The sequence below is a fragment of the Serratia sp. TMDUHS_CL genome (genome assembly GCF_037137105.1).
Taxonomy (GTDB): domain Bacteria; phylum Pseudomonadota; class Gammaproteobacteria; order Enterobacterales; family Enterobacteriaceae; genus Serratia; species Serratia nevei.
This window is the reverse complement of the sequence record NZ_JBBBDV010000011.1, coordinates 1-113245: the sequence shown is the minus strand read 5'-3', so window position 1 is coordinate 113245 and position 113245 is coordinate 1. Positions and strand designations below refer to the sequence as shown.

Annotated in this window: 103 protein-coding genes, 4 tRNA genes and 1 other RNA gene (1 of these 108 cut by a window edge); 79 read left to right on the top strand and 29 right to left on the bottom strand. The window is 60.5% G+C overall.

Features of this window, described 5'->3' with window-relative positions; translation table 11 throughout:
* Positions 1–1848, top strand: partial view of a DNA helicase Rep gene (rep, locus tag WCL58_RS19350; RefSeq protein WP_004934177.1) — the 3' portion only. Its footprint begins 177 nt before the window's first position; only the last 1848 of its 2025 coding nucleotides appear in the window; its start codon lies beyond the left edge, outside the window; the stop codon is at positions 1846–1848.
* Between the two features lie 178 nt (positions 1849–2026).
* On the opposite strand, the gene ppx is transcribed toward rep, so the two are convergent.
* A complete protein-coding gene (ppx, locus tag WCL58_RS19345) occupies positions 2027–3523 on the bottom strand; it encodes an exopolyphosphatase (RefSeq protein WP_047729463.1) in 1497 nt (498 codons plus the stop codon).
* Positions 3524–3528: 5 nt separating this feature from the next.
* Positions 3529–4815, bottom strand: a complete 1287-nt coding sequence (rhlB, locus tag WCL58_RS19340; RefSeq protein ID WP_060424233.1) for an ATP-dependent RNA helicase RhlB — start codon at positions 4813–4815, stop codon at positions 3529–3531.
* A gap of 131 nt (positions 4816–4946) precedes the next feature.
* Between rhlB and trxA the strand changes: the two genes are divergently transcribed.
* The 20 genes from trxA (at position 4947) to WCL58_RS19240 (ending at position 22709) form a co-directional block, all read left to right on the top strand.
* Positions 4947–5273 (top strand): thioredoxin TrxA, encoded by a 327-nt coding sequence (gene trxA, locus WCL58_RS19335; protein WP_004934187.1) that lies wholly within the window; start codon positions 4947–4949, stop codon positions 5271–5273.
* Positions 5274–5673: 400 nt separating this feature from the next.
* Entirely contained in the window at positions 5674–6933 is a 1260-nt protein-coding gene (rho, locus tag WCL58_RS19330; RefSeq protein WP_004934188.1) for a transcription termination factor Rho, read from the top strand.
* A 296-nt stretch (positions 6934–7229) separates the two neighbouring features.
* Positions 7230–8327, top strand: coding sequence for a UDP-N-acetylglucosamine--undecaprenyl-phosphate N-acetylglucosaminephosphotransferase (wecA, locus tag WCL58_RS19325; protein ID WP_004934192.1), 1098 nt, complete (start codon positions 7230–7232; stop codon positions 8325–8327).
* A gap of 20 nt (positions 8328–8347) precedes the next feature.
* Entirely contained in the window at positions 8348–9400 is a 1053-nt protein-coding gene (gene wzzE, locus WCL58_RS19320; RefSeq protein WP_336851508.1) for an ECA polysaccharide chain length modulation protein, read from the top strand.
* Between the two features lie 85 nt (positions 9401–9485).
* Complete coding sequence (wecB, locus tag WCL58_RS19315; protein WP_180547993.1) at positions 9486–10616, top strand: non-hydrolyzing UDP-N-acetylglucosamine 2-epimerase; 1131 nt, start codon at positions 9486–9488, stop codon at positions 10614–10616.
* Entirely contained in the window at positions 10613–11875 is a 1263-nt protein-coding gene (wecC, locus tag WCL58_RS19310) for a UDP-N-acetyl-D-mannosamine dehydrogenase (protein WP_141957667.1), read from the top strand. The genes wecB and wecC overlap by 4 nt, the downstream gene beginning before the upstream one ends.
* Complete coding sequence (rffG, locus tag WCL58_RS19305) at positions 11872–12939, top strand: dTDP-glucose 4,6-dehydratase (RefSeq protein ID WP_141957669.1); 1068 nt, start codon at positions 11872–11874, stop codon at positions 12937–12939. Before wecC ends, rffG begins: the two co-directional genes overlap by 4 nt.
* A gap of 49 nt (positions 12940–12988) precedes the next feature.
* Positions 12989–13870: a glucose-1-phosphate thymidylyltransferase RfbA gene (gene rfbA, locus WCL58_RS19300; RefSeq protein ID WP_141957672.1), complete on the top strand. Its 882-nt coding sequence runs from the start codon at positions 12989–12991 to the stop codon at positions 13868–13870.
* A complete protein-coding gene (gene rffC / locus WCL58_RS19295) occupies positions 13848–14576 on the top strand; it encodes a dTDP-4-amino-4,6-dideoxy-D-galactose acyltransferase (RefSeq protein WP_202670232.1) in 729 nt (242 codons plus the stop codon). The genes rfbA and rffC overlap by 23 nt, the downstream gene beginning before the upstream one ends.
* Complete coding sequence (gene rffA / locus WCL58_RS19290) at positions 14563–15693, top strand: dTDP-4-amino-4,6-dideoxygalactose transaminase (protein ID WP_187321904.1); 1131 nt, start codon at positions 14563–14565, stop codon at positions 15691–15693. The genes rffC and rffA overlap by 14 nt, the downstream gene beginning before the upstream one ends.
* A 1-nt stretch (position 15694) precedes the next feature.
* Positions 15695–16945, top strand: coding sequence for a lipid III flippase WzxE (gene wzxE, locus WCL58_RS19285; RefSeq protein ID WP_048232375.1), 1251 nt, complete (start codon positions 15695–15697; stop codon positions 16943–16945).
* On the top strand, positions 16942–18027 hold the full coding sequence (locus tag WCL58_RS19280; RefSeq protein WP_100396584.1) for a TDP-N-acetylfucosamine:lipid II N-acetylfucosaminyltransferase: 1086 nt from the start codon (positions 16942–16944) through the stop codon (positions 18025–18027). Before wzxE ends, WCL58_RS19280 begins: the two co-directional genes overlap by 4 nt.
* Positions 18024–19391 (top strand): ECA oligosaccharide polymerase, encoded by a 1368-nt coding sequence (wzyE, locus tag WCL58_RS19275; RefSeq protein ID WP_087762624.1) that lies wholly within the window; start codon positions 18024–18026, stop codon positions 19389–19391. The genes WCL58_RS19280 and wzyE overlap by 4 nt, the downstream gene beginning before the upstream one ends.
* A 14-nt stretch (positions 19392–19405) precedes the next feature.
* Positions 19406–20146: a lipopolysaccharide N-acetylmannosaminouronosyltransferase gene (wecG, locus tag WCL58_RS19270; protein WP_060424217.1), complete on the top strand. Its 741-nt coding sequence runs from the start codon at positions 19406–19408 to the stop codon at positions 20144–20146.
* Between the two features lie 365 nt (positions 20147–20511).
* Positions 20512–21915, top strand: a complete 1404-nt coding sequence (gene thrP, locus WCL58_RS19265; protein ID WP_038874078.1) for a bifunctional threonine/serine APC transporter ThrP — start codon at positions 20512–20514, stop codon at positions 21913–21915.
* 135 nt (positions 21916–22050) lie between these two features.
* Positions 22051–22127 (top strand) — tRNA-Arg (locus WCL58_RS19260).
* A gap of 63 nt (positions 22128–22190) precedes the next feature.
* Positions 22191–22266: transfer RNA gene (locus tag WCL58_RS19255), tRNA-His, on the top strand.
* Between the two features lie 41 nt (positions 22267–22307).
* Positions 22308–22394, top strand: a tRNA-Leu gene (locus WCL58_RS19250).
* A 74-nt stretch (positions 22395–22468) separates the two neighbouring features.
* Positions 22469–22545, top strand: a tRNA-Pro gene (locus WCL58_RS19245).
* Positions 22546–22579: 34 nt separating this feature from the next.
* A non-coding RNA gene (locus tag WCL58_RS19240) (RtT sRNA) lies at positions 22580–22709 on the top strand.
* Between the two features lie 702 nt (positions 22710–23411).
* Here WCL58_RS19240 and hemY read toward each other — a convergent pair.
* The 4 genes from hemY to hemC are packed head-to-tail and all read right to left on the bottom strand — an operon-like array spanning position 23412 to position 27437.
* Positions 23412–24608: a protoheme IX biogenesis protein HemY gene (hemY, locus tag WCL58_RS19235; RefSeq protein WP_336851488.1), complete on the bottom strand. Its 1197-nt coding sequence runs from the start codon at positions 24606–24608 to the stop codon at positions 23412–23414.
* 3 nt (positions 24609–24611) lie between these two features.
* Positions 24612–25736, bottom strand: coding sequence for a uroporphyrinogen-III C-methyltransferase (gene hemX, locus WCL58_RS19230; RefSeq protein ID WP_038874084.1), 1125 nt, complete (start codon positions 25734–25736; stop codon positions 24612–24614).
* A 22-nt stretch (positions 25737–25758) separates the two neighbouring features.
* Positions 25759–26499, bottom strand: a complete 741-nt coding sequence (gene hemD, locus WCL58_RS19225; protein WP_060441211.1) for a uroporphyrinogen-III synthase — start codon at positions 26497–26499, stop codon at positions 25759–25761.
* Positions 26496–27437: a hydroxymethylbilane synthase gene (hemC, locus tag WCL58_RS19220; protein WP_038874089.1), complete on the bottom strand. Its 942-nt coding sequence runs from the start codon at positions 27435–27437 to the stop codon at positions 26496–26498. Before hemC ends, hemD begins: the two co-directional genes overlap by 4 nt.
* A gap of 316 nt (positions 27438–27753) precedes the next feature.
* Between hemC and WCL58_RS19215 the strand changes: the two genes are divergently transcribed.
* Complete coding sequence (locus WCL58_RS19215; RefSeq protein ID WP_019452546.1) at positions 27754–30306, top strand: class I adenylate cyclase; 2553 nt, start codon at positions 27754–27756, stop codon at positions 30304–30306.
* A gap of 36 nt (positions 30307–30342) precedes the next feature.
* Here WCL58_RS19215 and cyaY read toward each other — a convergent pair whose 3' ends face one another.
* Positions 30343–30663 (bottom strand): iron donor protein CyaY, encoded by a 321-nt coding sequence (gene cyaY, locus WCL58_RS19210; RefSeq protein WP_049200053.1) that lies wholly within the window; start codon positions 30661–30663, stop codon positions 30343–30345.
* 78 nt (positions 30664–30741) lie between these two features.
* Between cyaY and lptM the strand changes: the two genes are divergently transcribed.
* From lptM to uvrD, 6 genes are all read left to right on the top strand, one after another.
* Positions 30742–30948: an LPS translocon maturation chaperone LptM gene (lptM, locus tag WCL58_RS19205; protein WP_048232385.1), complete on the top strand. Its 207-nt coding sequence runs from the start codon at positions 30742–30744 to the stop codon at positions 30946–30948.
* Positions 30949–31019: 71 nt separating this feature from the next.
* Positions 31020–31844, top strand: coding sequence for a diaminopimelate epimerase (gene dapF, locus WCL58_RS19200; RefSeq protein WP_084826275.1), 825 nt, complete (start codon positions 31020–31022; stop codon positions 31842–31844).
* Positions 31841–32554 carry a DUF484 domain-containing protein gene (locus tag WCL58_RS19195; RefSeq protein WP_038874100.1) on the top strand — a complete coding sequence of 238 codons (714 nt, stop codon included), beginning with the start codon at positions 31841–31843 and terminating at the stop codon, positions 32552–32554. Before dapF ends, WCL58_RS19195 begins: the two co-directional genes overlap by 4 nt.
* Positions 32551–33462, top strand: coding sequence for a tyrosine recombinase XerC (gene xerC / locus WCL58_RS19190; RefSeq protein WP_033654013.1), 912 nt, complete (start codon positions 32551–32553; stop codon positions 33460–33462). The genes WCL58_RS19195 and xerC overlap by 4 nt, the downstream gene beginning before the upstream one ends.
* The gene (gene yigB, locus WCL58_RS19185) at positions 33462–34178 is read left to right on the top strand and encodes a 5-amino-6-(5-phospho-D-ribitylamino)uracil phosphatase YigB (protein ID WP_060441210.1); all 717 of its coding nucleotides are present in this window, start codon (positions 33462–33464) and stop codon (positions 34176–34178) included. The genes xerC and yigB overlap by 1 nt, the downstream gene beginning before the upstream one ends.
* Before the next feature lie 78 nt (positions 34179–34256).
* Complete coding sequence (uvrD, locus tag WCL58_RS19180) at positions 34257–36419, top strand: DNA helicase II (RefSeq protein ID WP_038874108.1); 2163 nt, start codon at positions 34257–34259, stop codon at positions 36417–36419.
* A gap of 45 nt (positions 36420–36464) precedes the next feature.
* Here the strand turns inward: uvrD and WCL58_RS19175 are convergent, their stop codons facing one another.
* The gene (locus WCL58_RS19175; protein ID WP_025160392.1) at positions 36465–36938 is read right to left on the bottom strand and encodes a WbuC family cupin fold metalloprotein; all 474 of its coding nucleotides are present in this window, start codon (positions 36936–36938) and stop codon (positions 36465–36467) included.
* Positions 36939–37383: 445 nt separating this feature from the next.
* Here WCL58_RS19175 and corA point away from each other — a divergent pair, with 445 nt between their 5' ends.
* Positions 37384–38334 (top strand): magnesium/cobalt transporter CorA, encoded by a 951-nt coding sequence (corA, locus tag WCL58_RS19170; protein WP_004934262.1) that lies wholly within the window; start codon positions 37384–37386, stop codon positions 38332–38334.
* A gap of 16 nt (positions 38335–38350) precedes the next feature.
* Here the strand turns inward: corA and rarD are convergent, their stop codons facing one another.
* Complete coding sequence (gene rarD / locus WCL58_RS19165) at positions 38351–39238, bottom strand: EamA family transporter RarD (RefSeq protein ID WP_060424204.1); 888 nt, start codon at positions 39236–39238, stop codon at positions 38351–38353.
* A 66-nt stretch (positions 39239–39304) separates the two neighbouring features.
* A complete protein-coding gene (locus WCL58_RS19160; RefSeq protein WP_033649641.1) occupies positions 39305–39775 on the bottom strand; it encodes a thioesterase family protein in 471 nt (156 codons plus the stop codon).
* A 203-nt stretch (positions 39776–39978) separates the two neighbouring features.
* Here WCL58_RS19160 and pldA point away from each other — a divergent pair, with 203 nt between their 5' ends.
* The 3 genes from pldA to rhtC are packed head-to-tail and all read left to right on the top strand — an operon-like array spanning position 39979 to position 43366.
* Complete coding sequence (gene pldA / locus WCL58_RS19155; protein WP_004934270.1) at positions 39979–40857, top strand: phospholipase A; 879 nt, start codon at positions 39979–39981, stop codon at positions 40855–40857.
* A gap of 43 nt (positions 40858–40900) precedes the next feature.
* On the top strand, positions 40901–42733 hold the full coding sequence (gene recQ / locus WCL58_RS19150) for an ATP-dependent DNA helicase RecQ (RefSeq protein WP_149571822.1): 1833 nt from the start codon (positions 40901–40903) through the stop codon (positions 42731–42733).
* Positions 42734–42745: 12 nt separating this feature from the next.
* Positions 42746–43366, top strand: coding sequence for a threonine export protein RhtC (gene rhtC, locus WCL58_RS19145; RefSeq protein ID WP_336851487.1), 621 nt, complete (start codon positions 42746–42748; stop codon positions 43364–43366).
* 48 nt (positions 43367–43414) lie between these two features.
* Here the strand turns inward: rhtC and rhtB are convergent, their stop codons facing one another.
* The gene (gene rhtB, locus WCL58_RS19140) at positions 43415–44035 is read right to left on the bottom strand and encodes a homoserine/homoserine lactone efflux protein (RefSeq protein ID WP_336851486.1); all 621 of its coding nucleotides are present in this window, start codon (positions 44033–44035) and stop codon (positions 43415–43417) included.
* Positions 44036–44183: 148 nt separating this feature from the next.
* Here rhtB and pldB point away from each other — a divergent pair, with 148 nt between their 5' ends.
* Positions 44184–45227, top strand: a complete 1044-nt coding sequence (pldB, locus tag WCL58_RS19135) for a lysophospholipase L2 (RefSeq protein ID WP_336851485.1) — start codon at positions 44184–44186, stop codon at positions 45225–45227.
* A 4-nt stretch (positions 45228–45231) separates the two neighbouring features.
* Complete coding sequence (gene yigL / locus WCL58_RS19130; RefSeq protein WP_047729429.1) at positions 45232–46029, top strand: sugar/pyridoxal phosphate phosphatase YigL; 798 nt, start codon at positions 45232–45234, stop codon at positions 46027–46029.
* 217 nt (positions 46030–46246) lie between these two features.
* Here the strand turns inward: yigL and glpQ are convergent, their stop codons facing one another.
* The gene (glpQ, locus tag WCL58_RS19125) at positions 46247–47326 is read right to left on the bottom strand and encodes a glycerophosphodiester phosphodiesterase (RefSeq protein ID WP_194571636.1); all 1080 of its coding nucleotides are present in this window, start codon (positions 47324–47326) and stop codon (positions 46247–46249) included.
* 82 nt (positions 47327–47408) lie between these two features.
* Positions 47409–48761, bottom strand: a complete 1353-nt coding sequence (glpT, locus tag WCL58_RS19120) for a glycerol-3-phosphate transporter (RefSeq protein ID WP_047729425.1) — start codon at positions 48759–48761, stop codon at positions 47409–47411.
* Between the two features lie 364 nt (positions 48762–49125).
* Here glpT and glpA point away from each other — a divergent pair, with 364 nt between their 5' ends.
* The 3 genes from glpA to glpC are packed head-to-tail and all read left to right on the top strand — an operon-like array spanning position 49126 to position 53229.
* Positions 49126–50775: an anaerobic glycerol-3-phosphate dehydrogenase subunit A gene (gene glpA / locus WCL58_RS19115; RefSeq protein ID WP_048795660.1), complete on the top strand. Its 1650-nt coding sequence runs from the start codon at positions 49126–49128 to the stop codon at positions 50773–50775.
* Complete coding sequence (gene glpB / locus WCL58_RS19110; RefSeq protein ID WP_100396579.1) at positions 50765–52033, top strand: glycerol-3-phosphate dehydrogenase subunit GlpB; 1269 nt, start codon at positions 50765–50767, stop codon at positions 52031–52033. Before glpA ends, glpB begins: the two co-directional genes overlap by 11 nt.
* Positions 52030–53229, top strand: coding sequence for an anaerobic glycerol-3-phosphate dehydrogenase subunit GlpC (gene glpC / locus WCL58_RS19105; protein WP_060441205.1), 1200 nt, complete (start codon positions 52030–52032; stop codon positions 53227–53229). The genes glpB and glpC overlap by 4 nt, the downstream gene beginning before the upstream one ends.
* 35 nt (positions 53230–53264) lie before the next feature.
* Here the strand turns inward: glpC and WCL58_RS19100 are convergent, their stop codons facing one another.
* From WCL58_RS19100 to WCL58_RS19090, 3 genes are all read right to left on the bottom strand, one after another.
* Positions 53265–53828: a DcrB family lipoprotein gene (locus tag WCL58_RS19100; RefSeq protein WP_060424192.1), complete on the bottom strand. Its 564-nt coding sequence runs from the start codon at positions 53826–53828 to the stop codon at positions 53265–53267.
* Between the two features lie 80 nt (positions 53829–53908).
* Positions 53909–54343, bottom strand: coding sequence for a GNAT family N-acetyltransferase (locus WCL58_RS19095; RefSeq protein ID WP_319857272.1), 435 nt, complete (start codon positions 54341–54343; stop codon positions 53909–53911).
* Positions 54344–54398: 55 nt separating this feature from the next.
* A complete protein-coding gene (locus tag WCL58_RS19090) occupies positions 54399–55058 on the bottom strand; it encodes a 7-cyano-7-deazaguanine/7-aminomethyl-7-deazaguanine transporter (protein ID WP_047729415.1) in 660 nt (219 codons plus the stop codon).
* A gap of 220 nt (positions 55059–55278) precedes the next feature.
* Between WCL58_RS19090 and tusA the strand changes: the two genes are divergently transcribed.
* Entirely contained in the window at positions 55279–55524 is a 246-nt protein-coding gene (gene tusA / locus WCL58_RS19085; RefSeq protein ID WP_025304890.1) for a sulfurtransferase TusA, read from the top strand.
* 89 nt (positions 55525–55613) lie between these two features.
* On the opposite strand, the gene WCL58_RS19080 is transcribed toward tusA, so the two are convergent.
* Entirely contained in the window at positions 55614–57932 is a 2319-nt protein-coding gene (locus WCL58_RS19080; protein ID WP_336851484.1) for a zinc/cadmium/mercury/lead-transporting ATPase, read from the bottom strand.
* Positions 57933–58613: 681 nt separating this feature from the next.
* Between WCL58_RS19080 and WCL58_RS19075 the strand changes: the two genes are divergently transcribed.
* Both WCL58_RS19075 and WCL58_RS19070 read left to right on the top strand, forming a co-directional pair.
* Positions 58614–60077: a serralysin family metalloprotease gene (locus tag WCL58_RS19075; protein ID WP_084826269.1), complete on the top strand. Its 1464-nt coding sequence runs from the start codon at positions 58614–58616 to the stop codon at positions 60075–60077.
* Between the two features lie 55 nt (positions 60078–60132).
* Positions 60133–60510, top strand: coding sequence for an AprI/Inh family metalloprotease inhibitor (locus WCL58_RS19070; protein ID WP_038874139.1), 378 nt, complete (start codon positions 60133–60135; stop codon positions 60508–60510).
* 40 nt (positions 60511–60550) lie between these two features.
* Here WCL58_RS19070 and WCL58_RS19065 read toward each other — a convergent pair whose 3' ends face one another.
* On the bottom strand, positions 60551–61177 hold the full coding sequence (locus WCL58_RS19065; RefSeq protein ID WP_049200035.1) for a lysoplasmalogenase: 627 nt from the start codon (positions 61175–61177) through the stop codon (positions 60551–60553).
* Positions 61178–61335: 158 nt separating this feature from the next.
* Between WCL58_RS19065 and WCL58_RS19060 the strand changes: the two genes are divergently transcribed.
* Positions 61336–61692: a DUF2500 domain-containing protein gene (locus WCL58_RS19060; RefSeq protein WP_049200034.1), complete on the top strand. Its 357-nt coding sequence runs from the start codon at positions 61336–61338 to the stop codon at positions 61690–61692.
* 3 nt (positions 61693–61695) lie between these two features.
* Here the strand turns inward: WCL58_RS19060 and WCL58_RS19055 are convergent, their stop codons facing one another.
* Positions 61696–61968, bottom strand: a complete 273-nt coding sequence (locus WCL58_RS19055; RefSeq protein WP_004934327.1) for a DUF1145 family protein — start codon at positions 61966–61968, stop codon at positions 61696–61698.
* Positions 61958–62578, bottom strand: coding sequence for a 16S rRNA (guanine(966)-N(2))-methyltransferase (gene rsmD, locus WCL58_RS19050; RefSeq protein ID WP_033636678.1), 621 nt, complete (start codon positions 62576–62578; stop codon positions 61958–61960). Before rsmD ends, WCL58_RS19055 begins: the two co-directional genes overlap by 11 nt.
* A 242-nt stretch (positions 62579–62820) precedes the next feature.
* Here rsmD and ftsY point away from each other — a divergent pair, with 242 nt between their 5' ends.
* From ftsY to rpoH, 4 genes are all read left to right on the top strand, one after another.
* The gene (ftsY, locus tag WCL58_RS19045; RefSeq protein WP_336851483.1) at positions 62821–64257 is read left to right on the top strand and encodes a signal recognition particle-docking protein FtsY; all 1437 of its coding nucleotides are present in this window, start codon (positions 62821–62823) and stop codon (positions 64255–64257) included.
* Positions 64258–64262: 5 nt separating this feature from the next.
* Positions 64263–64934 carry a cell division ATP-binding protein FtsE gene (gene ftsE, locus WCL58_RS19040; protein WP_004934337.1) on the top strand — a complete coding sequence of 224 codons (672 nt, stop codon included), beginning with the start codon at positions 64263–64265 and terminating at the stop codon, positions 64932–64934.
* Positions 64924–65877 carry a permease-like cell division protein FtsX gene (gene ftsX / locus WCL58_RS19035; RefSeq protein ID WP_197807219.1) on the top strand — a complete coding sequence of 318 codons (954 nt, stop codon included), beginning with the start codon at positions 64924–64926 and terminating at the stop codon, positions 65875–65877. Before ftsE ends, ftsX begins: the two co-directional genes overlap by 11 nt.
* Positions 65878–66194: 317 nt before the next feature.
* Positions 66195–67052 carry an RNA polymerase sigma factor RpoH gene (rpoH, locus tag WCL58_RS19030; RefSeq protein ID WP_038874147.1) on the top strand — a complete coding sequence of 286 codons (858 nt, stop codon included), beginning with the start codon at positions 66195–66197 and terminating at the stop codon, positions 67050–67052.
* Between the two features lie 63 nt (positions 67053–67115).
* Here rpoH and WCL58_RS19025 read toward each other — a convergent pair whose 3' ends face one another.
* The 3 genes from WCL58_RS19025 to panM are packed head-to-tail and all read right to left on the bottom strand — an operon-like array spanning position 67116 to position 70784.
* The gene (locus WCL58_RS19025) at positions 67116–69134 is read right to left on the bottom strand and encodes a hypothetical protein (protein WP_406948148.1); all 2019 of its coding nucleotides are present in this window, start codon (positions 69132–69134) and stop codon (positions 67116–67118) included.
* Positions 69135–69177: 43 nt separating this feature from the next.
* The gene (locus WCL58_RS19020; RefSeq protein ID WP_319857274.1) at positions 69178–70395 is read right to left on the bottom strand and encodes a DUF3142 domain-containing protein; all 1218 of its coding nucleotides are present in this window, start codon (positions 70393–70395) and stop codon (positions 69178–69180) included.
* Entirely contained in the window at positions 70392–70784 is a 393-nt protein-coding gene (panM, locus tag WCL58_RS19015; RefSeq protein WP_197796253.1) for an aspartate 1-decarboxylase autocleavage activator PanM, read from the bottom strand. Before panM ends, WCL58_RS19020 begins: the two co-directional genes overlap by 4 nt.
* A gap of 405 nt (positions 70785–71189) precedes the next feature.
* Between panM and WCL58_RS19010 the strand changes: the two genes are divergently transcribed.
* From WCL58_RS19010 to WCL58_RS18955, 12 genes are all read left to right on the top strand, one after another.
* Complete coding sequence (locus tag WCL58_RS19010; RefSeq protein ID WP_025304902.1) at positions 71190–72305, top strand: branched-chain amino acid ABC transporter substrate-binding protein; 1116 nt, start codon at positions 71190–71192, stop codon at positions 72303–72305.
* A 117-nt stretch (positions 72306–72422) separates the two neighbouring features.
* Positions 72423–73349, top strand: coding sequence for a high-affinity branched-chain amino acid ABC transporter permease LivH (gene livH / locus WCL58_RS19005; protein WP_038874154.1), 927 nt, complete (start codon positions 72423–72425; stop codon positions 73347–73349).
* Positions 73346–74629, top strand: coding sequence for a high-affinity branched-chain amino acid ABC transporter permease LivM (locus tag WCL58_RS19000; protein ID WP_060441197.1), 1284 nt, complete (start codon positions 73346–73348; stop codon positions 74627–74629). The genes livH and WCL58_RS19000 overlap by 4 nt, the downstream gene beginning before the upstream one ends.
* Complete coding sequence (livG, locus tag WCL58_RS18995; RefSeq protein ID WP_025304904.1) at positions 74626–75396, top strand: high-affinity branched-chain amino acid ABC transporter ATP-binding protein LivG; 771 nt, start codon at positions 74626–74628, stop codon at positions 75394–75396. Before WCL58_RS19000 ends, livG begins: the two co-directional genes overlap by 4 nt.
* A 1-nt stretch (position 75397) precedes the next feature.
* Complete coding sequence (livF, locus tag WCL58_RS18990) at positions 75398–76099, top strand: high-affinity branched-chain amino acid ABC transporter ATP-binding protein LivF (RefSeq protein WP_038874157.1); 702 nt, start codon at positions 75398–75400, stop codon at positions 76097–76099.
* A 44-nt stretch (positions 76100–76143) separates the two neighbouring features.
* A complete protein-coding gene (locus WCL58_RS18985; RefSeq protein WP_141971650.1) occupies positions 76144–77331 on the top strand; it encodes an aminotransferase-like domain-containing protein in 1188 nt (395 codons plus the stop codon).
* 311 nt (positions 77332–77642) lie between these two features.
* Positions 77643–78962, top strand: coding sequence for a sn-glycerol-3-phosphate ABC transporter substrate-binding protein UgpB (gene ugpB / locus WCL58_RS18980; RefSeq protein ID WP_049195230.1), 1320 nt, complete (start codon positions 77643–77645; stop codon positions 78960–78962).
* A gap of 78 nt (positions 78963–79040) precedes the next feature.
* Positions 79041–79928 carry a sn-glycerol-3-phosphate ABC transporter permease UgpA gene (gene ugpA, locus WCL58_RS18975; RefSeq protein WP_015376293.1) on the top strand — a complete coding sequence of 296 codons (888 nt, stop codon included), beginning with the start codon at positions 79041–79043 and terminating at the stop codon, positions 79926–79928.
* Positions 79925–80770: a sn-glycerol-3-phosphate ABC transporter permease UgpE gene (ugpE, locus tag WCL58_RS18970; protein WP_019455301.1), complete on the top strand. Its 846-nt coding sequence runs from the start codon at positions 79925–79927 to the stop codon at positions 80768–80770. The genes ugpA and ugpE overlap by 4 nt, the downstream gene beginning before the upstream one ends.
* A 5-nt stretch (positions 80771–80775) precedes the next feature.
* Positions 80776–81846 (top strand): sn-glycerol-3-phosphate import ATP-binding protein UgpC, encoded by a 1071-nt coding sequence (locus WCL58_RS18965; RefSeq protein WP_070915656.1) that lies wholly within the window; start codon positions 80776–80778, stop codon positions 81844–81846.
* Positions 81846–82583 (top strand): glycerophosphodiester phosphodiesterase, encoded by a 738-nt coding sequence (ugpQ, locus tag WCL58_RS18960; RefSeq protein WP_141957700.1) that lies wholly within the window; start codon positions 81846–81848, stop codon positions 82581–82583. Before WCL58_RS18965 ends, ugpQ begins: the two co-directional genes overlap by 1 nt.
* 60 nt (positions 82584–82643) lie before the next feature.
* Positions 82644–83600 (top strand): AEC family transporter, encoded by a 957-nt coding sequence (locus tag WCL58_RS18955; protein ID WP_049202434.1) that lies wholly within the window; start codon positions 82644–82646, stop codon positions 83598–83600.
* Here WCL58_RS18955 and WCL58_RS18950 read toward each other — a convergent pair.
* Complete coding sequence (locus WCL58_RS18950) at positions 83581–83910, bottom strand: hypothetical protein (RefSeq protein ID WP_038874168.1); 330 nt, start codon at positions 83908–83910, stop codon at positions 83581–83583. The two genes, WCL58_RS18955 and WCL58_RS18950, sit on opposite strands and share 20 nt — an antisense overlap.
* Before the next feature lie 151 nt (positions 83911–84061).
* On the opposite strand from WCL58_RS18950, the gene WCL58_RS18945 reads away from it, so the two are divergent.
* The gene (locus WCL58_RS18945) at positions 84062–84922 is read left to right on the top strand and encodes a carboxylate/amino acid/amine transporter (protein WP_048232416.1); all 861 of its coding nucleotides are present in this window, start codon (positions 84062–84064) and stop codon (positions 84920–84922) included.
* Positions 84923–84957: 35 nt separating this feature from the next.
* Here the strand turns inward: WCL58_RS18945 and metR are convergent, their stop codons facing one another.
* Complete coding sequence (gene metR, locus WCL58_RS18940; protein WP_038874173.1) at positions 84958–85902, bottom strand: HTH-type transcriptional regulator MetR; 945 nt, start codon at positions 85900–85902, stop codon at positions 84958–84960.
* A gap of 90 nt (positions 85903–85992) precedes the next feature.
* On the opposite strand from metR, the gene metE reads away from it, so the two are divergent.
* Positions 85993–88281, top strand: coding sequence for a 5-methyltetrahydropteroyltriglutamate--homocysteine S-methyltransferase (gene metE, locus WCL58_RS18935; RefSeq protein WP_072271075.1), 2289 nt, complete (start codon positions 85993–85995; stop codon positions 88279–88281).
* Positions 88282–88365: 84 nt separating this feature from the next.
* On the opposite strand, the gene WCL58_RS18930 is transcribed toward metE, so the two are convergent.
* Positions 88366–89193, bottom strand: a complete 828-nt coding sequence (locus WCL58_RS18930; protein ID WP_100396569.1) for a dienelactone hydrolase family protein — start codon at positions 89191–89193, stop codon at positions 88366–88368.
* 486 nt (positions 89194–89679) lie between these two features.
* Here WCL58_RS18930 and udp point away from each other — a divergent pair, with 486 nt between their 5' ends.
* From udp to hemB, 12 genes are all read left to right on the top strand, one after another.
* Positions 89680–90441 (top strand): uridine phosphorylase, encoded by a 762-nt coding sequence (gene udp, locus WCL58_RS18925; RefSeq protein ID WP_004934432.1) that lies wholly within the window; start codon positions 89680–89682, stop codon positions 90439–90441.
* A 130-nt stretch (positions 90442–90571) separates the two neighbouring features.
* Positions 90572–91354: a tyrosine-protein phosphatase gene (locus WCL58_RS18920; RefSeq protein WP_049209368.1), complete on the top strand. Its 783-nt coding sequence runs from the start codon at positions 90572–90574 to the stop codon at positions 91352–91354.
* 79 nt (positions 91355–91433) lie between these two features.
* The gene (locus WCL58_RS18915) at positions 91434–91964 is read left to right on the top strand and encodes a DedA family protein (protein WP_019455291.1); all 531 of its coding nucleotides are present in this window, start codon (positions 91434–91436) and stop codon (positions 91962–91964) included.
* Positions 91965–92104: 140 nt separating this feature from the next.
* Positions 92105–93652: a DNA recombination protein RmuC gene (rmuC, locus tag WCL58_RS18910; RefSeq protein WP_060424144.1), complete on the top strand. Its 1548-nt coding sequence runs from the start codon at positions 92105–92107 to the stop codon at positions 93650–93652.
* A 78-nt stretch (positions 93653–93730) separates the two neighbouring features.
* On the top strand, positions 93731–94486 hold the full coding sequence (gene ubiE, locus WCL58_RS18905; RefSeq protein WP_025304918.1) for a bifunctional demethylmenaquinone methyltransferase/2-methoxy-6-polyprenyl-1,4-benzoquinol methylase UbiE: 756 nt from the start codon (positions 93731–93733) through the stop codon (positions 94484–94486).
* A 13-nt stretch (positions 94487–94499) separates the two neighbouring features.
* Positions 94500–95108, top strand: a complete 609-nt coding sequence (gene ubiJ / locus WCL58_RS18900; RefSeq protein WP_060424142.1) for a ubiquinone biosynthesis protein UbiJ — start codon at positions 94500–94502, stop codon at positions 95106–95108.
* Positions 95105–96736 (top strand): ubiquinone biosynthesis regulatory protein kinase UbiB, encoded by a 1632-nt coding sequence (gene ubiB / locus WCL58_RS18895; protein ID WP_038874180.1) that lies wholly within the window; start codon positions 95105–95107, stop codon positions 96734–96736. The genes ubiJ and ubiB overlap by 4 nt, the downstream gene beginning before the upstream one ends.
* An 80-nt stretch (positions 96737–96816) precedes the next feature.
* Entirely contained in the window at positions 96817–97080 is a 264-nt protein-coding gene (tatA, locus tag WCL58_RS18890; protein WP_004934452.1) for a Sec-independent protein translocase subunit TatA, read from the top strand.
* A gap of 3 nt (positions 97081–97083) precedes the next feature.
* Positions 97084–97653, top strand: coding sequence for a Sec-independent protein translocase protein TatB (gene tatB, locus WCL58_RS18885; RefSeq protein WP_180548011.1), 570 nt, complete (start codon positions 97084–97086; stop codon positions 97651–97653).
* Positions 97654–97656: 3 nt separating this feature from the next.
* Positions 97657–98427 (top strand): Sec-independent protein translocase subunit TatC, encoded by a 771-nt coding sequence (gene tatC, locus WCL58_RS18880; RefSeq protein ID WP_004934456.1) that lies wholly within the window; start codon positions 97657–97659, stop codon positions 98425–98427.
* A gap of 53 nt (positions 98428–98480) precedes the next feature.
* Complete coding sequence (gene tatD / locus WCL58_RS18875; protein ID WP_070915677.1) at positions 98481–99263, top strand: 3'-5' ssDNA/RNA exonuclease TatD; 783 nt, start codon at positions 98481–98483, stop codon at positions 99261–99263.
* Between the two features lie 14 nt (positions 99264–99277).
* The gene (gene hemB / locus WCL58_RS18870) at positions 99278–100300 is read left to right on the top strand and encodes a porphobilinogen synthase (protein ID WP_033636707.1); all 1023 of its coding nucleotides are present in this window, start codon (positions 99278–99280) and stop codon (positions 100298–100300) included.
* 45 nt (positions 100301–100345) lie between these two features.
* On the opposite strand, the gene rfaH is transcribed toward hemB, so the two are convergent.
* On the bottom strand, positions 100346–100834 hold the full coding sequence (gene rfaH / locus WCL58_RS18865) for a transcription/translation regulatory transformer protein RfaH (RefSeq protein WP_004934466.1): 489 nt from the start codon (positions 100832–100834) through the stop codon (positions 100346–100348).
* Between the two features lie 246 nt (positions 100835–101080).
* On the opposite strand from rfaH, the gene pepE reads away from it, so the two are divergent.
* From pepE to fre, 3 genes are all read left to right on the top strand, one after another.
* Positions 101081–101806, top strand: a complete 726-nt coding sequence (pepE, locus tag WCL58_RS18860; protein WP_159318834.1) for a dipeptidase PepE — start codon at positions 101081–101083, stop codon at positions 101804–101806.
* An 86-nt stretch (positions 101807–101892) separates the two neighbouring features.
* Positions 101893–103389 (top strand): 4-hydroxy-3-polyprenylbenzoate decarboxylase, encoded by a 1497-nt coding sequence (gene ubiD, locus WCL58_RS18855; protein WP_025304926.1) that lies wholly within the window; start codon positions 101893–101895, stop codon positions 103387–103389.
* Between the two features lie 50 nt (positions 103390–103439).
* Positions 103440–104141, top strand: a complete 702-nt coding sequence (fre, locus tag WCL58_RS18850; RefSeq protein ID WP_004934474.1) for an NAD(P)H-flavin reductase — start codon at positions 103440–103442, stop codon at positions 104139–104141.
* 172 nt (positions 104142–104313) lie between these two features.
* On the opposite strand, the gene fadA is transcribed toward fre, so the two are convergent.
* On the bottom strand, positions 104314–105477 hold the full coding sequence (fadA, locus tag WCL58_RS18845; RefSeq protein ID WP_025304928.1) for an acetyl-CoA C-acyltransferase FadA: 1164 nt from the start codon (positions 105475–105477) through the stop codon (positions 104314–104316).
* Between the two features lie 10 nt (positions 105478–105487).
* Positions 105488–107677 carry a fatty acid oxidation complex subunit alpha FadB gene (gene fadB / locus WCL58_RS18840; RefSeq protein WP_197784385.1) on the bottom strand — a complete coding sequence of 730 codons (2190 nt, stop codon included), beginning with the start codon at positions 107675–107677 and terminating at the stop codon, positions 105488–105490.
* A 233-nt stretch (positions 107678–107910) separates the two neighbouring features.
* Between fadB and WCL58_RS18835 the strand changes: the two genes are divergently transcribed.
* From WCL58_RS18835 to hemG, 5 genes are all read left to right on the top strand, one after another.
* Positions 107911–109107, top strand: coding sequence for an MFS transporter (locus WCL58_RS18835; RefSeq protein ID WP_180548014.1), 1197 nt, complete (start codon positions 107911–107913; stop codon positions 109105–109107).
* Between the two features lie 112 nt (positions 109108–109219).
* Positions 109220–110551, top strand: coding sequence for a Xaa-Pro dipeptidase (pepQ, locus tag WCL58_RS18830; protein ID WP_070915666.1), 1332 nt, complete (start codon positions 109220–109222; stop codon positions 110549–110551).
* A complete protein-coding gene (locus tag WCL58_RS18825) occupies positions 110551–111165 on the top strand; it encodes an IMPACT family protein (RefSeq protein WP_087762646.1) in 615 nt (204 codons plus the stop codon). The genes pepQ and WCL58_RS18825 overlap by 1 nt, the downstream gene beginning before the upstream one ends.
* 35 nt (positions 111166–111200) lie before the next feature.
* Entirely contained in the window at positions 111201–112652 is a 1452-nt protein-coding gene (gene trkH / locus WCL58_RS18820; protein ID WP_004934492.1) for a Trk system potassium transporter TrkH, read from the top strand.
* A gap of 21 nt (positions 112653–112673) precedes the next feature.
* Positions 112674–113207, top strand: a complete 534-nt coding sequence (gene hemG, locus WCL58_RS18815) for a menaquinone-dependent protoporphyrinogen IX dehydrogenase (RefSeq protein ID WP_070915670.1) — start codon at positions 112674–112676, stop codon at positions 113205–113207.
* Positions 113208–113245: the final 38 nt, after the last annotated feature.

Genomic DNA, 113245 nt, shown 5'->3' with positions numbered 1-113245 from the left:
GCACGCGAGATGAAAGAGCGCGTGTCGCAAACCCTGGGGCGTAAAGAGGCGCGCGGGCTGATGATTTCCACCTTCCATACCCTGGGGCTGGAGATCATCAAACGGGAATACGTGGCGTTGGGGATGAAGTCCAACTTCTCGCTGTTCGATGACCAGGATCAGCTGGCGCTGTTGAAAGAGCTGACCGAAAAGTGGCTGGAAAGCGACAAAACGCTGGTGGCGCAGCTGATCTCGACCATCTCCAACTGGAAAAACGACCTGATCGATCCCCAGCGGGCGGCGGAGCTGGCGCGCTCGGAGCGCGACAAGCTGTTCGCCCACTGCTACGGCCTGTACCACGCCCATATGCGGGCGTGCAACGTGCTGGACTTCGACGACCTGATCCTGTTGCCGACGCTGTTGTTGCAACGCAACGAAGAGGTGCGCGAACGCTGGCAGCAGCGTATTCGCTATCTGCTGGTGGATGAGTACCAGGATACCAACACCAGCCAGTACGAGCTGGTTAAGCTGCTGGTGGGCAACCGCGCGCGCTTTACCGTGGTGGGTGACGACGACCAGTCGATCTACTCCTGGCGCGGCGCGCGGCCGCAGAACCTGGTGTTGTTGAAGGAAGATTTCCCGGCGCTGCAGGTGATCAAGCTGGAGCAAAACTACCGTTCCAGCGAGCGTATCCTGAAGGCGGCTAACATTCTGATCGCCAATAACCCGCACGTGTTTGAAAAACGGCTGTTTTCCGAGCTGGGATATGGTGAAGAGCTGAAAGTGGTGACCGCCAACAACGAGGATCACGAAGCCGAGCGGGTGGTGGGGGAGCTGATCGCCCACCACTTCGTGAAAAAGACCAACTACGGCGACTATGCGATCCTGTACCGCGGCAACCACCAGTCGCGGGTGTTTGAAAAGATGCTGATGCAGAACCGCATCCCGTACAAGATTTCCGGCGGCACCTCGTTCTTCTCGCGCCCCGAGATCAAGGATCTGCTGGCCTACCTGCGCGTGCTGACCAACCCGGAGGACGACAGCGCCTTCCTGCGCATCGTCAATACCCCCAAGCGTGAGATCGGCCCGGCGACGCTGCAGAAGCTCGGCGAATGGGCCAACCAGCGCAACAAGAGTTTATTCCACGCCAGTTTCGATCTGGGGCTGAGCCAGCACTTGACCGGGCGCGGGCTGGAGTCATTGCAGCGCTTTACCCACTGGCTCGGCGGTATCGCCCAGCAGGCGGAACGTGAGCCGGTGGCGGCGGTGCGCGATCTGATCCGCGGCGTGGACTATGAGAGCTGGCTGTTTGAAACCTCGACCAGCCCGAAGGCCGCCGAAATGCGGATGAAGAACGTCAACACGCTGTTCGGCTGGATGACCGAGATGCTGGAAGGCAACGATCTGGACGAGCCGATGACGCTGACCCAGGTGGTGACGCGCTTCACCCTGCGCGACATGATGGAGCGCGGTGAAAGCGAAGAAGAGCTGGATCAGGTACAGCTGATGACGCTGCACGCTTCCAAAGGGCTGGAGTTCCCCTACGTATTCCTGGTGGGCATGGAAGAGGGCCTGCTACCGCACCAGAGCAGCATCGATGAAGACAATGTCGATGAAGAGCGGCGTCTGGCCTATGTGGGGATCACCCGCGCGCAAAAAGAGCTGATCTTCACCCTGTGCCGCGAGCGCCGTCAGTACGGCGAACTGGTGCGGCCGGAGCCGAGTCGCTTCCTGCTGGAACTGCCGCAGGACGATTTGGCGTGGGAAACCGAGCGTAAAGTGGTGAGCCCGCAGGAGCGGATGCAGAAGGGGCAGAGCCATCTGGCCAATATCCGCGCCCAGCTGGCCAAGGCCAAAGGCGGGAATTAAAAAGACAGGGCTAGATTACTGACAAAGGAGGAAAAAGCGTGGTTTTTCCTCCTTTGAGGTTATCAGCCGAAAATCAATGAATTGATTTTCCTTATTTTTTATATGCTGTCTTCTGTAAACCTGGCAATGTCATCAGGTTTGCCATTAACCTTCAGGCGCGAATCGCGCCCTGATCATTTCAACGCTGTTCTTCCAACCGCAGCGTCCAATGGACGTAGCTCTGCCAGTGGCTTTCCTGCTCCAGCGCCTCGGCGCGCAGCGGATGCTGTTCCAGCCAACCCGGCGGCAAGATCACCGTCAGTTCGTCGTCCTGATTGGCGCGTAACCGCACCGCCGGCAGCGTGTCATCGCGGCGGCGGCTGGCGAAGATGATCGCCAGGCGCAAAATGCGGCACAGACGCTGCGCAGTGCGCGGCGGCAGGGCGTTTTGCTGGTTCAACAGCGACAGGTCGAGGGTGTTGCTCTGGTTTTGCAGCAGGGTGGCCAGCAGTTTTTTCTGCGCCGGGGTAAAGCCGGGTAAGTCCAGGTGGCGGATCAGGTAAGCGGCGTGTTGCGGCGCCTGCTTGAAATCGACGCTGAGGCCGAGTTCGTGGATCAGGCTGGCGCTGTGCAACAGCTCGCGACATCGCGCATCCAGCTGCCACTCGTTGGCGACCTGCTGCGAGAAGTTGGCGGCGAGTTGGCTGACGCGTTCGGCCTGCTCGGTGTCGATCAGGTAGCGACGCTGCAGGTTGCGGATGGTGCGGATGCGAATATCCTGCTCCACCGGCAGATGCAGCATGCCGTAAACCAGGCCTTCACGCAGGGCCCCGCCGGCCAGCATCATGCTCTCGATGCCCAGCTCCTGGAAGATGGCCAACAGAATGGACAGGCCGCTCGGGAACACCAGCGCGCGCTCCAACGTCAACCCTTCGATCTCCAGCTCTTCCAGCTTGCCGCACTGAATGGCGCGCTGTTTCAGCTGGCGCAGCTTGGGCAGGGTGATGCGTTCATCCATGCCTTGCGCCACCATGATCTCCTGCAGCGCCTGCACGGTGCCGGAAGCGCCGACGCAGATCTGCCAACCTTGCTGGCGCAGCTGCGGTGCGATCGGCCGCACCATTTCGCGTGCGGCCTGTTCGGCGCGCTCGAAGTTTTCTTGCCCAAGGTTGCGATCGCTGAAGTAGCGCTCCAGCCAGGTGACGCAGCCCATCGACAGGCTATACAGCTGCGATGCCTGTGCGCCGGTGCCGGTGACCAGTTCGGTGCTGCCGCCGCCGATGTCGACGACCAGCCGCCGATCCGGCCCGCCGGTGGTGTGCGCAACGCCGTGATAAATCAGCCGCGCTTCTTCTTCGCCGCTGATCACCTGCACCGGGCAGCCGAGGATTTGCTCGGCGACCTGCAGAAACTCATCGGCGTTGGACGCCAGGCGCAGCGTGGCGGTGGCGACGACGCGGATCTGCTCGCGCGGAATGTCCTGCAGGCGTTCGGAGAACAGCCGCAGGCACTGCCAGCCGCGTTGCATGGCCTCATGCGACAGGTGATTGTTCTGATCCAGCCCGGCCGCCAGGCGCACCTTGCGCTTGATCCGCGCCAGAGTCTGAATGCTGCCGGCCACCTCGCGCACCACCAACATGTGGAAGCTGTTGGAGCCGAGATCGATGGCAGCATAAAGCGTGCTGGAACTGAGCATGGCGATCAGCTCGAACGTTTACGGTTGCTGCGCGGCGCGCCGCCGCGACGAGGCGCGGAGTTGCGACGTGGGCCGTTGCCGCCGCGCGGACGCGACAGGCGCTTCGGCGCCGGCAAATCGGTCAGCAGCGCATCGCTGTTGTACTTGCTCACCGGAATGCTGTGGTCGATATAGGTCTCGATCGCCGGCAGGTTGAGCGCGTACTCTTCACACGCCAGGCTGATGGAGTGGCCGCTGGCGCCTGCGCGGCCGGTACGGCCGATGCGGTGCACGTAGTCTTCGCAGTCGTCAGGCAGATCGTAGTTGAAAACGTGCGTGACGGAAGGGATGTGCAAGCCGCGCGCAGCGACGTCGGTGGCGACCAGGATATCGAGGTTGCCCTTGGTGAAGTCGTCGAGGATACGCAGGCGTTTTTTCTGCGCCACGTCACCGGTCAGCAGGCCGACGCGGTGACCGTCGGCGGCCAGATGGCCCCAGATGTCTTCGCAGCGGTGCTTGGTGTTGGCGAAGATGATGGCGCGATCCGGCCACTCTTCTTCAATCAGCGTCTGCAGCAGGCGCATTTTTTCTTCGTTGGACGGGTAGAACAGCTCTTCTTTAATGCGGTGGCCGGTTTTCTGTTCCGGTTCCACTTCAACATATTCGGCGTTGTTCATCTGCTCGAAGGCCAGTTCGCGTACGCGATAGGACAGGGTGGCGGAGAACAGCATGTTCAGGCGTTGATCGGCCGTAGGCATACGGCGGAACAGCCAACGGATGTCTTTGATAAAGCCGAGATCGTACATGCGATCGGCTTCATCCAGCACGACGACCTGCATCGCGCCGAGATCGACATAGTTCTGTTTGGTGTAATCGATTAAACGGCCGGTGGTGCCAATCAGAATGTCCACGCCGCTTTCCAGCACTTTCAGCTGCTTGTCGTAGCCGTCGCCGCCGTAGGCCAGGCCCAGTTTCAGGCCGGTGCTCTGGGAGAGCGCTTCTGCATCGGAGTGGATTTGCACCGCCAGTTCACGCGTAGGCGCCATGATCAAGGCGCGCGGCTGATTGGTCTGGCGATCCTGTTTCGCCGGGTGAGTCAGCAAATAGTGAAAAGTAGACGCCAAAAACGCCAGCGTCTTTCCGGTACCGGTTTGCGCCTGACCTGCAACGTCACGCCCGGAGAGCGTGAGCGGCAATGCTAACGCCTGGATGGGCGTGCAATTGTGAAACCCTTTTTTCTCAAGGGCTTCAAGGACTAACGGGTGCAGGGCGAAGTCGGAAAACTTCTGTTCGGTCAAGTGTGTTTTGCTCATAGTGTGGTAGAATATCAGCTAACTATTGCTTTACGAAAGCACATCCGTTGAAATAAACGCGGTGCAATAAAATCACCTTGAGTTGGTTAATGCTACACCAACAAGGTAGACATAATCCTGTGGAGTAGAACATGAGCGATAAAATTATTCACCTGACTGACAGCAGCTTCGAAGCCGATGTGCTGAAAGCGGAAGGGCCGATCCTGGTCGATTTCTGGGCTGAATGGTGTGGGCCGTGCAAGATGATTGCTCCGATTCTGGATGAGATTGCCGAAGAGTTCGAAGGCAAACTGACCATCACCAAGCTGAATATCGATCAGAACCCGGCTACCGCGCCTAAGTACGGTATCCGTGGTATCCCTACGCTGTTGCTGTTCAAGAACGGTGAAGTGGCCGCGACCAAGGTTGGCGCGTTGTCCAAAGGTCAGCTCAAAGATTTCCTGAACGCGAATCTGTAATCGGGCGGGAAGCCCAGTATCAGGCGCCTGGCGGTGATGTTCAATTCACCGCTAGACGCCTGCCAAGAAGCGTGTTAAGTTTAACCACACTGCATATAGAACTTGCCCGAAGTTTTAAATCTAAAGAGTTTGAATCTAAAGCTATACTCTGTGTCGAACCACTGGCGTTGAAAGTAAACTGAACTCAGCCCGTGTTTTGGCAATCAAACGGTTTTGCAAAAATCATTTTTAAGGTACCTTCGATCTTCAACCGTCAATGCGTGCGCCCGATGTAAGCCATTTCTTACCGCGACGGCTCTGCGCCCGGTGATCGAACGTCCAGTAAACAGGCACGCATCTCGCTGCCATACCATTCACGATACAAGTTCGAGACATACCCCGAGTTTAAGAACCCACCACTATGAATCTTACCGAATTAAAGAATACGCCGGTTTCTGAGCTGATTACTCTCGGCGAAAATATGGGGCTGGAAAACCTTGCCCGCATGCGCAAGCAGGACATTATCTTCTCCATTCTGAAGCAACATGCGAAAAGCGGAGAAGATATCTTCGGCGACGGCGTGCTCGAGATATTGCAGGATGGATTCGGTTTCCTCCGCTCTGGAGACAGTTCCTACCTCGCCGGTCCCGACGACATCTATGTATCCCCTAGCCAAATCCGCCGCTTCAACCTCCGCACAGGTGACACCATTTCCGGTAAGATTCGTCCGCCAAAAGAAGGCGAGCGCTATTTTGCCCTGTTGAAAGTCAACGAGGTCAACTACGACAAGCCGGAAAACGCCCGCAGCAAGATCCTGTTCGAGAATTTGACCCCGCTGCACGCCAATTCCCGTCTGCGGATGGAGCGCGGCAACGGTTCGACCGAAGACCTGACGGCGCGCGTACTGGATCTGGCGGCGCCGATTGGCCGCGGCCAGCGTGGCCTGATCGTGGCACCGCCGAAAGCCGGTAAAACCATGCTGCTGCAGAACATTGCGCAGAGCATCGCCTACAACCACCCTGACTGCGTGCTGATGGTGCTGCTGATCGACGAACGTCCGGAAGAAGTGACCGAGATGCAGCGTCTGGTGAAAGGCGAAGTGATCGCATCGACCTTCGACGAACCGGCTTCGCGTCACGTGCAAGTGGCCGAAATGGTGATCGAGAAGGCCAAGCGCCTGGTTGAACACAAGAAAGACGTGATCATTCTGCTCGACTCCATCACTCGTCTGGCGCGTGCCTACAACACCGTGGTACCGGCCTCAGGCAAGGTGCTGACCGGTGGTGTGGATGCCAACGCCCTGCATCGTCCGAAGCGCTTCTTCGGTGCGGCACGTAACGTGGAAGAGGGCGGCAGCCTGACCATCATCGCGACCGCGCTGGTTGATACCGGTTCGAAGATGGACGAAGTGATCTACGAAGAATTTAAAGGTACCGGCAACATGGAATTGCACCTGGCGCGTAAAATCGCCGAGAAACGTGTATTCCCTGCGATTGATTACAACCGCTCCGGTACCCGTAAAGAAGAGCTGCTCACCACCTCCGAAGAGCTGCAAAAAATGTGGATCCTGCGCAAAATCATCCATCCGATGGGTGAGATTGACGCGATGGAGTTCCTCATTAATAAGTTGGCGATGACTAAAACCAACGATGAATTCTTCGATATGATGAAACGCTCATAATTCGTTAAAAAATTCGCTGAACGCCACGCCTAGTCGTGGCGTTTTTCGCTTTTGGCGGATACGATAAGTAGCAGTAATGGAAAAGTAAGTTGTTTCCTCGACTTATTGAGAATTCATCTTGTTTGTCGGTCGGTTTCTCGCCGGTCGGCTTTGCTGCTGTCGTTTTGTCAGCCGAAGCGAAGAAAATAGGCATGAATCACCGTTGTCATAGGAAATGACCGAAAGGTGGCGGGGGCCGATGGCACAAGCTATTGCCCGTGGTAAGCTGCCTTATCTTCTACAGAGATCTGTTAACTGTGAACTTACTCACTATGAGTACTGAAATTCTATTTGTTTTCCTGTTTTCTTTGGCTTTTCTCTTTGTTGCCCGCAAGGCGGCAAAACGTATTGGTCTGGTAGATAAACCCAATTATCGCAAACGCCATCAGGGGCTGATTCCGCTGGTCGGCGGTATTTCCGTTTATGCCGGGCTGTGCTTCGCGTTTTGGATTTCTGAACAACCTATCGCGCACGCCAAGCTTTATCTTACCTGCGCCGGCATTCTGGTGTTTGTGGGCGCGCTCGACGATCGTTTCGACATCAGCGTTAAAATCCGCGCCCTGGTGCAGGCGTTGGTCGGCATCGCCATGATGGTGTTCGCGGGCCTCTACCTGCGCAGCTTCGGCCATGTGCTGGGCGACTGGGAGATGCTGCTGGGGCCGTTCGGCTATCTGGTGACGCTGTTCGCGGTATGGGCGGCGATCAACGCCTTCAACATGGTCGACGGCATCGATGGCCTGCTGGGGGGCTTGTCGTGCGTCTCCTTCGGCGCGCTGGGCCTGTTGCTGTACCTGAGCGGCCATCATGAGCTGGCGTTCTGGTGCTTTGCGATGATTGCCACCATCGTTCCCTATATTTTGCTCAACCTCGGCATCCTTGGCCGCCGTTATAAGGTGTTCATGGGGGACGCCGGCAGTACCCTGATCGGCTTTACCGCCATTTGGCTGCTGCTGCAAAGCTCGCAGGGAAAGGCACACTCGATTAACCCGGTGACCGCGCTGTGGATCATCGCTATTCCGCTGATGGACATGATAGCAATCATGTATCGTCGTTTACGCAAGGGGATGAGCCCCTTCTCTCCCGATCGTCAACATATTCACCACCTGATCATGCGCGCCGGCTTTACGCCGCGGCAGGCTTTCGTGTTGATCACCCTGGCGGCCGCATTGCTGGCGGCGGTTGGCGTGATCGGCGAACGCCTGACTTTTATCCCAGAGTGGGTTATGTTGGCATTATTCTTGCTTGCTTTCTTCCTGTACGGTTACTGCATCAAGCGCGCCTGGCGGGTTGCGCGGTACATTAAGCGTATCAAGCGTCGCCTGCGGCGTTCGAGCGATAACAAGCAAGTATCTTAACCAGAGGCTTTTTGGCTGTGATGAATCCAGAAACAACGTCTGACAAGCATACCCCGGCGGTGGATAACGAACTCGATATCCGCGGCCTGTGCTGCATCCTGTGGCGCGGCAAACCGTGGATTATCGGCATTGCGGTGCTGTTCGCGGCGGTCGCGCTGATCGTCTCTTATCTGGTTAAGCAAGAGTGGAGCGCGACCGCCATCACCGACAGACCGACGGTGAATGCGCTGGGCGGTTACTACTCGCAGCAACAGTTCCTGCGTAATCTGGACGTGCGCACGCTGCCGGCGACGGCCGGCGATCAGCCGAGCATCGCGGACGAAGCGTACGATGAGTTCATCATGCAGCTGGCGGCTTACGATACGCGTCGCGATTTCTGGCTGCAGAGCGATTACTACAAGCAGCGTCAGGAAGGGGATGCTCGCGCCGATGCGGCGTTGCTCGACGAGCTGATCAACAACATCCTGTTCACGCCGCGCGACGACAAGAAAGTGCCGAACGACGGCGTGAAGCTGACGGCGGAAACCGCCGCCGACGCCAACCGCCTGCTGCGTCAATACGTGGCCTTCGCCAGCCACCGCGCAGCCCTGCACCTGAACGAAGAGATCCAGGGAGCGTGGGCCGCCCGCACTACCTCGATGAAGGCGCAGGTCAAGCGCCAGGAAGCGGTGGCGGAGTCGGTTTACAAGCGTGAGCTGAACACCACGCAGCAGGCGCTGAAAATCGCCGAAAGCCAGGGGATAAGCCGCACGCAAACCGACACCCCGGCCGAGCAACTGCCGGATTCGGATCTGTTCCTGCTGGGCCGGCCAATGCTGCAGGCGCGTCTGGAAGGCCTGCAGGCTTCCGGCCCGACCTATGACCTGGATTACGATCAGAACCGCGCGATGCTGGCGACGCTGAACGTTGGCCCAACGTTGGATGAGAAGTTCCAGACCTATCGCTATTTGCGTACGCCGGAAGAGCCGGTAAAACGCGACAGCCCACGCCGGGTCTTCTGGCTGATTCTGTGGGGCGCGATGGGCGCTTTGGTTGGCGCGGGTGTTGCCTTGGCGCGTCGGCCGCGTAGTTAAAAATAATATAATAATCTGATGCAGGGCGCGTGAGCGCCCCATTCGCAGGCGGGGCCTGCGATTAACCGACCAAAAGAGATTCGCTGTGAAAGTGTTGACTGTTTTCGGCACCAGGCCGGAAGCCATTAAAATGGCGCCGCTGGTACATGCACTGGCCCAGGATGAGGCCTTTGACGCAAGAGTCTGCGTAACGGCACAGCATCGTGAGATGTTGGATCAGGTATTGCGGTTGTTTGAGATTACGCCGGATTACGACCTGAACATCATGAAACCCGGTCAGGGGCTGACGGAAATCACCTGCCGCATCCTGGAAGGGCTGAAAGGGGTGCTGGAAGACTTCAAACCGGACGTGGTGCTGGTGCATGGCGATACCACCACCACGCTGGCGACCAGTCTGGCGGCGTTCTATCAACGCATCCCCGTCGGGCATGTCGAAGCCGGGCTGCGCACCGGCAATCTGTATTCTCCCTGGCCGGAAGAGGCCAACCGCAAACTGACCGGCCATCTGGCGATGTACCATTTTGCGCCAACCGAAAACTCGCGCCAGAATCTGCTGCGCGAGCTGCTGCCGGACAACCGTATTTTCGTGACCGGCAATACGGTGATCGATGCGTTGTTCTGGGTGCGCGACCGCGTGATGAGCGATGCCGCGCTGCAGGCTGACCTGGCGCAGCGTTACCCGTTCCTCGACGCCGACAAGAAACTGATTCTGGTCACCGGCCATCGCCGCGAAAGTTTTGGCGGCGGCTTTGAGCGAATTTGCAGCGCGCTGGCGGAGATTGCCCGCAACCACCCGGAAGTGCAGGTAGTGTATCCGGTGCATCTCAATCCGAACGTCAGTGAGCCGGTGAATCGCATCTTGAAAGGCATCGACAACGTCATGCTGATCGAGCCGCAGGATTATCTGCCGTTTGTCTATTTGATGACCCAGGCCTATATGATCCTGACCGATTCCGGCGGTATTCAGGAAGAGGCGCCATCGTTAGGCAAACCGGTGCTGGTGATGCGCGACACCACCGAACGCCCGGAAGCGATAGATGCGGGCACGGTACGCCTGGTCGGTACCGATGTCGCCAAAATTGTTGAAGCGGTGACCCGGCTGTTGACGGACGAAAGCGAATATCACGCGATGAGTCGGGCGCACAACCCATACGGTGACGGGCATGCCTGCCAGCGTATCCTCGAAGCTTTAAAGAATCATCAGGTGACACTATGAGTTTTGACACTATTTCGGTTATCGGCCTGGGTTATATCGGCTTGCCAACGGCGGCGGCGTTCGCTTCCCGCAAGAAAAAAGTGGTGGGTGTAGATGTTAACCAACATGCAGTAGATACCATTAACCGCGGTGCGATCCACATCGTCGAGCCGGATCTGGACAAAGTGGTCAAGGACGCCGTTGACGGTGGTTTTCTGCAGGCTGTGACCAAACCGCTGGCGGCCGATGCGTTCCTGATCGCGGTGCCTACGCCGTTCAAGGGCGATCACGAGCCGGATCTGGCCTATGTCGAAGCGGCGGCGAAATCGCTGGCACCGGTGCTGAAAAAGGGCGATCTGGTGATCCTTGAGTCCACCTCGCCGGTGGGTGCCACCGAACAGATGGCGGAATGGCTGGCGCAGGCGCGCAGCGATCTCAGCTTCCCGCAGCACGCGGGCGAAGCGGCGGACGTGAATATCGCCTACTGCCCGGAGCGCGTGCTGCCGGGGCAGGTCATGGTGGAACTGATTCAAAACGACCGCGTGATCGGTGGCATGACGCCGAAGTGCTCGGAACGTGCCAGCGCGCTGTACAAGATTTTCCTCGAGGGCGAATGCGTGATCACCAACTCGCGCACTGCCGAGATGTGCAAGCTGACGGAAAACAGCTTCCGCGACGTGAATATCGCCTTTGCCAACGAATTGTCGTTGATCTGCGCCGAACAGGGGATCAACGTCTGGGAGCTGATCCGCCTGGCGAATCGCCATCCGCGGGTGAATATTCTGCAGCCGGGGCCGGGCGTCGGCGGTCACTGCATCGCCGTCGATCCATGGTTTATCGTGGCGCAGAACCCGCAGCAGGCGCGCCTGATCCACACCGCTCGCCTGGTGAACGACGGTAAACCGCTGTGGGTGGTCGATCGGGTGAAAGCGGCGGTGGCTGATTGCCTGGCCGCCACCGACAAGCGCGCGTCCGAGGTCAAAATTGCCTGTTTCGGCCTGGCCTTCAAGCCGAATATCGACGATCTGCGTGAAAGCCCGGCGGTGGAAGTCGCACACCTGATTGCCGAATGGCACGTCGGCGAAACGCTGGCGGTGGAACCGAACGTCGAGCAGTTGCCGAAGTCGCTGGCGGGCCATGTGACGTTGACGCCAATCGCTGAGGCGTTGCAGCAGGCCGACGTGATCGTGATGTTGGTCGATCACCAGCAGTTCAAGGCCATCCGGCCGGATGAAATCAAACAAACCTGGGTGGTTGATACCAAGGGAGTCTGGCGTTGAAACGTATCTTGGTGACCGGTGGTGCCGGCTTTATCGGTTCTGCGGTCGTGCGACACATCATCGAAGCCACCGATGACAGCGTGGTGGTGGTGGATAAGCTGACCTATGCCGGCAATCTTGAATCGCTGGCGGTGGTGGCCGAGAGCGAGCGCTATGCTTTCGAGCAGGTCGACATCTGCGATCGCGCCGAGCTGGATCGGGTGTTTGCCCAGTATCAGCCGGACGTGGTGATGCACCTGGCGGCGGAAAGCCATGTCGATCGCTCTATCGACGGCCCGGCGGCGTTTATCGAGACCAACGTGGTCGGCACTTATACCCTGCTGGAAGCGGCGCGCCATTATTGGCAACCGTTGGCGGCGGAGAAGAAGCAGGCTTTCCGTTTCCACCATATCTCTACCGACGAAGTGTACGGCGATCTGCACGGCACCGACGATCTGTTCACCGAAACCACGCCGTATGCGCCGAGCAGCCCGTATTCCGCCTCCAAGGCGTCGAGCGATCACCTGGTGCGCGCCTGGTTGCGCACCTACGGTCTGCCGACCCTCGTGACCAACTGTTCGAACAACTACGGCCCTTATCACTTCCCGGAGAAGCTGATCCCGCTGGTGATCCTGAACGCGGTAGCCGGTAAACCGCTGCCGGTATACGGCAACGGCGCGCAGGTGCGCGACTGGCTGTATGTTGAGGATCATGCGCGCGCGCTGTATCAGGTCGTGACCGAAGGCGTGGTGGGTGAAACTTACAATATCGGTGGCCATAACGAGCGCAAAAATATCGACGTGGTGCAGACCATTTGTGAGCTGCTGGAAGAACTGGCGCCGAACAAGCCGCAGGGTGTGGCGAACTACCGCGATCTGATCACTTACGTGAAGGATCGCCCGGGCCACGATATGCGTTACGCCATCGACGCCGGCAAAATCGATCGTGAGTTGGATTGGCGGCCGCAGGAAACGTTCGAAAGCGGCCTTCGCAAAACCGTGGTTTGGTACCTGAACAACGAAACCTGGTGGCGCCGGGTGCAAGACGGCTCTTATGCCGGCGAGCGTTTAGGGCTGTCCGAGTGAATGTCATGCCGTGTTGCCTGTGGGTGACGTGGCTGATTTGGGAGCAAGTATGAAAGGTATTGTGCTGGCCGGGGGTTCCGGTACGCGCCTGCATCCGATTACCCGCGGCGTATCGAAACAGCTGTTGCCGATTTACGATAAACCGATGATCTATTACCCGTTGTCGGTACTGATGCTGGCGGGAATCAAAGACATTCTGATTATCTCCACGCCGGAAGATCTGCCTTCATTCAAGAGGCTTTTGGGCAGCGGCGAAGCATTCGGCATCAATCTCAGCTATGCCGAACAGCCAAGTCCCGATGGCCTGGCTCAGGCATTTTTGATCGGCGAAGAATTTTTGGCCGGTGAGCCGAGCTGCCTGGTATTGGGTGACAATATTTACTTTGGTCAGGGGTTCAGTCCCAAACTGAAAAGCGTTGCAGCGCGCACCACCGGTGCGACCGTGTTCGGTTATCAGGTGATGGATCCCGAGCGTTTTGGCGTCGTGGAGTTTGATGATCGCTATCGGGCGCTGTCGATCGAAGAGAAGCCGGCTAAACCGAAGTCTAACTGGGCGGTGACCGGGTTGTATTTCTACGATGCTCAGGTCGTGGAGTTCGCCAAGCAGATCAAACCTTCACCTCGGGGTGAATTGGAGATCACCAGCATTAACCAGATGTATCTGGAGCGCGGAGAGCTGACCGTCGAGCTGTTGGGGCGCGGTTTTGCCTGGCTGGACACCGGCACTCACGACAGCCTGCTGGAAGCCAGCAGCTTCGTACAGACGGTCGAGAAACGCCAGGGCTTTAAAATCGCCTGTCTCGAGGAGATCGCATGGCGCAATGGCTGGCTGGATGATGAGGGCGTGAAACGCGCGGCTCAGACGTTGGCCAAAACCGGTTATGGCAAATACTTACTGGATTTATTGCATGCGCGTCCACGCCAGTATTGAACCGCTGCATTGGGAGAGCGATTTCTTCCAATTGAAGAGCGCCAAGTTACATTTCGACGACTCTGTGGCCCCCGTCAGCAACGCCGATTTGGATGCTTATGCGTTGGTGCAGGCTAAAATCCCCGCTTACCGCTTGGAGTGGGCTGATGCGCTGTCGGCGCTAGGCTTCCGGCTGGTCGAAGGCGAAGTGGATCTGGCAGTGAGCATTGCAACTGGACGCGAGACGGTCGATACCGCTGCGGCCGGGGTGCGCACGGCCGTACCCGAGGACATCCCGTCGTTGCGCGCTGCTGCCGGTGAGGTGTTTGCCGCCAGCCGGTTTCGCGCACCGTGGTACGATCGCGCCGATAGTGGGCGATTCTATGCGGCCTGGATCGAAAAAGCGGTGCTGGGCACCTTTGATCATCAATGCTTGTTGGTATTGAACAACCAGGGGCAACCCGAAGGCTTTGTCAGCCTGCGTGACATTGGCGGCCAGGAAATGCGTATCGGCCTGCTGGCGGCTTTCCCCGGCGTATCCGGCCGGGGCATTGGCACTCGGCTGATGACGGCGGCGATCGCCGAATGTCGGCGTCAAGGTATGCAGCGCCTGCGGGTCGCGACCCAGATAAGCAATATCGCCGCATTACGACTCTATCAACGACAGGGTGCCGTGATTGAAAGCACCGCGTACTGGTTATACAGAGGTAGACATGATTCCATTTAACGCTCCACCGGTTGTTGGCACTGAACTGGAATATATGCAGGCTGCTATGGGCAGCGGCAAGCTATGCGGCGACGGCGGCTTTACCCGCCGCTGTCAGCAGTGGATGGAACAGCGTTTCGGCAGCGCGAAAGTGTTGCTGACGCCTTCCTGCACCGCGTCGTTGGAAATGGCCGCCATCCTGCTGGATATTCAGCCGGGTGACGAAGTGATCATGCCGAGCTTTACCTTCGTTTCCACCGCCAACGCCTTTGTGCTGCGCGGGGCTAAAGTGGTGTTCGTCGACCTGCGTCCGGATACCATGAACATCGACGAAACCAAAATCGAAGCGGCGATCACCGATAAAACCCGCGCGATCGTGCCGGTGCACTACGCCGGCGTCGCCTGCGAGATGGATACCATCATGGCGCTGGCGAAGAAATATAACCTGTTCGTGGTGGAAGACGCCGCGCAGGGCGTGATGTCGACCTACAAAGGCAAGGCATTGGGCACCATCGGCCACATCGGCTGTTTCAGCTTCCATGAAACCAAAAACTATACCGCCGGCGGCGAAGGTGGTGCGACGCTGGTGAACGATCCGGCTCTGGTCGATCGGGCGGAAGTCATCCGCGAGAAAGGCACCAACCGCAGCCAGTTCTTCCGTGGTCAGGTCGACAAATATACCTGGCGCGACATCGGCTCCAGCTATCTGATGTCTGACCTGCAGGCCGCCTACCTGTGGGGCCAGCTGGAAGTGGCGGAACGCATCAACCAGCGCCGCCTGACGCTGTGGCAGAAGTACTACGACAGTTTCCTGCCGTTGGCGAAGGCCGGGCGCATCGAGCTGCCGAGCATACCGGCGGACTGCAAGCACAATGCGCACATGTTCTATATCAAGCTGCGGGATATCGACGATCGCACGGCCTTTATCGACTACCTGAAGGAAGCCGAGATCATGGCGGTGTTCCACTATATCCCGCTGCATGACTGCCCGGCCGGCGAACGTTTTGGTCGCTTTGCCGGCGAAGACCGTTACACCTCGCAGGAAAGCGCGCGCCTGGTGCGCTTGCCGCTGTTCTACAATATGTCCGATGTCAATCAGCGTACGGTAATCAATACCATCCTGAGCTTCTTTGCCTGATATGTCGCTGGCAAAAGCATCGATATGGACTGCCGGCTCCACGCTGATCAAAATCGGCGTGGGGTTGTTGGTGGTGAAGCTGCTGGCGGTGGCGTTTGGCCCCAGCGGGGTGGGGCAGGCGGGTAACTTCCGCCAGTTGATTACCGTGCTGGGCGTGCTGTCCGGCGCGGGTATTTTTAACGGCATCACCAAATACGTGGCGGAGTACCACCAGGATCCGCAGCGTCTGCGTCTGGCGGTAGGCACTGCGTCGAGCATCGTGCTGGGTTTTTCGACCTTGCTGGCGCTGGTGTTTCTGTTCGCCGCCGAACCGATCAGCATCGGGCTGTTCGGGCATGCCGATTACGTCGATGTGGTGCGCGCCGTCGCCTTCATTCAGATGGGGATCGCCTACGCCAACCTGTTCATGGCGGTGCTGAAAGGCTATCGCGATGCGATGGGCAATGCGCTGGCGGTGATCGGCGGCAGCCTGATTGGCGTGGTGGCTTATTACCTGTGCTTTAAGCTGGGTGGCTATGAAGGCGCGCTGGCGGGGCTGGCGCTGGTGCCGGCGTTGGTGGTGTTGCCTGCCGGGCTGATGCTGTGGCGGCGCAAAACGCTGCCGCTGCGCTATCTGGCGCCGCGTTGGGACAAACTCGTGGCCGGCAATCTCGGCAAATTCACCCTCATGGCGTTGATCACGTCGGTGACGCTGCCGGTGGCCTACGTGATGATGCGTAACCTGTTGGCCGCCCATTACGGCTGGGATGAGGTGGGGATTTGGCAGGGCGTCAGCAGCATTTCCGATGCCTATCTGCAGTTTATCACCGCTTCGTTTACCGTCTATTTGCTGCCGACGCTGTCGCGGCTGACGGACAAGGGCGCCATCTCACGGGAGATCGTGCGTTCGCTGAAATTCGTGCTGCCGGCGGTAGCGGCGGCGAGCTTTACGGTTTGGGTGCTGCGCGATTTCGCTATTTGGCTGCTGTTCTCGGACAAGTTTGTCGCCATGCGCGATCTGTTTGCCTGGCAGCTGGTGGGCGACGTGCTGAAAGTCGGGGCCTATGTGTTCGGCTATCTGGTGATCGCCAAAGCGTCGCTGCGCTTCTATATCCTGACGGAAGTCAGCCAGTTTCTGCTGCTGACGCTGTTCTCGCACTGGCTGATCCCGCTGCACGGCGCGTTGGGGGCGGCTCAGGCCTATATGGCAACCTACATCGTGTATTTCGCGCTCTGTAGCTGCGTGTTCCTTATTTATCGTAGACGAGTATGACCATACTGATTCACGTTCTGGGATCCGATATCCCGCATCATAACCAGACGGTGCTGCGCTTCTTCAACGACGTGCTGGCGCCGCGTTTGCCGGCTGAGCAGACGCGGCATTTTATGGTGGCGGCCAAGGATGTGGCGGCACTGGGTGATTTCCCCGCCCTGAACATTGAGCCCTACGCAGACAAGAAAAGCCTGGCGGCGGCGGTCATCGCCCGTGCCCAGGCCGATCGCGATGCGCGCTTCTTCCTGCACGGCCAGTTCAATCCGGGGCTGTGGTTGGCGCTGCTGAGCGGCAAGATCAAGGCGCGTCAGGTCAGTTGGCATATTTGGGGCGCCGATCTGTATGAAGACGCCACCAGCTGGAAATTCCGGCTGTTCTATCTGCTGCGCCGCATTGCGCAGGGGCGAGTAGGGAACGTGTTTGCTACTCGCGGCGACGTGATTCACTACCAGCAGCGCCATGCGCGGGTGCCGGCCTCGCTGCTGTACTTCCCGACCCGCATGGATCCGGCGCTGACCGACGTTCACGTCGAGAAAAACCTGGCCGGGCCGATGACGATTCTGGTGGGCAACTCCGGCGATCGCAGCAATCGGCATATCGAAGCGCTGCAGGCGATTCATCAGCAGTTCGGCGCCGACGTGCGCGTGATCCTGCCGATGGGTTATCCGGCCAACAACGATGCCTACATCGAGCAGGTGCGCGCCGCCGGGTTGCCGCTGTTCGGCGAGAAAAACCTGCAGCTGCTCACGCAGCAGGTGGCGTTTGAGGACTACCTCAATATTTTACGCGCCTGCGATCTGGGCTATTTCATTTTCAATCGCCAGCAGGGGATTGGCACCCTGTGCCTGCTGATTCAGTTCGGCGTGCCTTTCGTGCTCAGCCGGCAAAACCCGTTCTGGCAGGATTTGGCGGAACAGCACCTGCCGGTGCTGTTCTACGGCGATTCGCTGGACGAGGCGGTGGTGCGCGAAGCGCAGCGTCAGCTGGCGGCGGTGGATAAACAGGCGATCGCCTTCTTCAATCCGAACTATGTCGACGGCTGGCAGCAAGCCCTGGCGTTGGCGGCGGGAGAGCACTCATGACGTTGGCGCAATTCGGCGGCCTGTTTGTCGTCTATCTGGTCAGCCTGACGTTTATTCTGACGCTGACCTACCAGGAGTTTCGGCGCGTGCGCTTTAACTTCAACGTCTTCTTCTCGCTGCTGTATTTACTGACGTTCTATTTCGGTTTTCCTTTGACCTGCCTGCTGGTGTTCCAGTTTGACGTCGAGGTGGTGCCTGTGGAGTTTCTGCTGTACGCCCTGCTGTCGGCGACGGCGTTTTACGCCATCTATTACGTCACCTACAAGACCCGGCTGCGCAAGCGCCGCACAGAGCCGCGTGCGGCGCTGTTTACCATGAACCGGGTAGAGACTCATATGACTTGGGTGCTGCTGGCATTGGTGGCGATCGGTACCGTTGGGATCTTCTTCATGCAGAACGGCTTCCTGCTGTTCAAGCTCAATTCCTACAGCCAGATTTTCTCCAGCGACGTGTCCGGCGTGGCGCTCAAGCGGTTCTTCTACTTCTTCATTCCGGCGATGCTGGTGGTCTATTTCCTGCGGCAAGATCTGCGCGCCTGGTTCTTGTTCCTGGTGGCGACGGTGGCGTTCGGTATTCTGACCTACGTGATCGTCGGCGGCACCCGCGCCAACATCATCATCGCCTTCGCGCTGTTCCTGTTTATCGGCATCGTGCGCGGCTGGATCACGCTGTGGATGCTGGCGGCGGCGGGCATATTCGGCGTGGTCGGCATGTTCTGGCTGGCGTTGAAGCGCTACAGCCTGGACGTCAGCGGCGCGGAAGCGTTCTATACCTTCCTCTACCTGACCCGCGATACCTTCTCGCCGTGGGAAAACCTGGCGCTGCTGCTGCAAAATTACGACAAGATCGATTTCCAGGGCCTGGCGCCGATCGTGCGTGATTTCTACGTCTTTATTCCAACCTGGCTATGGCCGGGCCGGCCGGACGTGGTGCTGAACTCGGCCAACTATTTCACCTGGGAAGTGCTGAACAATCACTCCGGGCTGGCGATTTCCCCGACGCTGATCGGTTCACTGGTGGTGATGGGCGGTGCGCTGTTTATTCCGCTCGGCGCGATTCTGGTGGGCATGATCATCAAGTGGTTCGACTGGCTGTATGAGTTGGGCAAAACCGAACCGAACCGCTATAAGGCGGCCATTCTGCAAGGCTTCTGCTTCGGTGCGGTGTTCAACATCATCGTGCTGGCGCGCGAAGGGGTGGATTCATTCGTGTCGCGCGTGGTGTTTTTCTGCATTATTTTCGGCGCCTGTCTGGTGCTGGCGAAGTTGCTGTATTGGCTGTTCGATACCGCCGGGCTGATCAAGGCCAGAGTGACGCGCGCCCGCGCGCTGGCGTCTGTGCCTCGGGCGAACGGTCTTTTGTAAGGGTAATGAGAACGATGGAAGCAAAGATTTCGGTGCCGCAGTATGAGCTGCGCGGTTTCAGCCTGTGGGGCTTTCGCGATATGGCGCACTGCATGGACTTTTTGTTCGACGGCGGCCGGGTAAAACAGGGCACGCTGGTAGCCATGAACGCGGAAAAGATCCTGAAGGCGGAAGAGGACCCGGCGCTGCATGCGTTGCTGGATGAGGCGGAGTACAAGTACGCCGACGGCATCAGCATGGTGCGTTCGATTCGCCGCAAATACCCGGCGGCGGACGTTTCGCGCGTGGCGGGTGCCGATCTGTGGGAAGCCTTGATGCAGCGCGCCGGCCGTGAAGGCACGCCGGTCTTCCTGGTCGGCGGCAAGCCCGAGGTCTTGGCGGAAACCGAGCAAAAGCTGCGCAGCCAGTGGAATGTCAACCTGGTGGGCAGCCAGGACGGCTATTTCAAACCGGATCAGCGAGAGGCGCTGTTCGAGCGTATTCGTGCCAGCGGCGCCGCTATCGTGACGGTGGCGATGGGATCGCCGAAGCAGGAAATTCTGATGCGTGACTGTCGCAAGGTGCATCCGCAGGCGCTGTACATGGGCGTGGGCGGCACCTACGACGTCTTTACCGGCCATGTGAAGCGTGCGCCCAAGGTGTGGCAGAACCTCGGTCTGGAATGGCTCTACCGCCTGCTCAGCCAGCCCAGCCGCATCGGCCGACAGTTGAAGCTGCTGAAGTTTGTCGGCTACTACTACAGCGGCAAGATGTAATCCCTCATCCGGGGCGGAAAGTGCTGTTCCGCTCCGGTCTGCTGTACCAATAATCTGCTTTTGCACGTTTCTCCCGCATATCTATAACCCCCGGCCCTAAACGTCGCTGCATTTATTCCATAAAGTTTTAAATTGCGGTTTGCTTATAGCGGCGAAATGCGAAACGATACCGCCCGGAAATTATCCCTGGCCGCTGAAGCCTGATGCGACAGCGCTGAACGATGTCCCTCTCACGGTAACTTCGCTCCGACTATCCGTTGATGCCAACCCGATCGGCAGGGGATGATTTATTCTTTTAATAATGACAATAACGACCGGCAGCGGCCGGCAGGCAAACACAACCCGAGAAAAATTATTGAGGATTTATGGCACACAAAGAGAAACCGCAAGGGCTACACCGGGGCCTTGAGGCCCGGCATATCGAGCTTATCGCTCTGGGGGGCACCATCGGTGTCGGCCTGTTTATGGGGTCGGCCAGTACGCTGAAGTGGGCGGGGCCGTCGGTGCTGCTGGCTTACATCATCGCCGGGCTGTTCGTGTTCTTCATTATGCGTTCGATGGGAGAAATGCTGTTCCTCGAGCCGGTCGCGGGCTCGTTTGCCGTTTACGCGCATAAGTACATGAATCCCTATTTCGGTTACCTGACCGCCTGGGGCTACTGGTTTATGTGGATTGCCGTCGGCATTTCCGAGATCACCGCCATCGGGGTGTATGTGCAGTTCTGGTTCCCGGAAATACCGCAGTGGGTGCCGGCGCTGATCGCTGTGGCGATGGTGGCGCTGGCCAACCTGGCGGCGGTGCGCCTGTATGGGGAGCTGGAGTTCTGGTTCGCCATGATCAAGGTCACCACCATCATCGTGATGATTCTGGTGGGGCTGGGGGTGATCTTCTTCGGCTTCGGCAACGGCGGTGAACCTATCGGTTTCGCCAATTTGACGGCGCACGGCGGTTTCTTTGCCGGCGGCTGGAAAGGCTTCCTGTTTGCGCTGTGCATCGTGGTGGCGTCCTATCAGGGGGTTGAGCTGGTGGGCATCACCGCCGGAGAAGCCAAGAACCCGCAGGTGACGCTGAAACGCGCGATCAACAATATCCTGTGGCGCATCCTGATCTTCTATGTCGGCGCAATCTTCGTCATCGTCACCATCTTCCCGTGGAACGGCATCGGCACCACCGGTAGCCCGTTCGTGCTGACCTTCGCCAAGATCGGCATCGTTGCCGCCGCGGGCATCATCAACTTCGTGGTGTTGACCGCCGCGCTCTCCGGCTGCAACAGCGGCATGTACAGCGGCGGCCGCATGCTGTACGCCCTGGCCAAGAACCGCCAGCTGCCGGCGGCGCTGACCAAGCTTTCCGCCAGCGGCGTGCCGGTGAACTGCATCGCCGTCACCATCGGCTGCCTGTTGGTGGGTTCCGCGCTGAACTACATCATCCCGAATCCGGAGCAGGTGTTCGTCTATGTCTACAGCGCGAGCGTGCTGCCGGGCATGGTGCCGTGGTTCGTGGTGCTGATAAGCCAGCTTTATTTCCGCCGCGCCCATAAGGAAGCGATCAAAAATCACAGCTTTAAGTCGATCATGTTCCCGTATGTGAACTATCTGACCATCGCTTTTCTGATTTGCGTGCTGGTCGGCATGGGAATCAACCCGGATACGCGGATTTCCCTGCTGGTCGGGGCGATTTTCTTAGCCGGCGTCAGCCTGTGCTACTTCGCTTTCGGCATGCACAAGAAACATCATCCGGCTGAAAATCGGGTAGAAACGCGCCAATAAACGGTGAAAAGGGGCTACGGAGTGCGCTTTTGTGCGCGGGAGTGAGCAAAGCGTAATCAAACGCAACATTTCTGCGAAAAAGCACTAGACAGAATTGGCGTAAATCCGTAGTATCCCCTCCCGCAACGGCGCTACGCGCCCGTAGCTCAGCTGGATAGAGCGCTGCCCTCCGGAGGCAGAGGTCTCAGGTTCGAATCCTGTCGGGCGCGCCATTAAGTTTGTGCGCAGGAGCTGCGGTGGTAATATTACCGCGTGAGTAAGAAGAAGTAGTAATGGTGGCTATAGCTCAGTTGGTAGAGCCCTGGATTGTGATTCCAGTTGTCGTGGGTTCGAGTCCCATTAGCCACCCCACTTCCTAACGAAGTGAAGATTTAGCAGTATTTTGTGACAGTGCGAAGGTGGCGGAATTGGTAGACGCGCTAGCTTCAGGTGTTAGTGTTCTTACGGACGTGAGGGTTCAAGTCCCTCTCTTCGCACCACGCAAAATATCTGATAAATATAAGATTTATATGGACAACGGTCTGATAAATCAGGTAGTATGAGCAACATAAATCGGCGAGTAGCGCAGCTTGGTAGCGCAACTGGTTTGGGACCAGTGGGTCGGAGGTTCGAATCCTCTCTCGCCGACCACATTCGAAAAGCCTGCTTTTTAAAGCAGGTTTTTTTTCGTCTGTCGTTTATGAGGATGAGCACTTCCGCAGGGGGTTTGAGCCTCGCGAAGCGAGACAACGTTGCTTCAGCAACGGCCCGCAGGGCGCGCATCAAAGATGGGCGTAATCCTCTTTCGCCGACCACTCTCAAAGAAACCGACGCAAGTCGGTTTTTTTACGTCTGTCGTTTATGAAAGCAAGTTCTTCTCAGCATGACGAAGGGAACATCGACAAGCCCGTGCAGCACCGCACGGGCTTTTTGCCTTCCTGGGGGAGCATCTGGTGTCGGCCTGCAAACGTGTTGGTTTTCAGCGACAATACCATCCTGTGCTGTCGTCAGGTTGAGACAAATAATTCATTGATTTTAAAAGATAAATCTAGCTTTGACTTAAGTCGTCGTTTCGAGGCGACAACCTGATAAAGGCCGCCAGCAAGTAACACCAGAGAGTGATTTGTGACGGGAATGGAAGGGTTAAATAAAAAGTCAATAATTTCAATATATTGAGCTATATTTTCTATTTGAGAGCCTAAATTTAAAAGTTGGCACGCCAAATGCACTATCTCTTGCGTAGATGCTCATTCCACCTCTTATGTTCGCCTTAGGCCTCATAAACCCTGGGAATGACGCAGAGCCGATTTAGGGTGCCTATCGCCCACGAGAACGATGACTAACCCGTCATCACGCTCAGGGCAGAACGTTGAGTGAGGCACCGCCCCTGTTGTCCTAGACCTGATTGCTTCTTTATACACTTGCCCTGCGGCAAGTGTTTTTTTTGCGCTTCAGAAAGCCATTGGGCAAAAAAAAGCGCGGCATCGGGGCCGCGCTTTTCTCTCTCAGGCAGGGCGTTATTCGCCGCCGTTCTGTTTCAGCGTTAACATCAGCCCCTCACGCCGCATCTGCGCCGCTTCATCCGAACGATGCAGTTTCTCCAGCGTATCGGCCAACCAGGCGTAGTCGTAGGCATCCGGGCGCTGTTTCAGCGCTTCACGGAAGGCGTCGGCCGCTTGCTGCCACTCGCCGTGCTTCATCAACAGCTGCCCCAGCGTGCTGTTCAGCAGCGGCGTCGCGCCGTGTTGTTTCATCTGCTGACGCAGCGCTCTTTCCAACTGCTCGGGGTTGCCGGATTTCAGCCGCGGCAGCAACAGCACCAGGCGCTCGTCGTATTGGCGCCTCAGGCTGTCGAGCACAATCTCCTGCGCCAGTTCGTGGTCGTTGCATTCGATCAGGTGTTCCACCATCGCGATTTGCAGCGGCACTTCGTGACGCGTCTTGCGGCTCTGATCTTTCCACCAGCGCTTCAGGCCTTCGCTGCCTTCGTCCGCCATCGCCTGATTCATCAGCCCGATGTACGCCTGTTGCTGCAATGCCTGCAGCTGCTCTTCGCTGTGGAGTTCGATTTTACGCATCGACGGCAGCACTTCCAGCAGCGACGCATAGGCGCCGGTACGCAGATAGGCTTGTTCCGCCAGACGCAGCACTTCCGGATGACGCGGCGCCTGGTTCAGCAGGCGATCGACGCCGTGGCGCGCGGCGTGGTTCTCGCCCTGCGCCAGCTGGATACGAACCCGGGTGATGTCCACCGGCAGCTGATCGGTGTCGGCCGCTTCGGCGGCGCGCTCCAGATACTGATTGGTACGGAAGTCGTCGCCGCGTTGCTGTGCGGCCTCGGCGGCCAGCAGGTAGTTCACGACCGGCTGTTCGGCGTGGTCGGCGTTGCGCGTCATCAGCTTCTCGACCTGCTTGTAGTCGCCTTCCGCCAGCTTGATCAGCGCGGCTTTGGTTTGCTGGCGCGCGCGGGTGCGCTTGCGGCCGATAAACCAACCGCGCGTGCGGGCGCCGGTACGGAAGATGCGGCGCAGGATCCACTCGATCGCCAGCAGCACCACGAACAGCAGCACCAGCATAATCACCAGGCCGGTGACGCTGGTTTCAATATTGTAATTGTCGGTCTGGATCAGCACATAGCCCTGATGCCCGGCCAGCATCGGCCCGAGCACCACGCTGGCGATCACCACCAGGAACAGAAATAGCACGCGTAACATGGCTTAACCCTCCTGGTGAGCGGCAGGGGACTGGGTCATCAGGTTGCGCACCCGGGTCTGCATCACTTTTTCCAGCAGCGGCTGGCTTTTCAGCTGATCCGGCACGTCCATCGAGATCGACTGTTGGCTCAGGCTGTCCAGCTCTTCCAGGAAGGCCTTGGTCGCCGGATCGGTGGTGTCGAAATAGGCGCGCACCCAGGTGGAGACGGTTTCCAGCGATTGTTTGTAGGTCTCGTTCTGGTGGCGCGGGATGGCCTGTGCGGCCACCAGCAGGCGCGAACGGATGTTTTCGCGCAGGTAGATGTCCTGGTTCGGTGCCAGCAGCGGCTCGGCGCTGGTGTCGCGGCGACGGATGGTGATGAAGTCGGCCATGAAATTGCGCCAGCTCTTGGCCAGGTTCTGCCGCCACTCGCCGATCGAGCTGGAGAGTTCGCTGCTGTTTTGATCCATCGGCGCTTCGTCGGTGTCGTTATCCGCCAGACGCAGGTTATCCACCTGATTGGACAGCTGATTGACCTTGAGGATGATGCCGTCGTAATCGACCTGGGTCAGCGTAGAAAGCGTGCTGATGTCTTCGGTAATGGCGCGGCGCACGTCGAGCAGGCTCGGATCGTTCATGTCCGCCAGGCTGGCGTCGGCGCTTTTCAGCAGCGCGGCGGCGCTGGTGACGTCCTGATCGCTCCACAGCTTGCGGCCGGCCATTTTCACCAGGAAATCGGCCTGCGCCAGCAGCCAGGTTTTGGCGTCGCTGCCGGAGATGGTCGCCACTTTTTCCTGCAGTTCGCTCAATTGGCGCGCCAGATTCGCCTGCTCGCGGTCGGCGGCGTCCAGGGTTTTACCCTGCTGCTGCAACAGACCCTCCAGCGCATTTCTTTCCTGCTGTTGGCTCTGCTTCACGCCTTCAAGCTGCTGCTGCAGCGCCTGATTGGCGGCGATCAGCTGTTGCGCCTGCTTGTGCGTGTGGTAATAGCCGCCCGCGCCGAGGGCGATGACCAGCACGATAGCGATCGCGCCGAGCACCGGGCCGGTGTTCTTTCCTTTGCGGCTGGCAGCGGCTGGCTGCTGGGAGCTCTCAACCGCGGTGGTTGGCTCTTCAACCGGGGCGGATGGGGTATTTTGTTCCGTCATAGTGGCACATCCCATAGTCAGATTATTGTAGCGCGCGGATCAGCGCGTCATTATCGGCGTTGTCAGCTACCCGAATCGTACGCCAGCCCAAGTCCCGGGCGAGGGTAGCCAGGCGTTCGCTCACTACTACCAGGCGGCAACGCAGCAGCCATGAAGAACGATAGTAATCAGGAACTAAAGTATAGAGCTGTTGTAACATTTCACCGCTGGTCACTACCAGCGTATCCACACCGGCGCGCTGCCAGTGGGCGCTTTGCTCGCTGCCGTCGTAGTGCACCGGGCTGCGTTGATAGCATTCATAATAGCTGACGTCGGCGCCGCGCTCGCTCAGCGTCGTGCCCAGCAGCTCGCGGCCGCCGTTGCCGCGCAAAATCAGCGCGCGTTTGCCCGCCAGTTTTTGCAGCGCCGGCAGCAGCAGCAGCGTTTCGCTGATCTCGCGTTCACGCGGGTATTCCACCGGCAAACTGCTGATGCGGTGCAGCGCCAGCCCGGTGGTGCGGCCGATGGCGTAATAAGTCAGGTGCGCGGGCCAGCTCAGCCCGGCGCGGCCGATGACCGAATCGGCATAGTTCACCGAATGCTGCGACAGCACGAACACCAGATCGCCGACGCTAAGCTGCTGCAACGCCTGCGGCAGCTGCGGCAGATCGCCGCCGGGGGCGAAGTCGATCAGCGGTGCATGATAGGCAACCCGGCCGAGTGCGCGCAGCCGGCTCACTAACTGCTCGCCCGAAGGCGATGGGCGGGTTACCAGGATCGTCATGCCGGCGGATTTCCCTGGTAAACTTCGCGCAGGATCTCGCGTGCGCCGCGCGCCAGCAGCTCTTCCGCCAGCTCAACGCCCATCCGTTCAGCCTCGGCGGCCGGGCCGCGGCGTTCGCCGCGCACCATCTGGCTGCCGTCCGGCGCACCGACCAGGGCACGCAGCCACAGGCTGTCGCCATCCAGTTCGGCATAGCTGCCGATCGGCACCTGGCAGCCGCCTTCCAGACGGGTGTTCATCGCCCGTTCGGCGCGTACGCGGGTTTCGGTGGCCGCATGGTTCAGCGGCACCAGCAGCGCGCGGGTGACGCTGTCGTCGAGGCGGCATTCAATGCCGACCGCACCCTGGCCGACCGCCGGCAGGCACTCTTCGGCGCTCAGCGGGCTGCGGATGCGTTGCTCCAGCCCCAGGCGTTTCAGGCCGGCCACCGCCAGAATAATCGCGTCGTAATCGCCGTTGTCCAGCTTGGCCAGGCGAGTGCCGACGTTGCCGCGCAGGTCGCGCACGATCAGATCCGGGCGACGTTCACGCAGTTGGCACTGGCGGCGCAGGCTGGAAGTGCCGACCACGCTGCCCTGCGGCAGCTGATCGAGCGAGGCGAAACGGTTAGAAACAAAAGCGTCGCGCGGATCTTCGCGTTCGCAAATGGTGGTCAAACCCAGGCCGGCAGGGAAATCGACCGGCACGTCTTTCATCGAGTGCACGGCGATGTCGGCGCGGCCTTCCAGCAGCGCCAGCTCGAGTTCTTTAACAAACAGGCCTTTACCGCCGACTTTCGCCAGCGGCGTATCCAGAATAACGTCGCCGCGCGTGACCATCGGCACCAACTCGACCTGCAGGCCGGGATGGCAGGCCATCAGACGTTGCTGCACATAATGTGCTTGCCAAAGTGCAAGCGGGCTTTGTCGGGTGGCAATTCGAATAATTTTGTCTAACATGCTTGTTACCGTTTTTATATTTCGCCATCCATCCTACCACTGAGAGCCAATACTGTCAGTGCAAGAAGCCGGAGGCGGAAAAAGGACAACGGAATCAAAGGGACGTGTGATGTGCTTTGGGGCAGTTAACACTGCGGGTAAATCGTTTAGGGAAGCGCTACAATAATTGTGAAGCGTTACCTCCTTTACGGTCAATCAGCAAGGTGTTAAATTGATCACGTTTCCAGCAATAAGTCGCCAAATATTCTTCTTACACTAACGGCGCTTATGGAATACGGGTTTTTTTCTAAACACCGGGATAATCAGGCGAGACGTCTTGTACCTCTACATCGAGACATTGAAGCAGAGACTGGATGCGATCAATCAGCTACGCGTCGATCGCGCCCTGGCGGCTATGAAGCCCGCGTTTCAACGGGTATACAGTCTGCTGCCCACCTTACTGCACCACCACCACCCGCTGATGCCGGGTTACCTGAACGGTAACGTTCCCCATGGCATTTGCCTCTACACGCCTGATGAAACTCAACAAGATTACCTGAACGATTTAGAAGACAAATGGGGCAGCCCGTTTGACAAACCGGCCAGCGGCGAGCTGCCGATCACCGGCGTCTACTCGATGGGCAGCACCTCGTCTATCGGCCAAAGCTGCAGCTCGGATCTCGACATCTGGGTCTGCCACCAGTCCTGGCTGGACAACGAAGAACGCACCCGCCTGCAGCAAAAATGCAGCCTGCTTGAGAAGTGGGCCGCCTCGATGGGGGTGGAAGTCAGCTTCTTCCTGATCGACGAAAACCGCTTCCGCCATAATGAAAGCGGCAGCCTGGGCGGCGAAGACTGCGGCTCGACGCAGCATATCCTGTTGCTCGACGAATTCTACCGCACCGCGGTGCGCCTGGCCGGCAAACGCATCCTGTGGAACATGGTGCCGGGCGAAGAAGAAGCGCACTACGATGAATACGTGCTGTCGCTGTACGCGCAGGGCGCGCTGACGCCGAACGAGTGGCTGGATCTCGGCGGCCTGAGTTCGCTGTCGGCGGAAGAGTATTTCGGCGCCAGCCTGTGGCAGCTGTACAAGAGCATCGATTCGCCTTACAAGGCGGTGCTGAAGACCCTGCTGCTGGAAGCCTATTCCTGGGAATACCCCAATACCCAGCTGCTGGCGACGGACATCAAACACCGCCTGCATCAGGGGGAGATCGTCAGCTTCGGGCTCGATGCCTATTGCATGATGCTCGAGCGCGTGACCCGCTACCTGACCGACATCAACGACACCACCCGCCTCGATCTGGCCCGCCGCTGTTTCTACCTGAAAGTGTGTGAAAAGCTGTCGCTGGCCAAGGCCTGTGTCGGCTGGCGGCGCGAGATCCTCAGCCAGCTGGTCAGCGAGTGGGGCTGGAGCGAAGAGCGTCTGGCGATGCTGGACAACCGCGCCAACTGGAAAATCGAACGGGTGCGTGAAGCGCATAACGAGTTGCTCGACGCGATGATGCAGAGCTACCGCAACCTGATCCGTTTCGCCCGCCGCAACAACCTCAGCGTCAGCGCCAGCCCGCAGGATATCGGCGTGCTGACCCGCAAACTGTACGCGGCGTTCGAGGCGCTGCCCGGCAAGGTGACGCTGGTGAACCCGCAGATTTCGCCGGACCTGTCGGAAAACGATTTAACCTTTATTCACGTGCCGGTTGGCCGCGCCAACCGCACCGGCTGGTACCTGTATAATCAGGCGCCGGCCATGGATTCGATCGTCAGCCATCAGCCGCTGGAATATAACCGCTACCTGAACAAGCTGGTGGCCTGGGCCTATTTCAACGGCCTGCTGACTCCGCAGACCCGCCTGCACATCAAGAGCGGCAACCTGTGCGACACCGCCAAGCTGCAGGAACTGGTGGCCGACGTTTCTCATCACTTCCCGCTGCGCCTGCCGGCGCCGACGCCGAAAGCGCTGTACAGCCCGTGCGAAATTCGCCATCTGGCAATCATCGTCAATCTGGAAAACGATCCGACCGCCGCCTTCCGCAACCAGGTGGTGCACTTCGATTTCCGCAAGCTGGACGTGTTCAGCTTCGGCCAGCAGCAGCAGTGCCTGGTCGGCAGCATCGATCTGCTGTACCGCAACTCCTGGAACGAAGTGCGCACCCTGCATTTCAGCGGCGAACAGTCGGTGCTGGAAGCGCTGAAAACCATTCTCGGCAAAATGCACCAGGACGCCGCGCCGCCGGAGTCGGTGGAAGTGTTCTGCTACAGCCAGCACCTGCGCGGCCTGATCCGCACCCGCATCCAGCAGTTGGTGTCGGAGTGCATTGAGCTGCGCCTGTCCAGCACCCGCCTGGAGCCCGGCCGCTTCAAGGCGGTACGCGTCGCCGGGCAGACCTGGGGGCTGTTCTTCGAACGCCTGAGCGTGTCGGTGCAAAAGCTGGAGAACGCGGTGGAGTTTTACGGCGCCATCTCCAACAACAAGCTGCACGGCCTGTCTATCAAGGTGGAAACCGATCAGGTGCATCTGCCACCGGTGGTAGATGGCTTCGCCAGCGAGGGGATCATCCAGTTCTTCTTCGAAGACACCTCGGACGACAAGGGCTTCAACATCTATATTCTGGACGAGTCGAATCGGGTGGAGGTGTATCACCACTGCGAGGGCAGTAAAGAGGAGCTGGTGCGCGACGTCAGCCGCTTCTACTCTTCATCGCACGATCGCTTCACCTACGGCTCCAGCTTCATCAACTTCAACCTGCCGCAGTTCTATCAGATCGTGCAGCTCGACGGGCGCACGCAGGTGATCCCGTTCCGCAGCAACGTGCTGTCCAGCCTGTGCGTGACGGTGGCCGATGGCGCCGCACAGCCGCTCAAACAGCAGTTCCAGCTGCATTGACGCCGCAAGGGCTCGGTTGCCGAGCCCTGCATCGCCTCAGGAAAACTGCAGTTCCTCACCGGCCTGTGCGCTGGCCGCTTCGCTGAGCAGCTGATAAAACGGCTGCCCGCTGCGATCGCATAGCCAGACGCCGTCGCGGTAGTTGAAGTGGTAACCGCCGGCCTTGGTGGCGAGCCACACCTGGTGCAGCGGCTCCTGGCGGTTGATGACGATTTTGGTGCCGTTTTCGAAGCTCAGCGTCATCACGCCGCCATTGGTTTCGTAATCGATGTCCGCATCGCCGTCAAAATCGTCCAGTGTCTCTTCAATATTCAGCATCAGCTGGTCGGCCAACTGATGAAACTCGCTGTCGTTCATATTCAATTCCTATTGCTTTTCATGATCCACCTGCGATTATAGAGACCTTGGACGCATGAATTACAGGCATTAATGCAAATGAAAAAACAACTACGCTATGCGCTGATGGCAGTTCTGCTTACCGGCCTCGCCGGCTGTGGTCTGAAGGGCCCGCTTTACTTCCCACCTGCCGATTCCGCCGGCCAAAAACCGGCCAAGCCGCCGGTGCAAACGGGCGATCAGGTGCAAAAGAACCAGCAGGAGCAGTCTGGCTCTCAGCAAAAACCGTCGATGGTCGACCAGTAACACCCTGTTTGCGGTGGCGAGCGCCGCCGCAAAATCAAGACGGATAGCGCGTCCAGATAGCGGAGTATGATATGCAGTTCTCCAAAATGCACGGTCTGGGCAACGACTTTATGGTGGTCGATGCCGTTACACAGAATGTCTATTTTTCACCTGAGCTGATCCGCCGGCTGGCCGATCGGCACCTGGGCGTCGGCTTTGACCAGATGCTGGTGGTAGAACCGCCTTACGATCCCGAGCTGGATTTTCACTACCGAATTTTCAACGCCGACGGCAGCGAAGTGGCGCAGTGCGGCAACGGCGCGCGCTGCTTCGCGCGCTTTGTGCGGCTGAAAGGGCTGACCAACAAGCGCGATATCCGCGTCAGCACCCAAACCGGGCGCATGGTGCTCAGCGTCACCGACGACGATCTGGTGTGCGTCAACATGGGTGAGCCGAACTTCGATCCGCAGGCGGTGCCGTTCCGCGCCGCCAAGGCCGAAAAGACCTACATCATGCGCGCGGCGGAACAGACCGTGCTGTGCGGCGTGGTGTCGATGGGCAACCCGCATTGTGTTTTGCAGGTGGATGATGTAAAAACCGCCAAGGTGGAGCTGCTCGGGCCGGTGCTGGAAGGGCATGAGCGCTTCCCGGAACGGGCCAACATCGGCTTTATGCAGGTGGTCAGCCGCGATCACATCAAGCTGCGCGTTTACGAGCGCGGCGCCGGCGAAACGCAGGCCTGCGGCAGCGGCGCCTGTGCGGCGGTGGCGGTGGGGATCCAACAGGAATTGCTGTCAGAAGAGGTGCATGTAGAACTGCCGGGCGGCAGCCTGCATATTCGCTGGAAAGGGCCGGGCAACGCGCTGTTTATGACCGGCCCGGCAACCCATGTCTATGACGGATTTATTCATCTATGAAGAGCGTAGAAGAACAGAGCGTCGCCGGCCTGGCGCTGGATGACGACACCGTGATGCAGTATCTGCTGCAGAACCCGGATTTCTTTATTCGCAACGCACGCCAGGTTGAGCAGATGCGCGTGCCGCACCCGGTGCGCGGCACCGTTTCGCTGGTGGAATGGCATCTGGCCCGCCAGCGCAATCACATCGAACGGCTGGAAGAAGAGATCACGCTGTTGATGGAACAGGCCAGCGCCAACGAAGGGCTGTTCGCCCGGTTGCTGCACCTGCAGGCCGATTTGGCCACCGCCGACAGCCTGCAGGACATGCTCAACCGGCTGCAGCGCTGGGCGCGCGGCTTCGGTTTGGCCGGTGCCACGGTGCGCCTGTTCGCCGAACGCTGGAAGATCGGCGCGCCTTCCGACTTTACCCACCTGGCGCTGACGCGTTCGGCATTCGAGCCGTTCCGCATTCAGCGGCTGGGCAGCGAACAACACTACCTCGGCGGCCTGAACGGCCCCGAACTGCTGCTGCTGTTGCCGCAGGCCAAACAGATTGGCCAGATTGGCTCGGTGGCGCTGTCGATGCTGGGCGACGACGGCGAACTGGGCATGGTGATCTTCAGCAGCCGCGATACGCAACACTATCAGCAGGGCATGGGCACGGTGATGCTCAATCAACTGGCGCGCATGCTGCCGGAACTGCTGGAACGCTGGGTCGAACGCGCATGACGCCGATTGCGCCCAGCCTGCAGCAGCCGGTGGACGCTTTTCTGCGTTATCTCAAGGTAGAACGGCAACTCAGCCCGCTGACGCAGCTCAGCTATTCGCGCCAGCTGGCGGCGCTGATGCGCCTGGCGCAGGAGATTGGCGTCACCGACTGGACGGCGCTGGACGCCGCCCGGGTGCGCATGCTGGCGGCGCGCAGCAAACGCGCCGGCCTGCAGTCCGCCAGCTTGGCGCTACGGCTCTCTTCGTTGCGCAGTTTCCTCGACTGGCTGGTCAGCCAGGGCGTATTGCACGCCAACCCCGCCAAAGGCATCCGCACGCCGCGCAGCGGCCGCCATCTGCCGAAAAACATCGACGTCGATGAAATGAACCAGCTGCTGGAGATCGATCTCAACGATCCGCTGGCGGTGCGCGATCGCGCCATGCTGGAGGTGATGTACGGCGCCGGCCTGCGCCTCTCCGAGCTGGTGGGGCTGGATTGCCGCCATGTCGACATGGCCGCCGGCGAGGTGTGGGTGATGGGGAAAGGCAGCAAAGAGCGCAAATTGCCGATCGGGCGCACCGCCGTCACCTGGCTGGAACATTGGCTGGCGATGCGCGATCTGTTCGGGCCGGAAGATGACGCGATGTTCCTGTCCAATCAGGGGCGGCGCATCTCGACGCGCAATGTGCAAAAGCGCTTCGCCGAATGGGGCGTGAAACAGGGCGTCAACAGCCATATCCACCCGCACAAGCTGCGCCACTCCTTCGCTACCCACATGCTGGAGTCCAGCGGCGATCTGCGCGCGGTGCAGGAGCTGCTCGGCCACGCCAACCTGACCACCACGCAAATTTATACCCACCTCGACTTTCAACATCTGGCGAACGTGTACGATGCCGCGCATCCGCGCGCCAAACGGGGGAAATCCTGATGCATTTTTATCGCCCGCTGCGCCCGCTGGCGGCGCTGACTTTCGATCTGGACGACACGCTGTATGACAATCGCCCGGTGATTAGACAGACCGAACAACAGTCGGTGGCCTTCCTGCAGAGCTACCATCCCGGTCTGAACAGCTTCCAGTCGGCGGATTTCCACCGCCTGCGTCAGGAGCTGCGCGAGCAGGATCCGGAGATCTACCACGACGTCACCCAGTGGCGCTGGCGCGCTATTCATCTGGCGCTGAGCCGGCAGGGGCTGCGCGATGCCGACGCGGCGATCGGGGCCGATGCGGCGATGCAAAACTTCGCGCTGTGGCGCAGCCGCATCGAGGTACCGGAAGCGACCCACGCCACGCTGAAGGCGCTGGCCGCGCGCTATCCGCTGGTGGCGATCACCAACGGCAACGCCGATCCGGCACAGTGTGGCCTGGACGGCTACTTCCAGTTCGTGTTGCGCTCCGGGCCGGACGGCCGCGCCAAACCGTACCAGGACATGTACCACCTGGCCGTCGAGCGGCTGGGCGTGGCGCCCGAGCAGATTCTGCACGTGGGCGACGATCTGACTACCGACGTCGCCGGCGCGCTGCGCGCGGGGCTGCAGGCCTGTTGGATCAACGATCGGCAACGGGATCTGATGCGGGCCGCCGACAGCCGCCTGTTGCCGCATATTGAGATTTCGCAGTTGGCATCGCTGACAGCATTGTTATAATCCCTGCCAGAACTCTGTATAAATTTCCAGTGAAAAACCCGCCAGCGGCGGGTTTTCCCTTAACCATTAGTGGTGCCTATGGACGTCTCCGATCTGCTCGACAGCCTGAATGAAAAACAACGTGAAGCCGTGGCGGCGCCGCGCAGCAACCTGTTGGTTCTGGCCGGGGCGGGCAGCGGCAAGACCCGGGTACTGGTGCATCGCATCGCCTGGCTGCTGTCGGTGGAGAACTGTTCGCCGTATTCGATCATGGCGGTGACCTTCACCAACAAGGCGGCGGCGGAAATGCGCCACCGTATCGAACATCTGATCGGCACCAGTCAGGGTGGCATGTGGATCGGCACCTTCCACGGCCTGGCGCATCGTCTGTTGCGCGCCCACCACCTGGAAGCCAACCTGCCGCAGGATTTCCAGATCCTCGACAGCGACGACCAGCTGCGGCTGCTCAAGCGCATCATCAAGGCGCTGAACGTCGACGAGAAGCAGTGGCCGCCGCGTCAGGCGATGTGGTACATCAACGGCAAGAAAGACGAGGGCCTGCGGCCACAGCACGTCGAGACCTACAACAACCCGGTAGAGGCCACCTGGCTGCGCATCTACCAGGCCTATCAGGAAGCCTGCGATCGCGCGGGGCTGGTGGATTTCGCCGAGCTGCTGCTGCGCGCGCACGAGCTGTGGCTGAACAAGCCGCATATCCTCAACCACTACCGCGAACGTTTCACCAACGTGCTGGTGGACGAATTCCAGGATACCAACAGCATCCAGTACGCCTGGATCCGTCTGCTGGCGGGCGGCAACAGCAACGTGATGATCGTCGGTGACGATGACCAGTCGATCTACGGTTGGCGCGGCGCGCAGGTGGAAAACATCCAGCGCTTCCTGAAAGATTTCCCCGGCGCGGAAACCATCCGCCTGGAGCAGAACTACCGTTCCACCAGCAACATCCTGAAAGCGGCCAACACCCTGATCGCCAACAACGACGGGCGCATGGGCAAAAACCTGTGGACCGAAGGCGGCGAAGGCGAACCGATCTCCATTTACTGTGCCTTCAACGAACTCGACGAAGCGCGCTTTGTGGTCAACCGCATCAAGACCTGGCAGGACAACGGCGGGGCGCTGAACGACTGCGCCATCCTGTACCGTAGCAACGCTCAGTCGCGCGTGCTGGAAGAGGCGCTGCTGCAGACGGCGATGCCGTACCGCATCTACGGCGGCCAGCGCTTCTTCGAACGCCAGGAAATCAAGGATGCGCTGGCTTACCTGCGCCTCATTTCCAACCGCAACGACGATGCGGCCTTCGAGCGCGTGGTCAACACCCCGACGCGCGGCATCGGCGATCGTACCCTCGACGTGGTGCGCCAGGCGGCGCGCGATCGCCAGCTGACGCTGTGGCAGGCGACGCGCGAGCTGATGCAGGACAAAGTGTTGGCCGGCCGCGCCGCGTCGGCGCTGCAGCGTTTTATCGAACTGGTGGAGTCGCTGGCGCATGAAACCGCCGACATGCCGCTCCACGTGCAGACCGACCGGGTGATCCGCGATTCCGGGCTGTTCATCATGTATGAGCAGGAGAAAGGCGAAAAGGGGCAGGCGCGCATCGAAAACCTTGAGGAACTGGTGACGGCGACGCGCCAGTTCAGCTATCAGGAAGAAGATCAGGATCTGATGCCGCTGCAGGCGTTCCTGTCGCATGCGGCCCTGGAGGCGGGCGAAGGCCAGGCCGACGCCTATCAGGACGCGGTGCAGCTGATGACCCTGCACTCCGCCAAGGGCCTGGAGTTCCCGCTGGTGTTTATCGTCGGCATGGAAGAAGGCATGTTCCCGAGCCAGATGTCGCTGGATGAAGGCGGCCGTCTGGAAGAGGAGCGCCGCCTGGCCTATGTGGGCGTAACGCGCGCCATGCAGAAGCTGACGCTGACCTATGCCGAAACGCGCCGTCTGTACGGTAAAGAGGTTTACCACCGGCCGTCGCGCTTTATCGGCGAGCTGCCGGAAGAGTGTGTGGAAGAAGTGCGCCTGCGCGCCAGCGTATCGCGCCCGGTCAATCACCGCCGCATGGGCACGCCGATCAGCGAGAACGATACCGGCTACAAGCTGGGCCAGCGCGTGCGCCATCCCAAGTTTGGCGAAGGCACCATCGTCAATCTGGAGGGCAGCGGCGAGCACAGCCGGCTGCAGATCGCTTTCCCGGGCGAGGGCATCAAGTGGCTGGTGGCGGCCTACGCTCGCCTGGAAACGGTATAAAGAGCGGGGAGAGTTGCAGGGGCACGCCCCTGCAATCGTTCATTATCAGTGAGGGTAGCGATCGCCGACCTGCGCGGTGGCATACCAGCGCATTACCGCTTCGGTGCCTTCGCCGCCTTCCTGCGGCGCCCATTGCATGCAGTCCTCTTCGGTCAGCGCCTGATACGGGCCCTGCTTCACTTCGAACACCACGCCGCCGGCATCGACCGACAGCACCGCATGCCAGGTAAATGCCGGCATCTCCAGCACTTTGGTTTCTTCGCCGAGCAGGGTGCGCTGCGTGACGACGCCGTCATCGTTGAACTGCAATACGACAAAACGGCCGCGCAGCGGCGTCAGCAATTCCCAGGTTTGCGGGTGACGGTGCGGGCGGATATAGGTGCCGGGTTCCATGGCGATCGCCAGGCGTTGCACCGGGTCGCTCAACTCTTCGTGTAAAGTGCGGTGCGCGCGCAGGCGGGCCACGCTGGCGGCCTGTTCGCTCATCGCGGTCAGTTCATGGGCGGTAATCTGTTTCATCATTTAAATCCGCATGCTTGTCGTACCATTAGGGTGATGTCATCTTAACAACATTCTTGGTGGCGGTAAGCGATCGCCGCGACTTTTTCAGCACGGTTTAAGCGCCATTTTTACCATTGATCATCGTGATGATTTGTTGCGCAATTATCCCGCCTAACGTGTTGACAGGCTTTTTCCTCTCGGCGTAACATGCGCGCACTATTATCATTGAGGACAGACGCCTTGGACACACCCAGTAGATACTGGCTCACTGACCTGCGCCGCAGGTATAACTTCTAAGGCTCTCCGTTTTTGCTGATAGCCTTCGTGGTTGTCGGCGACCCCGCAAAGCGTCGCTATGAGTCAGATCTCTTCATGGTCTGAAACAAATCGGTGATACGCATCCCCTCTGTTTCTGTGCTTCAACGCGTTGTCCGCACCCGTTACCTTCACGGAGTTTTGGCACATGCTGAGCGCTTTTAAATTAGATAACCGCCGCTTGTCCCGTCTGGAGCTGGACGACTCGGATGATCTCACGTCATCGCTGTGGGTTGACCTGGTCGAGCCGGAAGAGGGCGAGCGTGAGCGCGTGCAGAATGAGCTGGGACAAAGCCTGGCGACGCGTCCCGAGCTGGACGACATCGAAGCCTCCGCCCGTTTCTTCGAAGACGAAGACGGTCTGCATATCCACTCCTTCTTCTACTTTGAAGATGCGGAAGATCACGCCGGCAACTCCACGGTGGCGTTCACCATCCGCGACGGCCGCCTGTATACCCTGCGCGAGCGTGAACTGCCGGCGTTTCGCCTGTACCGCATGCGCGCCCGCAACCAGACCATGCTCGAAGGCAACGCCTACGAACTGCTGCTGGATCTGTTCGAAACCAAGATTGAGCAGTTGGCGGACGAGATAGAGAACATCTACAGCGATCTGGAGCAGCTCAGCCGGGTGATCATGGAAGGGCATCAGGGCGACGAATATGACGCCGCGCTGTCGACGCTGGCGGAGCTGGAAGATATCGGCTGGAAGGTGCGTTTGTGTCTGATGGATACCCAGCGCGCGCTCAACTTCCTGGTGCGCAAGGCGCGTCTGCCGACCGGCCAGCTGGAGCAGGCGCGTGAAGTGCTGCGCGACATCGAATCCCTGCTGCCGCACAACGAATCGCTGTTCCAGAAGGTGAACTTCCTGATGCAGGCGGCGATGGGCTTCATCAACATCGAGCAGAACCGCATCATCAAGATCTTCTCGGTGGTGTCGGTGGTGTTCCTGCCGCCAACGCTGGTGGCCTCCAGCTACGGCATGAACTTCGAATTCATGCCGGAGCTGAAATGGTCGTTCGGCTACCCGGGCGCCATCACCTTGATGATCCTGGCCGGCCTGGCCCCTTACCTGTACTTCAAGCGCAAGAACTGGCTGTAACCCGGCGGCGCCGGGCTCAGCGCAGCTTGCGCTGGGTATAGAGCGCGTCGAGGGTGAACAGGATCAGCGCCGCCCAGATAAAGCCGAAGGTCACCAGTTTGTCCTGGCCGACGGTTTCGCCGTAGAAGGTGACCGCCAGCAGGAACATCAGCGTTGGGCCGAGATACTGAAAGAAACCGAGCGTCGACAGGCGCAGCCGGGTGGCCGCCGCGGTGAAGCACAGCAGCGGCACGGTGGTGACGATGCCGGCGGCGACCAGCAGCAGGTTCAGCGACCACGGGTTGGCGCTCAGGTGGCTGGTGGGACTGTCGGCGAACAGGAACAGATAGGCCGCCGCCACCGGCAGCAGCCACAGCGTTTCGATCAGCATGCCGGTCTGGGCGTCGATGGCGATTTTCTTGCGCAGCAGGCCGTAGAAGGCGAAGCTGAACGCCAGCCCCAGACCGATGATCGGCAACGAGCCGAACTGCCAGAGCTGTACCAGCACCCCGGTGAACGCCAGCGCCACCGCCACCCACTGCATGCGGCGGAAGCGTTCGCCGAGAAACAGCATCCCCAACAGCACGTTAACCAGCGGGTTGATGAAGTAGCCCAGGCTGGCCTCGAGCATATGGTGGTTGTTCACCGCCCAGATGAACAGCAGCCAGTTGCCGCCGATCAACAGCGCGGTGACCGCCAGCAGCAGCAGCCGTTTGCGATTTTGACAGGCGGCCCGCACTTTCGGCCAGCTGCGGCCCAGCGAGATCAGCGCCAGCATGAAGAAAAACGACCAGATGATCCGGTGGGTGAGGATCTCATCGGCGGGCACTTGCTGAATCAGTTTGAAATAGGCCGGGGCGATGCCCCACATAAAATAGGCGGCCAGGGCGAAGAAAATGCCCTGACGCGTTTGCTTTGCGTCCATGACGTCACTCGGGTGGGGAACGTAAGATGCGGTGAGTGTACTGAAGACGCTCACCGCACACAATCATCAGCCGACCAGATAGGTGGCGGTGGCGCTCGCGATATGCAGGCCGTCGTGGTTATGCAGCTCTACGCGCGCGACGGCGACCTTGTTGCCGCTGCGCAGCACGCTGGCGGAGGCGACGAAGTGCTCGCCGCGGCCGGGGCGCAGGTAGTCGACGCGCAGATCGATGGTGCCCATGCGCGACAGCTTGGCGGCGATCTCCTCTTCGATCAGCGGCTCCAGGCGCGTCAGCACGCCGCCGGCGCAGGCCAATCCGGCGGCGACGTCAAGCACCGCGGCGATCACGCCACCGTGCAGAATTTCCTGTGCCGCGTTGCCCACCAGCTTGCGTTGGTTGGTGAAGCTCAGCTCGACGTAATCATCGTCGAAGCGGCGTAGCTCTAGGCCAAGCTCGCGGTTGAACGGCATGTGGTAGACAAAGATTTCGCCGATCTTGCGGCGGGCGGCTTCCAGGGTCAGTGGTGTGGTCGACATAGCGGGTTTCCGTTTTTCTTTTGCGTTTTAAGGGAGCTAACTGGTCAGTCCAGGTTAATGGAATGTTGATTTTATGCTTAACCTTTGTTGCTTTCCAGACTATTCCAATAAAACCGACCTGCGCTGCGGTAAAGCCTCCTTTGTGTGTAAAATGGCCTGATTTTTTCCGGGCTTGCCCTTTTTCGTTGGAGTGAGGAGAGGTTATGCGCATTTTGTCAGGGATCGTTTCCGCCACGCTGCTGATGCCGGCGCTGGCATTGGCTGAGGAAGCCAAAGAGCAGCAGATTCACGATAAGCCGGCGGTGCGCGGCAGCATTATCGCCAACCTGCTGCAGGAGCACGATAATCCGTTCACGCTGTATCCTTACGATCCCAATTACCTGCTGTACACCGACACCAGCGATATCAACAAAGAGGCCATCAAGACGTACAACTGGGCCGACAAGGCGCGCAAGGACGAGGTGAAATACCAGCTTAGCCTGGCGTTTCCGCTGTGGCGGGGCATTGCCGGCGACAACTCGGTGCTCGGCGCGTCTTATACTCAGCGCTCCTGGTGGCAATTGTCCAACCGCGGCGAGTCTTCGCCGTTCCGCGAAACCAACTACGAGCCGCAGCTGTTCGTGGGGTGGGCGACCGATTACCGCTTTGCCGGTTGGACGCTGCGCGATGTTGAAATCGGCGTTAACCATCAGTCTAACGGCCGCTCGGATCCGACGTCGCGCAGCTGGAATCGCGGCTATGCGCGGCTGATGGCGCAAAACGGCAACTGGCAGGTGGATCTCAAGCCCTGGTTCCGTTTCTCGGAGAGCTCGAGCAACGACGACAACCCGGACATCACCAAATACATGGGATACTACCGGCTGAAGGTCGGTTACGCCTGGGGTGACAGCGTGTTCAGCGTCGACAGCCACTACAACTGGAACAGCGGCTACGGCGGCGCGGAACTGGGATGGAGCTATCCGATTACCCGCAACGTGCGCTTCTATACCCAGGTGTTCAGCGGCTACGGCGAATCGCTGATCGACTACAACTTCCGGCAGACACGGGTGGGCGTTGGTGTCATGCTGAACGATATTATGTAATCATACCCGCTGGGTGTGTACCGATGAAAAAATGGGGAAGTGTGTGTCAACCGCAGCAGTGATTAACAGAGAGTTGCTGGCCGAGCAGGTATTGCGCGATACCTTTGGCTACCAGCAATTCCGTCCGGGCCAACAAACGATTATCAACGCCGCGATCGGCGGGCAGGATTGCCTGGTGGTGATGCCGACCGGCGGCGGCAAGTCGCTGTGTTACCAAATCCCGGCGCTGGTGATGGACGGCCTGACGCTGGTGGTTTCCCCGCTGATCTCGCTGATGAAGGACCAGGTCGACCAACTGTTGGCCTACGGCGTTTCCGCCGCCTGCTACAACTCGACGCAAACCCGCGAGGAGCAGCTGGACGTTATGGCCGGCTGCCGCAACGGTACCATCAAGATGCTGTACATCGCCCCGGAACGGCTGATGATGGAAAGCTTCCTCAGCCTGCTCGATCACTGTCCGCCGGCGATGCTGGCGGTGGATGAGGCGCACTGTATTTCGCAGTGGGGCCATGACTTCCGGCCGGAATATCGCGCGCTGGGTCAGCTGAAACAGCGCTTCCCGTCGATGCCGGTGATCGCGCTGACCGCCACCGCCGACGAGTCCACCCGCGGCGATATCGTGCGCCTGCTGGCGCTGCAGGACCCGCTGGTGCAGGTCAGCAGCTTCGACCGGCCGAACATCCGCTACACGCTGGTGGAAAAATTCAAACCGCTCGATCAGCTGTGGCGCTTCGTGCAGGATCAGCGCGGCAAGAGCGGCATTATCTATTGCAACAGCCGCGCCAAGGTGGAAGACACCGCCGCGCGTCTGCAAAGCCGCGGGCTGAGCGTCGGCGCCTACCACGCCGGGCTGGACAACGATCGCCGCGCGCAGGTGCAGGAAGCGTTCCAGCGTGACGATTTGCAGGTGGTGGTGGCCACCGTCGCCTTCGGCATGGGCATCAATAAACCCAACGTGCGCTTCGTGGTGCATTTCGACATCCCGCGCAATATCGAATCCTATTATCAGGAGACCGGCCGCGCCGGGCGCGACGGCCTGCCGGCCGAAGCCATCCTGCTGTACGATCCGGCCGACATGGCCTGGCTGCGCCGCTGCCTGGAGGAAAAACCCGCCGGACAGCAGCTGGACATCGAGCGCCACAAGCTGAATGCCATGGGCGCGTTCGCCGAGGCGCAAACCTGCCGCCGCCTGGTGCTGCTCAACTACTTCGGCGAAGGCAAGCACGAGAACTGCGGCAACTGCGACATCTGCCTCGATCCGCCCAAGCGCTACGACGGGCTGGAGGACGCGCGCAAGGCGCTGTCCTGCGTGTACCGCGTCGGCCAGCGCTTCGGCCTCGGGTACATCGTGGAAGTGCTGCGCGGCTCCAACAACCAACGCATTCGCGAATACGGCCACGATAAGCTGCCGGTGTACGGCATCGGCCGCGATCAAACCACCGAACACTGGACCAGCGTGCTGCGTCAACTGATCCACCTGGGCTTTATCACCCAGAACATCGCCATGCACTCGGCGCTGCAATTGACCGAGGCGGCGCGTCCGGTGTTGCGCGGCGAGGTGGCGCTGCAGCTGGCGGTGCCGCGCATCCAGAGCCTGAAGTCGCGCAGCAGCGCCAACCAGAAATCCTACGGCGGCAATTACGATCGCAAGCTGTTCGCCAAGCTGCGCAAACTGCGCAAATCGATTGCCGACGAAGAAAACATTCCGCCTTACGTGGTGTTCAACGACGCCACGCTGCTGGAAATGGCCGAACAGATGCCGATCAAGGCCGGCGATCTGCTGAGCGTCAACGGCGTCGGCCAGCGCAAACTGGAGCGTTTCGGCGCGCCCTTTATGGCGATGATCCGCGACCATCTCGACAATGACGAAGACTGAGGGCGATAAATCATGCTGATGTTGTTTCTCACCGTGGCGCTGGTGCATCTGATTGCGCTGATGAGCCCGGGGCCGGACTTCTTTTTCGTGTCGCAAACCGCCGCCAGCCGCTCGCGCCGCGAGGCGATGATGGGCGTGGTCGGCATTTCGCTCGGCATCGTGGTGTGGGCCGGCGTGGCCTTGATGGGGCTGCACCTGATCCTGCAGAAAATGGCCTGGCTGCATCAGATCATCATGGTCGGCGGCGGCATTTACCTGTGCTGGATGGGGTGGCAGCTGCTGCGTTCCGCGCGGGCGCAGCAAGCGCAGCCGGCGGAGGAGACTCAGGTGGCGTTGCCGAAGGCCGGGCGCAGCTTTATTCGCGGCTTCCTGACCAATCTGTCCAACCCGAAAGCGGTGATCTATTTCGGCAGCGTGTTCTCGCTGTTCGTCGGCGACAGCGTCGGCGCCGGGGCGCGCTGGGGGCTGTTTTTGCTGATCGTCGCCGAGACCTTCGTCTGGTTCAGCCTGGTGGCGGTGGTGTTCGCGCTGCCGGCGATGCGCCGCGGCTACCAGCGGCTGGCCAAGTGGATCGACGGGGTGGCGGGCGTGCTGTTCACCGGCTTCGGGTTACACCTGATCTTTACCCGCTGACCGGCGGTGACATGCCCAAGGCCGAGCAGCGATGCCCGGCCTTTTTTGTCAGGCTTTGCGGGCGGTCGCCAGCAGCCCCGCCACCAAAATGAACAGCGAACCGAACACCCGGTTGAGCAGCTGCATCTGGCGCGGCGTTCTCAGCCAGCCGGCGATGCGCGTCGCCAGGGTGGCGTAACCGATCATCACCAGAATATCCACCACCACGGTAGTGACGCCGAGCACCAGATACTGCTCGGCCTGCGGCTGATTAGGCAAGATGAACTGCGGGAACAGCGCAGCGAGGAACACGATGCTTTTCGGGTTGGTCAGGTTGACCAGCACCGCGCGGCGGAACAGACGGCGGCGCGGCATGCTGCCCGCCAGCGCATGCAGATCCAGCGCCCCGGCGGCGCGCCATTGCTGGATGCCGAGCCACACCAGGTAGGCGGCGCCCAGCCATTTAAGCAGTTCGAACGCCAGCAGCGATTGAGAAATCAGCGCGCCGAGGCCGATGCCCACCAGTACGATGTGCGCGCTCAGACCGACCTGCAGCCCGGCGATCGACGCGGCGGCGCCGCGATAGCCGTGGCTGATGGCGGTGCTCATGGTATTGATGGCGCCTGAGCCAGGGGACAGGCTGAGGATAAGCGTGGTCAGCAGGTAGGTTAACCACCAGTCCAAGGTCATGGTTCTCGGCTCCCTGAAAGTGTCGTTTTGTGCCACAATGCGCCGAGGCGGCGCCGTTTTTTGTAAGAATTGAATCACAATACGCTAGTATGATTTCTTGTGCCAGCGGTCACATTTTTCCGCCGGCCCCACAGGGAAAACGCTCTCGATGACCTCGTTCACTCTCAGCTCCGATGACTGGTTAACGCGTGAAACGCAGTTCGCTGCCTTCGCCACCGGGCCGCTGCTGGACTTCTGGCGGCTACGGGAAGAAGGCGAGTTCAGCGGCGTGGGCGGCGTGCCGATCCGCTTTGTGCGTTTTCGCTCCGCACGGCATCAGCGGGTGGTGGTGGTCAGCCCCGGCCGCATCGAAAGCTACGTGAAATACCCTGAGGTGGCCTACGACCTGTTCCACAGTGGCTACGACGTGGTGATCGTCGATCATCGCGGGCAGGGGCGCTCCGGGCGTTTACTGGCGGATACGCACCGCGGTCATGTGGTAAACTTCGCCGACTACGTGGACGATTTCGAGCAGCTTTGGCAGCGTGAGGTCGAATCGCGCGGCTATCGGCAGCGCTTCGCGCTGGCGCATTCGATGGGCGGCGCGATCCTGGCGCAGTTCCTGCAGCGGCGGCCGCAGGCGTTCGACGCGGCGGCGTTTTGCGCGCCGATGTTCGGCATCCAGTTGCCGATGCCGGGTTGGTTGGCCGACCGCATTCTCGACTGGGTGGAGAGCCGCCCGGCGATCCGCGACTACTACGCGGTGGGCACCGGCCAGTGGCGGCCGTTGCCCTATGTGGTCAACGTGTTGACCCACAGCCGCGAGCGCTATCGGCGCAGCCTGCGCTATTACGCCGATTACCCCGAGCTGCAGGTGGGCGGGCCGACCTACCATTGGGTGCGGGAGAGCATCCGCGCCGGTCGGCAGATTATCGCTCAGGCCGGGGAGATAACAACGCCGCTGTTGCTTTTGCAAGCCGGTGAGGAACGGGTGGTCGACAACCGTTCGCACCAGGCTTTTTGTCAGGCTCTGTCAGACGCGGGGCGCCCTTGCGAAGGGGGGCTCCCGCTGGTTATCAACGGCGCACGCCATGAGATCCTGTTCGAGCGGGACGCGATGCGCGCCGAAGCACTGAACGCAATCCTGCGCTTCTTTGCTCAACACTTAGGCGGCGCGCTGCCGCCGACAACTCCATCAGAGGTTAGAACATAACGCTATGTATCACGTCGTCGCTTCCGATTTAGATGGCACGCTGCTGTCTCCCGACCATACCCTGTCGCCGTACGCCAAAGAGACGCTGAAGCTGCTGACCCAGCGCGGCGTGCATTTCGTGTTCGCCACCGGCCGCCACCATATCGACGTGGCGCAGATCCGCGACAGCCTGGAGATCAGCGCCTTTATGATCACCTCCAACGGCGCGCGGGTGCACAACACCGCCGGCGAGTTGATCTTCAGCCACAACCTGGACGGGGATATCGCCCGCGATCTGTACGGCATGCTGCACGACGATCCGGAGATCACCACCAACGTCTACCGTAACGATGACTGGTTCATCAACCGCGAAAGCCCGGAGCAGGAAGAGTTCTTCCGGGAGTCGGTGTTCAAATACCAGCTGTTCGAGCCGGGCCTGCTGGAAACCGACGGCGTCTGCAAGGTTTACTTTACCTGTGAAGATCATGAGCGGTTGCTGCAGGTGGAAGACGCCATCAACGCGCGCTGGGGCGATCGGGTCAACGTCAGCTTCTCGTTCCCGACCTGTCTGGAAGTGATGGCGGGCGGCGTGTCGAAAGGGCATGCGCTGGAAGAAGTGGCCAAGATCATCGGCTATACGCTGCAAGAGTGCATCGCCTTCGGCGACGGCATGAACGATCTGGAGATGCTGTCGATGGCCGGCAAGGGCTGCATCATGCGTGATGCGCATCAGCGCCTGAAGGATATGCTGCCGGAGCTGGAAGTGATCGGCTCCAACGTCGATAACGCGGTGCCGCACTACCTGCGCAAGATGTTCCTCTGAAATCACCCGGCCGTTTCTCTGAAATAACAAGGGCGCCTTGCGGCGCCCTTAAAGTCAATGATAAACCGGATGACGTTGCCGAGCTGACAGAGGGCAATATCTAAAAAAACAAGGAAAATCAATTTATTGATTTTCGACTGATATCCACAAAGGAGGAAAAACCACGTTTTTTCCTCCTTTGTCAGCAATTCAAGGGCGCCTTGCGGCGCCCTTGGCATTACTTGTGCTGGCCCTGCTTCTGCAGGAACTGCACGCCCTTGTCCGGGAAGTCGGTGAACACACCGTCGACGCCGGCCTGGTTGTAAATCACGTCATACAGCTGGTTCACGTCGGTCACGTACTTCGGCAGCGCATCGGCGCGGATGGTAAACGGATGCACCGCCAGCTTTCTGGCGTGCGCTTCTTTCACCATGTCGGTCAGCACGATGTGGCCCGGCTTGGATTGATCCGCGACCACCAGCATGTGGTAGTCCGGCCCGATGCCGTCGGCATACTGAGCGATTTTCTTCATCGCGCCCGGTTTGAACATCCAGTCGTAGTCGTACTCCACCCACTTGCCGTCGGCTTTCTGCTCGTAGGTTTCCTGCCAGTCGTTATAGGCGATCAGCTGCACCAGCTTCAGATCCATGCCCAGCTTCGGCTCCAGCTCATTCTTGATGCGTTTGAGCTCGTTGGCGTCGAAGCACTGCAGGTAGACGTTGTCGTTCTTGCCGGTGTAACCGTACTGCTTGAGCACCGCCAGCACTTTGCTGGAGATGTCTTTGCCTTCCTGTTTGTGGAACCAAGGCGCTTTGATTTCAGGGTAGATGCCGATGTTTTTGCCGGTCGAATGGTTCAGACCCTGCACGAACTCGATCTCTTCCTGGAAGGTGTGCACGCGGAAGTCGGATTTGCCCATCGGGAAGCGGCCAGGATAACCCTGTACCTTCTTGCCGTTTTCGATTTCAAAGCCTTCGGTGAACTTCAGCGATTTGATCTCCGCCAGCGTAAAGTCGATGGCGTAATAACGGCCGTCTTTACGCGCACGGTCCGGGAAGCGTTCGGCGACGTCGGTGACGCGATCGAGGTAATGGTCGTGCAGCACCACCAGCTCGTTGTCCTTGGTCATCACCAGATCTTGCTCGAGGTAATCGGCGCCCTGCGCGTAGGCCATCGCTTTCGCCGGCAGGGTGTGTTCCGGCAGATAGCCGCTGGCGCCGCGGTGGGCGATCACCACTTTGTCCGCCGCCTGTGCGGCGCTGACCATTGAGGTGGCGAGAATGATCCCTGTCAGCAGGGCTTTGACTTGAGTCCGCATTCCATTTTCTCCGTGTTGTTGGGGGCAGGGTAGTAAAAAGGCCGCAGGGCGGCCTTTAAATCATGCAAAAGTCGTGTGACGCTTAACCGCGCTTGGCGGCGATTTCCGCGTGGTGTTTCTTTTCGTTCAGCATGGTCAGCAGCAGCAGGATAACCGCCAGCACGCCGCCGCCGATCATCACCATGAAGCCGCCGTCCCAACCGAAGAAGTCCACGGTGTAACCGACGATGGCGCTGGCCGCAACCGAGCCGCCCAGGTAGCCGAACAGGCCGGTGAAGCCCGCGGCGGTGCCGGCGGCTTTCTTCGGCGCCAGCTCCAGCGCGTGCAGGCCGATCAGCATCACCGGGCCGTAGATCAGGAAGCCGATGACCAGCATACAGATCATGTCCACGGTCGGGTTACCGGCCGGGTTCATCCAGAACACCACGGTGGCGATGGTCACCAGCGTCATGAAGAACACGCCGGTGGCGCCGCGGTTGCCTTTGAACACTTTGTCTGACATCCAGCCGCACAGCAGGGTGCCCGGGATACCGGCGTATTCATACAGGAAGTAGGCCCAGGACGACTTGTCCAGTGCGAAGTGTTTCACTTCTTTCAGGTAGGTCGGCGACCAGTCCAGAATGCCGTAACGCAGCAGATAGACGAACACGTTGGCGACCGCGATGTACCACAGCAGCTTGTTCGGCAGAATGTACTGCATGAAGATCTGCTTGGCGGTCAGCTCTTCTTCGTCTTTTTCGCTGTAGTCGTCCGGATAGTCGTTTTTGTACTCTTCAATCGGCGGCAGGCCGCAGGATTGCGGGGTGTCGCGCATCAGGGCGAAGGCGATCAGGGCCACCAGGATGGCGCCGAAGGCCGGCATGTACAGCGCCGCGTGCCAGTCGTTGAACCAGGCCATACCCAGCAGGAACAGCAGCGGCGGCAGGCCGCCACCCACGTTGTGGGCGCAGTTCCAGATGGAAACGATGCCACCGCGTTCTTTCTGCGACCACCAGTGCACCATGGTGCGGCCGCACGGCGGCCAACCCATGCCCTGGAACCAGCCGCACAGGAACAGCAGGACGAACATGATGGCGATGCTGGAGGTGGCCCACGGCACGAAGCCCATGAACAACATCACCGCCGCCGCCAGGATCAGGCCGGCAGGCAGGAACACCCGCGGGTTGGAACGGTCGGAGACCGAACCCATGATGAATTTGGAGAAGCCGTAGGCGATGGAGATGCCCGACAGCGCGAAGCCGAGGTCACCGCGGCTGAAGCCTTGTTCGATCAGGTAAGGCATGGCCAGGGTGAAGTTCTTACGCACCAGATAGTAAGCGGCGTAACCGAAGAAGATCCCCAGGAAAATTTGCCAGCGCAGCTTACGGTAGAGCGGGTCTACCTTATCGCTCGGCACACGGGCGGTGTGTGCGGCCGGCTTAAAAATACTCAACATGAGCGCCTCCGATGGCTTTATCTGTTATCACATCAATATGACCTTTTACGTTCATTTGATGATTGAGCGGATATCGAATGTGGTGTTTTTGTGTTCCATAACGAGCGCCATTGTCATCAAATACGCCTGGTGTCGCTGTGACGAATGGCGCAATTGTTACACTTTCATGAAACCACGGCGGATTTTGAGCGATTCGTTAACGTTATGAAATAGAAAAACGTCCAAAAATCGTGATTATGATCACATTGATGGTTTTTTGTGGACATTTTTATTTCGTTTCATGTTCGTTATTGTTCCTTATCAAACAAAGACCCTAATAACCGTGGCTCAATAGGCTCATAACTACCGATCCTGAGGGAGCGACATGAGCAGCTATTTTGACGGCGGCGAAACGGATGTGATCATCATCGGCGGCGGCGCCACCGGTGCAGGCATCGCCCGCGACTGTGCGCGGCGCGGCTTGCGCTGCATCTTGCTGGAGCGCCACGACATCGCCACCGGCGCCACCGGCCGCAACCACGGTTTACTGCACAGCGGCGCGCGCTATGCGGTGACCGACGGCGAGTCGGCGCGCGAGTGCATCGAAGAGAACCGCATCCTGAAACGCATTGCCCACCACTGCATCGAGCGCACCGATGGGCTGTTCATCACCTTGCCGCAGGACTCGCTGGACTATCAGCAACAGTTTATCGCCGCCTGTCGCCAGGCCGACATCGACGCCGAAGCGATCGACCCGCAGCTGGCGCTGCGCCTGGAGCCGGCGGCCAACCCGGCGCTGATCGGCGCGGTGCGGGTGCCGGACGGCACCGTCGATCCCTTCCGGCTGACCGCCGCCAACATGCTGGACGCGCGTGAACACGGCGCGCAGATCCTGACCTACCACCAGGTGGTGGGGCTGCTGCGCAGCGGCGACCGGGTGACGGGCGTGCGCGTTTACGACCATCAGAATCAGCGGCGTTATGAGCTGCATGCGCCGGTGGTGGTCAACGCCGCCGGCATCTGGGGCCAGCAGATCGCCGAATACGCCGACTTGCGCATCCGCATGTTCCCGGCCAAAGGGGCGCTGCTGATCCTCGGCCACCGCATCAACAACATGGTGATCAACCGCTGTCGCAAACCGGCGGATGCCGACATTCTGGTGCCGGGCGACACCATCTCGCTGATCGGCACCACCTCGACCCATATCGATTACGACCAAATTGACAATATGCTGGTGACCCCGCAGGAGGTGGACATTCTGATCCGCGAGGGAGCGCTGCTGGCGCCCACCCTGGCGCAGACCCGCATTCTGCGCGCCTATGCCGGGGTGCGGCCGCTGGTGGCCAGCGACGACGATCCCAGCGGGCGCAACGTCAGCCGCGGCATCGTGCTGCTCGATCACGCCGCTCGCGACGGGCTGGAAGGGTTTATCACCATCACCGGCGGCAAGCTGATGACCTACCGCCTGATGGCGGAGTGGGCCACTGACAAGGTGTGCGAAAAGCTTGGCGTAAACCGCCCGTGCACCACCGCGCAGGACGCGTTGCCCGGCTCCCGCCAGTCGGCGGAGGAAACGGTGCGCAGCGTGGTTTCTCTGCCCGCCAGCATTCGCGGCTCGGCAATTTACCGCCACGGCGATCGCGCCAGCCAGGTGCCGGCAGCCGATCGGCTCGACACCAGCCTGGTGTGCGAATGCGAGGCGGTGACCGCCGGGGAAGTGCGCTATGCGGTCAATTCGCTGACCGTCAATAACCTGGTGGATCTGCGCCGCCGCACCCGCGTCGGCATGGGCACCTGCCAGGGTGAACTCTGCGCCTGCCGCGCCGCCGGGCTGCTGACGCGCTTCAAGGTCAGCACGCCGCAGCAGTCCATCGCGCAGCTGTCGCAGTTCCTCAACGAACGGTGGAAAGGCGTACGGCCGATCGCCTGGGGCGACGCGCTGCGTGAGAGTGAATTTACCAGCTGGGTTTACCAGGGGTTATGCGGGCTTGAGGCCCAGGCCGACAAGGAGCAGGAGGCGGATGATGCGATTTGACGTAGTGGTGATTGGCGGCGGCCTGGCGGGCCTGAGCTGCGCCATTGCCGTGGCCGAACAGGGCAAGCGCTGTGCGGTGGTCAGTTCCGGCCAGAGCGCGCTCTACTTCTCCTCCGGCTCGCTCGATCTGCTGGCGAGATTGCCGGACGGCACGCCGGTCGAGATGCCGCTGGCGGCGCTACCGCAGCTGGCGCAGCAGGCGCCGCAGCATCCGTATGCCCTGATCGGGCCCGGCCGGGTGGCGGCGCTGTCCGCCGCCGCGCAGCGGCTGCTGGCGCGCTGCGGGCTGAACCTGCAGGGCGAGGGCGCCAATAACCATCTGCGTATTACGCCGCTGGGGACGCGCCGCGCCACCTGGCTCAGCCCGCAGGCGATCCCGACGCTGCCGCTGACCGGCCAACTGCCGTGGCGGCGTATCGCGGTGATCGGCATCGAGGGGTTCCTCGACTTCCAGCCGCAGATGGCCGCCGACTCTCTGAGCCGGGAGCTCGGCGTAGAGACGGAGGTAGCCTATCTGCACATGCCGGCGCTGGACAGATTGCGCAATAACCCCAGCGAGTTCCGCGCGGTGAACATCGCCCGGGTGCTGGATTTGATGGAAAGCCTGCCGCCGATGGCCGAGGAGCTGCGGCGGTTGGCGGGCGAGGCCGACGCGCTCTTCCTGCCGGCCTGTTTGGGCCTGGAGGACGATGCGTCGCTGGCGGTGCTGCAGGATGCGGTCGGCAAACCGATCCGGCTGCTGCCGACGCTGCCGCCTTCGGTGCCCGGCATGCGCTTGCATCAGGCACTGCGGCGGCGTTTCCAACAGCTGGGCGGCGTTTTCATGCCTGGCGACAGCGTGCTGCGCGCCGAGTGTGAAGCTGGCCGCGTCACCGGCCTGTATACCCGTAACCACGGCGATATTCCGCTGCGGGCGCAGCAGGTGGTGCTGGCCAGCGGCAGCTTCTTCAGCAATGGGCTGGTGGCGGATTTCGACGGGGTGCGCGAGCCGATCTTCGAACTGGACGTGCACAGCCGCGCCGATCGCGCCGACTGGAGCCGGCGCGAGCTGTTTGCACCGCAGCCTTATCTGCAGTTTGGCGTGCGCACCGACGGCAGGCTGCGGGCGATGAAACAGGGAATGCCGTTCGACAATCTGTATGCCATCGGCGCGGTCGCCGGCGGCTACGATCCGCTGCAGCAGGGCTGCGGCGCCGGCGTGTCATTGATCGGTGCGCTGCACGTCGCGCAGCAGATCGCCGCGGAGGAAAACGCATGAGCCTGCATCAGGACCACAGCTTTGAAAGCTGCATCAAATGCACCGTCTGCACCACCTACTGCCCGGTCGCCAAAGTGAACCCGCTCTATCCGGGGCCAAAACAGGCGGGGCCGGACGGCGAGCGGCTGCGGCTGAAAGATCCGGCGCTGTACGACGAAGCGCTGAAATACTGCACCAACTGCAAGCGTTGTGAAGTGGCCTGCCCGTCCGACGTCAAAATCGGCGACATCATTCAGCGCGCCCGCGCCGACTTCGCCCAGAGCAAGCCGACGCTGCGCGACGCCATCCTCAGCCACACCGACATCATGGGCTCGCTGTCGACGCCGTTCGCGCCGATCGTCAACGCCGCTACCGGGCTGAAACCGGTGCGCAAGCTGTTGGACAAGGCGCTGAAGATCGATCACCGTCGCGAACTGCCGAAATACTCGTTCGGCACTTTCCGCCGCTGGTACCGGCAACAGGCGCAGGCTCAGCAGCGTTATGCCGAGCAGGTGGCGTTTTTCCACGGCTGCTTCGTCAACTATAACCATCCGCAGCTGGGCAAGGATTTGATCCGGGTGTTCAACGCGCTGGATATCGGCGTGCAGCTGCTGAAACGCGAGAAATGCTGCGGCGTGCCGCTGATCGCCAACGGGTTTATCGAGCAGGCCAAAAAGCAGGCCAGGGTCAACGCCGAATCGCTGCATGAAACGGTGTTGGAACGCGGTATCCCGGTGGTGGCAACCTCATCGAGCTGCACCTTCACCCTGCGCGACGAATACCCTCATCTGCTGGACGTGGACACCACCCCGGTGCGCGATCGGGTGGAGCTGGCGACGCGCTATCTCTATCGCCTGATCAATCAGGGGCGTAGCCTGCCGTTGAAGCACACGCCGCTGCGGGTGGCATATCACACGCCTTGCCATATGGAGAAGATGGGCTGGACCGCCTACACCCTGGAGCTGCTGCGGCAGATACCGGGGCTGGAGCTGGTGGTGCTGGATTCGCAGTGCTGCGGCATCGCCGGCACCTACGGGTTCAAATCGGAGAACTATGCCACTTCGCAAGGCATCGGCGCGCCGCTGTTCCGGCAGATAGAAGAGAGCGGGGTGGATCTGGTGGTGACCGACTGCGAGACCTGCAAATGGCAGATAGAAATGTCCACCAGCAAGCGCTGTGAACATCCGATCACCCTGCTGGCGCAGGCGCTGGCGTAAAAACGAAAGGGCCGGCAAACCGGCCCCCTGTGGGATTACTGCTTCAGCTTCAGGGTGGAGATGATGCCTTCGGCTTCGGTCTGCGCCTGCTGCTGATTGTCTGCCGGCAGCGAGATCTGGATGGTCAGCAAGTTGTTGTTCAGTGCGCCAACCAGAATGGAAGAGTAAGCTTTCTTGCCACTGTTGGTGACGATGCTGTCCAGCTGACGCAGCGGCACGCCGTCTACGTCGATAGCCTTGTTGGTAATCAGCTGCAGATTGGCGTCGTTCGCGCGTTGGTTGTTTTCCAACCGTTGGGCCAGGGTTTCCAGACTGTCGGCGGTCTTGTCGCCCAGGATCACAACCACTAGGCGCTGGCTGGTGCTGTCAGCATATGCGTGCATGTTGTTGGCCGGTTTTTCCAACTTGCTGGTTTGATCCGCCATGCCGACCGGCAGGGTGAACGTCAGTTTACCGTCCAGCAGGCTCACCTGCTGCCCGGCCGGCGCGCTGGCCGCCGCGCCGTCTGGCGCTGCCTTGGTGTCTTTGGTGTTGCCGTCGCAGGCCGCGAGGCCAAGCGCCAGCAGGCTGATACCCATCAATTTCGCTACTTTACGCATCGGGCTTCCTTCTTCCTTTCCGGTAGGGATTCACTGTCGTATCGCAACCTATTCCAGGTTGAAATGCAAGGCAGATGTTGTCACAAGTTTTTTTCCAGTAATAGCCGATAATCAGCCACTTCGCCTTTCTTTTCCAGCTGAACAATCTGATAGTGGTGGGTGAGCAGCATCGTCAGCATGGCGCGGAACCGGTTACGGGTTTTGACCGTCAGTTGGCGATAGCCCTGCGCCCGCGCCCAGCGTTCCTGTTCGGCCAACAAGGCCTGCGCCACGCCGTGGCGGCGGAATGCCGGCAGCACGCCACCCAGCCAGCTGTAAAACACCGTTTCCTGCCGTTGATAACCGAGTTTGAAACCGGCCGGCTGCCCGTCTATCTCGGCGATCAACAGGCTGGCGGAGGCGGTGCCGATACGCTGCTGCAGATCGGCCAGGCTATGCAGGCCGCCGAATTCGGGGATGCGTTGATAAAGGCGGTGGATTTCTTCGAGCGTGGCGGTGCGGACGATTGGGGTCATGAGCGGCCTCCAAGGATAAGGCCGCCCAGAATAGCATGACTCAGCTCAGCTCAGCTCAGCTCAGCTGCAGGCTGCCGCTGCGCGCCGCGATGCGTTTGAGCAGCATGTTCAGCAACACGCCGTACATCGGCAAGAAGAACAGTAGGCAGATCATCACCTTGAAGCTGTAATCCACCAGCGCGATCTCCACCCAGTTGTTGGCCATGAAGGGATCGCTGCTCTTGTAGAAGGCGATGAAGAAGAACGCCAGCGTATCGCTGATGTTGCCGAAGAACATCGCCGCCGCCGGCGCCACCCACCAGGCGCTGCGCTGGCGTAGGCGGTTGAAGACGTGAACGTCGAGGATCTGGCCGAGCACGTAGGCCATAAAGCTGGCGACGGCGATGCGCGCCACGAACAGGTTAAAACTGCCCAGCGCCGCGAATCCCTGCCACTCTCCCTGATAGGTGACGGTGGAGATCACGTAAGAGATGAACAGCGCCGGCACCATCACCGCCAGGATAATCCGCCGCGCCAGCGGCGCGCCAAAAATGCGCACGGTCAGATCGGTCGCCAGGAAGATAAACGGGAAGGTAAAGGCGCCCCAGGTGGTATGGAAGCCGAAAACGGTGATCGGCAGCTGCACCAGATAGTTGCTGGAGGTAATGATGGCGATATGAAACAGCGAAAGCCAGACCAACGCCGTGAAGCGCTGCTGTGCGGTAAACGAATACATATTGTAGCCTTTTTAGCAGTGGGGTGAGGGAACCCAGTGTGTCTTGTTAAAACAGCAAAAAACGCTGCGCGGCGGCATGATACGCGTTTGCGCAACCAATGCAATGGTTAAATTTAACGCAAACGTTAACGCATCTTGCACAGAAAAACTACCGGCGTAAACTAGGCGCTAATGAGATGCGGCGAGCGTTCGCCGATCGTTTTTGAACGAGAAAAATTGCATGACTGACTTATTTGCCCAGGCAGACCAGACGCTCGACGCGCTGGGCCTGCGTTGCCCGGAACCGGTGATGATGGTGCGTAAAACCGTGCGCCATATGGACAACGGCGAAACGCTGCTGATTATCGCCGACGATCCGGCTACCACCCGCGATATTCCGGGGTTCTGCCGCTTTATGGAACACACGCTGGTGGCGCAGGAGACCGAGCAGGCGCCATACCGTTATTTGCTGCGTAAAGGCGTATAACGGCGACAAGGTCGTGTTGATGAAGGAAAAGTCTCTTTCCCCGAAATGACAACGGGCGCGGTATGCCGCGCCCGTATTGGTTTCCGAACTTAGCTGCGCTTTTTCAACAGCCGCAGCGCGTTGGCGGTGACCAGCGCGGTGGCGCCGGAGTCGGCCAGCACCGCCAGCCACAAACCGGTCAGCCCCAGCAGGCTGGTGATCAGGAAGACCCCCTTCAGCCCCAATGCGATGGTGATGTTTTGCCGGATATTGGCGTGGGTGGCGCGCGAGATGCGGATCATCTCCGCGACGCCTACCAGCCGGTTGTGGGTCAGGGCGGCATCGGCGGTTTCCAATGCCACGTCGGTGCCGCTGCCCATGGCGATGCCGATGCTGGAGGCCTTCATCGCCGGGGCGTCGTTGATCCCGTCGCCGATCATCGCCGTCGGGCGCAGTTCGCTCAGTTCGGTAACCGCGCTGACCTTATCTTCCGGCAGCAGACCGGCGCGATAGTCGAGCCCCAGCTCGCCGGCGATCGCTGCGGCGGCGCGCGGGTTGTCGCCGGTCAGCATCACGCCGCGAATACCCAGCGCATTCAGTTCGGCTATGGCCTGTTTGGCGTCGCCGCGCAGCGTATCGCGCAGCGCCAGCAAGCCGATAGGTGCGCCGTCTTCCAGCACCACCACCGCCGTTTTGCCGGCGTTTTCCAGCTTGTCTACCTGGCTCTGCCATTGGGCATCGAGCAGGCCCGGTGCCAGCTTGCCCGGCGCGCTGATCAGCACGGTCTTGCCGTCCACGATCCCTTCCACGCCGACGCCGGCCAGCGCGCGGCGCGCCTGCGCCAGCGGCAGCTCCGTCCCGCTTTCGGCGGCGCGGTTGATGATCGCCTGCGCCAGCGGGTGATGTGAACCGGCTTCCACCGCGGCGGCAAGCTGCAGCAGCCGCTGTTCGGTGAGTGTGCCGATCGGCAGCACGTCGGTCACCGTCGGCTTGCCTTCGGTCAGGGTGCCGGTTTTATCGAAGGCGATAGTTTGGATCTGGCCCAGTTGCTCCAGCGCCGCACCGCCTTTAATCAGCGCGCCGCGCCGCGTGGCGGCTGCCAGCCCGGATGTGATCGCCGCCGGGGTCGAGATCACCAATGCGCATGGGCAGCCGATCAGCAGCAGCGTCAGGCCGCGATAGATCCAGGTCTCCCACGGCTGCGAGAACAGCAGCGGCGGCACCAGGATCACCGCGACGGCCAGCAGCATAATGGCCGGGGTGTAATAACGGCTGAACCGATCGAGGAAGCGTTCGATCGGCGCGCGGCGCTCTTCGGCCTCTTCAATCAGCTGTAAAATGCGGTCGATGGCGTTTTTGCCGGGCTCGGAGATCACCTTCATCTGCGCCGCCTGATCGACGGACAGACTGCCGGCGGCCACTTTCTCACCCTGTTGGCGCTCGACCGGCACCGATTCGCCGGTCAGGGCGCTTTCGTCGAAGCTGGCGAACGGATTGAGCAGCTCGGCGTCGGCCGGCAGGCGCCCGCCGGGTGCGATTTCAATCACATCGCCCGGACGCAGGCTGGCGACCGGCACGCGTTTGCGCTCGGTACCTTGCAGCAGCAGCGCATCTTCCGGCACCAGCTCCATCAGCGCCGTCACGCCGCGCCGCGCGCGGTTGGCGGCGTAGGATTCCAGCAGTTCACCGACCATAAACAGCAGCAGCACCATCGCCGCCTCGGCAGTGGCGCCGATAAACAGCGCGCCGATGGCCGCCACGCTCATCAGCGTTTCGATGGCGAACGGCGTGCCGGAACGAATCAGACGCAGCGCCTTGGCGGCGACCGGTGCCAATCCGACCAGCGTGGTGGCGATAAAGGCAATGCGGCCCAGCTCCGGGTTAACCCGATCCAGCACCCAGCTGACGACCATCAGGGTGGTTAACAGCAGCAGCGGTGCGAATTCGCCGAAGCGTGAAGTTTTCGGCGCGGCGGCTTTGGCGGTCTGAGTGCCGAGCAGGGTAAAGCCGGCCTGAGCGACCGCGTCCTGGATCCGCAGGCTGATGTCGGACTGCGCATCGACCACCAGTTTCTCGGTGGCGAACAACACGCGCGCGCTGTCGACGCCGGGGAGTGCGGTGACGGCATTTTCGATTTTCTTGGCGCAGCTGGGGCAGTCCATGCCGGTGACTTTCCAGCTGAAACGTTGGCTACCGGAAGGGGGAGCGGCGGCCAGCCTGTCGCTTTCCTCGTCCGGATCGTCGGGCGCGGCGGTGCAGCAGCCGCTATCGCCATGATCGTGATGGTGGTGGGCGTGTTCGGCCTGTGCGGCGGCGTTTTTCGGCTCGCTGCTGCAGCCATGCTGGGTTTTGCTGTGGCTGTGGTTGCAGCCGCATCCGCCTTCGGTGTGGTGATGTTCCTGATGATTATGGTTTTGCTGGTTGTGCATAACGTCCCCCTTCGGGCTGTTAAACGGGTTTGCTCAGCTGACTCTACACCCTGGAGTCAACTCCAGAGTCAAGCGCCGGATGAGAATTATTGCTAACGGCGTTCGAGTGTATAAAGGGGTATTCATTCAATAATGAATAATGCGAATTTAAATCTATAGGCTTTTCTTATCCCCTATTTGGGTGAAAAGCCTCACTGCCGTTAGTTTAAATAAGAAAATAATATTCCTATAGAAACTAAAAAGTCGCCTGACCTAATAATAAAGAGTTATTAACCTATAACGCTTTAGCAAAATTTACCTTTTTGCCCGTACCAAGCCAGCATGATTCGCTTGTGCCTGCAGGCCGCATTGTTATTGAAGTTTGGTGCCAACTTATCCTCGTTAAGTTTCATTTGTTTTGTAAAGAAGCCTAAAAAGCAGCATAACAAACTTTCGTTGAGACAATAAAAGGTTGATTATTTTATGTTCAGTTTCGCGGCCATGCCTATAATTGGAATCGATTACCATTTTTAATGGCAATCTTATTTGCTGATATATATGCATTAATTCTACCTAACACACTGCCGGCAACGGCGCATAAGCCCCTTCCAGCAAGCTTAAGGTTCATTAACCGTAGCTTACGGGGAGGTTATGTCTATCTGTCTGATTGATAACGATCAGATAATGAGTGGAATCGAACCAATGCAATCTACTAAAAAGGCAATTGAAATTACTGAATCCAACTTCGCAGCCGCCAAAACCGGCTACGATGCTGTAGCCGACCTGCTGCATTATCATGAGCGTGGCAACGGGATTCAGATTAATGGCAAGGATTCATTTTCTAACGAGCAAGCTGGGCTGTTTATTACCCGTGAGAACCAAACCTGGAACGGTTACAAGGTATTTGGCCAACCGGTTAAATTAACCTTCTCCTTCCCGGACTATAAGTTCTCTGCCACCAACGTCGCCGGCGACACCGGGCTGAGCAAGTTCAGCGCGGAACAGCAGCAGCAGGCTAAGCTGTCGCTGCAGTCCTGGGCTGACGTCGCCAATATCACCTTCACCGAAGTGGCGGCCGGTCAAAAGGCCAACATCACCTTCGGCAACTACAGCCAGGATCGCCCCGGCCACTATGATTACGGCACTCAGGCCTATGCCTTCCTGCCGAACACCATTTGGCAGGGCCAGGATCTGGGCGGCCAGACCTGGTACAACGTCAACCAGTCCAACGTGAAGCATCCGGCGACCGAAGACTACGGCCGCCAGACGTTCACCCATGAGATTGGCCATGCGCTGGGCCTGAGCCATCCGGGCGATTACAACGCCGGTGAAGGCAACCCGACCTACCGCGACGTCACTTACGCGGAAGATACCCGTCAGTTCAGCCTGATGAGCTACTGGAGCGAAACCAACACCGGTGGGGACAACGGCGGTCATTACGCCGCTGCTCCTCTGCTGGATGACATTGCCGCCATTCAACATCTGTATGGCGCCAACCTGTCGACCCGCACCGGCGACACCGTGTACGGCTTTAACTCCAACACCGGTCGTGACTTCCTCAGCACCACCAGCAACTCGCAGAAAGTGATCTTTGCGGTCTGGGATGCGGGCGGCAACGATACCTTCGATTTCTCCGGTTATACCGCTAACCAGCGCATCAACCTGAACGAGAAGTCGTTCTCCGACGTGGGCGGCCTGAAGGGCAACGTCTCGATCGCCGCCGGGGTGACCATCGAGAACGCCATTGGCGGTTCCGGCAATGACGTGATCGTCGGCAACGCGGCCAACAACGTCCTGAAAGGCGGCGCGGGCAATGACGTGCTGTTCGGCGGCGGTGGGGCGGATGAGCTGTGGGGCGGTTCCGGCCAGGATACCTTCGTGTTCTCTGCCGCCAGCGATTCTGCACCGGGTGCTTCGGACTGGATCCGCGACTTCCAGAAAGGGATCGACAAAATTGACCTGTCGTTCTTCAACAAAGAGGCGCAGAGCAGTGATTTCATCCACTTCGTCGATCACTTCAGCGGCGCGGCCGGTGAAGCGCTGCTCAGCTACAACGCTTCCAACAACGTGACCGATTTGTCGGTGAACATCGGGGGTCATCAGGCGCCGGACTTCCTGGTGAAAATCGTCGGTCAGGTAGACGTCGCCACCGACTTTATCGTGTAACACAGCAACGACACGCCCGGCGCAGTCTCGGCCGGGCGTGATGCGGGAGCCCGGTATGAAAGGTACTTTAACGCGCACCGCTCTGGCGGCGGGCGGCATGATGGTGACGAGTGCGGTCATGGCCGGCAGCCTGGCGCTGCCGACCGCGCAGTCGCTGGCGGGGCAATGGCAGGTGGCCGACAGCGAACGGCAATGCCAAATCGAGTTTTTGGCGAATGAGCAAAGTGAAACCAACGGCTATCAGCTGGTGGATCGGCAACGTTGTCTGCAAAGCGTGTTTGCGGCCGAGGTGGTGGGCTGGCGCCCGGCGCCGGACGGCATCGCCCTGCTGCGGGCGGATGGCAGCACGCTGGCGTTCTTCTCGCGCGACGGCGATCTGTATCGCAATCAGCTGGGCGCCGATGATGCCTTAACGTTGAAAGCGTTGGCTTGATGTGGGAACGGGTTCGGCGTGCCGAACCCGCGGCAGGTCGTTACAGGTAGAGTGAGCGCACGATCAGGAAGTGGCCGGAGAAGTAACAGAAAGCGACGATGGCGTCCGCTGCGCGGAAGGTGAAACGGTAGCGGTTGATCAGCCAAACCACGTTGGCCAGCAGCAATAGCGAGGTGCCGGTCAGCAGCGAGAAGCCGAAATCGGTGCTGCGCAGGAAATATTGTTCGCCCGCCAACCAGACCATCAGCAGCGTCATCGCCACATAGGTGACGATCGGCCAGCGCATCTCTTCCAGCCGGGTCCAAAGGGTGGCCAGCAGCAACGCGCCTATCGCCAGCAGCGCCAGCGGCAGCGGCCAGAACAGACTGAACGTCATCTGGCTGGCGAAGCTCAGGGTATACAGCAGGTGGGAGAGGAAAAAGGCGCCGATGGCGTACAGCACCCGCTCGCGCGGCAACAGGAGCAGCGCGTCGCCGATCAGCGTCGCCAGCAGGCCGAGTACGATCAGATAACCTGCCGCGCTGAGCACCGGCGCCTGCCAGGCCAACAGCAACAGCAGCAGCAGCGTGACGGGTTTGAACACCCAGCGTTGCCAGCGCGGCCCACGGTATGAGGCGTCGACGAACAGCCAACCGGAAAAGAATACGGCAAGGAACGGCCAACTCATTATGTCTTCCTTATGTATGAGGGAGCCGCAACAACCGGCTCCAAACTGTCACCCATGTCACTTCTTATTTCAGTGTAGGTAGCCTGCCGACGATCGACAATGCTTTCTTGAGAATGCTATGTTTACGCCGATTTGGCCGCGAAGGAAATGGGAAACCGATGAGTAAGCCACCGTTGTTTTTTGTCGCCGTGATTGCGCTGATCGCCGTGCTGGCCACGCAACGCTATTTCAAACAGCGCCAGCAGGAGGCGGAAAACGACCGCGCACCGATGCGCAGTCTGCAGGTGACGGTGAGCGACAAGCGCAGCTTCCCGGTCGCCAAGACCCGTGCGCCGCAGCGCGAACCGCTGGTCAATGAGCCGATGTATTACGAGGTGGTGTTCCGCCCGGTACAGGGCGGTGAAGACATCACGCTTCGGCTGAAACAGTGGCAATACAACCCGATCGAACAAGGCGCGCAGGGCACGTTGAACATGCAGGGCACGCGCTTTGTCTCTTTCACCGTTCAGCCGTAGCGGTCACTTTTTCTTGATGGGCGGCTGTTTCTTCTGCCAGGCCAACAGCTCGAACACGCCAAAGATAAAGATCTTGGCTTCTTGCCAGTAGCTGATCGGCTGATCCTTCGGCTGGGTGGATTTCAGCAGCACCAGCTGCAGGCCGTGCATCACCACCATAAAGAACAGCGCCACGTCGATGAAATACTTTAGCGGCTTGGGAAACGGATGGAACAGGTTAGAGAGCAGGAAGCCCCACACGCACAGCATCAGCAGGCGGCCCAGATTAATCAGCATGGTCGGTTTTCTCTTGCGAACGAATATAAAGGCGATAGGCCACCTGGCCGGCGACTTTTTCCCGGTGCAGCTGCCAGCTGGCAGGCACGTCCGCCGCGGCGCTTTCCGCCTCGGCTTCTACATAGATCCAGGCCTCGTCGGCCAGCCAGCCTCGCTGCTCCAGCAACAAGGCGGTCTCCGCCAGCAGGCCTTTGCGAAACGGCGGATCGAGAAACACCACGTCAAACGGTTGGCCCTCGCCCGCCAGCCAGCTCAGCGCGTTGGTGTTGATAACCACCCCTTTGCCCTGCAGCAGCGCCAGATTTTTTTCCAGCTGCTGCGCCACCGGCCGTTCGAATTCCAGCAGCGTGGCGCTGCCGGCGTAGCGCGACAGCGCTTCCAGCCCTAATGCGCCGCTGCCGGCGAAACAGTCCAGACAGCGCGCGCCCTGAATCACCGGCGCCAGCCAGTTGAACAGGGTTTCGCGCACCCGATCGGTGGTGGGGCGCAGCCCCGGGCTGTTCGGCACCGGAAGCTTGCGACCGCGCCATTGGCCGCCGATGATGCGGATCTGTCCGGCTGCGGCCTGGGGCGGTTTTTTGGCCGCCGCCCGTGGCGAGAGTCTTGTCATAAGCGTTGTTTGATTTCTTTTGCGGCGCGGGGCCGCAGAGGTTAACGAAAAGTTGCCCCTATTCTACCGGTGACGGGCGTCGGGGGGAACGGTAAAACGTTGTTGTCTGATTTCACACCGGAAAGCATGCCGGATGCGTGTTGCTGCGCGAGGGAAAGTGATAGACTCGGCGGATTATTGTCAGCATATATCCTTCAGGTATGTAGGGTAAGCGAGCCTTCGGTACGGAGTAGAGTCATAACATGGCAAAAGATAAGAAACGTGGGTTTTTCTCCTGGCTGGGCTTTGGCCAGAAGGAAAAGGAAGAAGAGCAACAGCAACCTGAGCAGCCGGTAGAGCAGGCGGAGCCTCAGGCCGCGGAGACGCCGGCTGAACCGGCATCCGCCAAGCTGGATGACAAGCTCCCCGCCCAGGAATCTGAACCTGCCGCCTCCGTCGACACCCCGGGAGAGTGGGATAACGGTCAGGCCGGTGAACAAATCGCGGAGAACCTGCCGGCGGCGGCCGAACACCCAACGGCGCAAGCGTTGGCCGAAGAGATTGTCAGCGAGACCGAGCAGGTAGTGGCGCAGCAGCAGCCGATCGTCGAGCCAGAGCCGGTTGTCGAACCTGAGCCGGTCGTTGAGCCAGAGCCAGTTGTCGAACCTGAGCCGGTCGTCGAGCCTGAGCCTGTCGTCGAACCAGAACCCGAGCCGGAAGAAGAAGCGCCGCTTGAACCTGTGGTGCCGGCCGCTGCGCAAGAGCAGGAGCGCCCGACCAAAGAAGGCTTCTTCGCTCGCCTGAAGCGCAGCCTGCTGAAGACCAAGCAAAACCTTGGCTCCGGCTTTATGGGGCTGTTCCGTGGTAAAAAGATCGACGACGACCTGTTCGACGAGTTGGAAGAACAACTGCTGATCGCCGATGTCGGCGTGGATACCACGCGCAAGATCATCACCTCCCTGACCCAGCACGCCAGCCGCAAGCAGCTGAAAGACGCCGAAGCGCTGTACGGCAAGCTGAAGGAGGAAATGTCCGAAATTCTGGCCAAGGTCGATCAGCCGCTGGATGTCAGCGGGAAAACCCCGTATGTCATCCTGATGGTCGGCGTGAACGGCGTGGGTAAAACCACCACCATCGGTAAGCTGGCGCGTCAGTTCCAGGCGGAAGGCAAGTCGGTGATGCTGGCGGCGGGGGATACTTTCCGCGCCGCGGCGGTAGAGCAGCTGCAGGTGTGGGGCGAACGCAACCGCATCCCGGTGGTGGCGCAGCATACCGGCGCGGATTCCGCTTCGGTGATCTTCGATGCGGTGCAGGCTGCCAAAGCGCGCGGCATCGATGTCTTGATCGCCGATACCGCCGGCCGTCTGCAAAATAAATCGCACCTGATGGAAGAGCTGAAGAAGATCGTCCGCGTCATGAAAAAACTGGACGACCAGGCCCCCCATGAGGTTATGCTGACGCTCGATGCCAGCACCGGCCAGAATGCGGTCAGTCAGGCGAAATTATTTAATGAGGCCGTGGGCTTAACCGGCATCACGCTGACTAAACTGGACGGTACCGCCAAGGGCGGGGTGATCTTCGCCATCGCCGATCAGTTCGGTATCCCGATTCGCTATATCGGCGTCGGGGAAGGCATCGAAGATTTGCGGCCGTTTAAGGCTGACGATTTTATTGAGGCACTTTTTGCCCGAGAGGATTAATACGGATGATTCGCTTTGAACAGGTCAGTAAAGCTTATCTGGGCGGACGGCAAGCGCTGCAGGGGGTCGATTTCCATCTGCGCCCGGCGGAAATGGCGTTTCTGACCGGCCATTCCGGCGCGGGGAAAAGTACCCTGCTGAAACTGATTTGCGGTATCGAACGGCCCAGCGCCGGCCACATTTGGTTTGGCGGCCACGACATCAGCCGTTTGAAAAACCGCGAGGTGCCGTTCCTGCGTCGGCAGATCGGCATGATCTTCCAGGATCACCATCTGCTGCTGGATCGCACGGTGTATGACAACGTGGCGATGCCGCTGATCATCGCCGGCGCCAGTACCGAAGACATCCGTCGCCGCGTCTCCGCCGCGCTGGACAAGGTCGGTTTGCTGGATAAAGCGAAAAACTTCCCGATTCAGCTGTCCGGCGGTGAGCAGCAGCGCGTGGGCATCGCCCGTGCGGTGGTGAACAAGCCGGCGGTGCTGCTGGCGGATGAGCCGACCGGCAACCTGGACGACGCGCTGTCGGAAGGCATTCTGCGCCTGTTTGAAGAATTCAACCGCGTCGGCGTCACCGTATTAATGGCGACGCACGACACCGGGCTTATCGCCCGCCGTAATTACCGCATCCTGACGCTGAGCCAGGGCCGCATGCAAGGGGGCGCTCACCATGGCCAATAACGCAAAAACCGCCAAGAGCAAGGCGCTGCGCGGCGGCTGGCGCGAACAGTGGCGTTACGCCTGGATGAACGCCATCAAAGACATGCTGCGTCAGCCGTTGGCGACGCTGCTGACGGTGATGGTGATCGCCATCTCCCTGACGCTGCCTAGCGTGTGCTACATCGTGTGGAAAAACGTCAGCACCGCGGCCAGCCAGTGGTACCCGACGCCGCAGCTGACGGTCTACCTGGATAAGTCGCTCGATGACGACGCGGCGCTGAAAGTGCTCGATGCCATCAAGGCGGAAGCCGGCGTGGAGAAGGTGAACTACCTGTCGCGTGAAGAAGCGCGCGGCGAGTTCCGCAACTGGTCGGGCTTTGGCGGCGCGCTGGACATGCTGGAAGAGAACCCGCTGCCGGCGGTGGCGATCGTCACGCCGAAGATGAGCTTCCAGAGTTCGGACACCCTCAACACCCTGCGCGATCGCGTAGCGGCGGTGCAGGGCGTGGAAGAAGTGCGTATGGATGACAGCTGGTTTGCCCGCCTGGCGGCGCTCACCGGGCTGGCGGGCCAGATCGCGGCGATCATCGGCGTGCTGATGATCGTGGCGGTGTTCCTGGTGATCGGCAACAGCGTGCGTCTGAGCATCTTCAGCCGTCGCGACACCATCAACGTGATGAAGCTGATCGGTGCCACCGACGGTTTTATCCTGCGGCCGTTCCTCAACGGCGGGGCGATGCTGGGCTTTGCCGGCGCGCTGCTGTCGCTGGTGCTCTCCAGCGCGCTGGTGTGGCAGCTGGAGTCGGTAGTCGCCGGGGTCGCCAAGGTATTCGGCACCACCTTCACCCTGCACGGGCTGGGCTGGGATGAGGCGCTGCTGCTGCTGATCATCTCCGCCATGATCGGCTGGATCGCCGCCTGGCTGGCGACAGTGCAACATTTACGCCGATTTACACCACAGTAAGATTTTTTTGGTATACTCTTCTCCTGCTGCTTTTGATCGCGTTGCGGGAGAAGAGTGACCTCAAGCGAAGTCAGCACCACACCTCTCTTCTTAGCGCACAAATTCCCTATCGGCCTGCACCTTCGTCACGTATTGTCAGCAACAATGCTTGCAAAAAAGGGTGAACTTATAGGGCGGAGTACGGTCAAAAATTGCAGCAAATGTTAAGGTGCCCGGCGTGTGGAACCGCTTTTGCTTCAGCAACTGCCGTAGAATCAATCATTTCCCCGCTGTAATAATCACCTGCATGATTTTGTATTCTCATAGAGAGGGTTTGAATGACCAAAGAAATGCAAACTTTAGCCTTAGTACCCCAAGGTAGCTTGGAAGCCTATATCCGGGCAGCCAACGCCTATCCGATGCTGACGGCAGAGGAAGAGCGGGAGCTGGCTGAACGGCTGCATTATCAGGGCGATCTGGATGCCGCTAAGCAGCTCATCCTGTCTCACCTGCGCTTTGTCGCTCATATTGCCCGCAACTATTCAGGCTACGGTCTGCCGCAGGCGGACCTGATTCAGGAAGGCAATATCGGCCTGATGAAAGCCGTTCGCCGCTTCAACCCTGAAGTCGGCGTGCGTCTGGTTTCCTTTGCGGTGCATTGGATTAAGGCGGAAATCCACGAGTACGTATTGCGCAACTGGCGCATCGTGAAAGTGGCGACCACCAAAGCGCAGCGCAAGCTGTTCTTTAACCTGCGCAAAACCAAACAGCGTTTGGGCTGGTTCAACCAGGACGAAGTGGAGCTGGTGGCCCGCGAGCTGGGCGTCACCAGCAAAGACGTGCGCGAGATGGAATCTCGCATGGCGGCGCAGGACATGACCTTCGATCCGACTCCGGACGACGAGGCCCGCGATGGCCAGGCGATGGCGCCGGTGCTGTACCTGCAGGACAAGAGCTCCGACTTCGCCGAAGGCATCGAGGAAGATAACTGGGAAAGCAACGCCGCAGACAAACTGGCCTATGCGCTGGAAGGTCTGGACGAGCGCAGCCAGCATATCATCCGCGCCCGTTGGCTGGACGACGACAATAAGTCGACGCTGCAGGAGCTGGCCGATCAGTACGGCGTTTCCGCCGAGCGCGTGCGCCAGTTGGAAAAGAACGCCATGAAGAAATTGAAAATGGCGATCGAAGCCTGAGTCGATGCGATATTCGAAAAAAAAGCCCGGCAAGCCGGGCTTTTTCATGCCTGAAATTCGGCGTTATGGCGCAACAGTGGCGAAGTCCGGCGCCGGGCAGTCGTAGCCGAATTTTGCCGCCCACGGGTAGCGGGTGCCGGTGTTGATGTAGCGCTGATAAAGCGCCCGACCGGTCTTGGCGTCGCGCTTGATAACCCAGCTGGCGGCGTTACACAGCACGGCGGCGTAGGCCTGGCTTTTCGGCGGCAGCAGATCGGCCGCCTGCTGCGCCAACCCCACGGCCTGCCAGCGATAGTGCAGGAAACGGTTGTCCTGCGCCGGCAGCGCCGCCTTGGCGCGCGCCGCTTCTGCGCTGTCTATCCAGCTTTTGTGCTTCAGCTCGCGAGTATCGAACGCATCCCCCAGATAGGAATAGCCGGCGCCATAGATGGCGTAGTCCGGCGTCATCTCATAGCCGGTAAACTCCAGCCCCTGGGCGCGTAGCAGGTTGGCGGCGCGATAGTAAGCCTGTGCGCGCGTCAGCGGCGCGGCGGACTTGTCCTTGGCGGCCTTCAGCTCGTCGGCATACTGCTGCGCCGCCTGGCGGTAGTTGGGGATATCGAAGTAGGCCTGCGCCTCTGCGGCCCGCCCGGCGCGCATCAAGCGCCGCGCCAGCAGTTCGCGCAGCTGCACTTCCGGCGTGATCTGCTGGCCGCCGTAGTCGTCCGGGTTAACCGGCTTGAGCGGCGTCGTCGGCGCCGGGGCGTGCTTATCGACAAAGCCTTTCAACTCATCGACGGTCAACACCCGCTCCGCCACGTCGGCCACGTCGGCCCAGTAGATCGCCTTGCCGCGATACAGCAGGTCCATCGCCTGCAGATAGTCGCCGCGGTTGAGCGCCAGGATAGCCTGTTCGCCGGCCACCCGGCACTCGGGCACGATGGTTTCCGCGACGAAGTCGGCGTTGCGCTGTTCGCCCCAGCTTTCGTCGGCGGGGAATGCGCTTGCCGCCTTGGCATAGGCGGCGGTGGCAGCTTTCACGTCACCGTCACGCAGCGCCATTTTGGCGCGCAGCCACCACGCCAGGCCGCTGTCGCCGGCGTTTTTCAGCAGGCTGGCCGCCATCGGGTACTGCCCGGAACGGTAGGCCAATGCCGCCAGCCGATCGCTGCCGGCGAAGCCGCTTTTCACCGTGCCGTCCAGCAGCGTCAGGATCTGGCTGATGATCTGTGCGGAGCGGCCGTTGCCGTCGGTATCCGCCATCTGCAGGTTGCCGCTGCGGGCGAACAGTTCAATGGTCACCAGCTGTTGGATTAAGGGATCGCCGATAACCTGTTTCAGCGTTTCCAGATGGTCGGGATTGACCAGGAAACTGGAGACGTACTGCAGCGACTGCCCGCCGCTCGGATCGCCCTGCGCCGCCTGCTGTGCGTACAGGTGGGCGGCGGGAGCGACGTCACCCAGCCACAGGTGGATGCGCGCCTGCTGCCCGAGGCTGCTCAGCGCCAGCTGATCGGGGTCGGCGGCGCCGCTTTTCACCCGATCGATCACTTGCTGGAACGCCGCCAACGCCTGTTCAAGTTCGGCTTTAGGCGGATGCTCGGCGGCGGGCGCCGCTTCACCCGATTCATTCATCGGCGTGCCGTGGTCATTCATCAACACCCGCCCAAGCGAATACTGCGCCCGCAGTCCCCAGTCGCCCTGTTCGGCGGCCGGCAGCTTCAGCACCTGCTGGAAATACTCTGTGGCGCGCGGATCGTGGTTGGCGAAAGCGACGGCGCCCAGTTGATAAAGGCGCGCGGCGTTGGACAACCCCTGAGTATTGACGGCGTCAGCCTCTTCCACCGTTTTGGCGGCGCGCATTTTGCCGATTGCCACCGTTTCCGGCGACTGCGGCATCGGTTTCGGCGGCATCGGCGGCGGGGGGGCTTGCCAGTGCGGCAGCTGCTTATCCGCCGGCACCAGTCGGCCGGCTTCGAAGGCGAAATTGCCCTCCGGCATATACAGCAGGGTGCCGTTGCGGTCGATCAGCAGCCGGTTAGGAAAATCCGGACCGCAGGCATAGCCGTTCAGCGGCAGCGCCAGCGCGGCGCCGATCAGCATGGCCAGCGGAAGAAGGCGGCGGGTGTTCCGTGCCGCGCGCGAATCAAGGTGTGACAAGGGTGCCTCCTGGCGTCAGTTGTTGGCAGCGCAGCCAGCCCAGCGGCCGGGATTGCCCGGCGCGCAGCTGGTCGCCGCTGATGCGGATAAAGCGTTGCCGTTGCGGTGCGGATTCCAGCCGGTAGTTGCCGACCGCGTCCGCTGCCAGGCAGTCGTCGGCGCGGATGACCACCTCTTGCGGCAGCGGGGCGTCCACCGGCCCGTTGTTATGAATTATCAGATCATACAGCCCGTTTTGCTGTGGCTGAGGCCTAAATTTTACCTGCCAGTCGACGTTCAGTGGCCGCCGTTCGATCACCGCTCGCAGCGTGGCGAGCGACCAGGCGCGCCGATCGTCCGCCAGCGGCAAGCGAAACCAGATAATGCCGCGCAGCCGGGGCGGCGTTTGCTGCGCCAGCGTCTGCAGAAAATCGGCGATCTGCTGCGGCGCGACCGTCAGCTCGCGGCCGTTGCCCGCCACGCGCAGCGAGGATTCGCTCTCCACCTGCGCGCCCTGCGCATCAAACCCCAGCAGCGCCATGCCGTAGGCCGGCAGCGCGACGCGAAACGGCTTCGGTGTGACGGCGGCGTACTGCCGCACCCAGCGCAGCGCCAAGGGGCCGTCAAACAGCCCCTGCTGCGGCGAGAGCACGGCATGCACCTGCAGGACGGAACTGTCGGCCTGCTGCAGTACGCCGGGCAGAGCGGGTGAGCCGATCCAGGCCGGCAGAGCGGTGATGCCGAGTTGCAAAGCGGCGGGCAGCCGTTGGTGCAGCCGCTGTAGAAAGCGTTGGTAGTCAGGCAGGCGGGCGGTGGCGGCGTCATGATCGATCTCGACGCCGGTGACGGGCAGCCCGGCCGCCTGCCAGCGTTGGGTGAGCGCCAGCAGACGCTGGATAATGGCTTCTTGGTCCAGCTGCGGCAGCTGGCCGTCGAGGCGTGCTACCAGCCAGAGCGGGCGGCCGTCCTGCTTCAACAGGCTGAGATCGGCCGGGATCTCCCGCCAGCCCTCGCGCGGATGTACCTGCAGCGCCAGCACGCGCAGCCCACCGAACAGATCGCGGCTGTGCGCCAGCGCATCGGCGTGCTGCGGCGTCCAGACCCGCTGCCAGACATAAACCTGCTGATCCCAGCCTGAGGCCAGGCGCAGCGCCTGCTGGCGCCCGAGGAGCGCGGCCGCCAGCCCCAGCGCAATCAAGACCAGCGCCGCCAGCCGGCGTTTCATTTTTGCCAGAGATCGCCCTGCGGTGCGAAGCCGCAGGCGCGCATGAAGTTATCGACTTCCCCGCGTTCGCGCGGCGCCAGGCCGGCGGTCGACAGTTGCCAGTGGGCGACCTGCGGCAGCTGACGCTGCGCATCCTGCACCAGGTAAAGACCGACGCCACGGCGGCGCGTCACTTCGCGCACCAGCAGGTCCTGCAGTTCGGCGCGGTCGTCCTGCAGCGCGATTTTCACCGCCCCCAGCAGCCGCTCGTTGAAGCGGGCGGCGAACAGCGCCTTGCCGTTGCTCAGCCAGCTCTGCCACTGTTCCGGCTGCTGGTGCGGCCAAATTTTACCGAGGTCGATAAGGTCTTGCGGGGACAGCGCGGTCAGGCGCTCGATGGTCAGTTTCATGCAGAATTTCCGCGCAGCTAAATGATGCCGACAGTGTAATAGATCTTGTGCAGAGCGTTGTGTAAGTTTTTCTGTACGATTACTGTGCAATATGTTTTTTGCACGGGGCATTTTCCGAGTAAATAGTTAGTAAACGGATTGTTAACCAGCACAACGCGCTACGCCTCAAGGTAAAGAGCGCAGATTTAATTCGAATTTTATCCTGTTTACACCGCTTGTTTCTGCCGGATGAAGTTGATTTGCAGAAGAAAATTCCTGTTTAATGGTATGAAAAATAAAGTCTTATTAGAAAATAATGCCGATAAAACGCCTAAATCATTATTACTTATAACAAAAGCGGTCAATAACGATCGGGCGCAGGCAAACACAACAGGTACGTTCACAACGACAGATGGGGATTTGCGGATGAAATTAACAACAGGTAAGGCACTGCTGGCGGGTTGTATTGCGATGGCCATGAGCCAGGCGGCCATGGCGAAAGACATCAAGGTGGCGATCGTCGGGGCGATGTCCGGCCCGGTCGCGCAGTATGGCGACATGGAGTTTACCGGCGCGCGCCAGGCGATTGCCGACATCAACGCCAAGGGCGGTATCAAGGGCGACAAGCTGGTTGGCGTGGAATACGACGACGCCTGCGACCCGAAACAGGCGGTTGCGGTCGCCAACAAGGTGATCAACGACGGCATTCGCTACGTGATCGGCCACCTGTGCTCCTCGTCTACCCAGCCGGCGTCCGATATCTATGAAGACGAAGGCGTGATCATGATTACCCCGGCGGCCACCAACGCCGATCTGACCACCCGCGGCTACAAGATGATCCTGCGCACCACCGGCCTGGACTCGGATCAGGGCCCGACCGCCGCCAAATACATCCTCAGCGACATCAAGCCGAAGCGCATCGCCGTGGTGCACGACAAGCAGCAATACGGTGAAGGCCTGGCCCGCTCGGTGCGCGACAGCCTGAAAAAACAGGGCACCGAAGTGGCGATGTTCGAAGGCATCACCGCCGGCGACAAAGACTTCTCCACCCTGGTGGCGCGCCTGAAGAAAGAAAATATCGACTTCGTGTACTTCGGCGGTTACTACCCGGAAATGGGCCAGATCCTGCGTCAGGCCAAGCAGGCCGGGTTGACCACCCGCTTCATGGGGCCGGAGGGCGTGGGCAACTCCTCGCTGTCCAACATCGCCGGGGCCGCTTCGGAAGGCATGCTGGTGACGCTGCCGAAACGCTACGACCAGGTGCCTGCCAACCAGCCGATCGTCGATGCATTGAAAGCCAAGAAGCTGGATCCGACCGGCCCGTTCGTCTGGACCACCTATGCCGCGCTGCAGTCGCTGACCACCGGCATGGAGCGCAGCGGCAGCCAGGAGCCGGCGGATATCGTCAAGGATCTGAAAACCGGCAAGCCGGTGGAGACCGTGATGGGGCCGCTGACCTGGGATGACAAGGGCGATCTGAAAGGCTTCGAGTTCGGCGTGTTCGAATGGCATGCCAACGGCACGTCCACACCGATCAAATAAGCCATAATGATTAGGGTGGGGCGCAGCCCGCTGCGCCCGGCGGGTCGGCTTGCCGGCCCCGTCTCCCTTTACCCGCCGGTTCTCCGCCGGCGGGTTTCGCAGCCAAGGGTTCAGAGTATGTCAGAGCAGCTCCTCTATTTTCTGCAGCAGATGTTCAACGGCTTAACGTTGGGCAGCACCTATGCATTGATCGCCATCGGTTACACCATGGTTTACGGCATCATCGGCATGATCAACTTCGCCCACGGCGAGGTGTACATGATCGGTAGCTATGTCTCCTTTATCGTCATCGCCGCCCTGATGATGCTCGGTATCGACGTCGGCTGGTTGCTGATCGGCGCCGCGTTCCTGGTCTCGATCGTCATCGCCAGCGCCTACGGCTGGAGCATCGAGCGGGTGGCCTACAAGCCGGTGCGCAACTCCAAGCGCCTGATTGCGCTGATCTCGGCCATCGGCATGTCGATATTCCTGCAAAACTACGTCAGCCTGACGCAGGGCTCACGCGATCTGGCGCTGCCCAGCCTGGTGACCGGCCAGTGGGTGCTGGGGGAAAGCAACGGCTTCGCCGCCACCATCAGCACCATGCAGCTGATCATCTGGCTCGTGACCTTCCTGGCGATGCTGGCGCTGACGCTGTTTATCCGTTATTCGCGCATGGGCCGCGCCTGTCGCGCCTGTGCGGAAGACCTGAAGATGGCCAGCCTGCTGGGCATCAACACCGACCGGGTGATCTCGCTGACCTTCGTCATCGGGGCGGTGATGGCTGCGGTGGCCGGGGTATTGCTCGGCCAGTTCTACGGCGTCATCAACCCTTACATCGGCTTTATGGCCGGTATGAAAGCCTTCACCGCCGCGGTTCTGGGCGGTATCGGCAGCATTCCCGGCGCGATGATCGGCGGCCTGGTGCTGGGCGTGGCGGAAGCGCTGACCTCCGCCTACCTCAGCACTGAATATAAAGACGTGGTGTCGTTCGCGTTGCTGATCGTGGTGCTGCTGATCATGCCGACCGGCATCCTCGGGCGTCCGGAGGTTGAGAAAGTATGAAACTCAATCTGCTCAATGCGCTGATCGCCACGGCGGTGCTGTTCGTGATGGCGTCATTCCTGATGGGCATGCAGCTTAGCCTGGACGGCACCAAGCTGGTGGTGCACGGCGCGGCGGAAGTGCGCTGGATGTGGATCGGCATCGGCTGCGTCATCGTCTTTTTCTTCCAGCTGTTGCGCCCGCTGCTGCAGCAGGGATTGAAAAAAGTCTCCGGCCCGGCGTTCGTGCTGCCGAGCTTCGACGGCACCACGCCGCGGCAAAAGCTGCTGGCGGCTCTGCTCATCGTCGCGGCGGTCGCCTGGCCGTTCCTGGTCTCGCGCGGCACGGTGGATATCGCCACCCTGACGCTGATCTACGTGATGCTGGGCCTCGGCCTCAACGTGGTGGTGGGCTTGTCCGGTCTGCTGGTGCTCGGCTACGGCGGTTTCTACGCCATCGGCGCTTACACCTACGCGCTGCTGAATCACTATTACGGCCTCGGCTTCTGGGAGAGCCTGCCGCTGGCGGGCATCGTCACCGCCGCCTTCGGCTTCCTGCTCGGTTTCCCGGTGCTGCGGCTGCGCGGCGACTATCTGGCAATCGTGACGCTCGGCTTCGGTGAGATCGTGCGCATCCTGCTGCTGAACAATACCGAGATCACCGGCGGACCGAACGGCATCAGCCAGATCCCGAAACCGACCTTCTTCGGCCTGGAGTTCAACCGCAGCGTGCGCGACGGCGGCTGGGATACCTTCCATAACTTCTTCGGCCTGAAATACGATCCGAGCGATCGCATCGTGTTCCTGTACCTGGTGGCGCTGCTGCTGGTGGTGCTGACGCTGTTCGTCATCAACCGCCTGCTGCGTATGCCGCTGGGGCGCGCCTGGGAAGCGCTGCGCGAAGACGAGATCGCCTGCCGCTCGCTGGGCCTCAGCCCGACGCGCATCAAGCTGACCGCTTTTACCATCAGCGCCGCTTTCGCCGGGTTTGCCGGCACGCTGTTCGCCGCGCGCCAGGGGTTCGTCAGCCCGGAATCCTTCACCTTCGTCGAATCGGCCTTCGTACTGGCGATCGTCGTACTGGGGGGCATGGGCTCGCAGTTCGCGGTCATTCTGGCGGCGATCCTGCTGGTGGTGTCGCGCGAGCTGATGCGCGATCTGAATGAATACAGCATGTTGCTGCTGGGTGCGCTGATGGTGCTGATGATGATTTGGCGGCCGCAGGGGCTGTTGCCGATGAAACGGCCGCAGCTGAAGCTGCAGGCGGCGGACATTCACGCGGGCAAGGGGGAGCAGGCATGAGCGTTCAACCTTTGCTGCAGGTGGAGGGCCTGTCGATGCGTTTCGGCGGGCTGCTGGCGGTCAACAACGTGGCGTTGACGCTGAACGAAGGTGAAATCGTGTCGCTGATCGGCCCCAACGGCGCCGGTAAGACCACGGTGTTCAACTGCCTGACCGGTTTTTACCGCCCGACCGGCGGCACCATCAAATTGCGCGATCGCCACCTGGAAGGGTTGGCGGGGCAGGCCATCGCCCGCATGGGGGTGGTGCGCACTTTCCAGCACGTGCGGCTGTTCCGTGAAATGACGGTGATCGAAAACCTGCTGGTGGCGCAGCATCAGCACCTGAAAAGCGGCGTGTTTGCCGGGTTGCTGAAAACCCCGGCCTTCCGCCGCGCCGAAGCCGAAGCGCTGGCGCGCGCGGCGGAGTGGCTGGAGCGCGTCGGCCTGCTGGAAATGGCCAACCGCTCGGCGGGCAACCTGGCCTATGGGCAGCAGCGGCGGCTGGAGATCGCCCGCTGCATGGTGACCCGGCCGGAGCTGCTGATGCTGGATGAACCGGCCGCCGGCCTCAACCCGAAAGAGACCGACGAGCTGGATCACCTGATCGTCGAGCTGCGCGATCGGCATAAGGTATCGGTGCTGCTGATCGAGCACGACATGAAGCTGGTGATGGGCATTTCCGACCGCATTTACGTGGTGAATCAGGGCACGCCGCTGGCGCAGGGCACACCGGCGGAGATCCGCAACAACCCGGACGTGATCCGGGCTTATTTGGGCGAAGAATAATATGTTGTCATTCAATCAGGTATCCGCCCATTACGGCAAAATTCAGGCGCTGCATCAGGTCAGTCTCACGATAAGCCAGGGGGAAATCGTGACGTTAATCGGCGCCAACGGCGCCGGTAAAACCACGCTGCTCGGCACCCTGTGCGGCGAGCCGCGCGCCAGCGAAGGCAGCATCGTCTTTCAGAACCAGGACATCACCCAGTGGCAAACCTCGCGCATCATGCGCGAAGCGGTGGCGATCGTGCCGGAAGGGCGGCGCGTCTTCTCGCGCATGACGGTGGAAGAAAACCTGGCGATGGGCGGCTTCTTCGCCGATCGCCGGCAGTATCAACAGCGCATCGAACGGGTGTTCACTCTGTTCCCGCGCCTGCTGGAACGCCGAAGCCAGCGTGCCGGCACCATGTCCGGCGGCGAGCAGCAGATGTTGGCCATCGGCCGCGCGCTGATGAGCCAGCCGAAGCTGCTGCTGCTCGACGAGCCCTCGCTCGGGCTGGCGCCGATCATCATCCAGCAGATTTTCGACATCATTCAGCAGCTGCGGGAAGAGGGCATGACCATCTTCCTGGTGGAACAAAACGCCAATCAGGCGCTGAAATTGGCGGACCGCGGTTATGTGCTGGAAAACGGCCGCGTGGTGTTGGAAGATACGGGGGCTGCATTGTTAGCCAACGAAGCAGTGAGGTCGGCGTATCTGGGCGGTTAATCCGCCCCCCTACGAATTAAAATAATCAGGTACGAGAAGAAGAAATGAAGACAGAAGGGTTACTCGCGCAGCGCATCGTTAACGTAAAAAGTTCGGCCATCCGTGAATTGCTTAAACACAGCAAGATGGAACACGTCATTTCGCTGGCGGGCGGCATCCCCTCTGATGCGCTGTTCGATTTCGAAGGATTGAGCATCGCCACCCAGCAGGCGATCACCGAACAGCCGAAAAGCGCGTTCCAGTATGGCCTGACCGAGGGCAGCCCGCTGCTGCGTGAGCGCATTTGCGCGCTGTGCGCCGAGCGCGGCGTCACCGCTGGCGCGGAAGAGGTGATGGTCACCGCCGGCTCGCAGCAGGCATTGGATTTGGTGATGCGCGCCATCGTCAACCCCGGCGACGTGTTCGTGGTGGAGCGCCCGACCTACCTGGCGGCGCTGCAAACGCTGGAGCTGGCGGAAGCCAACATCATGTCGGTCTCGTCCGACAGCGACGGCATGGTGGTGGAAGAGCTGGCCGAGCTGCTGAAAACCCAGCGCATCAAGGGCGTGTACGTGGTGCCGAACTTCGGCAACCCCAGCGGCATCACTCTGAGCGCCGAGCGCCGCGAACTGCTGGTGAAGCTGGCCGCCGAACATAACTTCCTGATCATCGAAGACGATCCGTACGGCGAGCTGCGTTTTACCGAAGAGCGCCACCCGACGCTGCATCAGGTGTCGCAGCGGGTGCTGGGCAACACCGACCACATCATCTATACCTCGACCTTCTCCAAGATCCTGGCGCCGGGCCTGCGGTTGGGCTGGGCGATCCTGCCGCCGTTCCTGCTGCATAAAGTGGCGATCATCAAGCAGGCGGCGGATCTGCACGCCAGCGCGCTGTCGCAGAGCATCGTCGAATGCTACCTCGGCCTGGGCCGCCTGCCGGCGCAGATCGACAAGATCCGCGCCGCCTACAAACAGAAGGGCGAAATCCTGGCCGGTTTGGTGGAGCAGGAGCTGGGCGACTACATCACCTTCGATAAGCCGAAGGGCGGCATGTTCCTGTGGGCACGTTTCCGCCAGCCGTTCAACGCCACCGAATGGCTGAACGCTACCCTGCAGCAGGGCGTGGTGTTCGTGCCGGGGGAGTACTTCTTCTCCGACAACCCGGATCGTTCGACCTTCCGCCTGTCGTTCGCCACCGCCACCGAACAGCAGATGCAGGAAGCGGTGGCGCGTCTGCGCCGTTCGCTGTAATCCTCGCGGCGGCGGAGCCCATGCCCGCCGCCGACATCAAACCGCCATCTTCACTTCACCTTGCCGTCATGTGGCTGTCATATAACGGTTATTTTTCTGTCATCCGAGCATGGCATGTTATCCCCCGTCATCTTTCGAGCCGCAGCGTTGTTGGCTGCCCGACTGCCCCCCTGTCACTTAGTTAGCTAAGCTCCAGGGTGCCAGCAGGTTGCCGCCTAGCTGCAACTCGAAAGCTATAGGGGGCACTCCCTCATCAAGAATTGATTCTTTTCGCTCACGCGCTTTTACACCAGCTTTTTCAGGAGTTAGGCATGCTCACCTACGCTATTCGCAAAACCACGCTGTGCGTCGCGTTGACCCTGGCGGTCAGCACTCAGGCGCTGGCGGCGACCGAGATCCCGTTCTGGCATTCGATGGAAGGCGAACTGGGTAAGGAAGTGGATTCCCTGGCGGATCGCTTCAACCAGTCGCACAGCGACGTCAAGATTGTGCCGGTTTATAAAGGCAACTACGAACAGAGCCTGGCGGCGGGCATCGCCGCTTACCGCTCCGGCAAGGCGCCGGCGATCCTGCAGGTTTACGAGGTGGGCACCGCCACCATGATGGCCAGCAAGGCCATCAAACCGGTCTACGAAGTGTTTAAAGAGGCCGGCATCAACTTCGACGAGTCGGTGTTCGTGCCGACGGTAGCCGGCTATTACACCGACAACAAGAGCGGCCATCTGCTGTCTCAGCCGTTCAACAGCTCCACGCCGGTGCTGTACTACAACAAAGACGCCTTCAAGAAGGCCGGCCTGAACCCGGACCAGCCGCCGAAAACCTGGCAGGAGCTGGCGGCGGATACCGCCAAGCTGCGTGAGGCCGGCATGAAGTGTGGCTACGCCAGCGGCTGGCAGGGCTGGATCCAGCTGGAGAACTTCAGCGCCTGGCACGGCGTGCCGTTCGCCAGCGAAAACAACGGGTTCGGCGGCACCAACGCCAAGCTGGAGTTCAACAAGCCGCTGCAGGTCAAGCACATCGAGCTGCTGGAGGCGATGAACAAGAAGGGCGATTTCACCTACTTCGGCCGCAAAGACGAATCCACCGAGAAGTTTTATAACGGCGACTGCGCCATCACCACCGCTTCTTCCGGTTCGCTGGCGGACATCAAGCACTACGCCAAATTCAACTACGGCGTCGGCATGATGCCGTACGACGCTGACGCGAAAAACGCGCCGCAGAACGCCATCATCGGCGGGGCCAGCCTGTGGGTGATGAACGGCAAAGACGCCGCCACCTACAAGGGCGTGGCCGAGTTCCTGCAGTACCTGGCGCAGCCGGAAATCGCCGCCGAATGGCACCAGAAGACCGGCTATCTGCCGATCACCACCGCGGCTTACGATCTGACCAAGCAGCAGGGCTTCTACGACAAGAACCCGGGTGCCGACGTCGCCACTCGCCAGATGCTGAACAAGCCGCCGTTGCCGTTCACCAAGGGCCTGCGCCTGGGCAACATGCCGCAGATCCGCAGCGTGGTGGATGAGGAACTGGAAGGCGTGTGGACCGGCAAGAAAACGCCTCAGCAGGCGTTGGACGCCGCCGTGCAGCGCGGTGACGTGCTGCTGCGCCGTTTCGAAGCATCAACCAAGTAACCCTGCGTCGCGGGCCCGTCCGATCGGGCTCGCGTCTTCACGCCGATCCTTCCGTACCCGATTAATGGTTTAACTGCTATGTCATCTTCCCGTCCCGGTTTCGGCTGCAGCTGGTTGCCCTATGCGTTGGTGCTGCCGCAGCTGCTGATTACCGCCGTCTTCTTTTTATGGCCCGCCGGCGAGGCGCTGTGGTATTCGGTGCAGAGCCTCGATCCGTTCGGCCTGTCCAGCCAGTTTGTCGGGCTGGATAACTTTAAGCAGCTGTTTCAGGATCCTTACTATCTCGATTCGTTCTACACCACGCTGATCTTCAGCTTCCTGGTGGCGGGCATCGGGCTGGCGGTGTCGCTGTTCTTCGCCGCGCTGGTGGACTACGTGCTGCGCGGCAGCCGCCTCTATCGCACGCTGATGATCCTGCCCTATGCGGTGGCGCCGGCGGTGGCGGCGGTGCTGTGGATCTTTCTGTTCAACCCCGGCCTGGGGTTGATCACCCATTTCCTCAACGGGCTGGGCTATAACTGGAACCATGCGCAAAACAGCGGCCAGGCGATGTTCCTGGTGGTGCTGGCCTCGGTATGGCAGCAGATAAGCTATAACTTCCTGTTTTTCCTCGCGGCGCTGCAGTCGATCCCGCGCTCGCTGGTGGAGGCGGCGGCCATCGACGGCGCCGGCCCGGTACGGCGTTTCTTCCATCTGGTGCTGCCGCTGATCGCGCCGGTGAGCTTCTTCCTGCTGGTGGTCAATCTGGTGTACGCCTTCTTCGATACCTTCCCGGTGATCGACGCCGCCACCGGCGGCGGGCCGGTGCAGTCCACCACCACGTTGATCTACAAGATCTACCGCGAAGGCTTCGCCGGATTGGATCTCTCCAGCTCTGCCGCGCAGTCGGTGATCCTGATGCTGCTGGTGATCGGCCTGACGGTGATCCAGTTCCGCTTTGTTGAACGTAAGGTGCGCTATCAATGATTGAGAATCGACGCGGGCTGGATATCTTCAGCCATGTGATGCTGATTATCGGCGTGCTGGTGGTGCTGTTCCCGCTGTACGTGGCCTTTGTCGCCGCCACGCTGGACGACAAGCAGGTGTTTCAGGTACCGATGACGCTGGTGCCCGGCGGCCACCTGTGGGAGAACATCCGCAATATCTGGCAGGGCGGCGTGGGCAACCTCAAGGTGCCGTTCTCGCTGCTGCTGCTGAACAGCGTGATCATGGCGCTGGCGATCACCTTCGGCAAAATTGCGGTGTCGGTGCTGTCGGCTTACGCCATCGTGTACTTCCGCTTTCCGCTGCGCAGCCTGTTCTTCTGGCTGATTTTCCTCACCCTGATGCTGCCGGTGGAGGTGCGTATTTTCCCGACGGTGGAGGTGATCTCCAACCTCAACCTGCTGGACAGCTACACCGGCCTGACGTTGCCGCTGATGGCCTCGGCCACCGCGACCTTCCTGCTGCGCCAGTTCTTCATGACGCTGCCGGATGAGCTGCTGGAGGCGGCGCGCATCGACGGCGCCGGGCCGATGCGTTTCTTCTGGGACATCGTGCTGCCGCTGTCGAAAACCAATCTGGCGGCGCTGTTCGTCATCACCTTTATCTACGGCTGGAACCAATACCTGTGGCCGATCCTGATCACCAGCGACGCCTCGATGGGCACCGCGGTGGCGGGCATCAAGAGCATGATCTCCACTTCCGGCGCGCCGACCCAGTGGAACCAGGTGATGGCGGCGATGATTCTGACTTTATTGCCACCGCTGGCGGTGGTGCTTCTGATGCAGCGCTGGTTTGTGCGCGGTCTGGTTGATAGCGAGAAATAACGACGATGGCAGGATTAAAACTACAGGCGGTCACCAAGTCTTACGACGGTAAAACGCCGGTGATCAAACAGATCGACCTCGATGTGGCGGACGGCGAATTCATCGTGATGGTCGGCCCGTCCGGCTGCGGCAAATCCACGCTGCTGCGGATGGTGGCCGGGCTGGAACGCACCACCAGCGGCGATATCTATATCGATACCCGGCGCGTGACCGATCTGGAGCCCAAGGATCGCGGCATCGCAATGGTGTTCCAGAACTACGCGCTCTATCCGCACATGAGCGTGTACGACAACATGGCCTACGGCCTCAAGATCCGCGGTTTCGGCAAGGATCATATCCGCCAGCGGGTGGAGGAGGCGGCGCGCATCCTGGAGCTGGAGCCGCTGCTCAAACGCAAACCGCGCGAGCTTTCCGGCGGCCAGCGCCAGCGCGTGGCGATGGGGCGCGCCATCGTGCGCGAACCGGCGGTATTCCTGTTCGATGAGCCGCTGTCCAACCTGGACGCCAAGCTGCGGGTGCAGATGCGCCTGGAGCTGCAACAGCTGCATCGTCGTCTGAAAACCACCAGCCTGTACGTGACGCACGATCAGGTGGAGGCGATGACGCTGGCGCAGCGGGTCATCGTAATGAACAAGGGCGTGGCGGAACAGATCGGCACCCCGAGCGAAGTGTACCAACGGCCGGCTTCGCTGTTTGTCGCGGGCTTTATCGGATCGCCAGCGATGAACCTCTTGCCCGGCACCCTCAGCGCCGACGGCGGCCAGCTGCTGCTGGCGGACGGCATGGCGCTGCCGTTGCCGGCGGCCAAACCGCAGTGGGCGGGGCGGCAGTTGACGTTGGGCATTCGGCCGGAGCATATTCAACGGGTGGCGCAAGGCCAGGGCGTGCCGCTGCAGCTGCAGACGCTGGAACTGCTGGGGGCCGACAATCTGGCGCACGGCCAGTGGGGCGGCCACGGGGTGATCGCGCGGCTGTCGCACGAAACCTTGCCGGCGGCGGGCTGTACGCTATATTTGCAGCTGCCTGCTCAGGCGCTGCACTTCTTTGACACCCATAGCGGATTACGGATGGATTGATGACTAGACCCTGGCCTTACCCTCATATCGTCGCCCACCGCGGCGGCGGTTCTCTGGCGCCGGAAAACACCCTGGCGGCGATCGACGTCGGCGCGCGCCACGGCCACAAGATGATCGAGTTCGATGCCAAGCTGGCGCAGGACGGGCAAATTTTCCTGCTGCACGACGACACGCTGGATCGCACCAGCAACGGTTGGGGCGTGGCGGGCGAGCTGCCGTGGGACAAACTGGTGCAGCTGGACGCCGGCAACTGGTACAGCTCGGCCTTCAAGGGCGAGCGGTTGCCGCTGTTGTCGGAGGTGGCGGAACGCTGCCAGGAACACGGCCTGATGGCCAATATCGAGATCAAGCCGACCACCGGCAGCGACGATGAAACCGGTCGGGTGGTGGCGCTGGCGGCGCGGCTGCTGTGGCAAGGGCAGACCGATCCGCTGCTCTCTTCCTTCTCGGTAGAAGCGCTGGCGGCGGCGCAGCGCACCGTGCCGGATTTGCCGCGCGGCCTGCTGCTCGAGGCCTGGGACGACAACTGGCGCGAGCTGACCGAACGCCTAGACTGCGTCTCGCTGCATATCGATCACAAAGCGCTGACCGCCGAGCGGGTAAAAGCGTTGAAAGACGCCGGGCTGCGCATTCTGGTGTACACCGTCAACCAACCGGATCGCGCGCGCCTGCTGCTCGACTGGGGCGTTGACTGCATTTGCACCGACCGGATAGATTTGATCGGCCCGGATTTTTAATCCGGCACCGATGAATCCCGCGACGACAAGCCTTGCCGCCGCACCACCGGAAGGAATGCGATGCCTGGCTTTATCCTGTCACTGTGGCACCAGATCGTGCTGTCTTTACCGCTGTTTGTTCTGATCGCGTTGGGTTATGGGCTGATTCGCTGGGGGAAATGGCCTGCCAGTATCACCGATGGCCTGACGCGTTTCGTGTTTTCCCTCGCCTTGCCCGCCATGCTGTTTCGCATGATGTGCGACTTCTCGCAGCGCCCGGCGGTCGACGCCCGGCTGCTGATCGCGTTCTTCGGCAGTTGCCTGATCGTGTTTGTGCTTGGCCGCCTCGTCGCCCGGCATCTCTTCCGGCTGGATGGCGTCGCCGGATCGGTGTTTGCGCTGGGCGGTATTTTCTCCAATAACGTGATGCTCGGCTTGCCGATCGCCGGCGTGATGCTGGGGGAGGCGGCGATCCCGTCGGTGGCGCTGGTGCTGGTGTTCAACGGCCTGATCCTGTGGACGCTGGTGACGGTGTCGATCGAATGGGCGCGCAATGGTTCGCCGACGCTGAGCGGTTTCGTTAAAACCGCGCGTAGCGTGCTGACCAATCCGCTGATCGTCGGCATCTTGTCCGGCACCCTGTTCAGCCTGACCGGCCTGCCGCTGCCGGCCTTCGTCGATCGGCCGGTCAGCATGCTCGGCCAGGTGGCGGCGCCGCTGTCGCTGGTGGTGCTTGGCATGGGGCTTGCCGAGTACCGCATCAGCGAAGGCTGGCAGCTGAGCAGCGCCATCTGCGTGCTGAAGTTGCTGGTACAACCGTTAGTGATTTGGCTGCTGGCCTGGATGATGGATCTGCCGCCGATGGAAACCCGCGTTGTGGTGCTGCTGGGGTCGATGGCGGTGGGGGTGAACGTCTACCTGATGTCGCGCCAGTTCAATACGCTCACCGGCCCGGCCGCCACCAGCCTGGTGATGTCCACCGTGCTGGCGGCGATCACCACGCCGCTGATCCTCACCGTTATGGGCGTGCGGGCGTAGCCGGCATCGGCGCCTGCGGCACCGCCGGCGCGGTGCGATTGAACGGATCGCGCGGCTGATTGCCGTTAGGCAGCAGTTGCCCGCCGTTCGGCGTGGTTTGCATCAGCTGTTGCCGCTGATTGTCGAACTGCCGCTGTTGCTGCAGGCGGCGTTGGTCCATTTGCCGATTGTTCAACAGGCGCTGTTGCTGGGCCTGCTGGCTGCTTTGGTTGAGAAACTGCTGCTGTGAACGCAGATCGGTTACGCCGTTGGCCGCCGCAGCCAGGCCGGGCAGCCACAGCAGGGCGAACAGGATGTGAGAAGTTTTCATGATGGTTACCTCGCCTTTTTATTAAGCCTAACCCAGCGGTGAAATTTTGCCGGTAGTTTATCTTTTGTTCGGATGTAAACCGCCTTTTCACCAACGCGGTGCGCATCTTCCGTTACAATCGCCCTTTCGGTCTTTTTAGGGTGAACCCATCGTGCTGCTTTTGGTTATAACCACCATTCTGTGGGCATTTTCTTTCAGCCTGATTGGCGAGTACCTGGCGGGCCACGTCGACAGCGGATTCTCGGCGCTGGTGCGCATCGGGCTGGCGGCGCTGGTGTTTCTGCCGTTTCTGCGTTGGCGCAACATCAAACTCAAGGTGATCCTGCTGTATATGCTGGTGGGCGCCTTCCAACTGGGCATCATGTACCTGTTCAGCTTCCGCGCCTATCTGTACCTGACGGTGCCGGAATTCCTGCTGTTCACCGTGCTGACGCCGCTGTACATCACGCTGATCTACGACTTGCTGAGCGGCCGACGCCTGCGTTGGGGCTATGTCTTCAGCGCGTTGCTGGCGGTGCTGGGCGCGGCGATTATCCGCTATCACCAGCTGAGTGAGCATTTCTGGTGGGGGCTGCTGTTGGTGCAGGCGGCGAATATCAGCTTCGCCATCGGCATGGTCGGCTATAAGCGCCTGATGGAAGTGCACCCCTTGCCGCAGCACACCGCCTTTTCCTGGTTCTACCTGGGGGCTGCGGCGGTGGCGGTGGTGGCCTGGTTCCTGTGGGGCAATCCGCAGCAGCTGCCGACCACCAATCTGCAGTGGGGCGTGCTGATCTGGCTGGGCGTGGTGGCGTCGGGGCTGGGCTACTTCATGTGGAACTACGGCGCGACGCAGGTGGATGCCGGCACGCTCGGCATCATGAACAATATGCATGTGCCGGCCGGTTTGTTGGTCAACCTGGCCATCTGGCAACAGCAGCCGCACTGGCCGAGCTTTATCATCGGTGGGGCGGTGATCGTCGCTTCGCTGTGGGTGCATCGCCGCTGGGTGGCGCCGAAACAGCTCGGCTAAGCGGGCGGGCCACCCCGGCCGGGGGGCCCGAAAGTTTATACGCCGGCCGCCAACGCTTTGGCGCCGGTCGCGCCGGGACGTGCGGCGTCGCGCACAAACGGCAGATGATCGCAGGCGTGCTGGCGGGCCGAGCGGATAAAGGCTTCGGTCACCGCCTGGCGCTGTTCACCGTCGCGCACGGCAGCGTACAGGCGGCTCCACAGGCCGTCACCCAGGGTTTTGGTCACCACCAGACCCTGCTGTTCGAAACTCTCCACCACCCAGTGCGGCAGCGCCGCAATCCCCATCCGCGCCGATACCATCTGGATCAGCAGCAGCGTATTATCGACGTTCTTCAACGCCGGGCTGACGCCCGCCGGCTGCAGAAAATGCCGCCAGATATCCAGCCGTTGGCGCTGCACCGGGTAAATCAACAGCGTTTCGTCACTCAAGTCTTCCGGCTCGATGTGCGGCCTGCCGGCCAGCGGATGATCCGGCGCCAGCACCAGGCGCACCTCGAAATCGAACATCGGCGAATAGTGCAGGCCGCTGCGCGGCAGAATATCCGACGTCATCACCAGATCCAGTTCACCCTGTTGCAAGGCCGGTTGCGGATCGAAAGTCACGCCGGAAGTGAAGTCCATCACCACCTGCGGGAAACGCCGGCGGAAGTTGTCCAGCGCCGGCGTCAGCCACTGAATGCAGCTGTGGCATTCGATGGCGATGCGCAGCGTGGTCTGATGCGGCTCGTGGCAGGCCTGCAGCGCCTGCTGGATCTGCGGCAGCACCTGCTCCGCCAGCTGCAGCAGGATCTCGCCCTGGGCGGTGAAGCGCAGGGGCTGGCTCTTGCGCACGAACAGCTTGAAGCCCAGACGTTGTTCAAGATCGCTGAACTGGTGCGACAGGGCAGACTGCGTCTGATGAAGTTGGGCCGCCGCCCCCGCCAGCGAACCGCTGTTGCGCAGGGCCTGCAGCGTCCGTAAATGTTTCAGTTCGATCATGAGAGTCCTTCACATTGACAGTGAATAAATTGCGCTTGTGGTTAATACAGTACCTGCTGATTATGGATGTGTAAACATCTGGACGGCTAAATGGGGAATATGACGATGGCAATTTTGAATCACACACTGGGTTTTCCTCGCGTTGGGCTACGACGTGAGCTGAAAAAAGCTCAGGAAAGCTACTGGGCCGGCAACTCAACGCAGGAAGAGCTGTTGGCGGTTGGCCGCGAGCTGCGCGCTCGTCATTGGCAGCAGCAACAGCAGGCCGGGGTGGATTTGGTGCCGGTCGGCGATTTCGCCTGGTACGATCATGTGTTGACCACCAGCCTGCTGCTGGGCAACGTGCCGGCGCGCCATCAGAATGCGGATGGTTCGATCGATCTGGACACGCTGTTTCGCATCGGCCGTGGCCGCGCACCGACCGGCGAGCCGGCGGCCGCGGCGGAAATGACCAAATGGTTCAACACCAACTACCACTACATGGTGCCCGAATTCCAGCAAGGCCAGCAGTTCAAGCTGGGCTGGACTCAGCTGCTGGACGAAGTGGACGAAGCGCTGGCGCTCGGCCATCGCATCAAGCCGGTGCTGCTGGGCCCGGTGACCTATCTGTGGCTGGGTAAGGTGAAGGGCGAGCCGTTCGACCGGCTGTCGCTGCTGAAAGACATCCTGCCGGTTTACCAACAGGTGCTGGCCGAGCTGGCGAAACGCGGCGTCGAGTGGGTGCAAATTGATGAACCTGCGCTGGTGCTGGAGCTGCCGCAAGCCTGGCTGGATGCGTTCAAACCGGCTTACGACGCGCTGCAGGGGCAGGTGAAGCTGCTGCTGACCACGTATTTCGACAGCGTCGGCCACAACCTCGATACCGTCCGCACGCTGCCGGTGCAGGGGCTGCACGTCGATCTGGTCGCCGGCCATGACGATATTGCCGCGCTGAGCGCCGCACTGCCGAACGACTGGCTGCTGTCGCTGGGGGTCATCAACGGCCGCAACGTCTGGCGCGCCGATCTGAGCCGCTGGTTCGAACGTCTTCAGCCGCTGGTGGGCACCCGCCCACTGTGGATCGGCAGCTCCTGTTCACTGCTGCACAGCCCGATCGACCTGAGCGTGGAAAGCCGTCTGGACGAAGAAGTGAAAAGCTGGTTCGCCTTCGCGCTGCAAAAATGCGCCGAGCTGGCGCTGTTGAGCTCGGCGCTGAACGCGCCTGACGCGGCCAAGCAGGCTGAACTGGATGCCTACAGCGCACCGATCCGCGCCCGCCGTCAGTCGAGCCGCGTGCATAACCCACAGGTTGAGCGCCGGCTGGCCGCGATCACCGCGCAGGACAGCGAACGCCACAGCGCTTACGCCGAGCGCGCCAGGGCGCAGCGCGAGCGTTTCAACCTGCCGGCCTGGCCGACCACCACCATCGGTTCGTTCCCGCAGACCACCGAGATCCGCGGCCTGCGTCTGGACTTCAAACAGGGCCGTTTGGACGGCAACAACTACCGCACCAGCATCGGTGAGCACATCAAACAGGCGATCGTCGAGCAGGAGCGCCTCGGGCTGGACGTGCTGGTGCACGGTGAAGCCGAGCGTAACGACATGGTGGAGTATTTCGGCGAGAACCTGGACGGCTTCGTGTTTACCCAAAACGGCTGGGTGCAGAGCTACGGCTCCCGCTGCGTGAAGCCGCCGGTCATCATCGGCGACGTCAGCCGCCCGGAAGCCATCACCGTCGAATGGGCCAAATTCGCCCAGTCGCTGACCGACAAGCCGGTGAAAGGCATGCTGACCGGGCCGGTGACCATTCTGTGCTGGTCGTTCCCGCGTGAAGACGTGACCCGTGAAGTGATTGCCAAGCAGATTGCGCTGGCGCTGCGCGACGAGGTGGAAGATCTGGAAAAAGCCGGTATCGGCATCATCCAGATCGACGAACCTGCGCTGCGTGAGGGGCTGCCGCTGCGTCAATCCGACTGGGCCGCGTACCTGAACTGGGCGGTGGACGCCTTCAAATTGAACGCCGCCGTGGCGCGGGACGACACCCAGATCCATACCCACATGTGTTATTGCGAGTTCAACGACATCATGGACTCCATCGCCGCGCTGGACGCCGACGTGATCACCATCGAGACCTCGCGTTCCGATATGGATCTGCTGGAAGCTTTCAAAGAGTTCGAATACCCGAACGAAATCGGGCCGGGCGTCTACGATATCCACTCGCCGAACGTGCCGAGCGTGGAATGGATTGAAGCGCTGCTGCGTAAAGCGGCGCAGAACATCCCGGCGGAACGCCTGTGGGTTAACCCGGATTGCGGCCTGAAAACCCGCGGCTGGCCGGAAACCCGACAGTCGCTGGCCAACATGGTATTGGCGGCACAGCGCCTGCGCGAGCACGCGTGATGCCGTGCGGCGGATAAACCGCCGCTTATAGATTTACTGGTGTGATGATTGGGCGCTTCGGCGCCCTTTTTTATGCGCGGGAAATTATTTGACGCCGTGCTGGGCGAACCATGCCAGCATGCGCTGCCAGCCGTCTTGCGCCGCTTCGGCGTTGTAGCTGGGGCGATAGTCGGCGTTGAACGCATGCCCGACTTCGGGATACACCACGATTTCGGCCTCGGCGTTGGCGGCGCGGATCGCCTGACGCATGGTTTCCACCGTCTCCAGCGGGATGCCGCTGTCCTGCCCGCCATACAGCCCCAGCACCGGCGCCGACAGTTGGGTGGCGACGTCGACCGGCTGCTTCGGTGAATTCAGCGTTTTCTCGCCGACCAGTTTGCCGTACCAGGCGACCGCCGCCTTCAACTGCGGGTTATGCGCCGCGTACAGCCAGGTGATGCGGCCACCCCAGCAAAAACCGGTGATCGCCAGCTTGCCGGCGTCGCCGCCGTGGCGGATAGCCCAGTGTGCGGCGTGATCCAGATCCGACAGCACCTGACGATCCGGCACCTTGGTGACCAACTGCTGGAACAGCTCGCCGATATCGGTGTAGTCGTTGGCGTCTCCCTGGCGGAAATAGAGCTCGGGCGCGATCGCCAGATAGCCCTGCTTGGCCAGGCGGCGGCACAGATCCTGAATATGTTCATGGACGCCGAAGATTTCCTGCACCACCAGCACGATGGGGAAAGGGCCGCTCTGGTCGGCGGGTTTGGCGACGTAGGCCGGCAGCGCGTCGCCCTGAGAAGGGATGGTCGTTTGCCCGGCGTGAATGCCCTGTTCGTCGGTGATAATCGCGGAGGCGGCCAACGGCGCGGCGGCCGGGGCGAATCCCCCCTGAGCCTGTTCTAATGTCATCACATGTTCGGTTTTCATTGCGGTCTCCGTGCAATAGAAAAAAGCGCTGAGATTAACTATAGGAAAGATTACCCATTATTGGCGCTGCGTGGCGCACTTTCGGACAAGTTGATAAAAAACGGCTAATTATCTGGCTTTGCGGCATTTTTAAGCGCTTTTTATCATGTTATTACGCGTTTTGCCCTGCGTAAGTGCCATAAGGTGCGTTAGAGGGCTTCTTTGTCCCTAAGCAACCGATAAGATGGGGTTATTTTGGATTGATCAGCTAAATAGTTTCAGCCGGCAACCAACGGCAGAGGGCGGCAAGATTTGTCGGCTAGACTGAGGTATAGCGGTGCGCTCTGGGGGCGTTACAGTGCTTTTTTGTGATAAAAATCACAAAAAATATGTAGCATGTAATTTGTTTCTCTTTTCATAGTGACTATCGTCACGAAATTAAGCGGCGATTTTCAGTAGAGTGCTTTTTTGTTCCTCCCAATAAACATGATCCATGAGGAGTCTCGTATGTCTCAGTCTGACGTTTTTCATCTCGGCCTCACCAAGAACGATTTACAAGGGGCCCAGCTTGCCATCGTGCCGGGCGATCCGCAGCGCGTAGAGAAGATTGCCAAGCTGATGGAAAATCCGGTGCATCTGGCCTCCCATCGTGAATTCACTACCTGGCGCGCGGAGCTGGACGGCAAGGCGGTGATCGTCTGTTCTACCGGTATCGGCGGCCCGTCTACCTCTATCGCGGTGGAAGAGCTGGCGCAACTGGGCATTCGCACCTTCCTGCGCATCGGCACCACCGGCGCCATTCAGGCGAACATCAACGTCGGTGACGTGCTGGTCACCACGGCGGCGGTACGCCTCGACGGCGCCAGCCTGCACTTTGCGCCGATGGAGTTCCCGGCAGTCGCTGACTTCGCCTGCACCACCGCGCTGGTGGAAGCGGCCAAGGCCAGCGGCGCTACCACGCACATCGGCGTGACCGCCTCCTCCGATACCTTCTATCCGGGCCAGGAGCGTTACGACACTTACTCCGGCCGCGTGGTCAGCCGCTTCAAAGGCTCGATGGAAGAGTGGCAGGCGATGGGCGTGATGAACTATGAAATGGAATCCGCCACGCTGTTGACCATGTGCGCCAGCCAGGGCCTGCGTGCCGGCATGGTGGCTGGGGTGATCGTCAACCGCACCCAGCAAGAGATCCCGAACGCCGAGACCATGAAAAACACCGAAAGCAAAGCGGTGCAGATCGTGGTGGACGCCGCCCGCCGCCTGCTGTAATCGCCTTTCCCCCAGCGGGCCGCCGACGCGGCCCGTTTTTCCATTCGCGGCGAATCTGTTACGGTGATACTCCTCAGCGCTGCGCCGATGGCTGCCGCGCGTTGTCATAACAAAAACAACGAGGACGTTTATGACCGCCCAGATCCTGCTTCATCCTTCGCTCGCGCCGCTCGACGGCGGCATCAATTTCCGCGACTTCGGCGGCAACGGCGTGGCCGACGGGCGCCGCATCAAGCGCGGCCTGCTGTTCCGCTCCGGTTCCCTCGAGCGGCTGACGGAAAACGACTGCACCTTTCTCGCCGGCGTGCCGGTGCGCTCGGTGCTGGACTACCGCGATGCCGACGAGGTGCAGGCCAAGCCGGATATTCTGTGGAATGGCGCCGATTATCACCACGTGCCGGCCAACCCGCTGAGCAGCGAAGTCAACGCCAACCTGGAGAAGCTCACCAACGAGACGCTGGCCGCCTTCGACGCCCGCGCGTTCATGCTGGAGCTGTATCGCCGCCTGCCGTTCGGCAATGCGGCCTATCAGCGGCTGGCGCAGCTGTTGAGCAATCCTGGCGGCGGCGCCATCGTACAGCACTGCGCGGTCGGCAAGGATCGCACCGGGGTCGGTTCGGCACTGGTGCTGTTCGCGCTGGGAGCCGACGAAGCGACGGTGCTGGAAGACTATCTGCTGACCGAAACCACGCTGGCCACTTTCCGCGAGCAGATGCTGGATCAGCTGTCTATCAAGCTGAATGCGGCGGCGCTGGAGCAATTCGCCTACGTGCTCAGCGCGCGCGAGGAGTTCCTGATGACGGCGTTGGGCTGCATCCGTCAGCAATACGGTTCCACCGACCGCTGGCTGGAAGCGGAATACGGCCTGGGCGCAGCCCAGCGCGAAGCGCTGCAGGCGTTCTACCTCGAGTAAATCGCCGCGCGTTTAGCCGGGGTTTAACTCGCCCCGGCCTATCCTAGGCGGCGAATTATCGCGTATCAGGAGCCCCGCATTGAGCCTCAATGACGTTATCAACTGGGTCAGCGACGTCGTGCGTCAGCACGAAGGCTGGGCCATTCCCATCATCTTTTTCCTGGCGTTCGGCGAGTCGCTGGCGTTTTTGTCGCTGCTGCTGCCGGCCACGGTGATCCTGCTGGCGCTGGGCGCGCTGATCGGCGAAAGCGGCATCGCCTTTTGGCCGATTTGGGCCGCTGCCGCCGTCGGGGCGTTTTTCGGCGACTGGCTCTCTTACTGGATCGGCTATCACTATCAGGACCGGGTGGCGCATATGTGGCCGCTGTCGCGCAATCCGCAGCTGCTGGCGCGCGGCCACGCGTTCTTTGAACGCTGGGGCGTGCTGGGCATCTTCATCGGCCGCTTTTTCGGCCCGCTGCGCGCCGTGGTGCCGCTGGTGGGCGGCATTTGCGGCATGCCGCAGCGTTATTTCCAGTTAGCCAACGTCACGTCGGCGATGATCTGGGCGTTCGGCATTCTGGCGCCGGGGGCATTCGGCATCAAGTGGCTCAGCCAGTGGCTGGGCTGATTTCTCGCTAAATTGCGCAGCGCCGCGCAATATTGTGCGCGGCGGGCAAAATCAGGCTGGACATCCATACAGGCTCCCCTTAACGTGACGGGCAATGGGCGTGCGAAACGCCGGAACGGCAAGGTGCAACAGGAGGCAGGGTGGATACCAGTCTGATTTATGGGATTGGCGGCGTAACGATCGGCATGCTGTTGGGGTGGTTGATCGCCAGTCTGCGGGTGCAACAGACGAATGCGCAGCATGAAACCGAGCTGCGGTTGCTGGAGCAAGCGTTGCAGCAGGCGCAGCAGGAAACGGCGGCGCGACAGGAGGCTCTGCAGCGCCACGAGCAGCAGCTGCGGCAGAGCGAGCTGGAGCTGCGTAACCTGCACAGCCAGCTGGCGGCCGGGCATGAAAAGCTTCAACAGCTCAACCATTGGCGCAACGAATGCGAATTGCTCAACCAGGAGCTGCGCGCCCAGCGCGAGGTTAACAGCGCGCAGGAGGCTGAGCTGCGCGAAGTCACCATCCGTCTGGAAGAGACGCGCATGGCGGCGGAGGAGAAGCAGCGCCTGCTTATCAACAGCGAACAACGCCTCACCACCCAGTTTGAAAACCTCGCCAACCGCATTTTTGAACACAGCGGCCGCAAGGTGGACGAGCAAAATAAGCAAAGCTTGGATCGGTTGCTGCTGCCGCTGCGTGAACAGCTGGACGGTTTCCGCCGTCAGGTGCAGGACAGCTTTGGTCAGGAGGCGCGGGAACGTCACACGCTGACGCACGAAATACGTAATCTGCAGCAGTTGAACGCACAGATGGCGCGCGAGGCCATTAACCTCACCAAGGCGCTTAAAGGCGACAACAAAACGCAGGGCAACTGGGGCGAAGTGGTGCTGAGCCGGGTGCTGGAGGCCTCCGGCCTGCGCGAAGGGCACGAGTATGAAACGCAGGTCAACGTGCGGGTGGATCACCAGAGCCGCATGCAGCCCGATGTGATCGTGCGCCTGCCGCAGGGCAAGGACGTGGTGATCGACGCCAAGATGTCGCTGATCGCCTACGAGCGCTATTTCAACGGCGAGGATGAGGTGGAGCGCGAAGCGGCGCTGAGCGAACATATCGCCTCGCTGCGCGGCCACATTCGCATGCTGGGCCGCAAGGACTATCAGCAGCTGCCGGGACTGCGCTCGCTGGACTATGTGCTGATGTTCATTCCGGTGGAGCCCGCCTTCCTGCTGGCTATCGATCGCGAACCGGAGCTGATCAGCGAAGCGCTCAAGCACAACATCATGCTGGTCAGCCCGACCACGTTGCTGGTGGCGCTGCGCACTATCACCAACCTGTGGCGCTATGAGCATCAAAGTCAGAACGCCCAGCGCATCGCCGATCGCGCGGCGAAACTGTATGACAAGATGCGGCTGTTCGTGGACGATATGTCCGCGCTGGGGCAGAGCCTGGACAAAGCGCAGGGCAGTTATCGTCAGGCGATGAACAAACTGAGCGAAGGCCGTGGTAACCTTATCGGCCAAATTGAAGGTTTCCGCGCGTTGGGGGTTGAGGTCAAACGGCCGATCAACCCGCTGCTGGCGCAGCAAGCCGGCGCGCAACACGATGAAGCGGAAGAGGCGAACGACGATGATGTCGCCGCGCTGCCGCAGACGAAAGACGATGACGATACCGCCGGGGAACCGGGCTTCGTTTCGCACGGCTGAGGCCGTGGCGAGGTGGGGTATTCCCCAGGCTTCTGGTACACTCATCCACACAAAATTGACTGAATAGCAGGCAGGACAATGGCAGATCAACCGCAGGAAACCACCGATTTCGGTTTTCGCACCGTCGCTAGAGACGAAAAACAGGCCATGGTGGCGGACGTTTTTCATTCGGTAGCGGCAAAGTATGACGTGATGAACGACCTGATGTCGTTCGGCATCCACCGTATCTGGAAGCGTTTCACCATTGACTGCAGCGGCGTGCGCCGTGGGCAGCGCGTGCTGGATCTGGCCGGCGGTACCGGCGATCTGGCGGCCAAGTTCTCCCGCATGGTCGGCGAGCAGGGGCAGGTGGTGCTGGCGGACATCAACGATTCGATGCTGAAGATGGGACGCGAGAAGCTGCGCGATCGCGGCATCGTCGGCAACATCAATTACGTGCAGGCCAACGCCGAAGCGCTGCCTTTCCCGGACAATTACTTCGATTGCATCACCATCTCCTTTGGCCTGCGCAACGTCACCGACAAAGACAAAGCGCTGCGCTCGATGTTCCGCGTGCTGAAGCCGGGCGGCCGCCTGCTGGTGCTGGAATTCTCCAAGCCGCTGCTGGCGCCGCTGAGCAAAGCTTACGATGCCTACTCGTTCCACGTATTGCCGAAGATCGGCGAGCTGGTGGTGAAGGATCCGGACAGCTACCGCTACCTGGCGGAATCGATCCGCATGCACCCCGATCAGGAAACCCTGAAGGGCATGATGGGCAACGCCGGTTTTGAAAACGTCACCTATTTCAACCTGACCGGTGGGATTGTCGCCCTGCATCGCGGCTTCAAGTTCTGAGAGGGAGATGCCGATGCTGTTTACCCCTCTGCTGACCGGTGCGCTGGAAACCTCGCTGAATAATCTGCTGTTTCGCGATCGCAGCATGAAAGCCGCTCGCCAACGCCTGGCGGGCAAGGTGCTGCGTATCGAACTGGAAGAGCTGGCTTCACCGCTAGTGCTGGTGTTCAGCGAACTGCGCGTGGACGTGCTGGGCCAGTCTGAGGACAGCGCCGATTGCACCGTGCGCAGCCGCATTCCCGCCTTACTGAAGCTGCGCGATCGCCAGCAGTTGCCGGTGCTGATGCGCAGCGGCGAATTGACGGTGGAAGGCGATATTCAGGTGGTGCAACAGCTGGTTGGCCTGCTCGATCTGGCGGAGTGGGATCCGGCGGAGTGGCTGGCGCCCTATATCGGCGATATCGCCGCCCAGGGCATTACGCAGGCGCTGGGAAAAGGCGCCTCGCTGCTGAAAACCGGCTTTATGCGCCGGCAGCAGGACATGGCGGAGGCGTTGACGGAAGAGTGGCGTCTGGCGCCGGGGCCGCTGGAAGTGGTGTGGTTCAACGAGGAAGTTGATGCACTCGCCCGCAGCGCGGAAGCGCTGTCTGCCCGCATGGACAAGTTGGAGGGCAAGCGATGACCCCAGGCGAACTGCGCCGTTTGTATTTTATCGTCCGCGTTTTTCTCAGCTATGGGCTGGACGAACTGATCCCTAAAATGCGTTTGACGCTGCCGCTGCGCTTCGGCCGCCGGCTGCTGTTCTGGATGCCGAATCGGCACAAGGACAAGCCGCTGGGTGAACGCCTGCGGCTGGCGCTGCAGGAGCTGGGGCCGGTCTGGATCAAGTTCGGCCAGATGATGTCGACCCGCCGCGATCTGTTTCCACCGCAGATTGCCGATCAGCTGACTTTGTTGCAGGACCGGGTCGCGCCTTTCGACGGTGCGCTGGCGCGTAAACATATCGAACTGGCGATGGGCGGCCCGCTGGAAACCTGGTTCGACGATTTCGATCAGCAGCCGTTGGCCTCTGCTTCGATCGCGCAGGTGCATACCGCGCGGCTCAAAACCACCGGCCAGGAAGTAGTGCTGAAGGTGATCCGGCCTGATATCGGGCCGATCATCAAGGCCGACGTGCGCCTGATGTACCGTTTGGCCGGCTGGGTGCCGAAGCTGTTGCCGGACGGCCGCCGTCTGCGCCCGCGCGAAGTGGTGCGCGAGTACGAGAAAACCCTGCTGGACGAATTGAACCTGCTGCGCGAAGCGGCCAACGCCATTCAGCTGCGCCGCAATTTCGACGGCAGCCCGATGCTGTACGTACCGGAAGTTTATTCTGACTACTGCCGTGAAAGCGTATTGGTGATGGAGCGCATCTACGGCATTCCAGTCTCGGATATCGCCACGCTGGAGCAGCAGGGCACCAACATGAAACTGTTGGCGGAACGCGGCGTTCAGGTGTTCTTTACCCAGGTATTCCGCGACAGCTTCTTCCATGCGGACATGCATCCCGGTAATATTTTCGTCAGCTACGAACATCCGGAAGATCCTTGCTATATCGGCATCGACTGCGGCATCGTCGGCTCGCTGAACAAGGATGATAAACGCTACCTGGCGGAAAATTTCATCGCCTTCTTCAACCGCGATTACCGCAAGGTGGCGGAACTGCACGTCGACTCCGGTTGGGTGCCGCGCGACACCAATGTGGAAGACTTTGAATTCGCCATCCGCACCGTGTGCGAGCCGATTTTCGAGAAACCGCTGGCGGAGATTTCCTTCGGTAACGTGCTGCTGAACCTGTTCAACACCGCACGCCGCTTCAATATGGAAGTGCAGCCGCAGCTGGTGTTATTGCAGAAGACCTTGCTGTATGTTGAAGGACTGGGGCGCCAGCTCTACCCGCAGCTGGATCTGTGGACCACGGCCAAGCCGTTCCTCGAGAGCTGGCTGCGCGATCAGGTCGGCATCCCTGCCGTGGTGCGCGCGCTCAAAGAAAAAGCGCCGTTCTGGGCGGAGAAGCTGCCGGAACTGCCCGAGCTGTTTTACGACAGCCTGCAGCAGCATAAACTGTTGCAACAAAGCGTTGATAAGCTGACCAACCAAATGCAGGCTCAGCGGGTTCGTCAGGGGCAGTCACGTTATTTGTTCGGCGTTGGCGCTACACTCTTGGTAAGCGGCACGCTGTTGCTGCTGGGGCAAATCGAGGTGTTTCCTGCCTGGATGATGGCCGCCGGCATCGTATGCTGGGTGATTGGCTGGAAGCGAACCACCTGATTTAATTCGTCACTCTGGTAAAGTCGGCCCTATAATGCGGGCTGGCTTTGAAAGACCCTTTAAAATTAGAGGTAATTAAAATGGGCGGTATTAGTATTACGCAATTGTTGATCATCGCAGTGATCGTGGTGCTGCTGTTCGGTACCAAAAAACTGCGCACGCTGGGCTCCGATCTCGGCGCCTCGATCAAGGGCTTCAAGAAGGCGATCGGCGACGACACGCCGTCGACCCCCAACACGGCTGAGAAAAGCAGCCTGGATGACGCTGACTTCTCGGCCAAGCCTATTACCGATAAGCAGCCGGAAGTGAAACCGGAAGAGTCGAAGAACAAAGAGCAGGTATAAACCGTGTTTGACATTGGGTTTAGTGAGCTGCTGCTGGTGCTGGTGATCGGCCTGGTTGTTCTGGGGCCGGAACGGTTGCCGATCGCGGTCAGAACGGTGTCGGGCTGGATCCGCGCGCTGCGCTCGCTGGCGGCCTCGGTGCAGCACGAACTGTCTCAGGAACTGAAGCTGCAGGAGCTGCAGGACAGCCTGAAAAAAGCGGAACAGGCCGGTTTGCAGAACCTGACGCCGGAGCTGAAGGCGTCAATGGATGAGCTGAAAGACGCGGCGGAATCATTGAAACGCACCTACCGGGGCGAGAAAGAAGAGCTGGCGAACACCATTCATAACCCGCAGGTCACCGATCCGGAAGCCTTGCACGACGGCGTGACGCCGGCGGAAGCGGCAACCAGCGCCAGCGCGCCCGCCGCCGTGCCAAAACCGGCAGCGGAGCCTGAGGCCGTCGCGCCTGTGTCACCGGCCGCGCCAGTGCCAGCGCAGCAGGCTAAAGCACCGGTGGAAACCGCGCCGGCACCTGTCGACCCTGTTGCGGATAAAACCCCAGCGTCTCACCAACCTAGTGGCGATCGTTAATACATGGCTGTTGAAGATACCCAACCCCTTATCAGTCATCTGATAGAGCTGCGCAAGCGGCTATTGAACTCGATTATTTGCGTGCTGGCGGTGTTCGTGGTGCTGGTGTTTTTCGCCAACGACATCTACCAGCTGGTCTCTGCGCCGCTGCTCAAGCAGCTGCCGGCCGGGGCGAGCATGATCGCTACCGACGTGGCGTCACCGTTCTTTACGCCGATCAAGCTGACCATGATCGTCTCGGTGTTCGTCTCAGCGCCGATGATTCTGTATCAGGTGTGGGCATTCATCGCACCGGCGCTGTACAAGCATGAACGCCGCCTGATGATGCCGCTGCTGGTGTCCAGCAGCCTGCTGTTCTACCTCGGCATGGCTTTCGCCTACTTCATCGTGTTCCCGCTGGCCTTCGGTTTCTTTGCCAAGACCGCGCCGATGGGGGTGACCATTGCGACCGACATTAAAAACTACCTCGATTTCGTCATGGCGCTGTTTATGGCGTTTGGCGTCGCCTTCGAAGTGCCGGTCGCCATCATTCTGCTGTGCTGGAGCGGCGTCACCTCGCCGGAAGATCTGAAGAAGAAACGGCCGTATGTGTTGGTCGGCGCGTTTGTGGTCGGCATGCTGTTGACGCCGCCGGACGTGTTCTCGCAAACCCTGTTGGCAATACCGATGTATCTGCTGTTTGAAGTGGGGGTGTTCTTCGCTCGCTTCTATACCGGTAAACGTCGCCCGCAGGCGGAAGAAGAAGACGAGGGTGACGAACCCCCAGCACCCTGATCCACATTGATTGCGAAGCCGCCCATTGGGCGGCTTTTGCTTTGGAAAAAACCATGTTTGATATCGGCGTTAATCTCACCAGCAGCCAATTCGCCAAAGACCGCCAGGCGGTGGTGGAACGCGCCCGCGTTGCGGGCGTGACGGGGATGTTGATTACCGGCACCGATCTGGCGGAGAGCCGCGAGGCCGCCGAACTGGCGCAGCAACATGCGGGCTACGGTTGGTCTACCGCCGGCGTGCATCCGCACTACGCCAGCGGTTGGGATGAACACACCGCCGAGCAGATTTATGCGTTGGCCGCGCGTCCTGAAGTGGCGGCGATCGGCGAATGCGGCCTGGATTTCAATCGCAACTTCTCGACGCCCGCGCAGCAGGAAGCGGCGTTCACCGCGCAGCTGGCGCTGGCGGCGGAGTTGGCGCTGCCGGTGTTTCTCCACTGCCGCGACGCACACGCACGTTTTGCCGAGCTACTGACGCCGTGGTTGGATAAACTGCCCGCGGCCGTGGTGCACTGCTTCACCGGCACCGCCGAAGAATTAACAAGCTGCCTGTCGCTGGGCCTGTCGATCGGGATTACCGGTTGGGTCTGCGACGAGCGGCGCGGCCTGGAATTGCGCGCCCTGTTGCCGCAGATCCCGGCCGAGCGTCTGTTGCTGGAAACGGACGCCCCTTATTTGTTGCCCCGGGATTTACAACCTAAACCCGCATCTCGCCGCAACGAACCCTGTTTCCTGCCCCATATCGTGCATCAGGTCGCCGTCTGGCGACAGGAAGAGCCGCAATGGCTGGGGCAAAAAACCGATGAGAACGCCCGCCGGCTATTCCGGCTGGTTTGAGCTAGGAGAAAACTATGAGCTATGCATTTCCGGGTACCTTCCCTGGTCGCCGTATGCGCCGCGTGCGCCGTCATGACTTCAGCCGCCGCCTGGTCGCCGAAAACCAACTGACGGTCAACGACCTGATTTATCCGGTGTTTGTCATGGAAGGTAGCAACCGTCAGGAAGAAGTGGCCTCGATGCCGGGCGTATCGCGCATGACGATCGATCTGCTGGTCAAAGAAGCGGAAACCATTGCCAAACTCGGCGTGCCGGTGATCTCCCTGTTCCCGGTGATCGAGCCGGGCCTGAAATCGCTGCATGCGGAAGAAGCCTATAACCCGGAAGGGTTGGTGCAGCGCACGGTGCGCGCGCTGAAAGACGCGGTGCCTGAGCTGGGCATTCTGACCGACGTAGCGCTCGATCCCTACACCACGCATGGGCAGGACGGGGTCATCGATGAGCAGGGCTATGTGATTAACGACGTGACCAAAGACATCCTGGTGCGTCAGGCGCTGTCCCATGCCGAAGCGGGTGCGGAAATCGTGGCGCCGAGTGACATGATGGACGGCCGCATCGGGGCGATCCGCGATCGTCTGGAATTGCAGGGCCTGGTGAATACCCAGATTATGGCCTATTCCGCCAAGTATGCTTCCTGTTACTACGGCCCGTTCCGCGATGCGCTGGGCTCCAGCGGCAACCTGAAGGGCGGCAACAAGAAGACCTATCAGATGGATCCGGCCAACAGCGACGAAGCGCTGCAGGAGATTGCACAGGATCTGCAGGAAGGCGCGGACATGGTGATGGTGAAACCGGGCATGCCGTACCTCGACGTCGTACGCCGCGTGAAGGATACCTTCGGCGTGCCAACCTTCGCTTATCAGGTGTCCGGCGAGTACGCGATGCATATGGCGGCGATTCAGAATGGCTGGCTGCAAGAACAACCTGCGGTGATGGAATCGTTGATGTGCTTCAAACGCGCCGGCGCCGACGGTGTGTTGACCTACTTCGCCAAGCGTGTCGCCCAGTGGCTGCACGACGACGCGATGCGTCGTTAAGCGCCAACTGAGCCAACAAAAAGGCGCCTGAGGGCGCCTTTTGCATTACATCTTCTGGAACTGTCGGTTGTCGATGCTTTGACTGACCTGTTTGTTGATCAGGTTCAGCAACAACATGGAACGCGCCTCGCCGTCCGGCTCGGTGTAGATCGCCTGCAGCCCTTCGAATACGCCGTCGACGATCAGAACGGTATCCCCCGGCTGCGGGGTTTCCGGATCGACATAGGTTTCGCTGGCGTGCGTGCGTAGCTCATCGATCACCTTGCTCGGGATCACGCTCGGCAACGCGCCGAAACGCACGAAGTGGCTGACGCCGCGGGTGGCGCTGATGGTGGTGGTGTGAATGCGCTCCGGGTCGAACTCCACAAACAGATAGTTGGGAAACAGGGGTTCGCTGACCGCGATGCGCTTGCCGCGCACGATCTTTTCCAGCGTGATGATCGGGCTGAGGCAATTTACCTGCTGCCGTTCCAGATGTTCCTGCGCTCGCAACAGCTGACCGCGTTTGCAATAAAGTAGATACCAGGATTCCATAATTTCACATGCCTTTCTGCCAGCCGGTAAGCATATCAAAAGCTATTCCGGATACATAGTGATGCAAGTTTCAGCGTGTAACATCACCTATCTCTATGAATATGCGGCTATTAGCGAGGGGTCACACACTTATCGATACGGCGCTGGTATAACAGAGGGCTGAAAATTTGTTACCGTCACAGTATGGCAAGGCGTTGCGCTACCGGCTGTGACGCTATTCATCGTTTTTGACCGAGGGGGAAAGAAATGGAGCTGTTTCTGTTGAGCAACGGCAAGCTGTCTGGCGAAGCCGAGCTGCTGGGGTACGCCAAAAACCAACTGCTGGCGATGATTGCGCGTCGCGGCATCAAATCCGCCGTCTTTATCCCTTACGCCCTGATCCGTTATGACTACGACCAGCGTGCGCAGGAGCTGGCGCAAACGCTGGGCATCGAAGTCACCAGTATCCACCACGCCGCTTCGCCGGCGGCGGCGATCGCGCAGGCGGAGTGTATTTTGGTCAGCGGCGGCAATACCTGGTTGCTGAACCAAATGCTGCACGAACAAGGCCTGATCGTGCCTATCCAGCGCGCGGTGCGCGAGCGTGAGGTGCCTTACGTCGGCTGGAGCGCCGGTTGCAACGTGGCTACGCCGAGCATTCGTACCACCAATGATATGCCGGTGCGCTGCAGCGTGGTGCTGCCGGCGCTGGGGCTGTTCCCGGTGCAGATCAACCCGCATTACATCGACGCGCATATCAGCGGCCACATGGGCGAAACCCGTGACGAGCGCCTGGCGGAGTTCTGCGCGGTCAACCCGAGTGAATCGGTGGTGGCGCTGCGTGAAGGCAGCCTGCTGCACGTTGAAGGCGATGCGCTGCGTTACTTCAGCGCTAACGGGCAGGGCTTCAAGGTGTTCCGCCACGGCGAGGAGACGCGCGAATATCAGGATACGCGTGCGCTGGCCACGCTGGTGCCGTTCAACTGCGGCTGAGGGCCACCCCGCAGCGGGCGGCGTTAACAAAATTGCAGCAACAACCGTGAAGAGGGCTTATAATGCCCTCCCCACTGGCCGTTATAATGATCAGCATGAAATACCGTGACTTACGCGATTTCCTCTCGTTGCTGGAGAAGAGAGGGGAACTAAAACGCATCAGCCAGCCGATCGATCCTTACCTGGAAATGACGGAGATTGCCGATCGCACCCTGCGGGCGGGCGGCCCGGCATTGCTGTTTGAAAACCCGAAAGGCTACGACATGCCGGTGCTGTGCAACCTGTTCGGCACCGCCAATCGCGTGGCGATGGGCATGGGGCAGGAAGACATCAGCGCGCTGCGCGAAGTCGGCAAACTGCTGGCGTTCCTCAAAGAGCCTGAGCCGCCGAAAGGCTTCCGCGATCTGTTCGACAAAATGCCGAAGTTCAAGCAGGTGCTGAACATGCCGACCAAGGTGCTGGGATCCGCGCCTTGTCAGGAGCAGGTATGGCAGGGTGAGGATGTCGATCTGGGCCGTATTCCGGTGATGCACTGCTGGCCGGAAGACGCCGCGCCGCTGATCACCTGGGGGCTGACGGTGACCCGTGGCCCGCATAAGGAACGGCAAAATCTCGGCATCTATCGCCAGCAGGTGCTGGGCAAGAACAAAGTGATTATGCGCTGGCTGTCGCATCGCGGCGGCGCGCTGGATTATCAGGAGTGGTGCCAGGCGCACCCCGGCGAGCGTTTCCCGGTCGCGGTAGCGCTGGGCGCCGATCCCGCCACCATCCTCGGTGCGGTCACGCCGGTGCCGGATACCTTGTCTGAATACGCTTTTGCCGGGCTGCTGCGCGGCAATAAAACCGAAGTGGTCAAGTGCCTTTCCAACGATCTGGAAGTGCCAGCCAGCGCCGAAATCGTGCTGGAAGGCTATATCGAGCCGGGTGAAATGGCGCCGGAAGGCCCTTACGGCGACCACACCGGTTACTACAATGAAATCGACCAGTTCCCGGTGTTCACCGTCACCCACATCACCCAGCGCCGCAACGCGATCTACCACTCGACCTATACCGGCCGCCCGCCGGATGAGCCGGCGATCCTGGGCGTGGCGCTGAATGAAGTGTTCGTGCCGATCCTGCAAAAACAATTCCCGGAAATCGTCGATTTCTATCTGCCGCCGGAAGGGTGCTCGTACCGCCTGGCGGTAGTGACCATGAAAAAACAGTACGCCGGCCACGCTAAACGCGTGATGATGGGCGTCTGGTCGTTCCTGCGGCAGTTTATGTACACCAAATTTGTTATCGTCTGCGATGACGACGTCAATGCGCGCGACTGGAACGACGTGATTTGGGCGATCACCACACGAATGGATCCGGCAAGGGATACCGTTCTGGTGGAGAATACGCCGATCGACTATCTGGACTTCGCCTCGCCGGTTTCCGGCCTGGGTTCGAAGATGGGGCTGGACGCCACCAATAAATGGCCGGGTGAAACCGATCGCGAATGGGGCCGTCCGATTCAGATGGATGAAAAGGTACGTGCGCGCGTCGACGAAATCTGGGATGAGCTCGCAATCTTCAGTGACAGGGAACCGACGCTGTAGCGTCAGGCCCTGTTCTCAGCTTTGCATTGATGACCCGACAGAGGGAACGCATGACAATATTGAGCTGTAAAGTGACCTCGGTAGAGGCCATTACCGATACGGTTTATCGGGTACGTCTGGTGCCCGAGCAGCCGTTTTCTTTCAAGGCAGGGCAATATCTGATGGTGGTGATGGACGAGCGCGACAAGCGTCCGTTCTCGCTGGCATCTACCCCGACGCAGCAAGATTATATCGAGCTGCACATCGGCGCTTCGGAGCTGAATCTGTATGCCATGGCGGTGATGGATCGCATCCTGAAAGAGCAGGCGATCACCGTCGACGTGCCGCACGGCGACGCCTGGCTGCGGGAAGAGGGCAGCCGTCCGCTGGTGCTGATCGCCGGCGGCACCGGCTTCTCTTACGCGCGTTCAATCTTGTTGACCGCGTTGGAGCAGCAGCCCGATCGCGACATTTCGATCTACTGGGGCGGGCGTGAGCTGAAGCACCTGTACGATTTGAGCGAGCTGGAAGCGCTGTCGTTGCAGCATCCGAATCTGAAGGTGATCCCGGTGGTCGAGCAGCCGGAAGCCGAATGGCGCGGCCGCAGCGGCACCGTGCTCAGCGCGGTGCTGCAGGATTTCGGCACGCTGGCGGAGCACGATATCTATATCGCCGGGCGTTTCGAGATGGCGAAAATCGCCCGTGAGCGTTTCTGCGCCGAGCGCGGCGCGCTGGAAGCGCATATGTTCGGCGATGCGTTTTCGTTTATCTGACCGATGCGGTGCGCAGTGAACGGGGTGGCCGAGGGTCGCCCCGTTTTTATTTGGGCGCCGGCAAACTTCAGACATAAAAAACCCGCCCCTGACAGGCGGGAAGAACGGCAACTAAACTTGGCGGGATGCCGCGATTTGAAGTGGTGACGCGGTCATCCCAAGATAGACACAGCTAAACGCGTTCAAAGACGGTGGCGATGCCCTGGCCCAGGCCGATGCACATGGTCGCCAGGCCGAACTGCGCGTCGCGACGTTCCATGTTGTTCAACAGGGTGGTCGAGATGCGGGAGCCTGAACACCCCAGCGGGTGGCCGAGCGCGATGGCGCCGCCGTTCAGGTTGATCTTGTCGTCGATGCTGTCCATCAGCCCCAGATCCTTGATGCACGGCAGCGACTGGGCGGCGAACGCCTCGTTCAGCTCGAACAGATCGATGTCCTGCACGCTCAGACCGGCGCGTTTCAGCGCCAGCTTGCTGGCCGGCACCGGGCCGTAACCCATGATGGAAGGATCGCAGCCGACGACCGCCATCGAGCGGATGCGGGCGCGGGCCTTCAAACCGAGCGCTTTGGCGCGCGATTCGCTCATCAGCAGCATGGCGGAAGCGCCGTCCGACAGGGCGGAAGAACTGCCGGCGGTGACGGTGCCGTTGACCGGATCGAACGCCGGACGCAGGGCCGACAGGCTTTCGACGGTGGTTTCCGGGCGAATGACTTCATCGAAATCGTAACGGGTCAGCACGCCATCGGCGTCGTGGCCGTTGGTCGGTATGATCTCGTTTTTGAAGTAACCTGCCAGCGTCGCCGCATGCGCGCGCTGGTGGGAGCGGGCGGCAAACTCATCCTGCATCTGGCGGCTGATGTTGTGCATCTTGGCCAGCATTTCGGCGGTCAGCCCCATCATCCCGGCGGCTTTGGCCACGCTGCGGCTCAGCCCCGGATGGAAATCCACGCCGTGGTTCATCGGCACATGACCCATGTGTTCCACGCCGCCGATCAGGCTGACGTGCGCGTCGCCGACCATGATGGCGCGCGCCGCGTCGTGCAGCGCCTGCATCGAAGAGCCGCACAGGCGGTTGACGGTCACCGCCGGCACGCGGTGCGGGATCTCGGCCAGCAGCGCGGCGTTGCGGGCGATGTTGAAGCCTTGCTCCAGCGTCTGCTGCACGCAGCCCCAGTAAATGTCATCGATCTCGGCGGCATCCAGCGCCGGGTTGCGGCTCAGCACTTCACGCATCAGGTGAGCGGAGAGATCTTCGGCGCGCACCTGGCGGAAGGCGCCGCCCTTGGAGCGGCCCATCGGCGTGCGTACGGCATCAACAATAACTACGTTTTCCATCTTTATGACCTCATGCCGGTTGGCGGGTAGCGACGTCGGACAGCGGTGTCGCCACCGGGTAGTAGCTTTCATTGCGTTCGGCCTTGGCGCGCAGACCGGCCGGCACCTGATACAGGGCGCCGAGGTGTGCGTAGCGCTGGGCCAGCTCAACGTAGTTGGCGGTGCCGAGCGTATCCAGGTAGCGGAACGCGCCGCCGTGGAACGGAGGGAAGCCAATGCCGTAGACCAGCGCCATATCGGCTTCCGCCGGGCTGGCGACGATCTTCTCTTCCAGGCAGCGAACCACTTCGTTGATCATCGGGATCATCATGCGCGCGATGATTTCTTCGTCGCTGATGGTCTGGCGCGGTTGGCTCACTTCGGCCAGCAGCGCGTCGGTCTGCTCGTCGTTGTCCTTGCGCGGTTTGCCTTTGCTGTCCTGGCTGTAGCGGTAGAAGCCCAATTGATTTTTCTGACCGAAGCGCTGGTTGTCGAACATCACGTCAATGGCGTCGCGATAGTCTTTGCTCATGCGATCCGGGAAGCCGGCGGCCATTACCGCCTGCGCGTGGTGCGCGGTGTCGATGCCCACGACGTCGAGCAGGTAGGCCGGGCCCATCGGCCAGCCGAACTGTTTTTCCATCACTTTATCAATCTGACGGAAGTCGGCGCCGTCGCGCAGCAGCAGGCTGAAGCCGGCGAAATACGGGAACAGCACGCGGTTGACGAAGAAGCCCGGGCAGTCGTTCACCACGATTGGCGTTTTGCCCATGCGGCTGGCGTAGGCCACCACTTTGGCGATGGTGTCATCGCTGGTCTGTTCGCCGCGGATGATTTCAACCAGCGGCATGCGGTGTACCGGGTTAAAGAAGTGCATGCCGCAGAAGTTTTGCGGGCGCTTCAGCGATTTTGCCAGGTGATTAATCGGAATGGTCGAGGTGTTCGACGCCAGAACGGTGTCCTCAGCGATCAGGTTTTCCACTTCCGACAGCACGGCGGCTTTGACCTTCGGATTCTCGACGACCGCTTCAACGATCACCTGTGCGCGCTCGATGCCGGCGTAGTCCAGCGTCGGCTGAATGGTCGACAGCACCTGCGCCATTTTCAGGCCATCCAGCTTGCCGCGCTCCAGCTGCTTATTGAGCAGCTTGGCCGCTTCGCTCATGCCCAGCGTCAGCGACTTGTCGCTGATGTCTTTCATGATCACCGGCACGCCTTTCAGCGCCGATTGGTAGGCGATGCCGCCGCCCATGATGCCGGCGCCCAGCACCGCCGCCTGTTTCGGCGCATCCACATTCTTGGCCAGCTTTTTCGCCTGGCCCTTCACGAACTGGTCGTTAAGGAAGATGCCGACCAGCGCGCGCGCTTCGTTGGAACGCGCCAACGGCACGAAGCTGGCGGTTTCCAGTTTCAGCGCTTCATCGCGGCCCAGCTTGGCGGCGGCTTCAATGGTTTTCACCGCGGTCATCGGCGCCGGGTAATGTTTCCCGGCGGTCTGCAGCACCATGCCTTTGGCGGTGGTGAAGCTCATCGCTGCTTCAATCGGGCTGAGCTTCAGCGGCTCCAGCTTAGGTTGACGCGCGGCGCGCCAGTCCAGTTTGCCGTCGATCGCCTGTTGCAGCATTTTCAGCGCCGCTTCGGCCAGTTTTTCCGGTGCCACTACCGCATCCACCAGACCGACTTTCAACGCGTCTTTGGCGCTGACGTCTTTGCCGGCGGCGATGATTTCCAGCGCGCTGTCGTTACCCAGCAGGCGCGGCAGGCGGACGGAACCGCCGAAGCCCGGCATGATGCCCAATTTGGTTTCCGGCAGGCCGATGCGCGCGTCCGGTGAGGCGGCGCGGAAATCGGTCGCCAGAATGCATTCGCAACCGCCGCCGAGCGCATAGCCGTTAATGGCCGAAATGGTCGGCACCGGCAAATCTTCCAGCCGGTTAAAGACGTTGTTGGCGAACACCAGCCACTCTTGCAGCTTTTCAGCCGGTGCGGCGAACAGAGAAAGGAATTCGGTGATATCGGCGCCGACGATAAACGCGGCTTTGGAGGAGCGCAGCAACAGCCCCTTCAGCTCAGGCTGGTTTTCCAGCACGGTGAGCGCTTCGCCCAGGCTGGCGACGGTGCGGGTGTCCAGCTTGTTGACCGAGCCCGGTGCGTTGAACACCAGCTCGGCGATGCCGTTATCGAGCCAGTGCAGTTGTAATGTTTCGCCTTGGTAGAGCATGTCTATCTCCTGAATCAGCGTATGATCTGGTATGACCAGATGATGAGGAGTGTGGTTTTTATGTTAAAAATATGCAAATGAGAGATTGCATATTTGCTGGTCGGATCACATCTCGCCAAGTTAGTTTTTTGATTTAAAACGAAGTTATATTTTATGTGCTATCGGCATTTGCTGGAGTCTGTCGGCCCTCATACACTTGCCTGCAGCGATTTATCATTCAGACGAGGTAAGGCATGACTAAGGCGGCTTGTGTCAAACGCAGCGGCTTATGGAGTATTCCCGCCAGAACCATGACGCTGGCGTGTCTGTTGGTATTTATGGCGCAGATGGCGACGACCGTGTACCTGCCTTCGCTGCCGACGGTGATGCGCGAGTTGGCAATGAGCCGGCGCGCCACCGAGCTGTCCATTTCGATCTTCGTCATCGGCGCTGCCTTGCCGGTGCTGTTCTGGGGCGCGGCTGCCGATCGCTTTGGCCGCCGAGCGCCGCTGACGCTTTCCCTGCTGCTTTTCATTGGCTGCAGCGGGCTGTTGGCGCTGTGCAGCAACGGCGCCCAGCTGCTGGTGCTGCGCGCGCTGCAGGGTGTGGGCGCCGGTGGCGCGGCGATCATTGCACGCATCATCGTGCGGGATAACTGGAGCGGTGACGAGTTGGCGCGGCGGCTGTCGGTGCTCTCTATCGCTTTTATCACCGCGCTGGGCGGCGGTCAGTTCGTCGGCGGCCTGCTCAGCCAATATTCGCACTGGCAGATGGGCTTCGTCTTGATGGGTGCCACCGGTTTGGCCATTCTGGCGCTGATGGCGACGCTGCCACTGGAGGCGGGCCGCGATCGCGGGCCTCGCCCGGCGATGACGGCTACCTACTTCGCCATCCTGCAGCGGCCGGGATTTTTTTGGCCGGCCTGCGTCGGCGGGCTGGGTTTCGCCACCACGGTGACGTTGCAGGAGGTGAGCCCGTTCGTCATGCAACAGGGTTTTGGTCTCAACGTCACGGCGTTCGGCGCGCTGGGCTTGGTGATCGGCATCGCCTACTTTAGCGGCGCGTTGACGGTGAACCGTACGGTGGCGCGCGTCGGCGGGAAAAAACTGATGCAAACCGGCAGCGGCATCGTGGCCCTGGCGACGGTGGCGATCCTGATATTGTGGTGGAGCGGCATTCTGGCCGGCCTTTCCGGTATGGCGCTGTTCATCGCGCTGTATTGCCTGACTATTTTTGGCCAGGCGGTGTTGTTTCCCAACAGCATGGCGATGGCGGTCAGCGACGCCAAAGAGTACGGTGCCTATGCGATGGCACTGTGTGGCTTTCTGCAGCAGTGTCTGGCGGGCGTCGCCGCGGCCGGCGCGGTGTTGTTGGAGCACCATGGCCTGTGGGCGCTGGCGATAGCGGTGCTCGGCCTGGCCGGTTGGCTAATGGTTAAACTGCGGATGTAACGGCATTTGCAGGGAATTGCGAGCTGCTCCGCATGCCCAACGCGATGAGGTTGGTGCGTCGGAGCGCTGTGTTAAGATGGCTTCTTTCGTGCTAAGGCATAAGGGTACTGTGATGGAAACGCTGGCTTCTTTGTATAACGACCACCTGGCAGAGCTGCAAAAACGCGCGCGCGAAGTGCTGGAGCGCAACAAGTTGGATGCGCTGCTGATTCACTCCGGAGAACTGCAAAAGGTATTTTTGGACGACCATAGCTATCCGTTCAAAGTGAACGCGCATTTCAAAGCCTGGGTGCCGGTGACGTCGGTGCCGAACTGCTGGTTGTGGATCGACGGTGTTAACAAGCCGAAGCTGTGGTTCTACTCCCCGGTTGACTACTGGCACAGCGTAGAGCCGCTGCCGGAGAGTTTCTGGACCAAATCCCTTGAATTGATGCCGCTGGCCAACGCCGACGCCATCGCCCAGCAGCTTCCGCCGCAGCGCGAGCGCGTGGGCTATATCGGTTATGCGCAACAGCGCGCCCGCGATCTCGGCATCCCTTCCGAGAACATCAACCCGAAAGCGGTGTTGAACTACCTGGATTTCCACCGTTCGATCAAAACCGGCTATGAGCTGGCCTGCATGCGCGAAGCGCAGAAGACGGCGGTAACCGGCCATCGTGCGGCGCATGAGGCCTTCCTCTCCGGCATGAGCGAGTTCGACATCAACCTGGCCTACCTGACGGCGACCGGCCACCGCGATACCGACGTGCCTTACGACAACATCGTGGCGCTGAACGAACACGCTTCGGTACTGCACTACACCAAGCTGGATCATCAGCCGCCGGCCGAATCCCTGAGTTTTCTGATCGACGCCGGCGCGGAATATAACGGCTACGCCGCCGATCTGACCCGCACCTACGCGGCGCAAAGCGGCAGCGAGTTCGCCCACCTGGTGAAAGATCTCAACGGTGAGCAGCTGGCGTTGATCGACACCATCAAAACCGGCGTGCGTTATACCGACTACCATGTGCAGATGCACCAGCGCATCGCCAAGCTGCTCAAGAATCACAAGTTGGTGAACGGCCTCAGCGAAGAGGCGATGGTTGAAACGGGTATCACTACGCCGTTCCTGCCGCACGGGCTGGGCCACCCGCTGGGCCTGCAGGTGCACGACGCCGCCGGCTTTATGCAGGACGAGCAAGGCACCCATCTGGCGGCGCCGTCCAAGTATCCGTTCCTGCGCTGCACTCGCGTGTTGCAGCCGGGCATGGTGTTGACCATCGAGCCGGGTCTGTACTTCATCGACTCTCTGTTGGCGCCGTGGCGCAGCGGTGAGTTCAAGCAGCACTTCGCCTGGGATCGCATCGATGCGCTGAAGCCGTACGGCGGCATCCGCATCGAAGACAACATTGTGATCCACGAAAAGCGCATCGAGAACATGACGCGCGATCTGAACCTGGCCTGATGCGGCCGTACCCGATACCGGCGGAAGCGACCTGCTTTACCGAAGAAATAAAGAAGAGCCGTTTTATCACCCTGCTGGCGCCGACCAGCGGGGTAGAAGCGGCAAAGGCGTTTATTCAGCAGGTGCGGGATGAGCACCCAACGGCGCGGCACCATTGTTGGGCATTCGTCGCCGGCAGCCCCGATGACTCGCAGCAGCTGGGGTTCTCCGACGATGGAGAACCGTCGGGCACCGCCGGCAAACCGATCCTCGCGCAGCTGATGGGCAGCGGTATCGGCGAAGTGACCGCCGTGGTCGTTCGTTACTATGGCGGCGTCAAGTTGGGCACCGGCGGGCTGGTGAAAGCCTATGGCAACGGTGTTCAACAGGCGTTGAAGCAGTTGGCGTTGGTACAAAAGGTGCCGGAAGCAGAATATATCTTGCAGTGCGACTATGCGCAGTTGGCGCTGGTGGAGAACTTGCTGCAGCAAACCGCAGGCCGGATCCTGCAGGGCGAATACGGCGCCGCCGTCGTGCTGCATCTGGCCTTGCCGGCCACCGAGGTCGAGCTGTTTGGAAATAAATTGCGTGATCTCAGTCGCGGTAATTTGCAATTAACCCCCATTTCGCAATAATTCCTCCCAATTGAATTGCTAAGGATCGTGCTGAAATGCATTTTCGCGCCATAACCCGTATCGTTGGTCTGCTGGTCATCCTGTTCTCCGGGACGATGTTTATTCCCGGCCTGGTGGCATTGATTTACCGCGATGGGGCGGGGCGTGCGTTCAGCCAAACCTTCTTCGTGGCGCTGACCATCGGTCTGATGCTGTGGTGGCCGAACCGCAAACAGAAACACGAGCTGAAGCCCCGAGAAGGCTTTCTGATCGTCGTGCTGTTCTGGACCGTGCTGGGCAGCGTGGGGGCATTGCCGTTCCTGTTTTCGGAACGGCCCAACCTGTCGCTGACCGACGCCTTCTTTGAATCCTTCTCGGGATTGACGACCACCGGTGCGACGACGCTGGTGGGATTGGACTCGCTGCCGAAGGCCATTCTGTTCTATCGCCAGATGCTGCAATGGATGGGCGGCATGGGGATCATCGTATTGGCGGTGGCGATACTGCCGATACTCGGCGTCGGCGGCATGCAGCTGTATCGGGCGGAAATGCCCGGGCCGCTGAAAGACAACAAGATGCGTCCACGCATCGCCGAAACCGCCAAAACCCTGTGGCTAATCTATGTATTGCTGACCGTCGCCTGTGCGCTGGCGCTCTGGGGGGCTGGGATGTCGGTGTTCGACGCCATCGGCCACAGTTTCTCGACCATTGCCATCGGCGGTTTTTCTACCCACGACGCCAGTATCGGTTATTACGCCAGTCCGACCATCAACACCATCATCGCCGTGTTCCTGCTGATTTCAGGCTGTAACTACGGCTTGCACTTCGCTTTGCTAAGCGGTCGCAGTCTGAAGGTGTATGGGCGCGATCCTGAATTCCGCATGTTCATCTTCGTCCAGTTGACGCTGGTGGTGGTATGCACGTTGGTGCTCTGGGGGCATGGCGTCTATAAGAGCGGTATGGAAACGCTCAATCAGGCGTTCTTCCAGGTGGTATCGATGGCGACCACGGCCGGTTTTACGACCGACAGCATCGCCAAGTGGCCGCTGTTTCTGCCTATGTTGTTGCTGTGCTCGGCGTTCATCGGCGGTTGCGCCGGCTCGACCGGCGGTGGCCTGAAGGTGATCCGTATCCTGCTTCTGTACCTGCAGGGCTCGCGCGAGTTGAAAAGGTTGGTGCACCCCAACGCGGTCTATACCATCAAATTGGGCAACCGCGCGCTGCCGGAACGCATCCTGGAGGCGGTATGGGGATTCTTCTCTGCCTATGCGCTGGTGTTTATCGTCAGCATGCTGGCGATCATTGCCACCGGCGTTGACGATTTTTCCGCGTTCGCCGCAGTGACGGCAACGCTCAATAACCTCGGCCCCGGCCTGGGCGTAGTGGCGGATAACTTCACCACGATGCCGGCGGCGGCCAAGTGGATCCTGGTGGTGACGATGCTGTTCGGGCGCCTGGAAGTGTTCACATTGCTGGTGCTGTTCACGCCAACCTTCTGGCGTGAGTGAGTCTGATATAAGGAGTACGCCATGAAGGCATTGATACTTTATTCGAGCCGTGACGGGCAAACACGCGCTATCGCTTCTTATATAGCAAGCAAGCTGCAGGACACGCTGCGTTGTGAGGTGATCGATCTGCTGCAGGCGCAACAGGTCGATCTTAGCCAGTATCAGCAGGTGATGATCGGCGCTTCTATCCGTTACGGGCACTTTAACCCGGCGCTGGATAAATTCGTCAAGCGTCATGCCGAGCAACTGAATCGAATGCCGAGCGCGTTCTTTGCCGTGAACCTGACCGCGCGTAAACCGGAAAAGCGCTCGCCGCAAACCAACGCTTATACTCGCAAGTTCCTGCTGGCCTCGCCGTGGCAGCCAAAACAGTGCGCGGTGTTTGCCGGCGCATTGCGTTATCCGCGCTATCGCTGGTTCGACCGCATCATGATTCAATTTATTATGCGTATGACGGGCGGTGAAACGGATACCAGTAAGGAAGTGGAGTACACCGATTGGCAGCAGGTCGACCGTTTCGCCCAGGAATTTAGCCAGATCCAGTACGAAAAGTGACAAAAATGCGGGTTTGGCCAGCGTTTTGCCGAAAAAAA

What these genes read in the sequence shown, in the direction of transcription:
- ppx (WP_047729463.1), bottom strand. Translation starts at nt 3,523, where the DNA reads ATGCTCAGTTCCAGCACGCTTTATGCTGCCATCGATCTCGGCTCCAAC.
- rhlB (WP_060424233.1), bottom strand. Translation starts at nt 4,815, where the DNA reads ATGAGCAAAACACACTTGACCGAACAGAAGTTTTCCGACTTCGCCCTG.
- trxA (WP_004934187.1), top strand. Translation starts at nt 4,947, where the DNA reads ATGAGCGATAAAATTATTCACCTGACTGACAGCAGCTTCGAAGCCGAT.
- rho (WP_004934188.1), top strand. Translation starts at nt 5,674, where the DNA reads ATGAATCTTACCGAATTAAAGAATACGCCGGTTTCTGAGCTGATTACT.
- wzzE (WP_336851508.1), top strand. Translation starts at nt 8,348, where the DNA reads ATGAATCCAGAAACAACGTCTGACAAGCATACCCCGGCGGTGGATAAC.
- wecC (WP_141957667.1), top strand. Translation starts at nt 10,613, where the DNA reads ATGAGTTTTGACACTATTTCGGTTATCGGCCTGGGTTATATCGGCTTG.
- rfbA (WP_141957672.1), top strand. Translation starts at nt 12,989, where the DNA reads ATGAAAGGTATTGTGCTGGCCGGGGGTTCCGGTACGCGCCTGCATCCG.
- rffC (WP_202670232.1), top strand. Translation starts at nt 13,848, where the DNA reads ATGCGCGTCCACGCCAGTATTGAACCGCTGCATTGGGAGAGCGATTTC.
- rffA (WP_187321904.1), top strand. Translation starts at nt 14,563, where the DNA reads ATGATTCCATTTAACGCTCCACCGGTTGTTGGCACTGAACTGGAATAT.
- wzxE (WP_048232375.1), top strand. Translation starts at nt 15,695, where the DNA reads ATGTCGCTGGCAAAAGCATCGATATGGACTGCCGGCTCCACGCTGATC.
- WCL58_RS19280 (WP_100396584.1), top strand. Translation starts at nt 16,942, where the DNA reads ATGACCATACTGATTCACGTTCTGGGATCCGATATCCCGCATCATAAC.
- wzyE (WP_087762624.1), top strand. Translation starts at nt 18,024, where the DNA reads ATGACGTTGGCGCAATTCGGCGGCCTGTTTGTCGTCTATCTGGTCAGC.
- wecG (WP_060424217.1), top strand. Translation starts at nt 19,406, where the DNA reads ATGGAAGCAAAGATTTCGGTGCCGCAGTATGAGCTGCGCGGTTTCAGC.
- thrP (WP_038874078.1), top strand. Translation starts at nt 20,512, where the DNA reads ATGGCACACAAAGAGAAACCGCAAGGGCTACACCGGGGCCTTGAGGCC.
- hemY (WP_336851488.1), bottom strand. Translation starts at nt 24,608, where the DNA reads ATGTTACGCGTGCTATTTCTGTTCCTGGTGGTGATCGCCAGCGTGGTG.
- hemX (WP_038874084.1), bottom strand. Translation starts at nt 25,736, where the DNA reads ATGACGGAACAAAATACCCCATCCGCCCCGGTTGAAGAGCCAACCACC.
- hemD (WP_060441211.1), bottom strand. Translation starts at nt 26,499, where the DNA reads ATGACGATCCTGGTAACCCGCCCATCGCCTTCGGGCGAGCAGTTAGTG.
- hemC (WP_038874089.1), bottom strand. Translation starts at nt 27,437, where the DNA reads ATGTTAGACAAAATTATTCGAATTGCCACCCGACAAAGCCCGCTTGCA.
- cyaY (WP_049200053.1), bottom strand. Translation starts at nt 30,663, where the DNA reads ATGAACGACAGCGAGTTTCATCAGTTGGCCGACCAGCTGATGCTGAAT.
- lptM (WP_048232385.1), top strand. Translation starts at nt 30,742, where the DNA reads ATGAAAAAACAACTACGCTATGCGCTGATGGCAGTTCTGCTTACCGGC.
- dapF (WP_084826275.1), top strand. Translation starts at nt 31,020, where the DNA reads ATGCAGTTCTCCAAAATGCACGGTCTGGGCAACGACTTTATGGTGGTC.
- WCL58_RS19195 (WP_038874100.1), top strand. Translation starts at nt 31,841, where the DNA reads ATGAAGAGCGTAGAAGAACAGAGCGTCGCCGGCCTGGCGCTGGATGAC.
- xerC (WP_033654013.1), top strand. Translation starts at nt 32,551, where the DNA reads ATGACGCCGATTGCGCCCAGCCTGCAGCAGCCGGTGGACGCTTTTCTG.
- yigB (WP_060441210.1), top strand. Translation starts at nt 33,462, where the DNA reads ATGCATTTTTATCGCCCGCTGCGCCCGCTGGCGGCGCTGACTTTCGAT.
- uvrD (WP_038874108.1), top strand. Translation starts at nt 34,257, where the DNA reads ATGGACGTCTCCGATCTGCTCGACAGCCTGAATGAAAAACAACGTGAA.
- WCL58_RS19175 (WP_025160392.1), bottom strand. Translation starts at nt 36,938, where the DNA reads ATGAAACAGATTACCGCCCATGAACTGACCGCGATGAGCGAACAGGCC.
- corA (WP_004934262.1), top strand. Translation starts at nt 37,384, where the DNA reads ATGCTGAGCGCTTTTAAATTAGATAACCGCCGCTTGTCCCGTCTGGAG.
- rarD (WP_060424204.1), bottom strand. Translation starts at nt 39,238, where the DNA reads ATGGACGCAAAGCAAACGCGTCAGGGCATTTTCTTCGCCCTGGCCGCC.
- WCL58_RS19160 (WP_033649641.1), bottom strand. Translation starts at nt 39,775, where the DNA reads ATGTCGACCACACCACTGACCCTGGAAGCCGCCCGCCGCAAGATCGGC.
- pldA (WP_004934270.1), top strand. Translation starts at nt 39,979, where the DNA reads ATGCGCATTTTGTCAGGGATCGTTTCCGCCACGCTGCTGATGCCGGCG.
- rhtC (WP_336851487.1), top strand. Translation starts at nt 42,746, where the DNA reads ATGCTGATGTTGTTTCTCACCGTGGCGCTGGTGCATCTGATTGCGCTG.
- rhtB (WP_336851486.1), bottom strand. Translation starts at nt 44,035, where the DNA reads ATGACCTTGGACTGGTGGTTAACCTACCTGCTGACCACGCTTATCCTC.
- pldB (WP_336851485.1), top strand. Translation starts at nt 44,184, where the DNA reads ATGACCTCGTTCACTCTCAGCTCCGATGACTGGTTAACGCGTGAAACG.
- yigL (WP_047729429.1), top strand. Translation starts at nt 45,232, where the DNA reads ATGTATCACGTCGTCGCTTCCGATTTAGATGGCACGCTGCTGTCTCCC.
- glpQ (WP_194571636.1), bottom strand. Translation starts at nt 47,326, where the DNA reads ATGCGGACTCAAGTCAAAGCCCTGCTGACAGGGATCATTCTCGCCACC.
- glpT (WP_047729425.1), bottom strand. Translation starts at nt 48,761, where the DNA reads ATGTTGAGTATTTTTAAGCCGGCCGCACACACCGCCCGTGTGCCGAGC.
- glpA (WP_048795660.1), top strand. Translation starts at nt 49,126, where the DNA reads ATGAGCAGCTATTTTGACGGCGGCGAAACGGATGTGATCATCATCGGC.
- glpB (WP_100396579.1), top strand. Translation starts at nt 50,765, where the DNA reads ATGCGATTTGACGTAGTGGTGATTGGCGGCGGCCTGGCGGGCCTGAGC.
- glpC (WP_060441205.1), top strand. Translation starts at nt 52,030, where the DNA reads ATGAGCCTGCATCAGGACCACAGCTTTGAAAGCTGCATCAAATGCACC.
- WCL58_RS19100 (WP_060424192.1), bottom strand. Translation starts at nt 53,828, where the DNA reads ATGCGTAAAGTAGCGAAATTGATGGGTATCAGCCTGCTGGCGCTTGGC.
- WCL58_RS19095 (WP_319857272.1), bottom strand. Translation starts at nt 54,343, where the DNA reads ATGACCCCAATCGTCCGCACCGCCACGCTCGAAGAAATCCACCGCCTT.
- WCL58_RS19090 (WP_047729415.1), bottom strand. Translation starts at nt 55,058, where the DNA reads ATGTATTCGTTTACCGCACAGCAGCGCTTCACGGCGTTGGTCTGGCTT.
- tusA (WP_025304890.1), top strand. Translation starts at nt 55,279, where the DNA reads ATGACTGACTTATTTGCCCAGGCAGACCAGACGCTCGACGCGCTGGGC.
- WCL58_RS19080 (WP_336851484.1), bottom strand. Translation starts at nt 57,932, where the DNA reads ATGCACAACCAGCAAAACCATAATCATCAGGAACATCACCACACCGAA.
- WCL58_RS19075 (WP_084826269.1), top strand. Translation starts at nt 58,614, where the DNA reads ATGCAATCTACTAAAAAGGCAATTGAAATTACTGAATCCAACTTCGCA.
- WCL58_RS19070 (WP_038874139.1), top strand. Translation starts at nt 60,133, where the DNA reads ATGAAAGGTACTTTAACGCGCACCGCTCTGGCGGCGGGCGGCATGATG.
- WCL58_RS19065 (WP_049200035.1), bottom strand. Translation starts at nt 61,177, where the DNA reads ATGAGTTGGCCGTTCCTTGCCGTATTCTTTTCCGGTTGGCTGTTCGTC.
- WCL58_RS19060 (WP_049200034.1), top strand. Translation starts at nt 61,336, where the DNA reads ATGAGTAAGCCACCGTTGTTTTTTGTCGCCGTGATTGCGCTGATCGCC.
- WCL58_RS19055 (WP_004934327.1), bottom strand. Translation starts at nt 61,968, where the DNA reads ATGCTGATTAATCTGGGCCGCCTGCTGATGCTGTGCGTGTGGGGCTTC.
- rsmD (WP_033636678.1), bottom strand. Translation starts at nt 62,578, where the DNA reads ATGACAAGACTCTCGCCACGGGCGGCGGCCAAAAAACCGCCCCAGGCC.
- ftsY (WP_336851483.1), top strand. Translation starts at nt 62,821, where the DNA reads ATGGCAAAAGATAAGAAACGTGGGTTTTTCTCCTGGCTGGGCTTTGGC.
- ftsE (WP_004934337.1), top strand. Translation starts at nt 64,263, where the DNA reads ATGATTCGCTTTGAACAGGTCAGTAAAGCTTATCTGGGCGGACGGCAA.
- ftsX (WP_197807219.1), top strand. Translation starts at nt 64,924, where the DNA reads ATGGCCAATAACGCAAAAACCGCCAAGAGCAAGGCGCTGCGCGGCGGC.
- rpoH (WP_038874147.1), top strand. Translation starts at nt 66,195, where the DNA reads ATGACCAAAGAAATGCAAACTTTAGCCTTAGTACCCCAAGGTAGCTTG.
- WCL58_RS19025 (WP_406948148.1), bottom strand. Translation starts at nt 69,134, where the DNA reads ATGCTGATCGGCGCCGCGCTGGCGCTGCCGCTGAACGGCTATGCCTGC.
- WCL58_RS19020 (WP_319857274.1), bottom strand. Translation starts at nt 70,395, where the DNA reads ATGAAACGCCGGCTGGCGGCGCTGGTCTTGATTGCGCTGGGGCTGGCG.
- panM (WP_197796253.1), bottom strand. Translation starts at nt 70,784, where the DNA reads ATGAAACTGACCATCGAGCGCCTGACCGCGCTGTCCCCGCAAGACCTT.
- WCL58_RS19010 (WP_025304902.1), top strand. Translation starts at nt 71,190, where the DNA reads ATGAAATTAACAACAGGTAAGGCACTGCTGGCGGGTTGTATTGCGATG.
- livH (WP_038874154.1), top strand. Translation starts at nt 72,423, where the DNA reads ATGTCAGAGCAGCTCCTCTATTTTCTGCAGCAGATGTTCAACGGCTTA.
- WCL58_RS19000 (WP_060441197.1), top strand. Translation starts at nt 73,346, where the DNA reads ATGAAACTCAATCTGCTCAATGCGCTGATCGCCACGGCGGTGCTGTTC.
- livG (WP_025304904.1), top strand. Translation starts at nt 74,626, where the DNA reads ATGAGCGTTCAACCTTTGCTGCAGGTGGAGGGCCTGTCGATGCGTTTC.
- livF (WP_038874157.1), top strand. Translation starts at nt 75,398, where the DNA reads ATGTTGTCATTCAATCAGGTATCCGCCCATTACGGCAAAATTCAGGCG.
- WCL58_RS18985 (WP_141971650.1), top strand. Translation starts at nt 76,144, where the DNA reads ATGAAGACAGAAGGGTTACTCGCGCAGCGCATCGTTAACGTAAAAAGT.
- ugpB (WP_049195230.1), top strand. Translation starts at nt 77,643, where the DNA reads ATGCTCACCTACGCTATTCGCAAAACCACGCTGTGCGTCGCGTTGACC.
- ugpA (WP_015376293.1), top strand. Translation starts at nt 79,041, where the DNA reads ATGTCATCTTCCCGTCCCGGTTTCGGCTGCAGCTGGTTGCCCTATGCG.
- ugpE (WP_019455301.1), top strand. Translation starts at nt 79,925, where the DNA reads ATGATTGAGAATCGACGCGGGCTGGATATCTTCAGCCATGTGATGCTG.
- WCL58_RS18965 (WP_070915656.1), top strand. Translation starts at nt 80,776, where the DNA reads ATGGCAGGATTAAAACTACAGGCGGTCACCAAGTCTTACGACGGTAAA.
- ugpQ (WP_141957700.1), top strand. Translation starts at nt 81,846, where the DNA reads ATGACTAGACCCTGGCCTTACCCTCATATCGTCGCCCACCGCGGCGGC.
- WCL58_RS18955 (WP_049202434.1), top strand. Translation starts at nt 82,644, where the DNA reads ATGCCTGGCTTTATCCTGTCACTGTGGCACCAGATCGTGCTGTCTTTA.
- WCL58_RS18950 (WP_038874168.1), bottom strand. Translation starts at nt 83,910, where the DNA reads ATGAAAACTTCTCACATCCTGTTCGCCCTGCTGTGGCTGCCCGGCCTG.
- metR (WP_038874173.1), bottom strand. Translation starts at nt 85,902, where the DNA reads ATGATCGAACTGAAACATTTACGGACGCTGCAGGCCCTGCGCAACAGC.
- metE (WP_072271075.1), top strand. Translation starts at nt 85,993, where the DNA reads ATGGGGAATATGACGATGGCAATTTTGAATCACACACTGGGTTTTCCT.
- WCL58_RS18930 (WP_100396569.1), bottom strand. Translation starts at nt 89,193, where the DNA reads ATGAAAACCGAACATGTGATGACATTAGAACAGGCTCAGGGGGGATTC.
- udp (WP_004934432.1), top strand. Translation starts at nt 89,680, where the DNA reads ATGTCTCAGTCTGACGTTTTTCATCTCGGCCTCACCAAGAACGATTTA.
- WCL58_RS18920 (WP_049209368.1), top strand. Translation starts at nt 90,572, where the DNA reads ATGACCGCCCAGATCCTGCTTCATCCTTCGCTCGCGCCGCTCGACGGC.
- ubiE (WP_025304918.1), top strand. Translation starts at nt 93,731, where the DNA reads ATGGCAGATCAACCGCAGGAAACCACCGATTTCGGTTTTCGCACCGTC.
- ubiJ (WP_060424142.1), top strand. Translation starts at nt 94,500, where the DNA reads ATGCTGTTTACCCCTCTGCTGACCGGTGCGCTGGAAACCTCGCTGAAT.
- ubiB (WP_038874180.1), top strand. Translation starts at nt 95,105, where the DNA reads ATGACCCCAGGCGAACTGCGCCGTTTGTATTTTATCGTCCGCGTTTTT.
- tatA (WP_004934452.1), top strand. Translation starts at nt 96,817, where the DNA reads ATGGGCGGTATTAGTATTACGCAATTGTTGATCATCGCAGTGATCGTG.
- tatC (WP_004934456.1), top strand. Translation starts at nt 97,657, where the DNA reads ATGGCTGTTGAAGATACCCAACCCCTTATCAGTCATCTGATAGAGCTG.
- tatD (WP_070915677.1), top strand. Translation starts at nt 98,481, where the DNA reads ATGTTTGATATCGGCGTTAATCTCACCAGCAGCCAATTCGCCAAAGAC.
- hemB (WP_033636707.1), top strand. Translation starts at nt 99,278, where the DNA reads ATGAGCTATGCATTTCCGGGTACCTTCCCTGGTCGCCGTATGCGCCGC.
- rfaH (WP_004934466.1), bottom strand. Translation starts at nt 100,834, where the DNA reads ATGGAATCCTGGTATCTACTTTATTGCAAACGCGGTCAGCTGTTGCGA.
- pepE (WP_159318834.1), top strand. Translation starts at nt 101,081, where the DNA reads ATGGAGCTGTTTCTGTTGAGCAACGGCAAGCTGTCTGGCGAAGCCGAG.
- ubiD (WP_025304926.1), top strand. Translation starts at nt 101,893, where the DNA reads ATGATCAGCATGAAATACCGTGACTTACGCGATTTCCTCTCGTTGCTG.
- fre (WP_004934474.1), top strand. Translation starts at nt 103,440, where the DNA reads ATGACAATATTGAGCTGTAAAGTGACCTCGGTAGAGGCCATTACCGAT.
- fadA (WP_025304928.1), bottom strand. Translation starts at nt 105,477, where the DNA reads ATGGAAAACGTAGTTATTGTTGATGCCGTACGCACGCCGATGGGCCGC.
- fadB (WP_197784385.1), bottom strand. Translation starts at nt 107,677, where the DNA reads ATGCTCTACCAAGGCGAAACATTACAACTGCACTGGCTCGATAACGGC.
- WCL58_RS18835 (WP_180548014.1), top strand. Translation starts at nt 107,911, where the DNA reads ATGACTAAGGCGGCTTGTGTCAAACGCAGCGGCTTATGGAGTATTCCC.
- pepQ (WP_070915666.1), top strand. Translation starts at nt 109,220, where the DNA reads ATGGAAACGCTGGCTTCTTTGTATAACGACCACCTGGCAGAGCTGCAA.
- WCL58_RS18825 (WP_087762646.1), top strand. Translation starts at nt 110,551, where the DNA reads ATGCGGCCGTACCCGATACCGGCGGAAGCGACCTGCTTTACCGAAGAA.
- trkH (WP_004934492.1), top strand. Translation starts at nt 111,201, where the DNA reads ATGCATTTTCGCGCCATAACCCGTATCGTTGGTCTGCTGGTCATCCTG.
- hemG (WP_070915670.1), top strand. Translation starts at nt 112,674, where the DNA reads ATGAAGGCATTGATACTTTATTCGAGCCGTGACGGGCAAACACGCGCT.